102 protein-coding genes, 2 tRNA genes, 2 rRNA genes and 9 pseudogenes (2 of these 115 cut by a window edge) are annotated in these 115,343 nt (G+C 35.5%); 54 read left to right on the forward strand and 61 right to left on the reverse strand.

Annotation, left to right across the window (positions count from 1 at the left end):
• Window positions 1–22, reverse strand: the 5' portion of a protein-coding gene (locus OOK92_RS02910; RefSeq protein WP_253309455.1) for a PAS domain-containing protein. Its footprint begins 422 nt before the window's first position; 22 of the gene's 444 nt are visible here — the first part of the coding sequence; it begins with the start codon at window positions 20–22; the stop codon falls past the left edge of the window.
• A gap of 174 nt (window positions 23–196) precedes the next feature.
• Here OOK92_RS02910 and alaS point away from each other — a divergent pair, with 174 nt between their 5' ends.
• The gene (gene alaS / locus OOK92_RS02915) at window positions 197–2,896 is read left to right on the forward strand and encodes an alanine--tRNA ligase (RefSeq protein WP_264736188.1); all 2,700 of its coding nucleotides are present in this window, start codon (window positions 197–199) and stop codon (window positions 2,894–2,896) included.
• On the opposite strand, the gene OOK92_RS02920 is transcribed toward alaS, so the two are convergent.
• Together OOK92_RS02920 and OOK92_RS02925 are read right to left on the reverse strand one after the other, a co-directional pair.
• Window positions 2,864–3,085 (reverse strand): hypothetical protein, encoded by a 222-nt coding sequence (locus tag OOK92_RS02920; RefSeq protein ID WP_264736189.1) that lies wholly within the window; start codon window positions 3,083–3,085, stop codon window positions 2,864–2,866. The two genes, alaS and OOK92_RS02920, sit on opposite strands and share 33 nt — an antisense overlap.
• A 136-nt stretch (window positions 3,086–3,221) precedes the next feature.
• A complete protein-coding gene (locus OOK92_RS02925) occupies window positions 3,222–3,398 on the reverse strand; it encodes a hypothetical protein (protein ID WP_264736190.1) in 177 nt (58 codons plus the stop codon).
• Window positions 3,399–3,441: 43 nt separating this feature from the next.
• Between OOK92_RS02925 and OOK92_RS02930 the strand changes: the two genes are divergently transcribed.
• Entirely contained in the window at window positions 3,442–3,588 is a 147-nt protein-coding gene (locus OOK92_RS02930; protein WP_264736191.1) for a hypothetical protein, read from the forward strand.
• Window positions 3,589–3,806: 218 nt separating this feature from the next.
• Here OOK92_RS02930 and OOK92_RS02935 read toward each other — a convergent pair whose 3' ends face one another.
• The 4 genes from OOK92_RS02935 to OOK92_RS02950 all read right to left on the reverse strand — a co-directional run bounded on the left by OOK92_RS02935 (window position 3,807) and on the right by OOK92_RS02950 (window position 6,930).
• Window positions 3,807–3,956 (reverse strand): hypothetical protein, encoded by a 150-nt coding sequence (locus OOK92_RS02935; RefSeq protein ID WP_264736192.1) that lies wholly within the window; start codon window positions 3,954–3,956, stop codon window positions 3,807–3,809.
• A gap of 32 nt (window positions 3,957–3,988) precedes the next feature.
• Complete coding sequence (locus OOK92_RS02940; protein ID WP_264735778.1) at window positions 3,989–4,945, reverse strand: IS5 family transposase; 957 nt, start codon at window positions 4,943–4,945, stop codon at window positions 3,989–3,991.
• Window positions 4,930–5,052, reverse strand: a complete 123-nt coding sequence (locus OOK92_RS02945; protein WP_264736194.1) for a hypothetical protein — start codon at window positions 5,050–5,052, stop codon at window positions 4,930–4,932. The genes OOK92_RS02940 and OOK92_RS02945 overlap by 16 nt, the downstream gene beginning before the upstream one ends.
• A gap of 240 nt (window positions 5,053–5,292) precedes the next feature.
• On the reverse strand, window positions 5,293–6,930 hold the full coding sequence (locus OOK92_RS02950; RefSeq protein ID WP_264736195.1) for an actin-bundling T4SS effector WalE1 family protein: 1,638 nt from the start codon (window positions 6,928–6,930) through the stop codon (window positions 5,293–5,295).
• 156 nt (window positions 6,931–7,086) lie between these two features.
• Here OOK92_RS02950 and OOK92_RS02955 point away from each other — a divergent pair, with 156 nt between their 5' ends.
• The 5 genes from OOK92_RS02955 (at window position 7,087) to terL (ending at window position 12,563) form a co-directional block, all read left to right on the forward strand.
• Entirely contained in the window at window positions 7,087–7,302 is a 216-nt protein-coding gene (locus tag OOK92_RS02955) for a hypothetical protein (RefSeq protein WP_264687826.1), read from the forward strand.
• A gap of 82 nt (window positions 7,303–7,384) precedes the next feature.
• Window positions 7,385–8,419, forward strand: coding sequence for an FtsH protease activity modulator HflK (gene hflK, locus OOK92_RS02960; RefSeq protein WP_264736196.1), 1,035 nt, complete (start codon window positions 7,385–7,387; stop codon window positions 8,417–8,419).
• Window positions 8,420–8,421: 2 nt separating this feature from the next.
• Window positions 8,422–9,294 carry a protease modulator HflC gene (hflC, locus tag OOK92_RS02965; protein WP_010962867.1) on the forward strand — a complete coding sequence of 291 codons (873 nt, stop codon included), beginning with the start codon at window positions 8,422–8,424 and terminating at the stop codon, window positions 9,292–9,294.
• Between the two features lie 3 nt (window positions 9,295–9,297).
• On the forward strand, window positions 9,298–10,782 hold the full coding sequence (locus tag OOK92_RS02970) for a DegQ family serine endoprotease (protein WP_264736197.1): 1,485 nt from the start codon (window positions 9,298–9,300) through the stop codon (window positions 10,780–10,782).
• A gap of 185 nt (window positions 10,783–10,967) precedes the next feature.
• A complete protein-coding gene (gene terL / locus OOK92_RS02975) occupies window positions 10,968–12,563 on the forward strand; it encodes a phage terminase large subunit (RefSeq protein ID WP_406722690.1) in 1,596 nt (531 codons plus the stop codon).
• A 2,505-nt stretch (window positions 12,564–15,068) separates the two neighbouring features.
• Here terL and OOK92_RS02985 read toward each other — a convergent pair.
• Window positions 15,069–15,254: a hypothetical protein gene (locus tag OOK92_RS02985; protein WP_264736200.1), complete on the reverse strand. Its 186-nt coding sequence runs from the start codon at window positions 15,252–15,254 to the stop codon at window positions 15,069–15,071.
• A 276-nt stretch (window positions 15,255–15,530) separates the two neighbouring features.
• Between OOK92_RS02985 and OOK92_RS02990 the strand changes: the two genes are divergently transcribed.
• Window positions 15,531–16,487, forward strand: coding sequence for an IS5 family transposase (locus OOK92_RS02990; protein WP_264735778.1), 957 nt, complete (start codon window positions 15,531–15,533; stop codon window positions 16,485–16,487).
• A gap of 247 nt (window positions 16,488–16,734) precedes the next feature.
• On the opposite strand, the gene OOK92_RS02995 is transcribed toward OOK92_RS02990, so the two are convergent.
• Together OOK92_RS02995 and OOK92_RS03000 are read right to left on the reverse strand one after the other, a co-directional pair.
• Window positions 16,735–17,691, reverse strand: coding sequence for an IS5 family transposase (locus OOK92_RS02995; protein WP_264735368.1), 957 nt, complete (start codon window positions 17,689–17,691; stop codon window positions 16,735–16,737).
• Window positions 17,676–17,801 carry a hypothetical protein gene (locus tag OOK92_RS03000; protein WP_264736201.1) on the reverse strand — a complete coding sequence of 42 codons (126 nt, stop codon included), beginning with the start codon at window positions 17,799–17,801 and terminating at the stop codon, window positions 17,676–17,678. Before OOK92_RS03000 ends, OOK92_RS02995 begins: the two co-directional genes overlap by 16 nt.
• 66 nt (window positions 17,802–17,867) lie before the next feature.
• Between OOK92_RS03000 and OOK92_RS03005 the strand changes: the two genes are divergently transcribed.
• The 4 genes from OOK92_RS03005 (at window position 17,868) to OOK92_RS03020 (ending at window position 19,051) form a co-directional block, all read left to right on the forward strand.
• Window positions 17,868–18,023 carry a hypothetical protein gene (locus tag OOK92_RS03005; protein WP_264736202.1) on the forward strand — a complete coding sequence of 52 codons (156 nt, stop codon included), beginning with the start codon at window positions 17,868–17,870 and terminating at the stop codon, window positions 18,021–18,023.
• Between the two features lie 42 nt (window positions 18,024–18,065).
• The gene (gene cutA, locus OOK92_RS03010) at window positions 18,066–18,401 is read left to right on the forward strand and encodes a divalent-cation tolerance protein CutA (protein ID WP_264736203.1); all 336 of its coding nucleotides are present in this window, start codon (window positions 18,066–18,068) and stop codon (window positions 18,399–18,401) included.
• Window positions 18,392–18,466, forward strand: a tRNA-Gln gene (locus OOK92_RS03015). Before cutA ends, OOK92_RS03015 begins: the two co-directional genes overlap by 10 nt.
• Window positions 18,467–18,484: 18 nt before the next feature.
• Window positions 18,485–19,051 carry a hypothetical protein gene (locus OOK92_RS03020; protein WP_265016699.1) on the forward strand — a complete coding sequence of 189 codons (567 nt, stop codon included), beginning with the start codon at window positions 18,485–18,487 and terminating at the stop codon, window positions 19,049–19,051.
• A 7-nt stretch (window positions 19,052–19,058) separates the two neighbouring features.
• On the opposite strand, the gene OOK92_RS03025 is transcribed toward OOK92_RS03020, so the two are convergent.
• Window positions 19,059–19,346: a hypothetical protein gene (locus OOK92_RS03025; RefSeq protein WP_264736204.1), complete on the reverse strand. Its 288-nt coding sequence runs from the start codon at window positions 19,344–19,346 to the stop codon at window positions 19,059–19,061.
• A gap of 711 nt (window positions 19,347–20,057) precedes the next feature.
• Window positions 20,058–20,705: a heme exporter protein CcmB gene (locus OOK92_RS03030; protein ID WP_253309720.1), complete on the reverse strand. Its 648-nt coding sequence runs from the start codon at window positions 20,703–20,705 to the stop codon at window positions 20,058–20,060.
• Window positions 20,706–20,812: 107 nt separating this feature from the next.
• On the opposite strand from OOK92_RS03030, the gene OOK92_RS03035 reads away from it, so the two are divergent.
• On the forward strand, window positions 20,813–21,205 hold the full coding sequence (locus tag OOK92_RS03035) for a TraR/DksA family transcriptional regulator (protein WP_253302608.1): 393 nt from the start codon (window positions 20,813–20,815) through the stop codon (window positions 21,203–21,205).
• A gap of 172 nt (window positions 21,206–21,377) precedes the next feature.
• Here OOK92_RS03035 and ubiB read toward each other — a convergent pair whose 3' ends face one another.
• Both ubiB and OOK92_RS03045 read right to left on the reverse strand, forming a co-directional pair.
• Window positions 21,378–22,808 (reverse strand): 2-polyprenylphenol 6-hydroxylase, encoded by a 1,431-nt coding sequence (gene ubiB / locus OOK92_RS03040; RefSeq protein WP_264736205.1) that lies wholly within the window; start codon window positions 22,806–22,808, stop codon window positions 21,378–21,380.
• Complete coding sequence (locus tag OOK92_RS03045) at window positions 22,805–23,545, reverse strand: metal ABC transporter ATP-binding protein (RefSeq protein WP_064124826.1); 741 nt, start codon at window positions 23,543–23,545, stop codon at window positions 22,805–22,807. Before OOK92_RS03045 ends, ubiB begins: the two co-directional genes overlap by 4 nt.
• On the opposite strand from OOK92_RS03045, the gene OOK92_RS03050 reads away from it, so the two are divergent.
• Window positions 23,537–24,418 carry a zinc ABC transporter substrate-binding protein gene (locus OOK92_RS03050; protein WP_319803917.1) on the forward strand — a complete coding sequence of 294 codons (882 nt, stop codon included), beginning with the start codon at window positions 23,537–23,539 and terminating at the stop codon, window positions 24,416–24,418. The two genes, OOK92_RS03045 and OOK92_RS03050, sit on opposite strands and share 9 nt — an antisense overlap.
• A 74-nt stretch (window positions 24,419–24,492) precedes the next feature.
• On the opposite strand, the gene OOK92_RS03055 is transcribed toward OOK92_RS03050, so the two are convergent.
• Both OOK92_RS03055 and rpmG read right to left on the reverse strand, forming a co-directional pair.
• Window positions 24,493–24,768 carry a helix-turn-helix domain-containing protein gene (locus tag OOK92_RS03055; protein WP_264736207.1) on the reverse strand — a complete coding sequence of 92 codons (276 nt, stop codon included), beginning with the start codon at window positions 24,766–24,768 and terminating at the stop codon, window positions 24,493–24,495.
• Between the two features lie 25 nt (window positions 24,769–24,793).
• Complete coding sequence (gene rpmG / locus OOK92_RS03060; RefSeq protein ID WP_064124823.1) at window positions 24,794–24,994, reverse strand: 50S ribosomal protein L33; 201 nt, start codon at window positions 24,992–24,994, stop codon at window positions 24,794–24,796.
• Window positions 24,995–25,143: 149 nt separating this feature from the next.
• On the opposite strand from rpmG, the gene OOK92_RS03065 reads away from it, so the two are divergent.
• From OOK92_RS03065 to OOK92_RS03090, 6 genes are all read left to right on the forward strand, one after another.
• The gene (locus OOK92_RS03065; RefSeq protein ID WP_264736208.1) at window positions 25,144–26,907 is read left to right on the forward strand and encodes an Rne/Rng family ribonuclease; all 1,764 of its coding nucleotides are present in this window, start codon (window positions 25,144–25,146) and stop codon (window positions 26,905–26,907) included.
• Between the two features lie 87 nt (window positions 26,908–26,994).
• On the forward strand, window positions 26,995–28,917 hold the full coding sequence (gene dnaK, locus OOK92_RS03070; RefSeq protein WP_264736210.1) for a molecular chaperone DnaK: 1,923 nt from the start codon (window positions 26,995–26,997) through the stop codon (window positions 28,915–28,917).
• Between the two features lie 88 nt (window positions 28,918–29,005).
• Window positions 29,006–29,290, forward strand: a complete 285-nt coding sequence (locus tag OOK92_RS03075; protein ID WP_253309613.1) for a BolA family protein — start codon at window positions 29,006–29,008, stop codon at window positions 29,288–29,290.
• Between the two features lie 7 nt (window positions 29,291–29,297).
• Window positions 29,298–30,539 (forward strand): cystathionine beta-lyase, encoded by a 1,242-nt coding sequence (gene metC, locus OOK92_RS03080; protein ID WP_264687837.1) that lies wholly within the window; start codon window positions 29,298–29,300, stop codon window positions 30,537–30,539.
• Window positions 30,514–32,082, forward strand: coding sequence for a UDP-N-acetylmuramoyl-L-alanyl-D-glutamate--2,6-diaminopimelate ligase (gene murE, locus OOK92_RS03085; RefSeq protein ID WP_264736213.1), 1,569 nt, complete (start codon window positions 30,514–30,516; stop codon window positions 32,080–32,082). The genes metC and murE overlap by 26 nt, the downstream gene beginning before the upstream one ends.
• A 70-nt stretch (window positions 32,083–32,152) precedes the next feature.
• Window positions 32,153–32,281 (forward strand): hypothetical protein, encoded by a 129-nt coding sequence (locus tag OOK92_RS03090; protein WP_264736214.1) that lies wholly within the window; start codon window positions 32,153–32,155, stop codon window positions 32,279–32,281.
• Window positions 32,282–32,423: 142 nt separating this feature from the next.
• Here the strand turns inward: OOK92_RS03090 and OOK92_RS03095 are convergent, their stop codons facing one another.
• Complete coding sequence (locus OOK92_RS03095; protein WP_264736216.1) at window positions 32,424–32,564, reverse strand: hypothetical protein; 141 nt, start codon at window positions 32,562–32,564, stop codon at window positions 32,424–32,426.
• Window positions 32,565–32,595: 31 nt separating this feature from the next.
• On the opposite strand from OOK92_RS03095, the gene OOK92_RS03100 reads away from it, so the two are divergent.
• Genes OOK92_RS03100 through OOK92_RS03110 form a run of 3 tightly spaced genes read left to right on the forward strand, consistent with a single transcriptional unit; the run spans window position 32,596 to window position 33,917 of the window.
• Window positions 32,596–32,742, forward strand: a complete 147-nt coding sequence (locus OOK92_RS03100; protein WP_264736217.1) for a hypothetical protein — start codon at window positions 32,596–32,598, stop codon at window positions 32,740–32,742.
• A 24-nt stretch (window positions 32,743–32,766) separates the two neighbouring features.
• Window positions 32,767–33,723, forward strand: a complete 957-nt coding sequence (locus OOK92_RS03105; protein ID WP_264735368.1) for an IS5 family transposase — start codon at window positions 32,767–32,769, stop codon at window positions 33,721–33,723.
• Window positions 33,724–33,755: 32 nt separating this feature from the next.
• The gene (locus OOK92_RS03110) at window positions 33,756–33,917 is read left to right on the forward strand and encodes a hypothetical protein (protein WP_264736218.1); all 162 of its coding nucleotides are present in this window, start codon (window positions 33,756–33,758) and stop codon (window positions 33,915–33,917) included.
• A 36-nt stretch (window positions 33,918–33,953) separates the two neighbouring features.
• Here the strand turns inward: OOK92_RS03110 and OOK92_RS03115 are convergent, their stop codons facing one another.
• From OOK92_RS03115 to OOK92_RS03130, 4 genes are all read right to left on the reverse strand, one after another.
• On the reverse strand, window positions 33,954–34,685 hold the full coding sequence (locus tag OOK92_RS03115; protein WP_253309616.1) for a ComF family protein: 732 nt from the start codon (window positions 34,683–34,685) through the stop codon (window positions 33,954–33,956).
• A gap of 121 nt (window positions 34,686–34,806) precedes the next feature.
• Window positions 34,807–35,454: a hypothetical protein gene (locus OOK92_RS03120; RefSeq protein ID WP_264736219.1), complete on the reverse strand. Its 648-nt coding sequence runs from the start codon at window positions 35,452–35,454 to the stop codon at window positions 34,807–34,809.
• A 54-nt stretch (window positions 35,455–35,508) separates the two neighbouring features.
• Window positions 35,509–38,304: an excinuclease ABC subunit UvrA gene (gene uvrA, locus OOK92_RS03125; RefSeq protein ID WP_264736220.1), complete on the reverse strand. Its 2,796-nt coding sequence runs from the start codon at window positions 38,302–38,304 to the stop codon at window positions 35,509–35,511.
• A 300-nt stretch (window positions 38,305–38,604) separates the two neighbouring features.
• Entirely contained in the window at window positions 38,605–39,117 is a 513-nt protein-coding gene (locus OOK92_RS03130) for a hypothetical protein (protein WP_253309619.1), read from the reverse strand.
• 214 nt (window positions 39,118–39,331) lie between these two features.
• Here OOK92_RS03130 and OOK92_RS03135 point away from each other — a divergent pair, with 214 nt between their 5' ends.
• Entirely contained in the window at window positions 39,332–39,733 is a 402-nt protein-coding gene (locus tag OOK92_RS03135) for a hypothetical protein (protein WP_264736221.1), read from the forward strand.
• Window positions 39,734–39,834: 101 nt separating this feature from the next.
• On the opposite strand, the gene OOK92_RS03140 is transcribed toward OOK92_RS03135, so the two are convergent.
• The gene (locus tag OOK92_RS03140; RefSeq protein ID WP_264736222.1) at window positions 39,835–42,951 is read right to left on the reverse strand and encodes an AIR synthase-related protein; all 3,117 of its coding nucleotides are present in this window, start codon (window positions 42,949–42,951) and stop codon (window positions 39,835–39,837) included.
• Between the two features lie 107 nt (window positions 42,952–43,058).
• Between OOK92_RS03140 and OOK92_RS03145 the strand changes: the two genes are divergently transcribed.
• A complete protein-coding gene (locus tag OOK92_RS03145; RefSeq protein WP_264736223.1) occupies window positions 43,059–45,905 on the forward strand; it encodes a WPE palindromic element domain-containing protein in 2,847 nt (948 codons plus the stop codon).
• Between the two features lie 229 nt (window positions 45,906–46,134).
• Here OOK92_RS03145 and OOK92_RS03150 read toward each other — a convergent pair whose 3' ends face one another.
• Entirely contained in the window at window positions 46,135–46,266 is a 132-nt protein-coding gene (locus tag OOK92_RS03150; protein ID WP_264736225.1) for a hypothetical protein, read from the reverse strand.
• On the reverse strand, window positions 46,263–46,409 hold the full coding sequence (locus OOK92_RS03155; protein WP_264736226.1) for a hypothetical protein: 147 nt from the start codon (window positions 46,407–46,409) through the stop codon (window positions 46,263–46,265). The genes OOK92_RS03150 and OOK92_RS03155 overlap by 4 nt, the downstream gene beginning before the upstream one ends.
• A 99-nt stretch (window positions 46,410–46,508) precedes the next feature.
• Between OOK92_RS03155 and OOK92_RS03160 the strand changes: the two genes are divergently transcribed.
• Entirely contained in the window at window positions 46,509–46,742 is a 234-nt protein-coding gene (locus tag OOK92_RS03160; protein ID WP_264736228.1) for a hypothetical protein, read from the forward strand.
• Window positions 46,743–46,766: 24 nt separating this feature from the next.
• Entirely contained in the window at window positions 46,767–47,723 is a 957-nt protein-coding gene (locus OOK92_RS03165) for an IS5 family transposase (protein WP_264735368.1), read from the forward strand.
• Between the two features lie 653 nt (window positions 47,724–48,376).
• On the opposite strand, the gene OOK92_RS03170 is transcribed toward OOK92_RS03165, so the two are convergent.
• Together OOK92_RS03170 and OOK92_RS03175 are read right to left on the reverse strand one after the other, a co-directional pair.
• Window positions 48,377–50,161, reverse strand: a complete 1,785-nt coding sequence (locus tag OOK92_RS03170) for a ribonucleoside-diphosphate reductase subunit alpha (protein ID WP_264736229.1) — start codon at window positions 50,159–50,161, stop codon at window positions 48,377–48,379.
• Between the two features lie 58 nt (window positions 50,162–50,219).
• Entirely contained in the window at window positions 50,220–51,296 is a 1,077-nt protein-coding gene (locus tag OOK92_RS03175) for a methyltransferase domain-containing protein (RefSeq protein WP_264736230.1), read from the reverse strand.
• Window positions 51,297–51,628: 332 nt separating this feature from the next.
• On the opposite strand from OOK92_RS03175, the gene OOK92_RS03180 reads away from it, so the two are divergent.
• Window positions 51,629–54,394 (forward strand): 23S ribosomal RNA (locus OOK92_RS03180).
• 66 nt (window positions 54,395–54,460) lie between these two features.
• Window positions 54,461–54,567: ribosomal RNA gene (rrf, locus tag OOK92_RS03185) — 5S ribosomal RNA — on the forward strand.
• Between the two features lie 16 nt (window positions 54,568–54,583).
• Here rrf and OOK92_RS03190 read toward each other — a convergent pair.
• The 3 genes and pseudogenes from OOK92_RS03190 to rpmH form a co-directional block, all read right to left on the reverse strand.
• On the reverse strand, window positions 54,584–54,808 hold the full coding sequence (locus OOK92_RS03190; protein WP_064125319.1) for a hypothetical protein: 225 nt from the start codon (window positions 54,806–54,808) through the stop codon (window positions 54,584–54,586).
• 90 nt (window positions 54,809–54,898) lie between these two features.
• Window positions 54,899–55,174 (reverse strand): annotated as a pseudogene (gene rnpA / locus OOK92_RS03195) (ribonuclease P protein component); the annotation flags it as partial.
• Window positions 55,175–55,241: 67 nt separating this feature from the next.
• Window positions 55,242–55,376, reverse strand: coding sequence for a 50S ribosomal protein L34 (gene rpmH, locus OOK92_RS03200; protein ID WP_006279898.1), 135 nt, complete (start codon window positions 55,374–55,376; stop codon window positions 55,242–55,244).
• A 107-nt stretch (window positions 55,377–55,483) separates the two neighbouring features.
• Between rpmH and pstC the strand changes: the two genes are divergently transcribed.
• The 5 genes from pstC to fsa all read left to right on the forward strand — a co-directional run bounded on the left by pstC (window position 55,484) and on the right by fsa (window position 59,415).
• Window positions 55,484–56,572, forward strand: a complete 1,089-nt coding sequence (gene pstC / locus OOK92_RS03205; RefSeq protein ID WP_264688474.1) for a phosphate ABC transporter permease subunit PstC — start codon at window positions 55,484–55,486, stop codon at window positions 56,570–56,572.
• 101 nt (window positions 56,573–56,673) lie between these two features.
• The gene (gene atpD, locus OOK92_RS03210) at window positions 56,674–58,101 is read left to right on the forward strand and encodes a F0F1 ATP synthase subunit beta (RefSeq protein WP_264736231.1); all 1,428 of its coding nucleotides are present in this window, start codon (window positions 56,674–56,676) and stop codon (window positions 58,099–58,101) included.
• Between the two features lie 12 nt (window positions 58,102–58,113).
• A complete protein-coding gene (locus OOK92_RS03215; RefSeq protein WP_006279902.1) occupies window positions 58,114–58,458 on the forward strand; it encodes a F0F1 ATP synthase subunit epsilon in 345 nt (114 codons plus the stop codon).
• A gap of 55 nt (window positions 58,459–58,513) precedes the next feature.
• Window positions 58,514–58,645 carry a hypothetical protein gene (locus OOK92_RS03220; RefSeq protein WP_264736232.1) on the forward strand — a complete coding sequence of 44 codons (132 nt, stop codon included), beginning with the start codon at window positions 58,514–58,516 and terminating at the stop codon, window positions 58,643–58,645.
• Window positions 58,646–58,773: 128 nt separating this feature from the next.
• Entirely contained in the window at window positions 58,774–59,415 is a 642-nt protein-coding gene (fsa, locus tag OOK92_RS03225; protein WP_264736233.1) for a fructose-6-phosphate aldolase, read from the forward strand.
• Window positions 59,416–59,425: 10 nt separating this feature from the next.
• Here fsa and guaB read toward each other — a convergent pair whose 3' ends face one another.
• Window positions 59,426–60,919 (reverse strand): IMP dehydrogenase, encoded by a 1,494-nt coding sequence (gene guaB, locus OOK92_RS03230; protein ID WP_264736234.1) that lies wholly within the window; start codon window positions 60,917–60,919, stop codon window positions 59,426–59,428.
• Between the two features lie 31 nt (window positions 60,920–60,950).
• Window positions 60,951–61,769, reverse strand: a complete 819-nt coding sequence (rsmA, locus tag OOK92_RS03235; protein ID WP_264736236.1) for a 16S rRNA (adenine(1518)-N(6)/adenine(1519)-N(6))-dimethyltransferase RsmA — start codon at window positions 61,767–61,769, stop codon at window positions 60,951–60,953.
• Window positions 61,770–61,847: 78 nt separating this feature from the next.
• Here rsmA and OOK92_RS03240 point away from each other — a divergent pair.
• Both OOK92_RS03240 and OOK92_RS03245 read left to right on the forward strand, forming a co-directional pair.
• Window positions 61,848–61,920 (forward strand) — tRNA-Thr (locus OOK92_RS03240).
• Window positions 61,921–61,944: 24 nt separating this feature from the next.
• Window positions 61,945–62,673, forward strand: coding sequence for a triosephosphate isomerase (locus OOK92_RS03245; protein ID WP_264736237.1), 729 nt, complete (start codon window positions 61,945–61,947; stop codon window positions 62,671–62,673).
• A 220-nt stretch (window positions 62,674–62,893) separates the two neighbouring features.
• On the opposite strand, the gene dprA is transcribed toward OOK92_RS03245, so the two are convergent.
• Window positions 62,894–63,982 carry a DNA-processing protein DprA gene (gene dprA / locus OOK92_RS03250; protein WP_264736238.1) on the reverse strand — a complete coding sequence of 363 codons (1,089 nt, stop codon included), beginning with the start codon at window positions 63,980–63,982 and terminating at the stop codon, window positions 62,894–62,896.
• A gap of 61 nt (window positions 63,983–64,043) precedes the next feature.
• Here dprA and OOK92_RS03255 point away from each other — a divergent pair, with 61 nt between their 5' ends.
• From OOK92_RS03255 to OOK92_RS03270, 4 genes are all read left to right on the forward strand, one after another.
• A complete protein-coding gene (locus OOK92_RS03255; RefSeq protein WP_010082601.1) occupies window positions 64,044–64,418 on the forward strand; it encodes a ferredoxin family protein in 375 nt (124 codons plus the stop codon).
• A 214-nt stretch (window positions 64,419–64,632) separates the two neighbouring features.
• Window positions 64,633–66,603 (forward strand): hypothetical protein, encoded by a 1,971-nt coding sequence (locus tag OOK92_RS03260; RefSeq protein WP_264736239.1) that lies wholly within the window; start codon window positions 64,633–64,635, stop codon window positions 66,601–66,603.
• 307 nt (window positions 66,604–66,910) lie between these two features.
• On the forward strand, window positions 66,911–67,930 hold the full coding sequence (locus OOK92_RS03265) for a D-alanine--D-alanine ligase (RefSeq protein WP_253309944.1): 1,020 nt from the start codon (window positions 66,911–66,913) through the stop codon (window positions 67,928–67,930).
• Window positions 67,911–68,669, forward strand: a complete 759-nt coding sequence (locus OOK92_RS03270) for a cell division protein FtsQ/DivIB (RefSeq protein ID WP_264736240.1) — start codon at window positions 67,911–67,913, stop codon at window positions 68,667–68,669. The genes OOK92_RS03265 and OOK92_RS03270 overlap by 20 nt, the downstream gene beginning before the upstream one ends.
• Here the strand turns inward: OOK92_RS03270 and OOK92_RS03275 are convergent.
• Together OOK92_RS03275 and OOK92_RS03280 are read right to left on the reverse strand one after the other, a co-directional pair.
• A complete protein-coding gene (locus tag OOK92_RS03275) occupies window positions 68,586–68,834 on the reverse strand; it encodes a hypothetical protein (RefSeq protein ID WP_264736241.1) in 249 nt (82 codons plus the stop codon). The two genes, OOK92_RS03270 and OOK92_RS03275, sit on opposite strands and share 84 nt — an antisense overlap.
• 262 nt (window positions 68,835–69,096) lie before the next feature.
• Window positions 69,097–70,809 (reverse strand): recombinase family protein, encoded by a 1,713-nt coding sequence (locus OOK92_RS03280; RefSeq protein ID WP_264736242.1) that lies wholly within the window; start codon window positions 70,807–70,809, stop codon window positions 69,097–69,099.
• A 208-nt stretch (window positions 70,810–71,017) separates the two neighbouring features.
• Between OOK92_RS03280 and OOK92_RS03285 the strand changes: the two genes are divergently transcribed.
• Window positions 71,018–71,152 (forward strand): hypothetical protein, encoded by a 135-nt coding sequence (locus OOK92_RS03285; protein WP_264736243.1) that lies wholly within the window; start codon window positions 71,018–71,020, stop codon window positions 71,150–71,152.
• A gap of 569 nt (window positions 71,153–71,721) precedes the next feature.
• On the opposite strand, the gene murB is transcribed toward OOK92_RS03285, so the two are convergent.
• The 7 genes and pseudogenes from murB to OOK92_RS03320 all read right to left on the reverse strand — a co-directional run bounded on the left by murB (window position 71,722) and on the right by OOK92_RS03320 (window position 77,421).
• Entirely contained in the window at window positions 71,722–72,609 is an 888-nt protein-coding gene (gene murB, locus OOK92_RS03290; protein WP_264736244.1) for a UDP-N-acetylmuramate dehydrogenase, read from the reverse strand.
• On the reverse strand, window positions 72,600–73,478 hold the full coding sequence (hemC, locus tag OOK92_RS03295; RefSeq protein WP_264736245.1) for a hydroxymethylbilane synthase: 879 nt from the start codon (window positions 73,476–73,478) through the stop codon (window positions 72,600–72,602). The genes murB and hemC overlap by 10 nt, the downstream gene beginning before the upstream one ends.
• A 39-nt stretch (window positions 73,479–73,517) precedes the next feature.
• Window positions 73,518–73,817: a hypothetical protein gene (locus OOK92_RS03300; RefSeq protein WP_264736246.1), complete on the reverse strand. Its 300-nt coding sequence runs from the start codon at window positions 73,815–73,817 to the stop codon at window positions 73,518–73,520.
• 77 nt (window positions 73,818–73,894) lie between these two features.
• Window positions 73,895–74,233 (reverse strand): annotated as a pseudogene (locus OOK92_RS03305) (IS5 family transposase); the annotation flags it as partial.
• A 276-nt stretch (window positions 74,234–74,509) separates the two neighbouring features.
• The gene (locus tag OOK92_RS03310) at window positions 74,510–75,532 is read right to left on the reverse strand and encodes an IS110 family RNA-guided transposase (RefSeq protein ID WP_264735342.1); all 1,023 of its coding nucleotides are present in this window, start codon (window positions 75,530–75,532) and stop codon (window positions 74,510–74,512) included.
• 119 nt (window positions 75,533–75,651) lie between these two features.
• Window positions 75,652–76,269: pseudogene (locus OOK92_RS03315) on the reverse strand (transposase); the annotation flags it as partial.
• 195 nt (window positions 76,270–76,464) lie between these two features.
• Window positions 76,465–77,421, reverse strand: a complete 957-nt coding sequence (locus OOK92_RS03320; RefSeq protein ID WP_264735368.1) for an IS5 family transposase — start codon at window positions 77,419–77,421, stop codon at window positions 76,465–76,467.
• Between the two features lie 888 nt (window positions 77,422–78,309).
• Here OOK92_RS03320 and secD point away from each other — a divergent pair.
• Window positions 78,310–79,827 (forward strand): protein translocase subunit SecD, encoded by a 1,518-nt coding sequence (gene secD / locus OOK92_RS03325; protein ID WP_264736371.1) that lies wholly within the window; start codon window positions 78,310–78,312, stop codon window positions 79,825–79,827.
• On the opposite strand, the gene OOK92_RS03330 is transcribed toward secD, so the two are convergent.
• Complete coding sequence (locus OOK92_RS03330; RefSeq protein WP_264736249.1) at window positions 79,824–80,609, reverse strand: enoyl-ACP reductase FabI; 786 nt, start codon at window positions 80,607–80,609, stop codon at window positions 79,824–79,826. The two genes, secD and OOK92_RS03330, sit on opposite strands and share 4 nt — an antisense overlap.
• Before the next feature lie 250 nt (window positions 80,610–80,859).
• Here OOK92_RS03330 and OOK92_RS03335 point away from each other — a divergent pair, with 250 nt between their 5' ends.
• Window positions 80,860–82,056: a hypothetical protein gene (locus OOK92_RS03335; protein ID WP_264736251.1), complete on the forward strand. Its 1,197-nt coding sequence runs from the start codon at window positions 80,860–80,862 to the stop codon at window positions 82,054–82,056.
• Between the two features lie 179 nt (window positions 82,057–82,235).
• On the opposite strand, the gene OOK92_RS03340 is transcribed toward OOK92_RS03335, so the two are convergent.
• The 6 genes and pseudogenes from OOK92_RS03340 to mnmG all read right to left on the reverse strand — a co-directional run bounded on the left by OOK92_RS03340 (window position 82,236) and on the right by mnmG (window position 88,982).
• A protein-coding gene (locus tag OOK92_RS03340) for an IS630 family transposase (protein WP_264735405.1) occupies window positions 82,236–83,238 on the reverse strand; the annotation gives its coding sequence in 2 pieces (ribosomal slippage) (window positions 82,236–82,727 and window positions 82,729–83,238; 1,002 coding nt in all).
• 138 nt (window positions 83,239–83,376) lie between these two features.
• Window positions 83,377–83,559, reverse strand: a pseudogene (locus tag OOK92_RS03345) (transposase); the annotation flags it as partial.
• Between the two features lie 63 nt (window positions 83,560–83,622).
• Window positions 83,623–84,676: pseudogene (locus OOK92_RS08550) on the reverse strand (IS3 family transposase).
• A gap of 126 nt (window positions 84,677–84,802) precedes the next feature.
• Window positions 84,803–85,168 (reverse strand): hypothetical protein, encoded by a 366-nt coding sequence (locus OOK92_RS03355; RefSeq protein ID WP_096641498.1) that lies wholly within the window; start codon window positions 85,166–85,168, stop codon window positions 84,803–84,805.
• Window positions 85,169–85,287: 119 nt separating this feature from the next.
• A complete protein-coding gene (locus OOK92_RS03360) occupies window positions 85,288–86,955 on the reverse strand; it encodes an aminopeptidase P family protein (RefSeq protein WP_264736252.1) in 1,668 nt (555 codons plus the stop codon).
• A gap of 5 nt (window positions 86,956–86,960) precedes the next feature.
• Window positions 86,961–88,982: a tRNA uridine-5-carboxymethylaminomethyl(34) synthesis enzyme MnmG gene (gene mnmG / locus OOK92_RS03365; RefSeq protein ID WP_264736253.1), complete on the reverse strand. Its 2,022-nt coding sequence runs from the start codon at window positions 88,980–88,982 to the stop codon at window positions 86,961–86,963.
• Window positions 88,983–89,390: 408 nt separating this feature from the next.
• Between mnmG and OOK92_RS03370 the strand changes: the two genes are divergently transcribed.
• The 7 genes and pseudogenes from OOK92_RS03370 to OOK92_RS03400 form a co-directional block, all read left to right on the forward strand.
• Window positions 89,391–90,479 carry a Fic family protein gene (locus tag OOK92_RS03370; RefSeq protein ID WP_264732138.1) on the forward strand — a complete coding sequence of 363 codons (1,089 nt, stop codon included), beginning with the start codon at window positions 89,391–89,393 and terminating at the stop codon, window positions 90,477–90,479.
• Window positions 90,480–90,793: 314 nt separating this feature from the next.
• Entirely contained in the window at window positions 90,794–91,810 is a 1,017-nt protein-coding gene (locus OOK92_RS03375; protein ID WP_264732140.1) for an RDD family protein, read from the forward strand.
• A gap of 419 nt (window positions 91,811–92,229) precedes the next feature.
• A pseudogene (locus tag OOK92_RS03380) lies at window positions 92,230–92,511 on the forward strand (hypothetical protein); the annotation flags it as partial.
• Window positions 92,512–92,529: 18 nt separating this feature from the next.
• Window positions 92,530–92,793 (forward strand): annotated as a pseudogene (locus OOK92_RS03385) (PD-(D/E)XK nuclease family transposase); the annotation flags it as partial.
• A gap of 302 nt (window positions 92,794–93,095) precedes the next feature.
• Complete coding sequence (gene bcp, locus OOK92_RS03390; RefSeq protein WP_264736373.1) at window positions 93,096–93,563, forward strand: thioredoxin-dependent thiol peroxidase; 468 nt, start codon at window positions 93,096–93,098, stop codon at window positions 93,561–93,563.
• Window positions 93,564–93,579: 16 nt separating this feature from the next.
• Window positions 93,580–94,659 (forward strand): DNA replication/repair protein RecF, encoded by a 1,080-nt coding sequence (gene recF, locus OOK92_RS03395; protein ID WP_264328634.1) that lies wholly within the window; start codon window positions 93,580–93,582, stop codon window positions 94,657–94,659.
• 301 nt (window positions 94,660–94,960) lie between these two features.
• Window positions 94,961–95,308: pseudogene (locus OOK92_RS03400) on the forward strand (IS110 family transposase); the annotation flags it as partial.
• 18 nt (window positions 95,309–95,326) lie between these two features.
• Here the strand turns inward: OOK92_RS03400 and OOK92_RS03405 are convergent.
• From OOK92_RS03405 to OOK92_RS03440, 8 genes and pseudogenes are all read right to left on the reverse strand, one after another.
• Window positions 95,327–95,545 carry a transposase gene (locus OOK92_RS03405; protein ID WP_264736254.1) on the reverse strand — a complete coding sequence of 73 codons (219 nt, stop codon included), beginning with the start codon at window positions 95,543–95,545 and terminating at the stop codon, window positions 95,327–95,329.
• Between the two features lie 371 nt (window positions 95,546–95,916).
• Window positions 95,917–98,424: a leucine--tRNA ligase gene (gene leuS / locus OOK92_RS03410; RefSeq protein WP_264736255.1), complete on the reverse strand. Its 2,508-nt coding sequence runs from the start codon at window positions 98,422–98,424 to the stop codon at window positions 95,917–95,919.
• A gap of 12 nt (window positions 98,425–98,436) precedes the next feature.
• Window positions 98,437–99,042 (reverse strand): murein hydrolase activator EnvC family protein, encoded by a 606-nt coding sequence (locus tag OOK92_RS03415; RefSeq protein ID WP_253310003.1) that lies wholly within the window; start codon window positions 99,040–99,042, stop codon window positions 98,437–98,439.
• Between the two features lie 53 nt (window positions 99,043–99,095).
• Window positions 99,096–99,431, reverse strand: a complete 336-nt coding sequence (locus OOK92_RS03420) for a MerR family transcriptional regulator (protein ID WP_264736256.1) — start codon at window positions 99,429–99,431, stop codon at window positions 99,096–99,098.
• Window positions 99,431–99,736 carry an integration host factor subunit alpha gene (locus OOK92_RS03425; RefSeq protein ID WP_253307244.1) on the reverse strand — a complete coding sequence of 102 codons (306 nt, stop codon included), beginning with the start codon at window positions 99,734–99,736 and terminating at the stop codon, window positions 99,431–99,433. The genes OOK92_RS03420 and OOK92_RS03425 overlap by 1 nt, the downstream gene beginning before the upstream one ends.
• Before the next feature lie 60 nt (window positions 99,737–99,796).
• Window positions 99,797–100,891, reverse strand: coding sequence for an MFS transporter (locus OOK92_RS03430; protein WP_264736257.1), 1,095 nt, complete (start codon window positions 100,889–100,891; stop codon window positions 99,797–99,799).
• 565 nt (window positions 100,892–101,456) lie between these two features.
• Window positions 101,457–102,034 (reverse strand): annotated as a pseudogene (locus tag OOK92_RS03435) (winged helix-turn-helix domain-containing protein); the annotation flags it as partial.
• Between the two features lie 279 nt (window positions 102,035–102,313).
• The gene (locus OOK92_RS03440) at window positions 102,314–103,741 is read right to left on the reverse strand and encodes a sensor histidine kinase (protein WP_264736258.1); all 1,428 of its coding nucleotides are present in this window, start codon (window positions 103,739–103,741) and stop codon (window positions 102,314–102,316) included.
• Window positions 103,742–103,806: 65 nt separating this feature from the next.
• On the opposite strand from OOK92_RS03440, the gene OOK92_RS03445 reads away from it, so the two are divergent.
• Window positions 103,807–104,982, forward strand: a complete 1,176-nt coding sequence (locus tag OOK92_RS03445; protein ID WP_264736259.1) for an aspartate aminotransferase family protein — start codon at window positions 103,807–103,809, stop codon at window positions 104,980–104,982.
• Between the two features lie 10 nt (window positions 104,983–104,992).
• Here OOK92_RS03445 and OOK92_RS03450 read toward each other — a convergent pair whose 3' ends face one another.
• Window positions 104,993–108,502, reverse strand: coding sequence for a hypothetical protein (locus OOK92_RS03450; protein ID WP_264736260.1), 3,510 nt, complete (start codon window positions 108,500–108,502; stop codon window positions 104,993–104,995).
• Window positions 108,503–108,622: 120 nt separating this feature from the next.
• Between OOK92_RS03450 and rimM the strand changes: the two genes are divergently transcribed.
• From rimM to OOK92_RS03465, 3 genes are all read left to right on the forward strand, one after another.
• Window positions 108,623–109,129: a ribosome maturation factor RimM gene (rimM, locus tag OOK92_RS03455; RefSeq protein ID WP_253307237.1), complete on the forward strand. Its 507-nt coding sequence runs from the start codon at window positions 108,623–108,625 to the stop codon at window positions 109,127–109,129.
• A 62-nt stretch (window positions 109,130–109,191) separates the two neighbouring features.
• A complete protein-coding gene (efp, locus tag OOK92_RS03460) occupies window positions 109,192–109,758 on the forward strand; it encodes an elongation factor P (RefSeq protein WP_253307236.1) in 567 nt (188 codons plus the stop codon).
• A gap of 8 nt (window positions 109,759–109,766) precedes the next feature.
• Window positions 109,767–110,462 (forward strand): inositol monophosphatase family protein, encoded by a 696-nt coding sequence (locus tag OOK92_RS03465; RefSeq protein WP_264736261.1) that lies wholly within the window; start codon window positions 109,767–109,769, stop codon window positions 110,460–110,462.
• A 118-nt stretch (window positions 110,463–110,580) separates the two neighbouring features.
• On the opposite strand, the gene hemA is transcribed toward OOK92_RS03465, so the two are convergent.
• The 4 genes from hemA to htpG all read right to left on the reverse strand — a co-directional run.
• Complete coding sequence (gene hemA / locus OOK92_RS03470) at window positions 110,581–111,789, reverse strand: 5-aminolevulinate synthase (protein ID WP_264736262.1); 1,209 nt, start codon at window positions 111,787–111,789, stop codon at window positions 110,581–110,583.
• 68 nt (window positions 111,790–111,857) lie between these two features.
• Entirely contained in the window at window positions 111,858–113,063 is a 1,206-nt protein-coding gene (locus OOK92_RS03475; protein WP_264736263.1) for a TomO hydrophobic C-terminal domain-containing protein, read from the reverse strand.
• A complete protein-coding gene (locus OOK92_RS03480) occupies window positions 113,039–114,397 on the reverse strand; it encodes a lipase family protein (protein WP_264736265.1) in 1,359 nt (452 codons plus the stop codon). Before OOK92_RS03480 ends, OOK92_RS03475 begins: the two co-directional genes overlap by 25 nt.
• Window positions 114,398–114,556: 159 nt before the next feature.
• Window positions 114,557–115,343, reverse strand: partial view of a molecular chaperone HtpG gene (gene htpG / locus OOK92_RS03485; RefSeq protein WP_253307230.1) — the final stretch only. It continues 1,118 nt past the right edge of the window; only the last 787 of its 1,905 coding nucleotides appear in the window; the start codon falls outside the window, past its right edge; it ends in the stop codon at window positions 114,557–114,559.

Here is a 115,343-nt window from a genome sequence, read left to right on the forward strand (position 1 = left end):
CTTTGCCTACATAAATTTCCATTCCAATTTCCACATATAAAACACAGATATGAGGTAAATTTATCGTGAATATATTGATTTTTCCTTACCACAAGGTGCATATTACTAGAAGTTCTGAGATCTAGAGAGTGGTGGTATTGTAATTGATTTTATTTCCATTGCAGCTTATTATTCATGAATAATCTCAATAAAAATAATGAAGTTAAGTGAAATCAGAGAAAGATTTATAAAATTTTTTATAAGTAATGGCCACGAACAGGTTTCTTCTTCTCCTTTGATTCCAGAACATGACCCAACACTCATGTTTACAAATGCTGGTATGGTGCAGTTTAAAAATATTTTTACTGGTGCTCAAAAAACTGAAATGAAACGTGCTGTCTCAAGTCAAAAGTGCCTAAGAGCAGGCGGTAAACACAACGATCTTGAAAATGTTGGCTATACAACTCGGCATCACACATTTTTTGAAATGCTCGGAAATTTTAGCTTTGGTGATTACTTTAAGGAAACTGCGATAGAATTTGCGTGGAAATTTATCACTAAGGAGTTATCTCTTGATAAAAACAGACTATCCATAACCGTCTACCATACTGATGATGAGGCGTACGAGATTTGGCGTAAGATAAGTGGCTTTTCAAGTGATAAAATCATAAGAATTACAACGGATGATAACTTTTGGAGTATGGGAAGCACTGGTCCATGCGGTCCATGTTCTGAAATTTTTTATGATCATGGGAGTCCTAATTTACAAGACGACGATAGAATTGTTGAAATCTGGAATCTGGTATTCATGGAGTTTAACAAAGATGAAGAAGGTAATTTGCACAAATTGCCAAAAAAATGCATCGATACTGGAATGGGTCTTGAGAGAATAGCTACTGTAATGCAAAATGTCCATGATAACTATGATATTGATCTATTTTCTGCTCTGATCAATAAATCTCAAGAGTACTGTGGAAATACGGAAAATAAAGTAGCCCATAAGATCATAGCAGATCATCTTCGCGCGGCTGCATTTCTCATCGCAGAGGGGGTGCTCCCTGGAAATGAGGGCAGGAATTACGTATTACGCAGATTAATTAGGAGAGCCGCGCGTTATATCCACCTGCTTGGATATAATGATTCCCTACTCCATCGCATTTTTCCAGTGTTGATAGATAGCACGAGTTCGGCTTATATGGGAGATGTTTATCCTGAATTAGTCAGAGCCAAAAGCTTAATAGAAACGACGTTAAAATCAGAGGAAGAAAACTTTAAAGACACTTTGATGAAAGGTATCAATCTTCTGGAGAAATTCACTACAGATTTAAAATCGGGCGATACTTTACCTGGAGAATCAGCATTTAAGCTATATGACACCTATGGGTTTCCTTTGGATATTACACTTGATGTTTTAAAAGAGAAAAAAATAAATTTTGACCAGAAGGGTTTTGATGATGCAATGGGAGAACAAAAAGAGAGAGCACGTGCTAAATGGGCTGGATCTGGTGAAAAATCTGTTGAGCAAGTATGGTTTGATTTGATCAATAAATTTGGCAAAACAAAATTTGTTGGTTATGAGTTCAATGAAGTAAGTGATGCGAAAATACTAGCTATAGTTTCCTCTAAAAATGAAGTAATTGATTCTGCAAAGGAGGGAGAAAAGATAACCATTATACTTGATAAAACACCTTTTTATGGCGAGTCAGGTGGACAGGTGGGGGATACTGGAAGTTTCATTGTCCCTTCTGTCATCCAAGTAGCGGACACTGGGATCCAGAAAGAAGAAAACACGTGGTCACGCGCTGGAATGACGACAGATCGCATTGCTGGAAGTATGGTTATAGTGGAAAATACCAATAAGATTAATGACCTATGTTTGCACAGATGCATAGTTAAATTCGGCTCAATTTGTAAAGGTGATGTAGTTACAGCAAGCATCGACAAGGAAAGAAGGCAAACCTTAAGAAGAAATCATTCGGCTACACACCTTTTGCACTTTACATTGAGAAGAATCTTGGGTGATCATGTTGCGCAAAAAGGTTCCCTAGTTGCACCAGATAGACTGAGATTCGACTTCAGCCATAACACTCAAGTGACTCAGGATCAGTTATTCTGGGTAGAGGATATGGTAAACTCTCTAATCAGAGAAAATCTTTCTGCATCTACAAAAATTCAAAGCATGAATCAGGCAATAGACGAAGGAGCCATGGCGTTGTTTGGTGAAAAATATGGTGATCAGGTTAGAGTTGTAAATATTGGAGATTCGAAAGAGCTATGTGGTGGCACGCACGTTGAACATACTGGAGAAATCGGTTTATTTAAGATAGTAACAGAAAGTTCTGTTGCTTTTGGAGTGAGGAGAATTGAAGCTTTAACTGGTCAGGAAGCAATCAATTATGTACGTGATAATGAAATTAACTTAAAAAAAGTTGCAGAATTCGTAAAAGTGCCAGTAAGTGAAATAACAAGCAAATTAAGTGTTTTAAGTCAAGAACACAAAAAATCCGAAACCAAAATAAGAAACCTATATAAAAAGCTTGTGAGTGCAGAGAATATAAAAAGCACTGAAATAAATGGAATAAATTTTATAAGCCACATTTTCACTGATATTCCAGCAAATGTAATAAGAGAGTTTGTTTTGCAGCAACAAAAACCAAAAACGGTAATAGCTTTCACGGCAACAGAAAAAGATAAAACAGTCTTGATTATTAAAGTAAGTAAAGACTTAATCAATAAGATTAGCGCAAAAGAACTAATATCAATAGCAGTTGAAAAGAACTGCGGTGGGAATGCTGAGCTTGCACAAACAGGCTGTGATAGCAATAAAATAGATGATGCCATTACAGCCATTTATAGCAAAATAACCGCTTCTAAGCACTCTACATCATACCGCCGCGGTATCTCTAGATCCCGCTAACACGTAGCGGTATGACGAGATGCTGCCGCGAACCGTCATACCGCCACAGACCGTCATACCGCGATTCATTCGCGGTATCTCATCCGCTAACACGTAGCGGGATGACAGCAGTCCTACGTCATGCCGCCGCGAACCGTCATACTGCCGCAGATCGTCATACCGCGATTCATTCGCGGTATCTCTTAGCATAGATCCCGCTAACAAGCAGCGGGATGACAGCAGTCCTACGTCATGCCGCCGCGAACCGTCATACTGCCGCAGATCGTCATACCGCGATTCATTCGCGGTATCTCATCCGCTAACACGTAGCGGGATGACAGCAGTCCTACGTCATGCCGCCGCGAACCGTCATACTGCCGCAGATCGTCATACCGCGATTCATTCGCGGTATCTCATCCGCTAACACGTAGCGGGATGACAGCAGTCCTACGTCATGCCGCCGCGAACCGTCATACTGCCGCAGATCGTCATACCGCGATTCATTCGCGGTATCTCTTAGCATAGATCCCGCTAACAAGCAGCGGGATGACGGTTGTCATAGTGTCATGAAAGTAGCTGACACTGGTTTCCATCCAAGAGGGTGTCATCCGAGTAGCTTGACACTGGGATGGCTTTGTTGCATCGCTAGCTATGATGGATTAAAGATAAAAAAGATGGAGAATATCAGTAGCTTATTATTCTGGTATTTATAACAAGAACGGTCAGTGAATACCTAAATTTGAGTAAAAGAAATTTCACTACCACTCACTAATCCGGCTAAAATTCAAGAATTTCAATGCTTTAGCTATTTTCAATAGAATTAAGTTTATTAATATAAATAATAAATTACTATTCTTAAATTTGATCAGATTGATTGCAAAAAAACAAGATTTTCAATAGGTTGCTTATAATCCTAGCTATAGTTAGCCTTTCATAAGTAGCGATGCAACAAAGCCCACTGGGATCCAGGAATTTTAATTGTAAGTAAGCATACTGAGTTGATAAGTATAAAAGTAGCTAGAAAATAAACATTTTTGATGAGATTATATGGAAAACTGGATTCCAGTGGGCTTTGTTGCATAGCACCTTAAGCAGTGATGGTTTACGACAAATTTATGTAATGATTTCAAATTTAGCCATACCAATATCAGTGAATTTGTTGAGCAAATAGCACTTAATTAGTAATTCTTTTTCACGATTTACTTCAGATTTATTCCTAAAGCTAAATCCAAATACTTGCCTCAACCTTGAGAAAAATCCTTCTATGTAAGATCTCTTTCCATAAATTGCTTCCTTTTTCCACTCTTTTACACCATCTTGTCCATATAATTTTATTAACCTAATAGCAGCATTCCTGTCAGACATATAATCTATTTTTGAATGTTCTGCTGCATCCTTTTTTGGTAGAACTTTTGTCTTTATATCGTATTTCTTACACAATTTATAAAGTTTGTGCCTATCGTATGCCCTATCTGCATATAATGCTTTTATTTTGTGCTGAAAATTAACTTCTTCAAGCAAATCGCAAGCTCCATAGTGGTCAGAGTAGACGCCATTACTGTATCTTGCAGCTATAGCTTTTTTACTATTCACACTTAACATAACATGTAACTTTCTTACTTGCTCGTAGCTTCGGTACTTTCTATCTGCACTGTTTTCCTTACTGTGGCCAGGAGTGTTACTGTAAATGCTGATACTTGTGCTATCTATGATAATTTCAATATTTTCCATGTTGCTTTTATCAACCCTGCAATCATTTATCTTAATATTAAGTTTTTTAAACCTTCTTGATGCTTGTGAATAGCTGATAACTGCCAAATTTTTTCCTATTTGTTGCAGATATCCTTTTATAAACCCCACCGTTTGTCTTAACCCAATTCTAAAAAGATTGACAATTATATGCACCAAAATTACGACTTTATCACTGTAAATATAGTTGCCGCCCTGCATTTTTGGACTATTTTCATACCAATTTTCGATAGCTTCATCGATGTAACGAAAAATATTTCCCCTTTTTTCAAGGAATTTGTTATATTCGTTTTGGTTACTGACTTTCATTTTCTGTGGCATATTTTTTCTTCAACAGTTAAATGGTTATTTATAATGAATTTTGTCAGTAGCCACCAGATTTTTTCGGTTGCTATGCAACAAAGCCCGCTGGAATCCAGCCTTTTCATAATCATCAAAATGTTGTATTTTAACATAAAACGGCTACTTTTATGCTTCCCAACTTAATAAAATTCCTGGATCCAAGTAGTCAAGGCACTGGGATGACACCTTCCCTAGTGGAGAAATCACAATGTTCATACGTTTGTGCGCATAACGCTAGGATTTTTCTATAGTTTAAAAACAAAAAAAGGATGTTACTCATTGAGTAACATCCTTTTGAAGAAGGTGAGTAGCTTTGTTTATAACTACTATGCTTTCACATTTGTAGCTCCTTGTATAGTTGCAAGCTGTGGATGAACGTCAGCTTCAACAGCCATTTGCGTAGAAGGCTGTTCCACCATTTTGCCCAGATAACCTGTTTTTTTCAGTTCTGCACGAGCTTTACTTAAGTCTTCTGGAGAAGGACTTTTTGGCGTAGAAGAACCAGATGAACCTCTGCCACTATCATGGAAATCACTGGAAGTAAAATCCCTTTTCTGTTTTACCGGTTCAGATTTTAGTCTCTCCAACCTTCTCTTAAGCCCTTCGCCGTCAACCCCTTGTGAAAAACGATTTCCTATTGGCGTAGACACACCAGAAGCATTAGGTGTACAATATTCACTTGGCGTAGACATACCAGAAGCATTAGGTGTACAATATTCACTTGGCGTAGAAGAACCAGAATCCATGCCACTATCAATAGAAGGGCTTCCAGGTACCTTCGGTGTAAAAGTAGGAGGCTCTTGTTGTTCCTTATCTCCTCCACTAGTTCGAGCAGAAAGCGCGTGGTGTTTCACCCGCTGATCAACAAACTTTGACCATTCATCCTCTAAAGTTGGACTTTCAGGCACCTTTGGTGAAGCAATTGGAGTAAGCTTAGGAGTTAAGCGACTAGATGAATTGCTTCTAAGATGAGCAGGATCTACTGTTGCAGTTTTGTCAAGCACCCCAAGATCAGAACTAAAAGGTTCGTGAAGTTGTTTTTCTACGTTACTCCCTCCAAATTGTATAGAACCTCTGAGTGTCCCATACTTTCCAGCTACTTTATTAAGGTTCTCTATAGAGTTAGAAAGTTTATGCTCTGTTTTGCGCTCTTTAACAATCCTCTTAATTTCATCGTGATGCTCAAAGAAAATGGTAGAAAGAAAATAAGTATCTTTAGGTAATGACTGTTTCGTTAGCAAATCATGTAACTTCTCAGCATTTAAACCCTTAATAAAATTTATCTGCTTATCCCATTCAGGTGCATATTTCTCCGAATCTGTTCCTTGCGCATGGTCTTTTTTCGATTCGATCTGTAACACTATGTCTTTTAGTATCTTTTCAAGTAACTTATCTTTGTTTGCTATTTCTTTATTGTTAAAAATACCCATTAATTGCTCTTTAATACTAACAATTTTGTCCTTCGCATCACCTGAAAGCAATTGACTATTCAACATTGCATCTGAGTAGTTAGTTTGACTAGATAAGCGATCTAACGATTGTGATACATTGTGCACTACATGACTTGTACTACTTTTTATCTTATCTTTAGCACGCACAGCACCATCTCTAATTTTTCCTGCAGCGTATGTTGACGCGTCCTTAACTTTCTCGGCAGTATATTTCGCCCCATCAACTGTTTTTTCTGCTGACCATTTGAGCCCTTTGAATGTGTATTCAACTGCTTTATAAGCAAAAAATAGAGTTAGGGCAACTATTGCACCTGTTGCAGCAACCGGTAAAGCAACTGCCACAAATGGAAGTAATGCACCAACCATCACACCTACTGCACCTACTGCAATCATTTGCTCTTTTGCAGACCAATTAGAGAAATTTTTTATATCTTTTAGTTTATCCTGCACAGTTTCCATGAAAGGAGAATTTTTTTTAACAGGACTTGAATTTGTTTGTTTACTGGCTAACATTTTAAACCTCACTATTAATTAAATATATTCATATTGTACACCCTCGATTCTTAAGTTAGTATTAATTTGCCTGTTAATGTTCATTTGTCTTTGAATAATTCTGCTTGACGTGTTTTTTGGAAGCGTAGAAAATTAGGTCAAGAAGCCGGAGTATTTATGAGGTGCATAAAAAGGGCACTCATCTTTTTGGCTGTTATAACTTTAATAATAATAGCTTTACTATTTAGGTATAATTCCCATTTTCACGAAGACGTAGTGCACTTAAAGAGTGACAACAAAGAATTCAAAAAAAAGCCAGAAAATTCTATAGAGTCGACCATACTACATAGAGAAAAGGAAGTGTACGATCATGTTTTCCATCCTGATGATTAATTTGTAAATAAAATAGCAATTTATGTTTGCATTTTCTTATTAAAGAAGTAATATTAGCGTATTAATTATAGAATCAATCGTTATGTTTGATGAGAATAATCCTTGGAATCTGGGAAAGAAACCGGTAGGGAGCAAAACTCCTAATAATGAAGATATTTTAAGTAAAGCTGTATCTGATGTAAGATTCTTTCTTAATGGATTAACCAGAAACAGGGGCAAAAAACCTTATTTCATCATTTTCATTATTTTACTGTTCTATGCTTGCACTGGCTTTTATATTGTCCATCCTAGTGAGGAAAGTATAGAACTTACCTTTGGTAAATATTCTAATACAGAAACACCTGGTTTGCGTTATCACTTCCCCTACCCTATTGGCAAGGTTTTTAAAGTGAATGTTAAGGAAGTAAATCGTGAAGAAATTGGGGTAAGTAATTCTTATGGGCGAGACACAGATCGCGGTGAAGGTGTGATGCTAACTGGGGATGAAAATATAGTCAACGTTAACTTCGAGGTTCAGTGGCGCGTTAGAGATGCTAAGGACTATTTATTCAAAGTGCGGGATTACAAACCCGGTTTCAGTGTTAAAAATGCTGCTGAAAGTGCCATGAGAGAAATAATAGGTAAAAACACGATCTCTTTTGCACTTGGTCAAGGCAGACCAGAAATTTCTAGAGATACTAGAATTCTATTGCAGCAGATTCTTGATGGATACCAAATGGGCATAGAGATTTTATCTGTTCAAATGAAAAAAATTGATCCACCAGAAAAAGTAATCAGTTCGTTTAGAGATGTACAAAGTGCTCGTGCAGACAAAGAGCGTACTATAAACGAAGCATACGCTTATAATAATGATATTATACCTCGAGCAAAGGGTGAAGCGATAAAGATAAAATTAGATGCAGAGGCATATGAGAATGAAGTAATAAATGAAGCAAAAGGTAATGCAAATCGCTTTTTATCTCTTTATGAGGAATATAGACAGAATCCTTCTCTCGTTAAGAATCGTATTTATCTTGAAACTATGGAAAATATTTTCAGTAAGGTAGACAAAGTTGTTGTAACTGATGATCTGAAAGGTATGTTTTCTTATTTACCTCTTACAAATTTAGGGAAATAACCATGAGTAGTAATATTAAAATTGTTTTTGTTTCTGTATTTGTTGTTTTATTGATTGTTTTATTTAATTCAATATTTGTTGTGCAAGAAACAAAGCAAGCGATAGTTATACAACTCGGTAAAGTTGTAAGAGATGTTAGGGAAAGTGGCTTATATTTTAAGTTACCATTCATAAACAGTGTAGAGTTTCTTGATAAAAGAGTTTTAGATTTAAGTCCTGATAAGATCCCAAGGGAAGTGATAACAGCGGATCAAAAACGTATTATAGTAGATGCGTATGCAAAATATAAAATAACAAATCCTGTTACTTTTTACCAGGCTGTGAGGAATGAATCAGGGCTGGTTAGAAGATTGTATCCGGTTATAGAAGCACACATAAGAGAAAATATAGGCAGATTTTCGTTGATTAGTTTGTTGAACGAAAAAAGATCAGAGGTTATGCAATTGATTCAGCGTGGAGTTTATTCTGAAGCTGAAAAATTTGGCATAGAAATAATAGACGTAAGAATTAAGAGAGCAGATTTACCAGAAGAAAATAGTTCTGCAATATTTCGCCGTATGCAAACTGAAAGGGAAAAAGAAGCAAAAGAAATTAGAGCAGAAGGAGAGCAAGCTGGGCAGGAAGTTAGATCAAAAGCTGATAAATTAAAAAGGGAAATTATCTCCAGTGCAGTAAAAGAATCATATGAAATAAGGGGCCGTGGTTATGCTGAAGCAACTAGAATTTATAATGAGGCATTTAAGGTTGATGAAGAGTTTTTTAACTTTTATCGCTCTATGAGCGCTTACAGTAAATCATTTGCCGAAAATAATACTAAATTTGTACTTTCACCAAACAATAACTTTTTAGATATTTTAAACAAAGGATGGAAATAATTTATGAAAAGTAAGGCATTTATTTTATCTATATTTGCATATTTTCTAATTGCGTTTTCTTCATACGCTAATATGTTTGATTGGAATGCAAAAAAGGTCGTTGATGCTAGCACTACTGCATGTAACTGTAATCAAGGACTTGCCGATTTAGTGGAAGAACTCATTCCTGCGGTTGTAAATATTTCAAGCGAACAAATAATCAAACAAGAAAGTAACAATAGAACTAAAATCCCTTTTATGCCAAGAAATAATTTCTTTGATGATTTTAGAGAATTTTTTGAGCATTTTGATCAGTTTTTTATGGATAGGGGCCCTAGTGTTAACAGAGAGGTGGTGCTGCTTGGTTCTGGGTTTATTATAGATAAAGGTGGAACTATAGTAACCAATTATCACGTTATTAAAAACGCCCAAGATATCACAGTTACTATGAACGATAATACTTATTTCAAAGCAGAAGTTTTAGGCTATGATGCAAGAACTGATCTTGCTGTGCTTAAGGTTCATTCTAATAAAGATCTTCCTTTTGTTGCATTTGGTAATTCTGATACAGCAAGGGTTGGCGATACAGTTATTGCAATAGGTAACCCATTTGGTTTGGGTAGCTCTGTAAGCACAGGAATTATATCTGCAAGGTCCAGGGACATTAGTATCGGCACTATGAATGAATTTATTCAAACTGATGCTGCAATTAATAGAGGCAACTCTGGAGGGCCATTATTTGATTTAAATGGAAAAGTTATAGGCATTAACACCGCTATCTATTCCCCATCTGAGTCTGGCGGTAACGTGGGTATAGGCTTTGCTATACCATCTAATTTAGCTATGTCAATTATTGACACATTAAAAAGTGGCAAAAAAATAAAACATGGTTGGCTTGGTGTGCAAGTTCAGCCTATAACGAAAGAATTTGCTGAGTCTTTGGGTTTAAAAGATACAAAAGGTGCACTGGTTGCAAGTATAGTAAAGGATAGCCCTGCAGAAAAAGGTGGAATTAAGGTGGGTGACATATTATTAGAATTTGATGATAAAAAAATTGATAGAATGACACAACTGCCTCAAATGGTTTCAAGAACTGAACCTGGAAAAAAAGTACAAATTAAGTTACTTAGAAAGAGCAAAGAGGTCAATATTAAGGTTGTGATTGAAGAATCTGCAAATGATGGTCAAGGTAATAATCAAGAAGAAAATAAATCAACATCCGATTACATAACTGGTTTAACTGTTTCAAACCTGCCAAAAGAATCAAAAGAAAGTAATCCTACAAAAGGTGTGATAGTTATTAATGTAGATAGTAACAGTAATGCCACGCTGCGTGGTATTAAAAAAGGAGACATTATTATCCAATTAGATGGAACCGATATAGAAAATACTAATGATTTTCAAAAACAAGTTGATTCAGCAGTAAAGAAAAACGGTAAAGATTCAATAATGTTGCTCATTTACCGCAATGGAAATCAGTTTTTTACTTCAATAAAGTTAAAGAAATAGCACTTTTCGTAGGTTATTTACTAAATTCACAAAGCAGTAGCGTTTGCCATTATAGCTACTTCAATCTTATCAAATAAATCAAATCTACATTAGATTTATTGCATAACCATATATAAAAACCAAAGGATGTCATTCCAGTGTCAGCTACTTGTAAGAACATTTACTAAAATATACACATGAACAAAATCAACTTTTTAAAATTCATTGAACTGTGCTTTCAAACGGTGGTGCCGGGATGTGAGTATAATGATTATCAGTACATAAAAGTCATAGAAGACAGGCTGAAAGCAGCGAATGCTGGCGAAGTAAGGCGCATAATATTCAATATGCCTCCGCGTTCAATGAAGTCCATGTGCATAAGCGTTGCGTGGCCCGCATGGATACTGGGAAATCAGCCAACCGCAAGAATAATAGTTGCAAGTTATTCTCGGCTGCTCAGCGAAAAGCACTCGCTTGATACCAGGTGCATAATGCAATCTGATTGGTATAAAGAGCTGTTTCCAGAGGTAAAATTATCCAAAGACCAGAACACTAAATATAAATTCCAAACAGTGCAGAGAGGATTTAGAATCGCAACATCAGTTGGAGGGACGTTAACCGGTGAAGGTGGTGATTTTATTATTGTGGATGATCCGCTTAACCCTGCTCAAGCTTTGAGTGAAACGTTTAGAAAGCGTGTTACAAATTGGTTCGATCAGACTTTGGTAACGAGGCTCAACGATAGAAAAAAAGGAGTAATTGTGCTTGTTATGCACAGGCTGCACCTGGAAGACCTAACCGGGCACCTCTTATCCAAGCCAAAAAACATATGGCATCACATTTGTTTGCCAATGATTTCTGAAAAAGTGGAGATAATCAACTCAATTACGACACTAGAAAAAGGTTTATATTCAAGAGAAGAGAATGAGTTATTATATCCTCTGGAGGGAGGAAGAGAAGAAGTTGAGATGATAAAAGTTGAACTCGGGAGTTACGCTTTTGCTGCTCAATATCAACAAAACCCCCTGCCGCTTTCAAGCGGTATAATTAAACAAGAGTGGCTAAAGCGCTATAAAAATTTCCCTGATAATCCCTCACATGTAACGCAAAGCTGGGACACTGCAGTTTCAACAAACGATTCCAGCGACTTTAGCGCCTGCACCACCTGGGCAAAAATAGATAATAAATTCTATTTACTTGATGTATATCGAGCAAAGCTTGAGTATCCAAAGCTTAAAGAGCAAGTTCTGTCACTAGCTGCAAGATGGGCACCACATGCAATTTTGATCGAAGCAAAAACAAGTGGTCAGCAATTAACACAAGAGCTAAAGGCAAATAGCAATCTACCGATTATTGAAATAGTGCCACACAATGACAAACTCACTCGATTTTATCAAATTGTTCCAATTATAGAGTCTGGCAGGGTTTTTCTGCCGCATCAAGCAGTATGGCTCAGCGATTTCGAGTACGAAATTTTAATGTTCCCAGAAGCTCGCCACGATGATCAAGTGGACAGTACCGTGCAATATCTGCAATGGACAAGAAAAACTAACACCAGTGCTTTCAGGGTCAGAGACTTTGGTCCCAACCCTAATAAAACACTTGGGTGGCTGAGAGCAGTGAAATTAATAAACCTAACTACTTACCTATTTGATGAGAGGAACTACTCAAACTTAACGACTCCAGCCTTGAAAGTGGTGAAGAATCTCTTCTCAGAGATTTTTCTGGACTACCTCCATCTTCAGGCGATTGAACCTTACGTTTTCGCAGTGTTCCTCCAGTATTCTCCCCATCAGATTTAGGCGATGAATTACTGCTTCCGCTTCTCGAAGATTCACTTGAACTACCTTCAGATGATGAAGACTTACGGTTTAGCGGGTTTCTTTCAGTATTCTCACAATCCATAGACTCATAACCACTTGTTCCACTTGTTGTTGCCTCAGCTTTGGAGCTTACCTTTCCAGCATCAGTTACGAACCCGGAAGAGTAACCGCTGTCTTTATTATCTTCGGGCTTCCCCTGTCCAGCTTTTGATGTACCTCTAAACCGTCGTAATTGCTCTCTGAACAACAATTTTACTTCACAAATATCATAACTACGGTTAAGCACGTATTCATCTTCTTCTTCGTCAAATGCAATTGGAATTGTTTTCATTGCCTCTTCATCAGGAAAACAATTCTCACATGCTCCTTCAAGAGAACAGCCCTTAGATTTCTGGCGATCTACCCATTCGTCCTTTTCACGTTTCTCTACCTTTTTGACGGCACTAATGTCAATAGCATCTACGTTTTCCTCAAACTCCCGACTAAAAAGGATTTTTAAGTTAGATAAAGCACCACTACTTATATTAGCAACAACTGTTTTTCCTTGTTTTTCTTCATAATTAAGTTTAAATGGAAACTCATCTAGATCATAGACTTTTCTTGCTTCTTCCTCAGTTTCACAATACTTTTCTATTATATAATCTCTTACCGCCTGTAAATATTTCTCTCTATCAACATCCTCATGGAGAAAACTAACAATCTTCCCATTTTTTACAATAAAGTTAGTATGAGGAGGATCCAAAGCATAATTATTTAAGTTAAACCAATAAAGCAATGCTTTAAACAACTCTTGTTCTTCCTTTGAAAGTGATGAATCACTTACAATTTTTTCATAAGCCTCTTCAAAATCCTCACAAATCTTTTTACAATCCTCCTTTAAATTACTGCTTTGTGATGACCAATAGCCTATTGGCTGACTAGTCCATGCTGATCCACTTTTATTAGCACCTTTCCATGATGAAGGTCTACTCTGTGGCAATGACCATAATCCTGCACTTGGAGCCGGTAATGACCAACGGTCCATTGGCTGAGTCCAAGCAATAGTACTTGCTCGCACATTTTGAGCAGCACCTACAGATTGCAATGATGAAGATGGCCCTTGAACAACACAACTAACTGCAATAGAATTCAGCTGCGGCGATGGCGGGAATTCTCTACTCATTCCAGGAACATCTACTTGATCTACCGACACCAAGCCGCTATGCGCTCCAATAAACCCTCGCCTGGGAGGCCCCTCTAATTCTTTACTCTGACTCCCCGTGGGAGACTCCTGTTTCGATGATGATGATCCAGTTAAGCTAGAACTTGGACCATTAGGCACTTTCACTGGCGACTGTGCAGGCAACAATACTCGCTCAGGGTCAATGGCCAGTTCATGGTCTTTGTTGATTACAGAGCTTTCCATGATTTTATTCAGCACACAATAAGAAATGTCTTTGTCATAAAAGTCTATTCCATATACTCCTCCATTACCAAATACTGGCAGGTGTTTTGGTGAAGTATAATCTTGAACATTACGCAACACACCCATACCAAATGCTCTATTAACATAGCTCACTTCTTCCTTATTTAAAAGTCTACAATTTTCTTTGCCTTCAATACCAGAAGTAATTTGTATAATAGGTACAAGAACTGAATTCTCACCACTGCCTGTATAAGAAGTATGCAATATAGTATCAGCTGGTATGCCCATTCCACGAAGCAAAGCAATTATTGAAAATTTCAGATTCTCAACATTTTCATCTTCACTACTTGGGACCTCAAAATCACGACATTCCAAAGATGCTTTGTGTTTTATTATGTCCTTAATGAACTTAACATCATCAAAAATGCTTGCCTTTATATACACACGATTGTCCTTGATTTTCAAAAAATCACCAGTTTTTTTAGGACTGTTTTTATAATCTTTTACCTTTGATGAGAATGACTCTACAAAATAATCTTGTAACCTTTTATCATAGAAACGCATACAATATAGATAAGATTTCCTGTCAAAGCTTTCATCAGATGTATACTCTTCTACATATTCTAAACCAAAATCTCTTCCCATAGCACCTGTGACGTCTCTCGCAAGTCCATTAGCTAGCAAACATTTTAGATTAAGAACTATATCTTTATCTATTGGCACTGAAAACTTATATCCCTCCTTATCTTTAGTCAACTGACTTTCATTAAAGTTAAAAGGAAAAAACTTTGTATTAAAAGACATATTAGCACCACTTTCACTTCCACAAAATGTTTCTACTATGCTTTCCCTTATATTGTGCAAGTACTCCATGCATTGACCAACATCCACATTTTTATCAAATGAGATAACAATACGATCTTCCTTCTTAAAAAAAGTTTGACCTGTGCTTTGTACAGTAAAATTAGTAATAGCAACCTCATTATGACAAAGAATAATGTTAAATGCTCTTGCTAATTCTTGATTCACTATATTAGGCATAACCCCCCCTACTTAAATTATTATAAATAGACTTTCTACTAATTATGGCGTCGACTACTACCCTGACCACTAGACTGATTTTGCTTTCTTTCTTCCTCTTCACGTTTAATTCTTTCCCTAAAGTCATCAACTCTTCTTGGATCTACTTTACTTAGGTCAATCCTTCCTCCTCCAGGAGCATTACTGTCACCATATTTTCGTTTATTATCATTATTATTATGCACATTAACTCCTAATAAAAATATTATGCAATCAATATACTAAAAATAAATTATAGTGCAAGCACTTTTTTTTACATTTTTTAGTATAAATTTTATTCACTCTTTTTTTATAAAACTCAACTTTCAAGATTCCGCTAACACGTAGCGGAATGACGAACTGTCGACATCTGTCTATATGCCCCTGGATTCCAGTGGGCTTTGTTGCATAGCAACCGAAAAAATCTGGTGGCTACTGACAAAATTCATTATAAATAACCATTTAACTGTTGAAGAAAAAATATGCCACAGAAAATGAAAGTCAGTAACCAAAACGAATATAACAAATTCCTTGAAAAAAGGGGAAATATTTTTCGTTACATCGATGAAGCTATCGAAAATTGGTATGAAAATAGTCCAAAAATGCAGGGCGGCAACTATATTTACAGTGATAAAGTCGTAATTTTGGTGCATATAATTGTCAATCTTTTTAGAATTGGGTTAAGACAAACGGTGGGGTTTATAAAAGGATATCTGCAACAAATAGGAAAAAATTTGGCAGTTATCAGCTATTCACAAGCATCAAGAAGGTTTAAAAAACTTAATATTAAGATAAATGATTGCAGGGTTGATAAAAGCAACATGGAAAATATTGAAATTATCATAGATAGCACAAGTATCAGCATTTACAGTAACACTCCTGGCCACAGTAAGGAAAACAGTGCAGATAGAAAGTACCGAAGCTACGAGCAAGTAAGAAAGTTACATGTTATGTTAAGTGTGAATAGTAAAAAAGCTATAGCTGCAAGATACAGTAATGGCGTCTACTCTGACCACTATGGAGCTTGCGATTTGCTTGAAGAAGTTAATTTTCAGCACAAAATAAAAGCATTATATGCAGATAGGGCATACGATAGGCACAAACTTTATAAATTGTGTAAGAAATACGATATAAAGACAAAAGTTCTACCAAAAAAGGATGCAGCAGAACATTCAAAAATAGATTATATGTCTGACAGGAATGCTGCTATTAGGTTAATAAAATTATATGGACAAGATGGTGTAAAAGAGTGGAAAAAGGAAGCAATTTATGGAAAGAGATCTTACATAGAAGGATTTTTCTCAAGGTTGAGGCAAGTATTTGGATTTAGCTTTAGGAATAAATCTGAAGTAAATCGTGAAAAAGAATTACTAATTAAGTGCTATTTGCTCAACAAATTCACTGATATTGGTATGGCTAAATTTGAAATCATTACATAAATTTGTCGTAAACCATCACTGCTTAAGGTGCTATGCAACAAAGCCATTCCAGTGTCAAGCACTGGAATGACAAGTCATTGGCAACCCTAAGTTCCCTACGTCATACCGCGATTCATTCGCGGTATCTCAAGCATAGATTCCGCTAACACGTAGCGGAATGACGAACTGTCGACACCTATCTATATGCCCCTGGATTCCAGTGGGCTTTGTTGCATAGCACCTTAAGCAGTGATGGTTTACGACAAATTTATGTAATGATTTCAAATTTAGCCATACCAATATCAGTGAATTTGTTGAGCAAATAGCACTTAATTAGTAATTCTTTTTCACGATTTACTTCAGATTTATTCCTAAAGCTAAATCCAAATACTTGCTTCAACCTTGAGAAAAATCCTTCTATGTAAGATCTCTTTCCATAAATTGCTTCCTTTTTCCACTCTTTTACACCATCTTGTCCATATAATTTTATTAACCTAATAGCAGCATTCCTGTCAGACATATAATCTATTTTTGAATGTTCTGCTGCATCCTTTTTTGGTAGAACTTTTGTCTTTATATCGTATTTCTTACACAATTTATAAAGTTTGTGCCTATCGTATGCCCTATCTGCATATAATGCTTTTATTTTGTGCTGAAAATTAACTTCTTCAAGCAAATCGCAAGCTCCATAGTGGTCAGAGTAGACGCCATTACTGTATCTTGCAGCTATAGCTTTTTTACTATTCACACTTAACATAACATGTAACTTTCTTACTTGCTCGTAGCTTCGGTACTTTCTATCTGCACTGTTTTCCTTACTGTGGCCAGGAGTGTTACTGTAAATGCTGATACTTGTGCTATCTATGATAATTTCAATATTTTCCATGTTGCTTTTATCAACCCTGCAATCATTTATCTTAATATTAAGTTTTTTAAACCTTCTTGATGCTTGTGAATAGCTGATAACTGCCAAATTTTTTCCTATTTGTTGCAGATATCCTTTTATAAACCCCACCGTTTGTCTTAACCCAATTCTAAAAAGATTGACAATTATATGCACCAAAATTACGACTTTATCACTGTAAATATAGTTGCCGCCCTGCATTTTTGGACTATTTTCATACCAATTTTCGATAGCTTCATCGATGTAACGAAAAATATTTCCCCTTTTTTCAAGGAATTTGTTATATTCGTTTTGGTTACTGACTTTCATTTTCTGTGGCATATTTTTTCTTCAACAGTTAAATGGTTATTTATAATGAATTTTGTCAGTAGCCACCAGATTTTTTCGGTTGCTATGCAACAAAGCCCACTGGAATCTAAGTTTTTATGCAAAGTTATTATATTTATATACTTGCAAATAGGTGCAATTTGGAATGATCTATATTGTGAAATTAAGAAATGAGATCCCAGTGTCTGGGCACTGGGATGACATGGGAAGGAAGCACTGGAATGACAGAAGAGAGCACTCGGATGACAGGGGAAGGAGGCACTGGAATGACAGAAGAGAGTGCTGGAATGACAGAAAAATCTAATCTATTTTCTCTTGATGAATAAACCTAAGTGGAGTATAGTAGAAATGCATTTACGTAGATTCTAATGAATAATTTAGTTTTGATTTATACAACTTTTTCAAGTTTTGAAGAGGCTAAAACTGTTTCTGAGGAATTGTTAAACGAGAAATTAATTGTATGTGTAAATATATTTCCTGAAGTGAATTCTCTGTATTTATGGGAAGGTAAAATTAGTAATAGTTGTGAAGTAGTAGCAATTATGAAGAGCAAAAATGATCAAGTTGATAAAATTGTAGAAAAAATCGAAGCAATGCATTCTTATGATCAGCCAGCTATTGCTGTGATGTCCATAGAAAAAGCAAATAAATCTTTTACTAATTGGGCTAATAGTGTTATTGATGTAAGTAGTATTGGGGTGTAGCCAAGTGGTAAGGCAGCGGTTTTTGATACCGCCACGCGAAGGTTCGAATCCTTCCACCCCAGCCATATTGAAGTGGGTGTGAAATGATATCACTTTTCTATAAATTAAGATTATTGAATTATATATTAGGTAGTCTAAAAGATATAATTGTGAAACTGTTTCTCTTCACAATGTATCTTTACACATCCAGCATTGTGCTCATGTTTCTCAGCAATGGTTTTTGGTATGCTGTAGAATTTGGCTCTTTCAAAAATGCGTTTTACCATTTATTTCAATATTGCAAGTGGTATTATGAAAATAGGGAAGACCTCGGTTACGGAATTTCTATTCGAATATTAGTAGCATTCCTTACTCCGCATTTTCTCTATAAGTTGTTCCTTAGCACAGGCTGGAAGTCTTTTTTAAAGGAAAAGATAGTGCAGATACTCAGCACAAGAAGAAAAAAGGGTAGTGAGTTCAGTAACAGTAGTAAACCAAGTGGCAGTAGTTATAGTGATAAGAATAATTACAGCAATAACAGTGAGCATCACGCTCAAGATGCAAAGCGGAAAGTAAACATAATAAAGCAGCTATTAATCAAAGATATAGAGGCAACTATAGATAGGAGATTGAATGATATTTTTTTCGGTAAAAGGAGTAAACCTCATTAAAAAGGCTTTATCTAGTAAGGCTTTTTAAGATTGGCTGTATTTTGTTTTTTACGTATACCGGATCACAATCAGCCAATATACATGTGTGTGCAAAATCTTGACTAAAGTCCGATAACCAAGAAATCGCCTTACGTTTCTCTACCAAGCTTTCTGTTTTTTTACAGTGACTTGCTGCATCAATCATTGCCTGCGCTATTACTGATTTCCACAGCAAATAATACCTTTGTATATCATCTGACGTACTATTTGTTTCATAGTGGTTAAAAAATTCTTTAAAATTGAAATTGTTTGACATAATGATACCTCTTTGGATTGAAATTTGAAATGATTTGAGTTTATGTCGCCACAGCAGATCCCGCTAACAAGTAGCGGGATGACGATTGTCAGGGTGTCATCCCAGTGCCTCTCTATAATGTCATCCCAGTGCCTCTCTATAATGTCATCCCAGTGCTCCTATAATGTCATCCCAGTGCTCCTATAATGTCATCCGAGTAGCTGACACTGGGATCTCATTTCACTCTATAATAGCAGTGCTCCTTTCTTGTCATCCCAGTACTGATTAGCTATAAAATTTAAGAAATTTACCAAATAAAAAAAAGGCAAAAGAAGCCCCGTGGTGCGAGTTTTGACTCTATATTACTGTAAGTGGCGCTGTAATAATGTGCTAACGCTTAAAATAAGCGCGATTTGGCTGAATGTAGAAAAAATAAAAAAGACATGCAGCCGCTATAATTTTATGTAATCCGCCAATAAATACCTGAGTTTTTTACTGAATTTTGTCATTGAGCCTGCAGGTCAAAAACAAGTTTTGAGTCATAAATACCCTTATTGTCATAATAAGGGGGCTGGCGGAGTTTGTCAAGTAAGTTTTTTCGTTTCTATGTTGTCAGCTACTTGCATGACACCATTTGTTGTAAACTCACTTTTTCTTGATTTTTTGGTTTATCTTGTCTACCTATTTTGCCACTTTGCTAAACGGATACCTACTGAATAACAGTAAGATTTTTCAATCCTGTTCCACAGCAAATTTTAGTGCCATGTGAGTAGTTATAGTGCTGTTAACAATCAAAACGACAAAAATTAACATGGTGATTAGTAGTGTATAAATATTCAAGGACAAATTTTCAAATTGAGTTAGCATTTTAAAATACACAAAGGTTGGCATTATCATTGGCAAAACAAGAATTTGCGATACTCCTGATGCTAAGTTGTTTCGACCAATCATCAATGCATTTCCAGTAGCTGAAATATTAATGATTATCAGCGTATTAAATAATAAAGACACTCCAACTGCTATTGAGTGTTCAATACTATTGCCTAGAACTGCAAAGCTGAATATGGAAGAAACCACTGAAATCGGTAGCCCAAATAATAACCAGTGAGCGAAAATTTTATAAGCAACTATAAGCCTAGAAGAGAGTGGCTGTACAAAGATTTGCTCTAATATTCCATCATGATAATCAGATGTAAACAAATTATTTGTAGAGATCTGCAAAACAAATGTAGCACATATCCATGTTAATGTTAACATAACTTCTTGTTTATTGTTGTTTTCAAGTGTAAATGAAGATAAACTTAACATTATAATAAAAATACATACTATATAGGTAAGGTTCTTACCATCTATTACTAATTTTTTTACTAAGTCGATCATACTAGGCTTTTAAATGTTTATTATAAATTATAGTGTTTACTTTGAGGGTAGTATAATTTTTTGTTCATAAGTTATATAGGTTTTATTATTTTTTTGATAATGCAATTATGGAAAAGTTACCGAAAATAAAGTCACCAGAGGATTATACTCCTTCAGAAGATGAAGAATATATGAGCGTAAAACAACTGGAATACTTCAGCTTAAAGTTACAATCAATACTCGCTGAGTTGGAGAAACAAGAACTAGAAGATAATAGTATTGATACATACTATTCTGATGGAGATAGTGGAAATGAGGAATTAATCAAGCGCCGAAAAGATAGAAAAGAAAAGATTAAGGAGGCGTTAGAAAAAATAAAATTAGGCACTTATGGTTACTGCGATGGAACAGGAGAAGAAATAGGAGTCGAAAGACTTAAAGCTAATCCGCTTGCTATATATTGTATTGAAGAGCAAGAGAGAGTAGAAAAAGAAAAGAACGTGTACAACATTAACGATTAATTTACACATAAGTGGTGAGCCATTGGGCTTCAAGAGGAGCAAGAGGCTGATCAGGACTGAAGTATGTTATGCTATAAAGAAAGTGGAAAATTGGACATTCTCAACTCGACTCCTGCAGATTAAAAATTAAGTTGAATTAAAAATTGGGTTTGACGCAGTTTTTTCCCATAGTTTAAAAAATTAAAAATTTAACGATTAGAATTATAATTACAAACCACAGTAAAAAATAGACTTTTCCATTTGATTTATTTTTAACTTGGATGTTTTCTAATTTTTTATCAGCTATTAGGTTTAATTTTTCTATAAGGCTAAATATCCCTTGGATTGTTTTTACAGGATAAGAATTTCTAATTTTTTCCCTATACCCTATTTTACTTTCATGTTGACTGCTTATCCACGCTTCAACTACTTTCCACATATTGATTTCTGGGTAGATCTTTCTACATGTCCCTTCCAGTAAAATCATAGTTTTCTGCAGCAATAACAATTGTGTTTGAACTTTCATATCAAAATCACCAGTTATTTTTAATAGCTGAGCAAGTAAACTAGCAAATGAAATCTTCTGTATAGGCTGCCCAATAATGGGTTCACCTATTGCCCTGCAAGCTGTGACAAAATTTCTATGCTGTGATGAAACGTAACCAGCTTTAAAGTGCATTTTTGCAACGTGGTCATAATCCCGATTTAAAAAGCCTTTGAGTATCTCTATAACGTAATAGCATGTCTCACGATCTATTCTACCCATGATTCCACAATCCAGGGCAATAATATTGTTATTACTATCAACCATTAGATTTCCAGGATGCATATCAGCATGAAAAAAACAATCCCTGTATACCTGACTACAAAACGATTCTATAAGATTGATAGCTATTTGCTTACGATTATTCAGTTTTTCAACTTCGTATATTGGTGTTGCTTCTATCCATTCTAATGTTAAAACCTTTTTTGCAGTTCTATTCCAATCTATTTCAGGTACATAAAAACCTCTGTCATTTTTTGTGTTTTCCTTTAGTTCTGAAGAGTGAGCAGCTTCAAAACGTAGATCTAACTCTAATCGGCAAATTTCAGCAAAAGTTTTGACTAATTCAATTGGCCTCAGCCTTTTTGATTGTTCGCTAAATTTTTCTGCAATTTCTGCGAGCCAAGAAAGCATTTTTATATCCCTTGAGAATGTTTTCTCAATATTTGGCCTTAAAACCTTCACAGCAACTTCCTTACCCTCAGTTGTAACCGCTCTATGCACCTGAGAAATCGATGCTGCTGCAATTGGCTTTTCAGAAAAGCTTGAAAAAATGTCGCTCAATTTACAATTAAACTCACTTTCTATAGTTTTAACTGCTATTTTATGTGAAAATGATGGCAATCTATCACATATCAATAACAAGTTATTTGTTATATCCTCATTTAAAACATCAGTACGTGATGAGATAGACTGCCCAAACTTAATGAACACCGGACCTAATTTTTCAAGAGCACACTTTAGCTTATGGCCTTGTATTTTATTTATTGATTTCTTTGATGGTGGAAGTAAATAAGGTAATATATTGTAACGTGTCAGCACTGTAGTTATGTGCAGAAGACGCAAAATATTTTGAATCATTTTGCTGCGTAACTGCTAAATATTTCATTTAGGGTTCTATTTTTCATAATCTCATCAGGCTTGCCTTGGCAATAGATAGTATTATTTATACAAATTACGTAATCTGAGGATGGTAGAGCAGAGTTAAGATCATGAGAAGTCATAAGAATCGATACCAATCGTTTTTTTGCTATTTTATTTATAATATCATAAAATTTAGCCCGCGCGTTAATATCCATTGCACTGACTGGTTCATCTAGAATGATCAAGTCAGGCTCTGCAATTAAACAACGTGCAAGCAGTAGTAGTTGTGTTTGCCCTGCAGAAATTTCTAACACTTGATTCTTCAAAATGTTACCGATACCAACCAACTCTATCGCTTCTGTAATAATGGATTGATTTTTCTTTAGTCTTTTCAAGGAGCTATTTAAAAGGAAATATTCAACTGTTATTGGCATCAAATTACTAATACTAAAATTTTGCGGCATATAGCCAATTTTTATGTTGTCAGCAAATACGATACTACCGGTACAGCTTTTATTTATGCCAGCAATTGCTTTCACTAAAGAGGTTTTACCTCCACCATTTGGACCAAGTATTGTAATTACGTCTCCTCTTTCCATGAACATATTGATATTGTCAAGGATTCTTTTACCATCATATGTGAGAGCAAGATTTTCTATTTTTAGAACACGATTATTGACATTATTTAACTTTTTGGCAAAATTTAACTTCTTCTCAACGTTTATATGAGACATTTACTGCCTTTTTTTCTATTACTTTCATTTACACTATACTATAATATTGCCTTTTCATCCAATTTAAAAGTTGTAGCTACAATCAAACCTATCCACTCACTTGTAGCTTCTGTGACAGAAGGAATTTTAGAACCGGAATTGCTTGGCTATGCAACATCTGCGCATAATTATATATTAAAGCCGTCTGATGCGAGTAATTTGGAATCAAGTGATGTCATATTTTACACTGACGATAACTTAGAGACGTTTGTTCAAACTTTCGCCAAAAATAATAAAGAACTAGTGCAATTGTCAAAGGTAATCAACCTACTTCCTGCTCGGCCACATTCATTTTCTAGAAAAATTACCAATACTCAAGATGAAAAAGACCTACACATTTGGCTGAGTCCCGAAAATGCAAAGAGCATGGTACTTTTTATAAGTGCAACATTGTCTAACATAGATAAAGAAAATTTCCATCGATACAACTCTAATGCAACAAAAGCCATAAAAAAAATAGACCAAGAAGTAAAAGAAATCGTGAAAAAACTGAATGATTTTAAAAATCAAAAATACATCGTCACTCACGATGCTTATCAATATTTTGAAAAATATTTTGGTTTAAATCACCCAAGCGCCATTCTTTCTATAGAAGAGGATTCGTACATAGGTATGAAGAGTTTAATGAAGCTAAAAAAGATAATGAAGGAAGAAAACGTTAAATGTATATTTGCTCATTCACAAGAAGATAGCATAAAGCCTAATGCTCTTTCTAATGACGCAAAAATGGTAGTTCTTGATCCTATTGGATCAGACATAGAGCCTGGAAAAGATGCATATCTAGCTATAATCAATAGCATTGCACAAAATTTCAAATCTTGTTTTGTTGAGTAACAAGTTCTTTTTAAAATGCCTCTGACTTACTGTTTTATTGTTCTGCATTTAAATCACCATTTGCCCTTTACATATTATACAGGTTTAGAATTATGCTTTATTCTTACGTTTATGTCTTGGTCCAATACAATCAATAAGTTAAGCAAGTATTCTAAGGAAAACCCTTCGATTTTTGACCTATTGATTTGAGATACTTTAGGTTGATCAATCTTTAGAGCGCTTGCTGCTTTTTTCTGTGTTTTGTACCTCTTACTTATTAATTGTGCAATGACCTTTATTAATTTCAGTTTTGCATCTTTTACATCCCCCAACTCTACTATTATAGAATAACTTAATTGTAAATTTTGCATAATAATAAAATTCCTTATAAAAAAACTACTTTAATTTTTCTTCTTTAAATAATACGTGCCTTCTGACTACTGGGTCGTACTTCCTAAACTCCAGTTTTCTGGTGAGCTTTTTTGGATTACGCTTTTTTACATAAAAATAGCCAGTTGATTTTTCTTCACCAGTTTTTGTTATCTTGATTGCAGTGCTGACTAACTTAACGAGCAAAGAAGCATTTTTTTTCGCCATACTTATAATGATATAATAAATTCTATGCGAGTTTATTACGCAAAACACTAAAAGTCAACCGAATAATGCAGATCGTAAAATTCTTGACAATCAACAGTGCATTAAGTAGCATGAAGTTAACTTCAGAATGAAAAGCAAACGGTAAATAAGTGGCAAATAGTGGCAAAAGGTTATTATTGATAGAAAATTCTGCCTGTTCTAATGAGGTAAGAGTTGCCTTATCAGTTAATAATAAGGTTGTAGAATTTGAACAAGAATTCAAGGAAAAAAAACAATTAAGAGGTAATATATACGTTGCTTATGTAAAGCGTATAGAGCCTTCTTTGCAAGCCGTATTTATTGAATATGGAAAAAACAAGCAAGGTTTTTTATCTTTTTCCGAGATATCTCTAGATTACTTCAATATTCCAGAAAAAGAAAAGGAAATTATCTTTGAGGGCTACTCAAATGACGATTGTACAGAAGAAGCTTCAGCAAATGTTTCTTCAGATTCTGCAGCTAGTAAGAATGTCAACGAGTTAGGTAGTGGTTTTGTAAGAGAGGTACCTTTATATAAAAAATACAAATTACAAGATGTTATTTCAGTAAATCAAAAAGTATTGGTCCAGCTAACTAAAGAGGAACGAGGCAATAAAGGAGCTTCATTTACAACATACATAACTTTAGTGGGTAGATACTGTGTTTTCATGCCAAATTCCATGAGTAAAGGTGGAGTGTCTCGCAGAATTGAAGATGCTAATGTCAGAAAGCAGTTAAAGGATATACTGAGTTCAATAAACTTGCCAAAAAGATCAGGTTTAATAGTAAGAACTGTTGGTTCAGGAAAAGATAAGAAAGAAATTGAGCAGGATTACAATTACTTATCCTCATTATGGCAGAGCATTCAAAAAAATGCCTTCTCTGTAAATGCTCCATCATTAATTTACAACGAAGCAGATGTAATTATGAGATCTGTTCGTGATTTTTGTAGCGATGGTATAGAAGTCATAGTATCTGGGAAGGAAGCTTTTGAAGCAGTGAGACAATATACTAAAAATGCATTAAAAGGTAGTAAGTTGCGTTACAGATTGTATAGAGGTTCTATCCCAATCTTTACTTACTATGGAATCGAAGATCAAATTTCTGAGTTATATAGCAATAGGGTAGAGTTGCCATCTGGTGGGTCTTTGGTAATAACTTTAACTGAGGCGTTTGTTTCAATAGACGTAAATTCAGGAAAGATGACAGGAGAAGATAGCATAGAAGAAACAGCTTATAGAACCAATATGGAAGCAGTACCTGAAATATCAAGACAGGTGAATCTTAGGGGCCTATCAGGATTAATAGTAGTCGATTTTATTGACATGTTGAAATATCAGTATTGCAGAGCTGTTGAGTCTGCTATAAAGCAAGCGTTTAAAGACGATAAAGCTAAAGTTCAATTTAGCTACATAAATGACTTTGGTTTAATGGTATTTTCAAGACAAAGAATTAAACCAAACATACAAGAAATTAATACTACAGAGTGTTTACACTGCAAGGGTATTGGAAGAGTAAAATCGAACGAAGTAATTGTTGCATCGATACTAAGGGATTTACAACACATTGCTCATAGGAACCAAAATAAGTCTTTTGATTTAGTAGCGCATAGTGCGGTTATAGCGCATATTTTTAATAATAAAAGGAATACAGTTTCTACAATCGAAAAAGAGTTTAATATTACATTGAACATTAGTATTGATAACAGTTTAGATGTAAATACATTTGTTTTAAAACAAGGAGATGATGTTAATTCAAACGGTTATAAGCCATTACAGAACTCTGGATACCAAATTGAGGATAGCAGCAATGAAGAAGTTGATAATTCAAATAAACTACGAGGCAATTTTTGGCTGACTAAATGGCTTTCGCGCTTTTTAAGTTCTAATAACTAATTAGAAACCCTAAATTGGGCTTGTAATTAATAAGTCCTATACTTATATATTCTTATATCAGATAATATTTACAATGGGGTACTCATTATGGGAAGAGCAATAGGCATAGATCTCGGAACAACAAATTCTTGTGTTGCAATAATGCAGGGCAAGGATACAAAGGTAATAGAAAATAAAGAAGGGGCAAGAACTACTCCATCTATAGTTGCATTTACTTCGTCAGGAGAAAGGTTGATTGGCGCTCCTGCAAAAAGACAAGCAACCACCAATGCAAGTAATACTTTTTTTGCTACTAAGAGATTAATAGGCCGTCAATACGGTGATTCTGAAATGAAAAATCTAAACGTGCCGTATAAAGTGTTTGCAGCAAAAAATGGTGACGCATGGGTTAAAACCACTGATAATAAAGAATACTCTCCTAGTCAAATTGGTGCATTCATACTACAAAGCATGAAAGAAGCAGCAGAAGCTTATCTTGGAGAGGAAGTAAAAGATGCTGTGATAACAGTGCCAGCATACTTCAACGACTCTCAACGTCAAGCGACAAAAGATGCAGGAAAAATCGCCGGATTAAATGTGCTCAGAATAGTAAATGAACCGACTGCTGCAGCGCTTGCTTATGGTCTTGATAAGAAACATGGGCACACAATAGTGGTATATGACCTTGGTGGTGGTACATTTGATGTCTCAATACTTGAAATAGGTGAAGGGGTTTTTGAAGTAAAGGCTACAAATGGTGACACTCATCTTGGAGGTGAAGACTTTGATAACGCAATAGTGAGTTATTTACTAGATGAATTCAAGAAAAGTAATGGCATTGATTTGAAAAATGATCCAATGGCTATGCAAAGAATCAAAGAAGCTGCTGAAAAAGCGAAAATTGAATTATCAAGTGCAATGGAAACGGAAATAAATCTACCGTTTATTACAGCTGATGCAAGTGGTCCAAAACACTTAAATATGAAATTAACGAGAGCAAAACTTGAAAGCTTAGTGAATGATTTAATCGAAAGAACTATGGCTCCTTGTAAAAAAGCTCTTGAGGATGCTGGTTTGTCTGCTAGTCAAATTGGCGAAGTGGTTCTCGTTGGTGGCATGACTCGTATGCCAAAAGTCATAGAGAAAGTTAAAGAATTCTTTGGCAAAGATCCACATAGAGGAGTAAATCCTGATGAAGTTGTAGCAATTGGAGCTGCAATACAGGCGGGAATCATTCAAGGTGATGTAAGAGATGTGTTACTACTTGACGTGACTCCACTTTCTCTTGGTATTGAGACTCTAGGAGGAGTATTCACTCCACTTATTGAACGTAATACTACTATTCCTACTAAAAAATCTCAGGTGTTTTCAACTGCAGAAGATAACCAAACAGCCGTTACAATTAAGGTACATCAAGGTGAAAGAAAATTGGCGGTTGATAACAAGCTACTTGGTCAGTTTAGTTTGGAAGGGATACCTCCTGCTCCTCGTGGAGTTCCTCAGATCGAAGTAACATTTGACATAGATGCAAATGGAATAGCACACGTTTCTGCAAAAGATAAAGCTACTGGAAAAGAGCAAAAAATACGCATTCAATCTTCAGGTGGTCTATCTGATGATGAAATAAATCGCATGGTAAAAGAAGCTGAAGAAAAAGCGCAAGAAGATGAAAAGCGCAAAAAGTTTATTGAAGTGAAGAATCAAGCGGATAGTTTAGTTCATTCTACAGAAAAGTCTCTGACAGAGTATGGTGATAAAGTTTCACCAGAAGATAAATCTGCTATTGAAAATGCAGTTAACGAATTAAAAGAAGTTAGTAAATCTGATAACATTGATGACGCTGATTCAATCCAGCAGAAAGTTACTAATCTTTCTCAATTATCTATGAAACTTGGAGAAGCTATGTATAATGCCTCACAACAAAATAGTGCTGGAAATGGCTTTTCATCAGAAGGGAATCCAAATGATAAAGAAGAAAAAGTAGTAGATTCTGATTATCAAGACATAGATAATAAGGAAGAGAATAAATAAGGGTGTATTGTTATATCACTTTTCCTGTCATCCCAGTGTCAGCTACTTGGATGACAAGAGGAGCATGTTGTTGCTTAAAGAAACCATTATGGATATTATTAAAACAATAGAAGAAAAGATACGCGATTCGATAGATGTAATTGATATCAACATTGTCGATGAATCAGCAAAGCATGCTGATCATTATTTTGCTTCATCTTCAACATTACCTTCGCACATTAAATTGATATTAATATCTGACGGCTTTATTGGAATGAGCATTCTAAAAAGACATAAGTTGATTTATGAGTTATTGAAGGGTGAGATAGAGCTAATACATGCAATTTCTCTTCACTTGTATACGCAAAACGAGTACAATTTAAAAAATAAATAATAAAAATGTGAAGGAAGAGTCTATATTAGTTAAAGCAGGAAGAAAATTTAATGACTATAAAGGTTCTATGAACCCGCCAGTTTATCATTCTTCTACCATATTATTTCCTACTTACAAGGACTACTTAAATGCAGCAAATGGAGAAAGTATATACGATGTAATCAACGATGGTGTTGCAAGGGATTATAGCTACAGTAATGTTGGTACTCCTACTGTCCATTATCTTTCAAATGCACTGGCTGAAATTGAAGGGAGTGGACAAGCGCTTATTTATCCTTCCGGACTATTTGCACTTACTTTTGCTATTTTGACTTTCACTAAAGCAGGCTCGCACGTTTTAATTCAAGATAATAGTTATTATAGGCTTAGGAGGTTTGCAGAAAATGAGCTACCAAAAAGAGGAACAGAAGTAACTTTTTATGATCCAACGCAGGATATAACTGATTTAATTCAGAGTAATACTTCATTGATAATGATCGAGACTCCTGGTTCTATAATGTTTGAGATTTCGAATATAGAGCATATAGTAAAAGTTGCTAAAGAACATGGAATCGTAACCGTTTGCGACAATTCATGGGCCACTCCTTTGTTATTTAAGCCGCTTGATTATGGAATTGATGTTGCACTATATTCAGTGACAAAGTATCTAGCCGGTCACTCAGATTTAGTTATGGGAGCTATTATTGCTGAAGGTGAAATTTTTAAATTGCTTTATGAGAGCTATAAAAATTATGGAGTAACCATTCAATCGCACGACTGCTACCTTGCACACAGGGGACTAAGAACACTGCACACACGTATGAAAAGGCACCAAAATACAGCAATGGAAGTGGCAAAGTGGCTAGAAGCACAGCAAAAAGTTAGAAAGGTTTTATATCCAGCACTTCCCTCCCATCCTCAACACGAATTATGGAAAAGTTACTTCAAAGGAGCAAGCGGCACATTCAGTATAGCACTGGATAGAGAATATTCATGTGAAGAACTAAGCTGCATGGTTGATCATATGAAAATTTTTAGTATTGGTGCTTCTTGGGGAGGGTGCGACAGTTTGATATTACCAGTAGATCGTAGATCTATGTCAAGATCTGTAATGAATTCAGATTGTGGTGGAAGTTTCGTGCGAATATTTTGTGGACTGGAAGATCCTGAAGATTTAATCTTTGACCTTAATGACGCACTAAAAAGGTTACCATGTTTAGACTTTCAAAACGATGAAGTAGGACATGAAACTGAGAGAATTACTGCATGATATTGTTGATGTTAACTTTGACGTTGAAATCAAGGGCGTTACATGTAATCCCAAGAGAGTCAAGGAAGGTTATCTTTTTGTTTGTGTGTCTGCGGTGTCATTCCAGCGCGTGACGCTGGAATCTAGAAAACCAGCATGTATCCAGATTTTTCCTACTGAATCCCAGTATCACGCACACGACTGTGTAGACGTTGTCATACAAGGAACCAAAAAAGATGTCATCCCAGTGCTTGACTACTTGGATCCAGAAAATTTAATTGCAAATGAGCACACTAGGCAATTGTATAATAAAAACTGGATTCCAGTGTCACGCACTGGAATGACAGATACTTCGAGCTTTGCAGTGCTTGAACACCCAAATCCTCAAGAAATATACAGCGAAATAGTCAGCAGGTTTTATCAATTCAAACAGCCCAAATATGTTGCTGCTGTAACGGGTACGAATGGTAAAACTTCAGTAGTAGAATTTTGCCGCCAGATCTGGCAAAACTCTGGCTATAATGCTGCGTCTATTGGAACACTTGGAACATGCATCAATAATGGTAGAAAAGGTAATAGCAACAGTCTTACCACTCCAGATGCAGATGACCTTTACGCAACATTGCGTGGTATAAATGTAGAACACTTAGTGTTAGAAGCATCAAGTCATGGGATTGATCAATATAGAATCCATGGATTAAAGTTGAGTGCTGCAGCTTTTACTAATTTCTCGCAAGATCATTTAGATTACCATAAAAATCTTGGTGAATATTTAGAAACTAAAAAAAGGTTATTTTACGAGGTATTACCAGAAGGAAAAACAGCGATTTTAAATGCGGATATAGATGAATACTACGCGTTGCTTAAGATAGCTGAAAAACGCAGCAACAAAATTATCACCTATGGAAAAACAGGCTCTGATATTACTTTATTGGAGCAAACACCAACCCCTAATGGTCAACACCTTACAATAAAAATTGGTGGTGAAATTTATGACATGTTTTTTCCAGTTTTAGGAAAATTTCAGGCATATAATCTGCTATGTGCAATGGGTATAGTTACCTCGTCTGGACTGAATTACAGAGAAATATCTATAGGTAAACTCGTTTCTCCACCAGGAAGAATGGAAAAAGTGAAACCTTTTGCATTTGTGGATTACGCTCATACTCCAAGTGCGCTTAAACAAGCCCTATTGTCTTTAAAATGGCACTTCAATAAAAAAATAATTCTAGTTTTTGGTTGTGGTGGCAATCGTGATCAAACAAAACGCGCAGAAATGGGTAAAGTAGCACAAATATATGCAGACAAAGTGATAATCACGGATGACAATCCGCGTGATGAGAATCCTGCAGAAATTCGTCGTGGTATTTTACTACATTGCCCTAATGCGCTAGAGATAGAAGATAGAAGAGAAGCTATAGAGAAAGGAGTAGATATTGCCTATAACGAGGGTATGATTCTGCTAGTTGCAGGAAAGGGGCACGAAGGATACCAAATCGTGAGCGGCCAAACTTTTGAATTCAGTGATGTTGAGGTTATTAAAAATCATGCCTTAACATACTGATTTTCACAATGGGCTTACCTCCGTATCTGTTCAGGGACGTGGCTAATGTGCGAATATTGAAGCAAAAGTGATGTCATCCCAGTGCTTGACACTGGGATGGCTTTGTTGCATCGCTACTTATGAAAGGCTAACTATAGCTAGGATTATAAGCAACCTATTGAAAATCTTGTTTTTTTGCAATCAATCTGATCAAATTTAAGAATAGTAATTTATTATTTATATTAATAAACTTAATTCTATTGAAAATAGCTAAAGCATTGAAATTCTTGAATTTTAGCCGGATTAGTGAGTGGTAGTGAAATTTCTTTTACTCAAATTTAGGTATTCACTGACCGTTCTTGTTATAAATACCAGAATAATAAGCTACTGATATTCTCCATCTTTTTTATCTTTAATCCATCATAGCTAGCGATGCAACAAAGCCCACTGGGATCCAGGAAAAAAAGAGCATAGATCCAGTGGATGGCAGGGATTGGTGTCATGAAAGTAGCTGATGCTGGAATTTAGCTTTTTATGCAACCTTATCAATTTAGTATAAGATCAGCTACTTTTCATACTCAACAAATCAGTTTACAAGCAAACTTTCCTGGATCCCAGTGGGCTTTGTTGCATAGCAACCGAAAAAATCTGGTGGCTACTGACAAAATTCATTATAAATAACCATTTAACTGTTGAAGAAAAAATATGCCACAGAAAATGAAAGTCAGTAACCAAAACGAATATAACAAATTCCTTGAAAAAAGGGGAAATATTTTTCGTTACATCGATGAAGCTATCGAAAATTGGTATGAAAATAGTCCAAAAATGCAGGGCGGCAACTATATTTACAGTGATAAAGTCGTAATTTTGGTGCATATAATTGTCAATCTTTTTAGAATTGGGTTAAGACAAACGGTGGGGTTTATAAAAGGATATCTGCAACAAATAGGAAAAAATTTGGCAGTTATCAGCTATTCACAAGCATCAAGAAGGTTTAAAAAACTTAATATTAAGATAAATGATTGCAGGGTTGATAAAAGCAACATGGAAAATATTGAAATTATCATAGATAGCACAAGTATCAGCATTTACAGTAACACTCCTGGCCACAGTAAGGAAAACAGTGCAGATAGAAAGTACCGAAGCTACGAGCAAGTAAGAAAGTTACATGTTATGTTAAGTGTGAATAGTAAAAAAGCTATAGCTGCAAGATACAGTAATGGCGTCTACTCTGACCACTATGGAGCTTGCGATTTGCTTGAAGAAGTTAATTTTCAGCACAAAATAAAAGCATTATATGCAGATAGGGCATACGATAGGCACAAACTTTATAAATTGTGTAAGAAATACGATATAAAGACAAAAGTTCTACCAAAAAAGGATGCAGCAGAACATTCAAAAATAGATTATATGTCTGACAGGAATGCTGCTATTAGGTTAATAAAATTATATGGACAAGATGGTGTAAAAGAGTGGAAAAAGGAAGCAATTTATGGAAAGAGATCTTACATAGAAGGATTTTTCTCAAGGTTGAAGCAAGTATTTGGATTTAGCTTTAGGAATAAATCTGAAGTAAATCGTGAAAAAGAATTACTAATTAAGTGCTATTTGCTCAACAAATTCACTGATATTGGTATGGCTAAATTTGAAATCATTACATAAATTTGTCGTAAACCATCACTGCTTAAGGTGCTATGCAACAAAGCCATCCCAGTGTCAAGCACTGGGATGACATCATCCTGGTAGACAATGTTCGTACAGCTGTGTGTCGGGGCACTGGGATGACACCCTCCTTGGCAGACAATGTTCGTACAGCTATGTGCGTAACGCTGGCACTGGAATCTAGAAAAAAATAGATCCAAGTAGTCAAGCTACTTGGATGACACTGACTGCTAATTTTTTATGCAAGAGGTCCAATCATTCACCGTTCTTGCAAGCGATAGCACTCTCACTTCTCTTGCACCGGAGTTTAAAATTTCTTGAGAGCAAGATCTTACAGTTGCTCCGGTTGTTACCACATCATCAACTAATATCACGATTTTATTTTCGATAATTTTCTTGTTGGTTATGCTAAAAGCCTTTTTCAAATTTTTTTCACGCTGTTTAAGTGAAAGACCAGCTTGAGGCGCAGTATGGCGAAGACGTTTTATTGCAAATGGCGTATAGGATAAATTGGACAACTTACTCAACTCTTTTGCAAGCAATGCTGCTTGATTATATTTACGTTTAAACAAGCGCATTTTATGTAACGGTATAGGAATTATGACCTCTGCGTTCTGAAACGTATCCTGATTAGCTTGGTGTATCCACTTTGCATAGATTTTTACGTAATTCAAATTATCAAAAAATTTGAAATTTATAATCATGTTTTTACTATGTTGATCATAAGCAAAAACTGATCTTAATACTTTAAACGGTGGAGGATTGATGATGCACTTACCACACGTATGAATATTGTCTGAGATTACTACGCCACAAACATTGCAGTAATGCTTAGTTAGAAAATTGATTTTTTTGTTGCATTCACTACACAGATTAAGATTTTCATCAATGATATATTCGCAACTTACGCATACGTTCGGAAATATAAGATTTGTAGCTTTTTTTAGTAAGAGAAGGTTCACAATTCATTAAATATATTATAAAATTTATATAGTATAGCTAAAGTAACTTGTGCTTACACTCTTTCACTTTTTATTTCATCTCAATGTAATTCAAACTGAGCCACTGCTGAAAAAGCAGAACTTATAAATCAGTTTGCGGTATACCATTGACTAAAGTAGTCTCCGAATCACTCCGATTAGATAAAAGCTGATGTTTTTCTGGCTCCTGTATTTCACTTAACTTACTTTGCACTTTGTTGCAAGCCCACACAAGTGGCGTTATCATTGACGCGGCAGCCCAAATGATAGCAGCGCAAGAATAACTTACAATCTTGTTAAATACTTCAGCTACTGCACTAGCACAATCTTGCCCAGCACTTAAAAATGCATTTGAATGATCAACTAATGATTTTGTACTTGCTTTTAAACAATAGTCCCCTGTTATTTTTGACAATAACTTGGCTGGAAAGTATGACGAATATGCCACCATCAAAAATAAAGGTTGCAATATTATGCTAGCTGCTAGAAAAGCACCCCGTTCACAAAGTGGAAACACTTCCTCTGCCCTGTAACCCACGTATTCACATTTATCATTGTTTTTATAATACTTGTTATAATCGTCTTTACTTCCAGCTCCACAAATTACATCTTTCACAGGTCCTAACACACTATCAACATAACTTACAGATTTATAGAAACTACTTTCTGGAGCTAGTGTGCAATCTTCTGCTCTCTTAGCAGGTACAATTCCATGTTTAGCATAACTTTTAAAATATTGATATATTGACATTACCCTCTCCAAATCATAAATATGCAACCTAGCCTAATATAATTAAGAAATAGTTTATAATAAATACGTTTTAAGATACCTGCCTGTAACACTTTCTGGAATTTTTGCCACTTCTTCTGGAGTTCCAGTAGCAATCACTTCTCCGCCTTTTATTCCGCCCTCTGGTCCGATGTCTATTATATAATCTGCAGTTTTTATAACGTGCAAATTGTGCTCGATAACTACAACAGTGTTTCCCAGATCGACTAATCTATGGAGTATTTTTAGTAAGTTATTTATATCTTCAAAGTGTAATCCAGTTGTTGGCTCATCAAGAATATACAATGTTCTTCCGGTAAATCGTTTTGATAGCTCTTTGGACAGCTTTATTCGTTGTGCTTCACCCCCAGACAACGTTGTTGACGACTGTCCGAGTTTTATATAGCCAAGCCCCACTTCCTGCAAAGAAACCAACTTTTCTTTTACCATTGGAAGGTTTTCAAAAAAATCACAAGCCTGATCTATCGTCATATCAAGCACATCAGAGATTGATTTTCCTTTATAAGTAACTTCCAATGTTTCACGATTATACCTTCGCCCTTTACACTGCTCACACTTCACATAAACGTCCGGTAGAAAATGCATCTCTATCTTTAAGTGCCCATCACCTTTACAAGCCTCACACCTTCCCCCTCTGGTATTAAATGAAAACCGGCCTATATTATATCCCCTTGCTTTTGACTCCGAAAGACCTGCAAACCAATTTCTTATATGAGTAAACATACCGACATATGTTGCTGGATTTGACGCAGGAGTTCTACCAATTGGCGACTGATCAACTTCTATAACTTTATCTATATATTCAAGGCCTTCTATTCTATCACACCGACCATACCGTGCAGACGAATGATATATCTTATGTGCTGAATATTTATATAACGTTTCTATGACTAAACTTGATTTTCCCCCTCCTGATATTCCAGTAACACAAATAAGATTCCCTATAGGAAATTTAACGTTCACATTTTTTAAGTTATTTTCACATGCATTTATTACTTTTATGAACTGAGTTGCTTGCTTTCTTCTCCTTGGAATTAAAATTTTTTTCTCTCCACTCAAATATTGCCCTGTTATGCTCCCTGAATTTCTTTGCACCTGGTCTGGTGTTCCTTCTGCAACAACTTTTCCACCATTTACGCCAGCTCCAGGACCAATATCAATCGCATAATCAGCAGCCATTATTGTATCTTCATCATGCTCAACAACGATTACAGTGTTACCCATGTCTCTCAAGTCTTTCAGTGTAGCAATTAACCGATCATTATCGCATTGATGAAGGCCTATCGAGGGTTCATCAAGCACATACAGCACTCCTGTTAAACCAGAGCCAATTTGCGAAGCAAGTCTGATCCTCTGACTCTCACCGCCAGAGAGAGTGCTAGATTCTCGATCGAGCGTTAGGTAATTCAACCCTACATTCTTTAGAAATGCTAGCCTCTTGATTATTTCATTTAATATTTTACTTGAGATTTGCTTCTGTTGTTCTGTGAGCTTGTCTGGCAAATTTTCAAACCACTTAAGGGATTTATCGATGCTGAGCCCTGATATTTCACCTATATGTCTGCTATCAATTTTCACTGTGAGTGCTTCTTTTCTCAATCTATGGCCAGTACATTCCTTACAATGAATAACAGAGCAGTATCGCTCAACAAGCGTTTCATCATAATCCATCTGGTTCTCCAAGATACTGATCAAACCTTGAAATTTATTAGAGCCAAAGAGTATCATATCTTTTACTTCTTGATCTATGTTCTTCCACGGAACATCAAGGCTAAATTTACAATTTTCAGCCAGTGATAGAATTGCACTTTTTAGAAATCCATAACTTGTGTGCACTTGACGGAACATTGGTCCTACCGGCTTTAAAGCACCCTCAGATATTGAAAGAGTTTCATCTGGCACTATCAGCTTTACATCAACAGCCAGCTTTTTACCAAGCCCATTACACGAACCACATGCACCGTAAGGGCTGTTAAAAGAAAATAATCTTGGTTCTATTTCCTCAAGAGTGAAACCAGACTCGGGGCATGCAAAATTCTCTGAAAAAGTCAGAATTTGACCATTTTTATACTCGGAATTATGGTTGTCAGGTAGGTTTACTACTTCTACATACATTAGACCATTACCAAGTTTTAGTGCGGATTCTATACTACTTGGCAGTCGATTTCCTATATCGCCCAATATTGATATTCTATCTGCAACCACAAAAACGTCGTGTTTCTTGTTCTTATCGAGTTTAGGCAAGTCATCTACATTGTACACTTCACCATCTATTTTGAACCTTACGTAACCTTGTCTTTTAATTTCCAATATCTCTTTGAGATGTTCTCCCTTTCTACCACGCACAACAGGGGCAAGTATATATATTTTAGTTTCTAAAGGTAACGCAATTATAGTATCTACAATTTGAGATACAGTTTGCTTTGTTATCGGTAATCCAGTTGCAGGTGAATAAGGAACCCCTATTCGTGCATATACTAAGCGCAAGTAATCGTAAATTTCGGTAACAGTTCCAACTGTTGACCTTGGATTTTTTGAGATCGATTTCTGGTTGATAGATATTGCAGGGGAAAGACCTGTAATCGACTCAACATCTGGTTTATCCTGAATGTTGAGAAATTGACGCGCGTAAGCTGATAGGCTTTCAACGTATCGGCGTTGGCCTTCTGCATAAATCGTATCAAATGCGAGACTAGATTTACCAGAACCACTTAGCCCAGTTATAACAACTAGCTTATTTTTCGGTATATTGACATCTATACCTTGCAGATTATGTTCCCTTGCACCCTTAACTCTTATAAAATCGTCCATATTATACTATATAACGTATTTTAACCATTATAGCCTTAAAATACATGAATTTACAGTGATATGTTGATTTTCTATTGATTTTTTCAACTGTTACGGAAAATTAGGCAGCGTTTGATAAATCGTCATTCCGCTACTTGTTAGCGGAATCTATGCTGAGATACCGGGCGGTATGACGTAGGGCTGTACAACTTGTGTTAGAGTCTTAGGGCAAATCTACTACCTATAAATTCTAAACTGTTGTTACGTATTAGGACCACCAACCCAGGACCCAAAGTCAGTTTAGCTATATCAGAAAACAGGTTATGTGGAAATCTTAAAATACTTCTTGTTCGCCAAGCAAAATAAATACATTCCTACAAACAAGCAGATGCTTAATACTGACGCATAAGAAAACTTAAAAATTAAATCTCTAATATATATTGCTAAGCATTTACCTGCAGAAAATTTGTATAGTAATCCAACACATACAACGGCACTATCAATTACTGATGCCATAATTAAAGTAATGAAATTTGCCATATGAAAATTCAACTTGGACTTCAATTTTTCAAAAACAATTATGCTTGAGAGAAGAGATACTAAAATTGCAGCATATGAAGTCAATATCATCAAACTAAAACTTTGCCATTTTAAAATACAGCATAGCGCTGTACACACTATTAAGCTATACGTAGCTTTTTCTTTGCCATAAAATTCAACCATTGAATTTACAACTAAAGCAGCTCCTATAAATAAAGCAGCACATATCATCAATTTATTTGAAGCGTTGAGTAAAGAAAGACTGATAAATAAGAGTGTCAGTAAAATAGACATAACTACCTACCCAAATTTAATGACATACATTTATTTTAAGTAAATATTGCACATAGTGAAAGAATTATTTAACATAATTAAAAAAAATATTTTAAACTGACATAACTATTTCCCAAATCTTTCAGATCTACTTTTGTAATGTTTTTAACACTTAAGAAAATTTTTATTATATGCATGTTGAATATTATTTTATTCAAATTACAAAGAGGAATCTATGAACAATAAGATACATTTAGAAAAAGTAACCAATTACGAAGTTCATGAACATGAAGGTTATAAACACTATAGTATAACTTCAAAGAAAAATTTAGATCCTGATTCTCATGAAAGAAATTACTATGTAAGCATTAATCCAGAAATACAGGGAGTGCAGGAAGAGCCTACTGGGCTATATGAGTTGCATATTGCTAAGGGTTTTAATGGATCTGGGTATATCGATTATATAGATATTAGACACTTAAATTTAGTACGAGAACCTGAGTATAACGAACAGAGTAGAACTGTAAATGTTGAATTAGAGTTTGCTCAAACAAGCGAACCTACTCAAGTTTTTTCGCATAATTATGGTAGATCCTTTTTAAAGGAATTTATTGATATCTCGATGGATTTAATATAAGCATACGCTTGATATAATAGCCTAAGTTTTTGACCATATCGTAGAAGGTTTGATTATAACTGATTCAGAAATTCTTTAATTTTTGATGCTAATCGAACCTTTTACATGTAAAAACTATAACTATAAGCCAAACTCTCTACTTTCACTTCAATAATATCCTTTATATTTAGCACCTTTTTCTCTGTTACTTCACCAATATATGAATAAACTACGCCTTTAAACAATTCTTCAAACCTCTGCTGATTTTGTGGTGCAATAGTAACCAAAATTCTACTTTGCGATTCAGAAAACATTATTATCTTGTTTATTATGTCTGTATTTTGTGTTTTTCCTATTGGTACTAGTGAAAGATCGATTTCAGCACCAAGGTCTCCTGCAATTAGCGATTTTGCCAGAGCAATAATTAAGCCGCCTAAGTTTGGTGCAATTGCAGAGGCAATTATGCCATCTTTTATTGCCTGGTTGTAACGCTCATATAACTTCCTAGCGCTCTTTGCATCAACTTTTGGCACGTTGTTATTATCTATTCCACTATATAACTGATATTCAGATCTACCAAGCTCATCGTGGGTTGTACCAAGCACATATATCAAGTCCCCTGGCATTTTCACATCAAGCGATACCGCATTTTCAATATTTTCTATAACTCCAATTGCTGAAATGAGTAATGAAGGTGGTGCAGATATTATCACTTTCTCGCCATTTTCGTCATATCCCTTGAAGTCATTGAACATACTGTCTTTTCCGGATATGAATGGCGTTTTAAATGCAGTTGCAAAGTCGTAACAAGCCTCTGCAGCTCTCTTTAGCTGCCATAGCCTTTCTGGATTATAAGCATCGCACCAGCAAAAATTGTCGAGCAACGCTAGATGATTTATATTTCCTCCTGCAGCTACGTAGTTGCGTATTGCAGTGTCAATCGCACATGCTGCCATGTGATAAGTGTCAATTTCTCCATAACTTGAGCCAAATCCCTGCGATTTTACAACACCTTTGTTTGAAGAAAGGACTGGCCTCGAGACAACAGCTTCACTGCACACTCTTCCCTTGCCTTGCAATGGTTTTAGCACTGACGATCCTTGAACTTCATGGTCATATTGCACCACTATGAACTCTTTACTGCATATGTTTGGTCTGCTCAGCATTTTTTTTAATGCAAAGGTGTCATTCCAGTGCTTGACACTGGAATCCATTTCACATTCAATTCCACCGTTGGATGGGTTTTTGCATAAAATGTTTGCAGGCTCAGCCTGCTGGATCCCAGTGTCAGCTACTTGGATGACAGGGAAGAGTGTTGGGATGACAGGAGAGGGTTCCGGAATGACAGCAGGCTCCTTAGACCATGGCTTTGTCTGTAAATGCACTTTGGGATTACCGTCATGCAGAAATTCAGTTTCGATGTCCATTATTACTTTCCCTTCAGGACATTTAACAACAGCTTTACCACTTTCGTTAAACTCTCCAATCACACAAACCTCCACATCATGTTTTTTCATGATTTGCTTAAACATAGGAAGATTTTCTTCTGGCACTGCTAAGGTCATTCTCTCTTGTGATTCTGATATCCATATTTCCCACGGAGCCATACCATCGTTTTTAAGGAGAACCTTGCTCAAATCAACTTCAAATCCGTCTTTTCCCATTTCACCAATGGACGATGATAGACCGCCTGCTCCATTATCCGTTATTGCATTATAAAGACCAAGATCTCTTGCTTTTATGACGGCATTGGATAGTTTTTTTTGTGTTATGGGGTCGCCAATTTGCACAATCGTTGAAGGGCTGTTTCCCGACAAAGCCTCTGAAGAAAACGTTGCACCGTGAATTCCATCTCTTCCAACTCTTCCACCAATAATTACGATTTTATCGCCGTTTTTAGGCCCTTTGATGTGTGAAGGTACATTATTTATACTGCGCGGAATAGTTCCAACACTTCCAACAAAGACCAGCGGCTTTCCACAAAATCTATCGTCAAAATATACTGATCCAAGTTGTGTTGGAATACCGCAGCAGTTGCCAGCAACATTAACGCCATGAATCACTTCTTTCATTATATATTTTGGCGGTAAAATCTCATCAGTACGCTCCTTGTCCCTATAAAATTTGCCTTTTGCTTCTTTGGCAAAGCAAAAGTAATAAGTATTCATTATAGGCTCCGCGCCTTTCCCGAAACCCACTATATCACGATTAACTCCAAGCACTCCGGTCATTGCTCCACCAAATGGATCAAGAGCTGAAGGGCTATTGTGAGTTTCAACTTTATCTACAATCAAGTAATCGTCATCAAAAATTATTCCTCCTGCGTTGTCGGAGAAAACTGACACGCATATGTCAGAATTTATCTCACGCGTTGCACGCTTAATATAATGAGCATATAGACCGTCTTTTATTTCATCAATAGGGGAGCAAAAAATATTGTGTTTACAATGTTCAGACCAAGTCTGTGCCAGAGACTCAAGTTCAATATCATATGGATTTCTACCGAGTTTTTTAAAGTAATCCTTTATAGCTTTCATTGCTGCCAGCGAGAGCCCTAAAGTGCCATTACCATCGATTCCATCTCTGCTGATTTTTTCAAGCTCTTGGTCACTCACATTGAGGTCAACAGACTTAGTACTATCCTCTGTCATCCCAACCCTACCTTCTGTCATTCCAGTGCTTGACACTGGAATCCAGTTTTCATTATACAATTGCTTGAAGTTTCCTGGATCCAAGTACTGGATGACACCAGGTGAGGCATTCGATTTACCATAATACTTCCAACGGCGATTGCTGTTTTCTTTATAAACAAGAATGCAATACTCAGTGATAGGGTTGAATTCTTGCTTTATATCATCTTCGGTTGGCATGCTTCCTTTACCCAAAATCAGCTTTGAACTTCTTGCTTTGATATGAACGCCTTCATCAATGTGGCCCTTGCTAATTAAATACTCTCTAACAATTTGTTTCGCTGTGTTGCCCACATTGTCAGTCATGCCAGGTAAAAAGCTTATTTCCAAGCCCCACTTTGCTTGTGGTTCTATGAAGTCATATTGAAGGTTTTCATTGTAGGAATAATAACGGCAGTCTTGTATGACTTTATTATAAAATAGCCCACAAATTTCTTCATGTAATTTTGATGGTAATTCTTTGCTTATGTAAATCAAGTAAACATTAACTACCCTTCTGCGGCCAACTTGTTCACATTTATTTAAAACTTCTATTCTAATGTTTGTCATGTAATGTTATTAAGGACTTTAATATATAATAACATAAGAAACTGCGAGCACATTTATATTTTGAGTGATTTCTATATAATAAAATATTGTATTAATTGTTACTGTTAGTGGGAAGAGTTTTTACCGTTAATGTGGATGAGTCCTTTTTCAATGTATTGGTTCAGCACATATTTTCTGAATATGAAAGAGAAAAAATTCCCGAGATAAAGATCATACTTCCCTGCAAAAGGGATGTAATAGCGCTGCTGAGTGCGTTCAAGAATTATAACGCTAAAAAATGCATAATTTTGCCAGAGATAGTTTCGCTAGAGAACATCGATGAGGAGGATTTAATATTAAATCTTGATAGAGTTAAAGTTATCAATCCAACAAAGAGGACGCTGCTACTCATTCAATTCATATTGGAGTGGAATAGAAAAAATAATGATAATTTCCCCATTGATTTAGCTTATAGCCTGCCATCATTGCTTGATAAAATTCAATCTACCCAAACAACGGATTGTTATCAATTCGATGAACATTCAAAAAAAATAGAGAATTTCATAAGCTTACTCATTGAGAGTTGGAATAAAATTTTAAAAGATTTAGGAGTAGTAGATATATTAGAACATAAGAGTGATTACATAAACAATATGATAATCTCTTTACAAAAAGACCAACATATAATCTTTGTTGGAATTGGAAAGGATAAGTCGTTAATTAAGGCTATATATGACCTGCCGTTTGGAAAAATAATTTTGCCTAATCTGAATTTGAAAATTAAAGAGAAAGATTGGCAATCACTTGATAAAAAACATTATCAATATTGCCTGAAAGATCTACTCGATTATTTAAAAGTGGATAGAAGGGATGTTAGTTTTCTGCCAGAAGCGTGTTCTCCAGTGCCCAGACACTGGGATCCAGAAAACTTAACTTTAAATGAGCGCACCAGGTGGCTGTGCAATAGAAACTGGATTCCAGTGTCAAGCACTGGAATGACACCATCTACTACTCAAATTACCTGCAAATTGCAATGTTCATACACCAAAAATCAAAGGGCTGGGATAACAGGAAGTCCTGAGGAATATCTAGATTACATTTTTGATACAACTGCCGATCTAAGCAAAGTTAGTAATGGACATATTGGCAATATTGAAGTCATCACTTGTGATTCCAGAGAGGAAGAAGCACAAGTGACATCATTAATTATAGAGAATGAAGGTTATGAAAACGTTTCTTTGGTTGTCTTTGATAAATTACTTGCAGCTCGTATAGCATGTTTATCAAGGCAACACAGTGCCATACCGGAAAATTATCCTTATATAACACTCCTACTTTATAGTATCGAAGTTTTGACCTCAAATTGGAGCAGTGTGTCATTACTTTCGCTCCTTAAACATAGGCTAGTGACTTTTGATTACACTCAAGAAGAGTACTCTCAGATTTTATCTGAATTTGAAATAGAGATATTACGCAACTTTAGTACAAATGGCCTTAAAGATATTATAGATGCTATTAATACCTATAAAAAGCTAAAACATAAAGAGGATATATTGCTTATTATCAATAGGTTGGAGGCTATACTTAATCTTTTACTTAACTCTATAAATTGCCCTATTTCTGATGTGGTGGTAACTCATTTGCAGTGTATTAATGTGCTATCTGGTATAAATTTTTCAGAGCTAAATAGTGAAATAGGTAATTTCACCTGTAATTTCTTGAATGCATGTGAGGGTATAGAAATTAAGTGCTCCTTAGAGTTATATAGCCAAATTCTGACCTTATTTTTAGAGAAAGAGTTTTTCTCTGTAGCAAATGACTTGAATAAATTCAGCTTATATCACAACAAAGTTGTAATACTCGCTGGATTTAATGAAGCGCCAAGCTTTCAAAGTCCGCTTTTGAATGCACTTACGAGAGAAAAATTTAACCTTCCTTCTGCGCAAGAAGAGCAGGGGTATTTTTTTTATACTTTACACAATTTGTTTTGTGCAAGTAAGGTTTATATTACAAGATCGCTAAGCCATAGAAAACCAATTCTATTGCAGCGTTTGGAAATTCTGCTCAAGGAGGGGAAACAGCCGTATCGCGATTGGCTGAGGATATTAAATATGCCTGAATGTACTGTTCCATGTGCTCAGCCTATGCCAAAACCTCAAACCGAAGTTAGAAAAGAAAAAATGCAGGTGATGTCTTGCAGTGCAATAGAAAAGCTAATTCGTAATCCTTATTCATTTTACGTTGAATATATACTGGGCCTTAAACAATTAAGAGACTTGAATTTTAAGCCATCGATATTGGAATTTGGCACTATGGTGCACAACATTCTTGCAAGATATTTACGCAACAAAAAGTCGCCAATGAGCATTGCACGAAAAGCATTCTCGACTAGTCAGTTTAATTTTTCAAATATGTGGTGGGTAAGACTACAAAAGATAATTCAATCTTTTGTCGAATTTGATGAGACTCGAAGCAACCATATTGAGCTAGAAAAGAGCTTTTCCTGTCCGATATTTCATATTCCAGCGCGTGACGCTGGTTCTTGTGATCAGTATGAAACTGCTGGGATGACAAATAGGCCACAAGAAATTTTACTGACAGCAAGATGTGATAGAGTTGAGTATCTACCAAGTAGGCAAGTAGCAATTATAGACTATAAACTTGGTTCACCACCTTCCAACGAAGAAGTGATGTCGGGGTTTTTTCCACAGTTAATTTTGCAAGCCTTAGCGGTAGAACATATAACAAAAAGAGAAGTTTCAGAACTTGCTTATTGGAAACTTGATTATGATAAAATAAAAGTTATTTCTATACAAAATTATAGATACAAAATGCAAGAATTAAAAAATGATCTGCCTGGTTTTTTATCTAATTATTTAAGTAATTCCACACCCTTTATTGCCTCTCCATATTTTGATAAATTCCTGAGATTTAACAGCTATAAACAGCTAGAAAGGGTAGGGGAGTGGTTGTAAATGGTGTCATGTAAGTAGCTGACACTGGTTCACTCTATAATGGTGTCATCCCAGTGCCCAGAGGTGTCATCTCAGTGCTCCTTTTTTTGTCATCCCAGTGTCAGCTACTTGCATGACAGCAGTCCTACGTCATGCCGCCGCGAACCGTCATACCGTCACGGTATCTCAGCCGCTAACATGTAGCGGGATGACGAGATGCCGCCACGAACCGTCATACCGCCGCGGTATCTCAGCCGCTAACAAGTAGCGGGATGACGAATTTGTCGTCATGCTGCCGCGAACCGTCATACCGCCGCGGTATCTCAGCCGCTAACAAGCAGCGGGATGACGAGCTTCTCATCATGCCGCCACGAACCGTCATACCGCCGCGGTATCTCTAGATCCCGCTAACAAGTAGCGGGATGACGAGATGCCACCGCGAACCGTCATACCGCCGCGATATCTCTTAGCCGCTAACAAGTAGCGGGATGACGAGCTTCTCATCATGCCGCCACGAACCGTCATACCGCCGCGGTATCTCTTAGCCGCTAACAAGTAGCGGGATGACAGCAGTCCTACGTCATACCGTCACAGTATCTCTAGATCCCGCTAACACGTAGCGGGATGACGATTGTCAGGCTAGCTGTCATCCCAGTTTGGAATCCAGGAAAAAGAATGGTGTCATCCCAGTGCCCAGACACTGGGATCCAGGAAAGTTTGCTTGTAAACAAGAAAACTAGCATAGAAAGTGGTTACAACGTTTTCGATGAGATTATATGGAAAACTGGATTCCAGTGGGCTTTGTTGCATAGCAACCGAAAAAATCTGGTGGCTACTGACAAAATTCATTATAAATAACCATTTAACTGTTGAAGAAAAAATATGCCACAGAAAATGAAAGTCAGTAACCAAAACGAATATAACAAATTCCTTGAAAAAAGGGGAAATATTTTTCGTTACATCGATGAAGCTATCGAAAATTGGTATGAAAATAGTCCAAAAATGCAGGGCGGCAACTATATTTACAGTGATAAAGTCGTAATTTTGGTGCATATAATTGTCAATCTTTTTAGAATTGGGTTAAGACAAACGGTGGGGTTTATAAAAGGATATCTGCAACAAATAGGAAAAAATTTGGCAGTTATCAGCTATTCACAAGCATCAAGAAGGTTTAAAAAACTTAATATTAAGATAAATGATTGCAGGGTTGATAAAAGCAACATGGAAAATATTGAAATTATCATAGATAGCACAAGTATCAGCATTTACAGTAACACTCCTGGCCACAGTAAGGAAAACAGTGCAGATAGAAAGTACCGAAGCTACGAGCAAGTAAGAAAGTTACATGTTATGTTAAGTGTGAATAGTAAAAAAGCTATAGCTGCAAGATACAGTAATGGCGTCTACTCTGACCACTATGGAGCTTGCGATTTGCTTGAAGAAGTTAATTTTCAGCACAAAATAAAAGCATTATATGCAGATAGGGCATACGATAGGCACAAACTTTATAAATTGTGTAAGAAATACGATATAAAGACAAAAGTTCTACCAAAAAAGGATGCAGCAGAACATTCAAAAATAGATTATATGTCTGACAGGAATGCTGCTATTAGGTTAATAAAATTATATGGACAAGATGGTGTAAAAGAGTGGAAAAAGGAAGCAATTTATGGAAAGAGATCTTACATAGAAGGATTTTTCTCAAGGTTGAAGCAAGTATTTGGATTTAGCTTTAGGAATAAATCTGAAGTAAATCGTGAAAAAGAATTACTAATTAAGTGCTATTTGCTCAACAAATTCACTGATATTGGTATGGCTAAATTTGAAATCATTACATAAATTTGTCGTAAACCATCACTGCTTAAGGTGCTATGCAACAAAGCCATTCCAGTGTCAAGCACTGGAATGACATCACAGGGGCACTGGAATGACACCTCTCTTGGGCTCTTTTAGCTATAAACATTAAGAAATTTACCAAATGAAAAAAAAGGCAAAAGAAGCCCTAGTCATTGTCTATTTTCAGTATTGGCGTTTTTTAAAGTCTTAAACACTGCAATTTAGCTGCTTTTAAATGCAACTCACCTTAGTTTAAATGTTTAAGAAATTTACTAAGCAGAAAAAAAGGCAAAAGAAACCCCGTGTTAGCTAGTTGTCACTCTCTAATCCTGCAAATTGGCGTACTATACTGTCTTAAACGACTTATAAGCGCGTTTCAGCTTATATAGGTAAAAACCCAGAAATGTTGTGAAGACATAAGGTGCACATAGTGCAAAAAATTAAAAATAAGACGCCAACTACGTTGTTTTCTTGCTGTTTAATCTGCACAGATGAAGATAACTGAATACCTTCGGTACCATGATAAGAGGGCTGGCGGAGTTTGTCAAGGAAGTTTTTTCGTTTCTATTCCCAATGTTATATGGTTATGCAAGAAGTCTATTATATTTCCTTACCCATTTGCTTAACTTTCTCTCTACTTTTTTTGAATAAGGTCACTATTGGCATGACAAACATTCATCGTAGTCAATATCTGTTTTGTGTTGCAATATTTCACTTTTTTTGAATATGTCATGCGAAACCTTGTCAGCTCTCTGCATTGATTGTGATCTGCAGTAATATAAGCTCTTCAATCCTTTTTTCCAGGCAAGCATGTGTATTTTATGCAAGTAACGTTTGTGTATGTTGGCAGGCAAGAACAGATTGACTGATTGAGACTGACAAACATACGGAGTTCTATCACTTGCATGTTCTATAATCCATCTTTGATCAAGCTCGTACGCTGTTTTAAATGTCAATTTTTCATGCTCACTAAGAAAATCTAAATGCTGAACGGAACCCTCGTTTGTCGAAATTGAAGACCATATTTTATCATTGTCTTGATTTTTTTCTGCTAATAGTTTTTGCAAGAATTTATTTCGCACTACAAATGAGCCTGTCAGTGTCTTTTGTATGAATACGTTTGCTGCATATGGCTCTATTCCAGGAGAGGTATTGCCTGCAATAATGGAGATTGAGGCAGTTGGAGCAATAGCGAGCTTGTGTGTAAACCTTTCCATTAGATCAACTTCTTTGGCATCAGGACATGCCCCCTTTTCCTCTGCTAATTTTTTAGAAACTATATCTGCTTGCTCACGTAAATACTTAAATATTTTTTTATTCCATTGTTGTGCTATTACTGATTCAAAAGGAACCATTTTGCTTTGTAAAAATGAATGAAAACCCATCACACCAAGACCAATACTGCGTTCTCTGGCTGCAGAATATTTTGCTCGCTGCATTTCATTCGGTGCTTTATTTATGAAATCTTCCAATACATTATCAAGAAAGCGCATTATATCTTCTATGAAGAGTTTATTGTCTTTCCATTCTTCGTAGTACTCAAGGTTTACGGATGATAGACAACACACAGCAGTGCGTGACTTATTCAGGTGATCATAACCTGTAGTTAAAGTTATTTCACTGCATAGATTTGACATCTTGATGTCTAAGTTGAGCTTTTTGTAAGATTCTGGCTTATTGTTATTTGTTGCATCAAGGAAAATAATGTAAGGTTCTCCAGTTTCAACTCTTGCTGTTAATATTTTGACCCATATGTCGCGTGCTTTTACGGTTGAAATAACCTTGTTGTTGTGAGGGCTTATTAAATTCCATTCTTGATCATTCTCAACAGCTTGCATAAATTTGTCTGTTACTATTACAGCATGATGTATATTTAACGCTTTGCGATTTGGGTCACCGCCTGTTGGCTTGCGTAAATCCAGAAACTCTTCTATTTCCGGATGAGATACAGGAAGATAAACTGCTGAACTTCCTCGCCTTAAGGATCCCTGACTAATTGCAAGCGTTAGAGCGTTTTGTACCACAATAAATGGTACAATTCCTGATGTTTTACCACTACCTTTTACACTTTCACCAATTGAACGTAAATTTCCCCAATAACTACCTATGCCTCCTCCACGTGCAGCAAGCCAAACATTTTCATTCCATAAGTCAACTATTCCCTGCAAGCTGTCTTCGGTTTCATTAAGAAAGCAAGAGATAGGCAACCCTCTCTTGGTGCCACCATTGCTGAGTATTGGTGTTGAAGGCATGAACCACAAGTTGCTCATGTAGTCATAAAGACGCTGCGCATGTTCTTTGTTATCAGAATAGTAATTAGCAATACGTGCAAAGAGGTCTTGGTAACTTTCATTTTCTATTAAATACCTGTCTGATAGAACTGCTTTTCCAAAATCGGTTAATTTGCTATCCTTTGCGTAATTAATAGTAATGTTATTCATAAAATTCCTTTTATCCTTTTATTATATATAGATACTTAAAAGCCACTTTGAGCGATTTTTAAGTTAGGTTTTTCGGATTTTCTTGTTGATGCTGTAATGCAAACAAGATACCGTCAACCTGACTGCCATATATTTTACAGTAACTCATATAACTTATCTGCATATTTATTTTTTTTGCAACATGTTGAACATAACTTTCTGAGTGACGAAAATAGTCTCCTTTGTTTACAAAGTCAATACCTTCACCTTCCTTTCTTCTTATTAAACATATAATAACCCCTTTTTTGCTCGTAGATCTTTTTGCTAATTCCAATTCTTCTTGAAAGTCATGTAGATAATGTAGCACTTCAGCAAAGATAATTACATCATACTGCTGGTTTTTCTTTTGTTTAAGAAACTCTTTCATTTCCATATGTATTAATTCATTGTAAACAGACTTACCTTTTATAAAGCATCCTCTTGCGATATTTAGCATTCTACTTGAAATGTCAATTCCTGTTATGTGGCTTCCAGTACTATTTATTTTCAAGAAATGACCACATATTCCAGTCCCACAACCAAGGTCAAGTATATTGAGCTCAGAAGTGGAGTTGTTGAAGATTTTTGTAATTATCATGTGTACAAGTTCATGCCCTCTATACTGTTTAGCAATCAACCAATGCTCAACAAAATATTCACCTGTGTAATCAAAATATTGTCTTATGAGGTTTTTTGGCAATTCTGTAATAGGCGCTGAGTTTGTCATTTTTTTTATATAGTAAGATGCCTCCTCGTGATCACTATCTAATTTTAGTGTCTGTGTTAAATAATTATAAGCTTTATTAGTATTCCCTACCGCAAAATGACACCTTCCGATGTTATACCAGACTATGGGTAAATGGGGGTAAAATATGCTAATTAACCAAAATCGTAACTTTGCATCTGATATGCTACCTTTATAAAAGTGATATAAACCGATTTCAATGTTGGTATTTAACAGGTTCTTAGATTTTTTAAGAAGCACTGTCATTTCTTTATGAAGAGTATTATATTTATTCACAATGAAGTGTTTTACTTTCTTAATATTTAATACACCAATGAGCTTAGACATACAATTTAAAGCAACGTTTTTTATAAAAGAGAGATTACTTTTCATACATGAGAAATACTCCGAATGTTCATTATCATTTTTAGGCAATTGATTTTAACACATTTTATCTTACAAAATATCTTTTTTATTAATTTTTACTGTATATATAAGTTTACCGCATATTTCTCAGATTGTACTGTTTAGGATTGCTAGTATATTGTTGTTGATAATATAAGTAAATGTTTTGTGCAAAAAGGCGTTGACATATTATTTATTAGGTTATAATATAAAGATTAATTTAGTTTTTAGATGTTTGACAAGTTTTATGGTAGAGATTAATTTAATCTCAATTCAATTTTAATAATATTTAACTCTGCATATTCTGCATATAGTCGGATAAATAAATTATTAAGAGCACTTGATGGATGCCTTGGCGTTAAGAGGCGATGAAGGACGTGGCAGGCTGCGATAAGCTGTGGGGAATTGTCAACAAATTTTGATCCGCAGATTTCCGAATGGGGAAACCCAACTAGCTTAGCTAGTTATTACATACTAAGTATGTAAAGCAAACTTGGTGAACTGAAATATCTAAGTAGCCAAAGGAAAAGAAATCAACCGAGATTCTGTTAGTAGTGACGAGCGAAAGCGGAAAAGGCTAGTGATTTAAGAATAAGAATTAGAATACTCTGGAAATAGTAACCATAGAAGGTGATAGTCCTGTATAAGTAGAAAGTTTTTAAATCCTTGAGTAGAGCGGGGCACGTGAAATCCTGTTTGAATATGGGGGGACCATCCTCCAAGCCTAAATACTCCTTAACGACCGATAGTGAACAAGTACCGTGAGGGAAAGGTGAAAAGAACCCCGGGAGGGGAGTGAAATAGAATCTGAAATCAAGTGCTTACAAACAGTTGGAGCTCTATATCAATTTATTGATATTTAGAGTGACAGCGTACCTTTTGCATAATGGGTCAGCGAGTTAATCTATGAAGCAAGCTTAAGCCGTTAGGTGTAGGCGTAGCGAAAGCAAGTCTGAATAGGGCGTTTTAGTTTTATGGATTAGACCCGAAACCAAGTGATCTAGTCATGACCAGATTGAAGGTGTGGTAAAACACACTGGAGGATCGAACCAGTTAATGTTGCAACATTATTGGATGAGTTGTGATTAGGGGTGAAAGGCCAATCAAACTTGGAAATAGCTGGTTCTCCGCGAAATCTATTTAGGTAGAGCGTTGTATGTATGTTGTTGGGGGTAGAGCACTGGATAGACTAGGGGGATTCACCGTCTTACCAAATCTAACTAAACTCCGAATACCAACAATTAATTATACAGCAGGCACACTACGGGTGCTAAGTCCGTGGTGGAAAGGGAAACAACCCAGATCACTATCTAAGGTCCCAAAATTACAGCTAAGTGGGGAAGGAAGTAGAAAAACCATTACAGCTAGGAGGTTGGCTTGGAAGCAGCCATCCTTTAAAGAAAGCGTAACAGCTCACTTGTCTAAATAAGTTTTTCTGCGCCGAAAATGTACCGGGGCTAAAGCTGTATACCGAAGATGTGAGTGCTTATTGATTTCGATCAATAGGCGCGGTAGCGGAGCGTTCCGTAAGTCTGTGAAGGTGGTTTGTGAAAACTGCTGGAGATATCGGAAGTGAGAATGCTGACATAAGTAGCGTAAAAGAGTGTGAAAAACACTCTCACCAAAAATCTAAGGGTTCCTACGTTAAGTTAATCTGCGTAGGGTTAGTCGGTTCCTAAGGCGAGTCCGTAAAGGAGTAGTCGATGGCAATTAGGTTAATATTCCTAAACCTCTTAAGTGTGACGGGTTTCGTATTTGTATAGATCTTATTGGATTGATCTATGCTTAAAAGAAGCTCCAGGAAATAGCGCTTATATTTATGAGGCCGTACCGCAAACCGACACTGGTGGATGAGTAGAGTATACTAAGGTGTTGAAAGAATGATGTTGAAGGAACTCGGCAAATTATACCTGTAACTTCGGAAGAAGGGTAACCTGCTTTTAGGCAACTATGAGTAGGTGACACAAAATAGGGAGTAGCGACTGTTTACTAAAAACACAGGACTCTGCAAACACGTAAGTGGAAGTATAGGGTCTGACGCCTGCCCGGTGCTGGAAGGTTAATAGGAGGGGTGCAAGCTCTAAATTGAAGCCCCAGTAAACGGCGGCCGTAACACTGACGGTCCTAAGGTAGCGAAATTCCTTGTCGGGTAAGTTCCGACCCGCACGAATGGCGTAACGATTTCTCCACTGTCTCCAACATCACTTCAGCGAAATTGAATTCCCCGTGCAGATGCGGGGTACCCGCGGTTAGACGAAGAGACCCCGTGCACCTTTACTATAGCTTTACATTGCTATTAAAAGTGTGATGTGCAGGATAGGTGGGAGACTTTGAAGTTATGGCGCTAGCTATAATGGAGTCAACCTTGAGATACCACCCTTTACACTTTTGATATCTAACTATGTTTCATTATCTGGAACTAGGACATTGTATGGTGGGTAGTTTGACTGGGGCGGTCGCCTCCTAAAAAGTAACGGAGGCGTGCGAAGGTAAGCTAGAGCTGGTCGGGAATCAGCTTGATAGTATAATGGCATAAGCTTGCCTGACTGCGAGGCTGACAAGCCAAGCAGAGACGAAAGTCGGTCATAGTGATCCGGTGATTCTGTATGGAAGGGTCATCGCTCAACGGATAAAAGGTACGCCGGGGATAACAGGCTGATGGTGTTCGAGCGTTCATAGCGACGACACCGTTTGGCACCTCGATGTCGACTCATCACATCCTGGGGCTGAAGAAGGTCCCAAGGGTTCGGCTGTTCGCCGATTAAAGTGATACGTGAGTTGGGTTTAGAACGTCGTGAGACAGTTCGGTTTCTATCTGCCGTGGGTGAAGGAAATTTGAGAAGGTCTGACTCTAGTACGAGAGGACCGAGATGGATATACCTCTGGTGTACCAGCTGTTATGCCAATAGCATCGCTGGGTGGCTATGTATAGATGGGATAATTGCTGAAAGCATATAAGCAAGAAACCCTCTTCAAAAAGATTTCCCAATTAAGGCCGTGGAAGACTACCACGTTGATAGGCTAGGTGTGGAAGCATGGTAACATGTGAAGCTAACTAGTACTAATAGCCTGATTGATTTATTTGCTTTCTATATGTGTGTATGCAGTGTTAAATATTAAGTTAAAATTGTTAAGTTAGAAATTTTTATTGACTTGGTGGCTATAGCAAAAATGAACCACCCGATCTCATCTCGAACTCGGAAGTGAAACTTTTTAGCGCTGATGGTACTTGAAAAGGGAGAGTAGGTCGCCGCCAAGTTTATAAAAATTTCTTTTTATCGCCTTTTAATAATTCTTTTATTACGAGAAGTCGCTTCTATATTCAAATCTAATAATTGTGGTCTAGGCTTATTCTTATTCTGCTCTAAGTATTGACTTTGCTCAAATGCTAATTCCCATTGTGTACGGTAACTAGATTCTTTATATTCATAAAAATCTTCTTTAACATTATTTGTATTTATATTGAGATTTTTATCTTGTTCTTTTCTACTCTCTACCATTAAACACCCACACCCGTTAATTTATTTTAAAAATTTTACTTATGTTATCATAAAAAATATAGTTGTAAATACCTTAATTGAGATTTTTTTTTATTTTATCTTTTTTAAGCAAATAGTTAGATCTTTTTGTAAGTTTTTATAATTTGCTTGCATAATGTTTCTATGAGTTAGTATTATGTAGTAGTGCCCTATATTGCTTATATTTAAAATGCTAATTTTAGCAAGCATTCGTAATTGCCTTTTTATTTTATTTCTTTTTGCTGCTTTTCCGGCTTTTTTACTGATAGCCAGACCTACTCTAATAGTATGAGTGTACTTTTCAGGTTCTCTTTCTTTTATGGCGTACAGTGATATATAAAGCCCACGATAAAAAAGACTGCTGAGTGCTAACTTATTTTTGAAAGCAAAGGAAAAATCTTTTTTTTTATACTTACTATGCGCATAATTTGTTACACCCTAATGAACGGCGCCTATTAAGGATTTTTCTTCCAGCTCTTGTTGCCATACGTGAACGAAATCCATGTCTGCGCTTTCTTATCAAATTTTTTGGTTGAAATGTTCTCTTCATTGTTTTTATATTAATATAATTATTTATTTTAAATTGTTTTACTTTATTGTCAAATGATGGTGAACTTGTATGACATTTTCGTAGAATAAAATTTGATGCATGGGAAAATGAATTCGGTGATAGTCATACCTGTCCTACTAATCCTTTTATTTTGTTTTAGTAGGTTTCAAGAAGTAAATAAGGTTAAATCTTATCTATATCTTAGTTGTGTATGGATGCTAACTTGGTTGTTAGTACTCTATAATAATTGTTTTGTAACTTTTATTTCTATAGCGTTACTTTTTTTCATGCTTGCTTTTATCTTTAAAAATAAAAGAAATAAGATAATAAAACTTTCGTTATTTGTGGCTTTGGCCATATCATTTTTTATCACTTTATTTATAATGCTATCTATTTTTATTCAATCCATTAATTTTTTTAATAAAGTAGCTATTTCAGAATTCTTGTTTTGCTTGAAATGGGGCCACAATGTAGTCACTGTCAATGAAGAGAAAATAGGATATTTTGGTATAGCGCCGCTTTTAGTAGGTACATTACTTATAACTATTATAGCAATGTTAGTTGTCGTTCCGCTTGGTTTATTTTCTGCAATATATATTAGTGAATATGCGAGTGAGAAAGTGCGTTATATTGTTAATACAACTTTGCAAGTTTTATCTGCTATTCCTACGGTTGTATATGGATATTTTGCGGTTGTGTTCTTGTCTTTCTTTATAAAGCAGGTAGCAAATTTTTTTGGTTTAAGTATACACTCAGAAAGTGCCTTAGTTGCCGGTTTATCGATTGGGATAATGATTCTTCCTTTTATTATTTCTTTACTCGAAGATGCCATAAGATCTGTTCCAAAAAGCTTGCGTTATGGCTTCATGGCACTTGGCGCAACTCCAGCGGAAACTATATGGCATATAACAATACCTTATGCAATGCCTACAATTTTAAGTGCAATTTTATTGTCAATTTCAAGAGTGATAGGTGAAACAATGATTGTGCTAATGGCTGTGGGAATCAACGCAAATTTGACTTTTAACCCTCTTAATTCAGTTACTACCATTACCGTGCAGATCGCTACATTACTTACCGGAGATCAGGATTTCAATAGTGTACAAACTCTTGCTGCTTATGCGCTTAGTTTAGTATTGTTTATTATTACTTGGCTATTAAATGCATTTGCATTGTTTGTAATGAAGCGTAACTAGTAAGCGTTTTAATGTTGCAAAATTTCTATTAATAATATAAGATTTATTTTCTTTAGAAGTTCTTTTATGGAATTATAGTGTTGGGTGATAAAAATAAAGAGATGAATATAGGTAGAGCGATTAAGGTAACTCAAGCAGTTGTTGATATAAGATTTGAAGGTGAATTGCCTGAAATATTTAATGCTTTAAAAAGCAAACTAAAATATAAGGATAAGGAGCTGGTTTTAGAAGTTTCGCAGCATATAGGTGACAATATAGTTCGTTGTATTGCTATGGATAGCACAGATGGCATGTCAAGGGGGGATGAATTTGTTGATACAGGCGCACCAATATCAGTTCCGGTTGGGCGTTCAACTTTAGGAAGGATTTTTAATGTTGTTGGAGAGCTTATAGATGAGTGTGGTCCACTGAAGGGAAAATATAACTTAGAGCCTATACATAGAGCACCTCCAAGTTTTACTGAACAGAGAATACAGGAAGAAGTTTTAGTTACGGGAATAAAAGTTATAGATCTTCTTGCACCTTATCTTAAAGGAGGAAAAATTGGCTTATTTGGTGGAGCCGGTGTTGGTAAAACAGTCCTGATAATGGAATTAATTAATAATATAGCAAAAGCTCATAAAGGATTTTCTGTGTTTGCCGGGGTAGGGGAGAGAACGCGTGAAGGTAACGATCTTTATCACGAGATGATCACTTCAAATGTAATAAATATAAATGAGCATGAAAAATCTCAAGCTGTTTTGGTTTATGGTCAGATGAATGAGCCTCCTGGAGCAAGGGCTAGAGTTGCTTTAACAGCACTTACTATGGCAGAGTATTTTCGTGACCGTGAAAACCAAGATGTTCTATTTTTTGTGGATAATATCTTCCGTTTTACACAAGCTGGTTCTGAAATTTCTGCTTTGCTTGGAAGAATACCGTCAGCTGTTGGTTATCAGCCAACCCTTGCAACTGATATGGGTGCAATGCAAGAAAGAATAGCTTCAACAACTTCTGGCTCTATTACTTCTGTGCAAGCTATATATGTTCCTGCGGACGATTTAACTGATCCAGCCCCAGCAACTACATTCTCTCATCTTGATGCCACCACAGTGTTGTCAAGGCAAATAGCTGAAATGGGAATATACCCTGCTGTTGATCCACTTGATTCAACTTCTCAGTCTTTATCTGCTGAAATCATTGGTGAAGAACATTATAAGGTAGCTTCTGAGGTGAAACGTATATTGCAAACTTATAAATCACTGCAGGATATTATCGCAATACTTGGTATGGATGAGCTATCTGATGAAGATAAAATTATTGTTGATAGGGCTCGTAAGATTCAGAAATTTCTTTCTCAACCTTTTCACGTTGCAGAAATATTTACTGGTATGCCTGGTAAATTTGTTTCACTTTCTGATACTGTTTCCAGTTTTAAAGAGATTGTTGAAGGTAAATATGATCACTTACCAGAGGCTGCTTTTTATATGGTGGGGAATATAGATGAAGCAATAAAAAAAGCTGAATTAATACAAGCTGAAGCTAAATAAAAGTTAAAGATTATGAATACTTTTAAAGTGCAATTTTTCTCTCCTGATGATCAAATTTCATTCAGTGGAGTGGTTTCTCTTTCAGTAACTGGGCTCGAAGGGGAGCTTATGATTTTAGCTCACCATGCTCCTTACTTAATTTATTTATTGCCTGGTATGATTACTGTTAAAATGAGTAACCAAACAGAAAAGAAGGTTGTAATTGATAGTGGCGTATTAGAAGTTGCAAATAATAATTGTAGCATTATAACAAGTCAAATTCAGGTTTTTGATCGTGCAATTCATGATGAGAAATCGTTTAAAAATAAGAGAATTAGTATATATTTAAGTTATCTTGATGAGAAATTTCTTTCTTAGTTATTTTAGGCAAAAAGTCGGTTATCACTTTCTTGTCATCCAAGTAGCCCAACTTTTGTCATCCAAGTGCTTTTTTTTCTGTCATTCAGTATTCTCTTCCCTGTCATCCCAGTATTCATCTTTGTCATCCCAGTGCGTGACACTGGGATCTAGGTGTAAAAATATTTGTAAATTATGCAATGGGTAATAGATTCTAGGAGCATATAATGTTCATAATAAAAAAAAGATGGATCCCAGTGTCAGCTACTTGGATGACAAAGGAGGGCGTTTGGATGACAAGATTTTGCAAGGGTATTTTTTTTATGGGAGATTAATATGGAAGTTTTTCTTGATAGCGTTGATTTAAATGAAATTAAAGAACTAAAGGAGTTCATTGACGGCATAACAACTAATCCTTCTTTAATAGCAAAGTCCGGGCGTAAAGATAAATACGAGGATTTAGTGCGTGAAATATGCTCTATTATCAAGGGGCCTGTTAGTGTTGAAGTTGTTGCAAATAACCATGCAGATATGGTTAAAGAAGGCCTTAAGTTAGCGAAAATCGCTGATAATGTTGTGGTAAAATTGCCCCTTACATATGAAGGATTAATTTCTTGTAAAAAGTTGTGGACAGAGCATAAAATACCTGTTAACATCACATTATGTTTTTCTCCTGGACAAGCACTGCTTGCCGCTAAGGCCGGTGCTTGTTTTATTTCTCCCTTTGTTGGTCGCCTTGATGATATAAGCTATGATGGCTTATCGCTAATAGAAGATATATGTACTATATATTCTAATTACGGTTTTGATACTAAAGTTCTTGTTGCATCAGTGAGAAGCCCAGCACATGTAATAGAAGCTGCAAGGCTTGGTGCTGATTCAATTACTGTGCCAGCAAAAGTACTTAGACAATTAATTAATCACCCACTTACTGACCAAGGGCTAGCAATATTTGAAAAAGACTGGGGTGCAAAATAATAAACGGTCACTACTCTGAATCGGTTGACAAATTGGACGCTTGATAAGCGTAATTTGGAGCTTCTTGTGTAATGACTACATCATGAGCATGACTCTCTCTTAATCCTGATGCAGTAATAGTAACAAATTTACAATTTTTTTTCATCTCTTCTATATTCCTATTACCAGTATACCCCATTGCAGCTTGCAATCCGCCAATCAACTGATGGATTACTCCTGAAGCTGGACCTTTGAATGGAACTCTTCCTTCCACTCCTTGTGGAACTAATTTTAGTTTTGAATCTTTATCTTGAAAATAACGGCTAGCTGAACCTCGTTTCATTGCACTAATAGATCCCATTCCTCGATAGCCTTTATATGCTCTGCCCTTATACATGATAATCTCACCTGGGCTTTCGTCAGTGCCAGCAAAAATCGAACCAATCATCACAGAGTCAGCACCAGCTGCAATAGCTTTTGCAACATCTCCTGAGTATTTTACCCCACCATCAGCAATTAGTCTGACGTTTCTTGCTCTACACGCCTCTGCAACATTCTTGATTGCAGAGAATTGTGGCACACCAACACCTGTAACTATTCTGGTTGTACAGATTGATCCTGGTCCTATTCCGACCTTCACTGCATCAACACCCGCATCAATCAACGCTTCAGCAGCCTCCTTTGTTGCAATGTTTCCGCCAATTAATTGCGTATTAGGATACATCTTTTTTATTTCCCTAATGGTATTGATAACGTTTTCGGAATGACCGTGAGCAGTATCCACAACAACTACATCAACTTCTTCTCCGATCAAAGCTTCACATCTTTCTATACCATCTTTTTTACCAGTGCCAATTGCAGCGGCAACTCTGAGCCGCCCTTTACTGTCTTTACATGAATTTGGGTATCTATTGTATTTTTCAATGTCTTTAACCGTAATTAAACCTATACAACAAGAATTTTCATCTACGACCAAAAGCTTTTCTATTCTATTTTCATGCAACAATTTCATTGCTGAGGCACTATTCACTCCCTGCTCCCGCACTGTCACTAACTTATCTTTTGTCATCACTTCGGAAACTTTTACATTCATGTTCTGGTCTTCAATAAACCTCACATCTCGGTTAGTTAAAATTCCAACTAACTTGAGTTGATCGACTACAGGAATGCCAGAATAATTGTGCTCTCTCATTAATGAAATTGCTTCCGCAACTGTTTTATCCGGTGAAATCGTAATTGGGTTATACACGATCCAGCTTTCATATTTTTTCACCCTTCTTACTTCTAAAACTTGTTCACCTATTGATAAATTCTTATGTATGCAACCTATCCCTCCATGTTGGGCAATAGCTATTGCAAAGCCCGATTCAGTAACAGTATCCATTGCAGAGGATATGAGAGGGATATTTAGTTCTATATTATTTGTTAAATAAGTTTTTGTATCTGCATCGCAAGGCAATATATTAGAATAGGCTGGCAAAAGAAGTATATCGTCAAACGAATAACAAGCTTCCATTTTTTTCATAGGCTTTATTTAAAGCTTATACGCCAATTAATTAAATTGCAATAGGGCTTTTGCAAAATAAGCATTCTACATTATTTGCCAGCAAACAAAACTGCTCAATGGTTAAGTTTTCTGGACGTTCGTTTCCACTCAATTTAGCGTTTTCAAGGACAGTTTCAGCGTGGTTCGTTATATTTTGCAAGCTATTTCTCAGCATCTTTCTTCTTTGAGCAAAAACGGCACGTGTTAATCTTGTTAAGGTTTCCAAATTTACTGCAAACTTTGGGGTAGGCAAAGGATTTACTGTAATTACTGAAGAATGTACTTTTGGCCTTGGAAAAAACTCTTTAGGTTCAATATCAAATTCCTTTTTTATATCACATAGTAACTGGCTTAGCACTGATAAGGAACCATAATCTTTAGAATTGGGTCTTGCCGTAATGCGATCTGCTACCTCTTTTTGAAACATTAATGTCAAGTTCGTAAAAAATTTTATATTATTTAACCACTTTAAAAATAACACTACCGAGATATTGTAAGGCAAGTTAGCAATAACTTTGACTGGGCGCTCTATCAGCTCTTCTTCTATAACATGCAGTGCATCCGCTTCTATAATTCTATACTTTCCTTGATGCTCATTTAGCAGTTGGTCATGGTGTTTTACTAAATCTCTATCTTTTTCTATAGAAAGTAGAGACTTTGGATTATGCACCAATATTTCTCTTGTTAATGCACCATATCCAGGACCAATCTCAATGACGTTAAAATTCTCTAGATTGCCAGCTAAAACGACTATTCTTTTTATTATCTCACTCGATAAAATAAAATTTTGCCCTAGACTCTTTTTTGGCTTCAGTAAAAATTTTCTCATATTATTTTCATTATACAGTATTTTAAAAATCAGTTGACTAAAATCCATTGATAATTGTATATTATTAATGTGTTTAACGCCGGCTTAGCTCAATTGGTAGAGCAACTGACTTGTAATCAGTAGGTTGTCAGTTCAAGTCCGACAGCCGGCACTCTCGCCCATATAAGTAAAGTTGATGTCCTTTTTAATAGTAGCAAATTGGAAGATGAATGGAACACGGTCTTCATTTGTTGACTTTATAGGCAAACTTAATAACAAGAACAATGAGATTGCTTCTAGACTAGTGATTTGTCCACCATTTACCGCATTTTCAGACAGTATAGAGTTGAGCGATAATATTAATATAGGAGCACAGAATTGCCATTATAAAAAATCTGGTTCTTACACAGGTGAAATTAGCGCAGAAATGTTAAAGGAATTAGGGTGTACTTACGTAATACTTGGGCATTCTGAAAGGGCTAACGAAACAGATAGTGAAATAAAACTTAAGTCGGAAATAGCAATAGAATCAGGCTTACACCCAATTATCTGTGTAGGTGAAAATTCAGAAGATTATAAGAATGAAAAAACAAAAGAAGTAATAGAATATCAATGCAAAAAACGTTTGCCAACACACGGTGAATATACCGTAGCATATGAGCCAATATGGGCAATAGGCACAGGTCATGTGCCAAATAATGATGCAATTGCTGAGGTGATAGAGGTAATAAAATTGTGTACTGGTAAAAAACACATTACATATGGTGGTTCAGTCAGTTCAGAAAATATAGAAAATTTGTTAAATATTTCAAATTTATCAGGAGTTTTAATTGGCAGTGCAAGCTTAGATTTCGATCACTTTTATAAAATCATACAACAAGTTGAAAAAAAGTTTTCTCTTATCAATTCTAAAATCAGCAACTAAGAATCCTATAGCAAATGGCATCATTCCAGTGTCAAGCATATATCTGTACGAACATCTAGTAAAACGACATACTGACCTATAGCTAAAGTGACTTAGGTTTACCGATAATTTGAAAAACAAAAATTCGTCATTCCGCTACTTGTTAGCGGAATCTATGCCAAGATACCGCGGCGGTATGACGTAGGAAAACCTTTCTTGGGTTAGCTATAGCTAAAGTAATCTAGAAAATTAACGATATTTTATTCCCCGGTGAACGCTCTATTTTGTTTTCCAACTCTAGTTCTAAAAGGGCCATTAGAGCTATGTTGGCAGAAAGTCCGCTTGCTAATATAAGTTCATCTATATCAACAGGTACAGAGTTAATATGATCAACTATAACAGATTTTGCCTGTTGTAATTTTTCTTGTTTTTGGTTAACAGAATGGTGCTCAACATCAAATAGGTTTTTTTGCTGCGGAGGTAAACTAAACCTAACACTTTCTATTATGTCATCAGCGGACTCGATAAGCTTAGCACCGTTTTTAATTAAATAATTACTACCACTACAGCGTGAATCTAAAGGGAAACCAGAAACTGCAAATACCTCTCTCCCTTGATTTAAAGCAAAATCTGCTGTTATTAGAGAGCCAGAACGTTTCGATGCTTCAATCACTACAACACCCAGCGATAGACCAGATATAATTCGATTCCTTTGAGGAAAATACTGAGGCTTTGGTTTAGTAGCAAATGGAAGCTCAGTAATTACTAAACCACCGTTCCCAGTGATTTTTTTGTATAGATCAAAATTCTCTTTTGGATACACCACATCAATTCCGCTTGCTGTAACAGCAATAGTGGGATGATTTTTGTATATTACACTGTTTGCTGCGGTATCGATTCCTTTTGCAAGTCCAGAAACGATAACAAAACCAGCTTCGCTTAAATCAAGTGCTAGTTTACTGGCAAAATTTCTTCCATTCATCGAAGAGTTGCGCCCACCGATTATTGCAATTATCTCACGGCTTAATAATGATATATTACCAAACGCAGTTATTACAGGAGGACAACTAGAGATATTTCTTAAAAGATCAGGGTAATCTGGGTCACATGCGGGTATAATTTTAGCTCCAATTCTTTCTGCATTATTGATTTCTTCTCGTGCATCTTGAATGCCATACACCTTATTATTAGCCACCCTATTGAGATATTTTAGCACCTCATCTAGCGATCCATGTGTTCTTAGTATACTAAAAAACTTTATTGGTCCTATAGTTCTAGCCAAGCTTAACCATACTTCTAATTCTTTGTTGTTCAATTTATTTATCTTCATAAAAGGCTTGAATTTCTTATCAATTTAGTGTACCCAAGATAATGCAAATATACAGTGTTTTATGACGCATTTTGTTACAGATAAATGCATAAAATGTAAATATACGGACTGTGTGGAAGTATGTCCCGTTGACTGCTTCTATGAAGGTAAAAACATGCTCGTGATTAACCCAGATGAATGTATTGATTGCGGAGTGTGCATACCTGAGTGTCCAGTAGATGCAATTGTAACTGATGATTCCATAAAAGATATTTTAGAATTAGATGAAGAATTACTGAGCAGCGAACAAAAAACTTTCAAGTTATTTTACGATATAAATGTAGAATACTCACAAAAATGGCCAAACATTACAGCTAAAAAGCAACCTCTCTATACTGCAGAAGAGTATAAGGAAAAAAAGGATAAAACAGCTTATTTTGATGAAAATTTAGAGTAATACTGCTGAAGAGGAAGAAACTTCTTTTATATCTTATCCTGTTTGTCTTTGGTTATTGAAAATGGTCGCATTATTTAGGTTTTTAGTAATATTTAATATTAGATTAATAATAATCTACTTGGAAACAACGAAAGATTATGTTAAATATAGAATTAACGAATTATTATATAACTTTTAGTAGGATGACAGTATTATAAAATTTAGAGGCATCAAAATGGAAAATCACGCTAAAGAGAGTATAAAGCATAAAGTAGTATTACCAAACTCAAAAACAATCAATATTGAAGGAACAAATTTCAAGTATGAAATACATTACGATCAATTAGATGATAAAGATCTTCTTATGATTGAAAAATACGCTAATCATATTTTTCGTGCCTATCAAGAGAAATATGGTTTAGATATCAATACAGATCGTACTTTTAAAGGCTTTATATATAACAACTTAACAGATTTATGTAATGCACGTCCAGGGCATAACACGGCTTATGCAGGCGCATTTTTTCACCACTACCCTCATAAAAGTGGGTCTGTAGCTCATGATTTGACATCAGCGATTGAGTCTACTCTAACTTTGTATAATCAGGAAAAGCGCGGTATTCCTTACCCAGAAGGCAGATACACATTTATAACAGATGTAGCAAAAGAATTAAAAAGCATCAGATTAGATGATAACCAAGAAGAATCAAAGAAGGTGGAATCTTCAGACTCAGGAAGAGAAGAAAAAAGTGGCCAAGAAGAAATCAGTCCAGAAAAGCATCAAACAATTAATCAAGAAGAGTCAAATACAGGGGAGAAACCTGAAACAACAATTAATCAAGAAGAGCCAAAAAGAATAGAACCTTCAGGAGAAGATGAAAAAAGTAAGGTAGAAGGGAAAAAAAGTGGCCAAGAAGAAATCAGTCCAGAAAAGCATCAAACAATTAATCAAGAAGAGTCAAATACAGGGGAGAAACCTGAAACAATAATTAATCAAGAAGAGCCAAAAAAAATAGAACCTTCAGGCTCAGGAGAAGAAGAAAAAATCAAGCTAGATGAGGAAAAAAGTGGCCAAGAAGAAATCAGTCCAAAAACAGTGTTGCCAAACTCAAAAACAATCAATATTGAAGGAACAAAATTTAAGTATGAAATACATTACGACCAACTAGACGAGAAAGATCTCCTTACGATTGAAAAATACGCTAATTATATTTTTCATGCCTACCAAGAGAGATATGGTTTAGATATCAACACAGATCATACTTTTAAAGGCTTTACATATAACAACTTAACAGATTTGCGTCACGGTGCTTATGCAAACGCATATGGTCACCACTACCGTTATAAAAGTGAGTCTATAGCTCATAAGTTGACAGACGTGATTTATCTTACTCTAAATTTGTATAATAGGGAAAATCACGGTACTCCTTACCTAGAAGACAAATACACGTTTATAAGAGATGTAGAAAAAGAATTAAAAGCCATTAGATTAGACGATAATCAAGAAGAGTCAAATACAGCGGAGAAACCTGAAACAACAATTAATCAAGAAGAGCCAAAAAAAATAGAACCTTCAGGCTCAGGAGAAGAAGAAAAAATCAAGCTAGATGAGGAAAAAAGTCGCCAAGAAGAAATCAGTCCAAAAACAGTGTTGCCACATTCAAAAACAATCAATATTGAGGGAACAAACTTTAAGTATGAAATACATTACGATCAATTAGATGAGAAAGATCTCCTTACGATTGAAAAATACGCTAATTATATTTTTCATGCCTACCAAGAGAGATATGGTTTAGATATGAACACAGATCATACTGTTAAAGGCTTTACATATAACAACTTAGCAAATTTGTCTGACGATGATTATGATTCTATTACCGCGGATTATCACGAATACCATTATCACAGTGAGTCTATAGCTAATGATTTGACAACAATGATTTATGTTACTCTAAATTTGTATAATGAGAAAAATTACGGCACTTCTTCCCCAAGAGGCGAATTTATAAGAGATGTAGCAGAAGAATTAAAAAACATTGGATTAGACGATAATCAAGGAGAGTTAAATACAGAAGAGAGACCTAAAACAACAATTAATCAGGAGAAACAGGAAAAAGAATTAAAGGAATCTGATCAACAAGATGTTATAACAACTACTGATCACCCGCTAGATGATTATAATCATGATTATCACTTAATAGGCTAGCAAGTAGCGCTAGCAAAAATTAATCAGGAAAAAGGGTTAGAGGGAGCAAGATGTTATCTGATCAACCCGCCAGATGAATTATAGTCGTGAGAACCTGTTTATAATCTTTTGAGGATAGGTATACAGATTCCAAAATGAACGGTTCTCACAACCTTTAGTTTTTATTGCTGAAAATAATCATAATGTTAAGTTTTTAACATTATTTAATACTAAGTTAATATTAATTCATTGATAAATTTTTAGCTATAGAAGCAGGTTTTTATTGAAGATAAAAGTATCTTCTATATGCTATATAGCAAAACATAGAATGCCCATGATTCCAACTATAGCAATTTTAAGTGGTGGATTTTCTTGCGAGAGAGAAGTGTCGCTTATGAGCGGAAAAGCCGTAAAGAAGGCACTTGATAGCCTTTCATATAATGCAATAGAAATAGATGTTGACAGCAACATTGTTGAAAAGCTTAAAAAGATTAATCCGGGCCTTACTTTTATTGCTCTGCATGGACCTTATGGTGAAGATGGTTGCATTCAAGGTTTATTGGAAATCTTAGGTATAAAATATACACACTCAGGAGTTATGGCTTCTGCTGTTGCTATGAATAAAGTGATGTCAAAGCATATATTTCGATCCCTTAGTATCGACACTCCAAAAGGTTATGTAATTAGCCAAGAAGATCTACTAAAAAATAATATTAAAATCGATTATCCGTACGTCTTAAAACCAATTAACGAAGGTTCTAGCATCGGAGTGCATATTGTTTCCTCATATGAAGACCATTTAAAATTTAAAAATGACGCTATCATACTTGATGTCATTCAAGTAGCTGACACTGGAATCCAGAAAAAAGAACCAGTGTCAGCTACCTCTATGACAAGAGACTTGATGATCATAGAAGAATATGTCCCAGGAATAGAGTTACATACTGCTGTATTGCTAGATGAAGCAATTGGCACTATGGAAATACGACCAAAAAATAAATTCTATGATTATGAAGCAAAGTATACAGATGGATTTGCAGAACATATATTTCCTGCTGAAATTCCTGACAATATATATAAAATGACCTTGGAACACGCACTGAAAATTCATCAATTTTTAGGCTGTAAAACTATTTCCCGCTCAGATTTCCGTTATAATCCCAAAAATAACACTTTAAAAATGCTTGAGATTAATACACATCCTGGCTTTACTGAGTTATCATTAGTGCCAGAAATTGCAAAATTGGCAAAAGGAATCAATTTTAATGAATTAGTTAAAATTATTATTGAAGATAGTTTGCAGCACAAAAATATTAGGGATTTAAGTCATGTTGAGCAGTATTACTAGAAGCCAAAGGAGTTTTTTGCGCAAGTGCGCTTTCGTTATTATAACTGCGCTTTTTTTTACATTAGTACTTTATAGTTCACTTGATAAAATAATAAATCGATTTAATTACTACTTTACTTGGTATAATGACTGCCTATCTAGTTTATTACTCAGTAGTGGATTTTCAATCGACGAAGTAGTCGTGAGCGGCAACAAATTTACAAACAAAAAGGACATTCTAAGTTTGACAGATAGAACGCAACCTATCCTGTATATATCACTTTCAAAACTTGCCGGTAACATACAATCCGTAAGCAGATGGATAAAATACGTAGGAGTTCACAGAATTTTGCCCAATACCCTACATATTAATATAGATGAGCATAAACCGTTTGCTCTCTGGAAAGATAATAACAAAACCTCGGTAATTGATTTCGAAGGCAAAGTGATCGTAGATGACTATCCAGTAGATGATCTTGTTGTAATTACAGGACAAAACTCGTTATCAAACCTAGAATTTGTTAGAGATGTGTTAGAGAGTAAAACTCAATTAAGTGACCACATTTCTTCTTTTGCTTATATAGGGAATAGAAGATGGAATATCATACTTGATAACGATTCCACAGTGAAATTGCCTGAAGATAACCCTTCTAGTGCATGGGACTATTTAAACCACTTACACAATACAACTGATTTTACTTTCAGCGATTGGAGTATTATTGATATGCGTATTACTGATAAAATTTTTGTGAAGAGGTGATCTGCTGTCATCCAAGTAGCGGGATGACGAGCTTATCCTCATGCTGCCGCGAACCGTCATACCGCCGCGGTATCTCTTAGCCGCTAACACGTAGCGGGATGACGAGCTTATCCTCATGCTGCCGCGAACCGTCATACCGCCGCGGTATCTCTTAGCCGCTAACACGTAGCGGGATGACGAGTTACTATACCGCCGCGAACCATCATACCGCCGCGGTATCTCTTAGCCGCTAACACGTAGCGGGATACTTAACCGTCATACCGCGATTCATTCGCGGTATCTCAGCCGCTAACAAGAGATCCCGCTAACACGTAGCGGGATGACGAGTTACTATACCGCCGCGAACCGTCATACCGCCGCGGTATCTCTTAGCCGCTAACACGTAGCGGGATACTTAACCGTCATACCGCGATTCATTCGCGGTATCTCAGCCGCTAACAAGAGATCCCGCTAACACGTAGCGGGATGACGAGTTATTACCCCGCCAACAATGTTGCAAATTTTTCTTTTCTTCTCGATTATTTCCAGGAGAGTTTGGTAGCTCTTTTACACGAAATACCACATTTACGTCCTCAAGGTTAATTTCAATTCTCTTGACTAACGTTCTAATAATATCACGTTTAGTTAGCCAGTCTGCGTTATCAAGGTTTGATGTAATATTGGAAGAAAAGTCTTCTAAATTGGTTACAACCAAAGTTAATTCCTGTTTTAATTTCTTTTGATCGAATATCCTTTTCTTCTCCTCTTCAATTGTTTTTAAACTTTGTTTCATTGCTTTAATTCGTGGTTCAAATTCTTCTTGATTAATATATTCTTGAGCATAACTATCAATAAGTCTAGCAATACCACGTTTTAATTTATTTTCTTGTTTCTCTAGTAAATCGCTTTTTTGATCCCATGATGATTTTTTAAGCTCTGAAAGTCTACGCCTGTATTCTTCTAAAACCCTATTTGGATTTTTCAATAAATGCTTAACCTCTTCCCAAACGGCTGTTTCTAATGCATCTGTACGAATGTGTTTATTATCACAAATTTTATTACCACCAAAACGGTAAGAATCTCTACCAATACAACGATAATAAGCATAATGATCAATTTTTTCTCCTCGCTTATTTCTTACAGGACTTCCGTAATATGCATAACGACAACGCTTACATACGATTAAACCTTGTAGTAAATATTTTGCTCCTCTTTCTCTTGTCCTTGCTATTTTTCTATTCTCAGCTAATTGTTCTTGAACTATATCAAATACATCTTCGTCCACTATATTTGGCACTTTAACATAAATCCAATTTGCTTTTTCAACAGAATAGGTAGAGTAATTATCTTTCGGTTGTTCACAAGAATGTTTCTGTGGTCTGATATGTTGTAACTTTATACCTACTTTTGTTTTACCAAAAGCCGCTTGTCCTTTGTAAGCAGGATTTTTTAACATACCCCAAATCACACTTCTATCCCAGTACTTTTTTCCTGTTCGTGTTATAATAGACATAGTGTTTAGCCGACGACACACTTCCCCAATACTTGTCCTTTCTCTTCCTATCCACAAAAATACTTTCCTAACAACATTAGCTTCTTCTTCGTTTATTTCAAATAAAGCTTGTCCTCCTCCCATATATTTATCTATATAACGATAACCATAAGGAGCTCCTCCCATTACGCTTACACAACCTTTATTAGCTGCATAAATCTTTCCGCGACGACTTCGTTCCATAATTTTCGCTCGTTCATATTCTGCTATCATACCTTGCATTTGTAACAGCAATTGAGATTCTGGATTATCGTTAATCTCATAATTTAAGAAAACCGTTTCTGCTCCTGCTTTCTCAAATTCTTCAAGTAATACCATTTGATATGCATATTTTCTAGATAAGCGATCAGGTGAATGAATGTAAATTCTATCAATTTTACCTTCTGTTACTTTATCACGTAACTTTTCTAGATCAGGACGGACTAGATTAGATCCACTGTAGCCATTATCAATAAATTTATACTCACTTAATAATTTGTATCCATCCGTACTAATTTGCTTCTCTAAAGCTGCAACTTGACTTGCTATTGTATTTTCTTGTGCTTGTTTCCCCGAAGAAACTCTTGCATATAAACTCACTGTTACCATTTGATCCTCCTTGAATCCCATTTTTATGTTTTAAATTTTTTTGGCTTACTTGCTTTGACACGGCTTTTTCATAAGCATCTAACAAATACTTTTCTGCCAACCGGTTAGTTTCATAGCTACAGCTAATCCGTATAGCTAATCTCTTATTTCCCATGAACTTTCCTTGAAATAATATGTTCATATCATTCATTGAAACTGATGGTTAATTGATTGTTGGCACTATAAATAAATGGCACTCTTGTTTTTGGACATAGAAGTTTTCGAGAAATGCTTTTCTCTAATTTTACGTTTTTTGCAACATTGTTGGCGGGGTAACTATACCGCCGCGAACCATCATACCGCCGCGGTATCTCTTAGCCGCTAACACGTAGCGGGATACTTAACCTTCATACCGCGATTCATTCGCGGTATCTCAGCCGCTAACAAGAGATCCCGCTAACACGTAGCGGGATGACGGTTGTCGTTTAGCTACAAACATTAAGAAACTTACCAAATGGAAAAAAAGGCAAAAGAAACCCCGGTTAATATCTATTTTAAAACATTGGCGTTTTTTTTATGTTTTAAACACTTAATAACCGCGACTCAGCTTATGTAGGTAAAAACCTAGAAATGTTGTGAAGACATAAGGTGCACATAGTGCAAAAAATTAAAAATAAGACGCCAACTACGTTGTTTTCTTGCTATTTAATCTGCACAGATGAAGATAACTGAATACCTTCATTATCATAATAAGGGGGCCGGCGAAACTTGTCAAGCAAGTTTTTTCGTTTCTATAAATCTGGATTTCAGCGTTATGCGCTGGAATAACAACGTAAGGTAAATTTTTCAACATCCCAAAATTACAGAATTTAGTCTGTTTAATTAAGTGTGAAAGGTTACGATCATGCTGAGTCATTAGGAAAGATTAGAATATACAGCAGCTATAAAAACTGTTTAATAGCTACCCAAAACCCTTATTTCCCACTCAAGTTCAACATTAAATTTATCCTTCACTGCATCTTTTACTCTGTTGCCAAGGTTTTCCAAGTCAGATGCAGTTGCATTATCGTAATTGAGCAAGAAGTTACAATGTTTCTTAGAGATTCTAGCTCCACCAATATTTAACCCTAGGCAGCCAGATTTATCAATTAACTCCCATGCTCGGTAGTTTTTTGGATTTTTGAATATGCACCCAGCAGTTTTTCCTCTTATTGGCTGGCTTTTATTTTTTTTCTCAACAATTTCTTTTAACCTTTGCAATATAAGCTCATGCTCTGAGTTTACTCCTTTAAACTCAGCTTCAACAAAAATCCAATTTCCTTTTAGGCTATGTCCACGGTAAAAATACCCCATTTCTTCGCTGGAGAATTCATATAGGTTTCCATCCTCTAGGTTCACTGCTTTTATGGATTGTACAACGCTTGCGATGTCACTACCATACGCACCTGCATTCATTTCTATTCCGCCACCAACTGTTCCTGGAATTCCAACTAGAAACTCGAGTCCACTAATTTGTTGCTCTCCTGCAAAGTAAGCAAGGTTCCTGAGCAGCGCAGCACCACCTGCAACAATGGAGTTGTTACCCTTACTTTTAATATATGCAAACTCCTTACCTAATTTTATTGTTATTCCTCGAATGCCACTATCTCGTACTATTATGTTGGATGTTGCACCAATAACGCTAACTGGTAGTTCAGTATTTTTAATCAAGTATGTTAAATCTTTAATATCACATGGTTTAAATAATACATCAGCTCGTCCACCGACGTTTAACCACGTCGCTTTAGACATTAAGATGTCATAACGATAGATTCCACGTACTTTAGGTAAGCTTATAAGCATTTTGATTTCAACTCTAGTCCTGCATCCATACCCATTTTCTCCGCATCTTCTATAAATGAAGTGCGCTCAGTGAAGTATATATTTTTTCCACTTGCTAACATACAACAAAGGTGTAGCATATTTTCGTTCACATATTCAGCCAAAGCTGCAAGTGGTGTAAAACATGAACCATTCACTGTCTTCATAAAACTGCGCTCTGATTTCACTCTTATAAAAGACATATTATTATTAATTTTCTCTACAAGATCGATAATTTTTACATTATTCCTTCTACATTGAATACAAATCGCTCCCTGTCCCACTGCACTTAACATAACTTTTGGTGGCAATACCTCTGTAATTAAGTGATTCTTTTCTAATCTTATGAGTCCTGCTTCAGCTAGAATTATTCCATCAAAACTTTGATTTTGCAATCTAGTTGTTACATTTCCACGTAGCGATATTATATTTAGATCTGGTCTAACATTTAACAACTGAACTTTTCTTCTTATTGAAGAAGTGGCAATAGTAGCCTGCTGTGGCAAAGACTCAAGGCTATTGTGTTTATGAGAAATAAACGCATCGCATGGACTTAGCCTTTCTAAAACACAAGGAATTGTTAAACCCCCTGAGAAAAACGCAGGCACATCCTTTAGCGAATGAACTGCCATATCTATATTATTTTCGAGCAATTCAGCCTCAATTTCTTTAATGAATAATCCTTTACCTCCTATTTCAGCAAGATTTGCGTTTGCGTACTTATCTCCAGAAGTTTTTATCTTAACAATTTCAATAGATAAGTTAGGAAAAGAGTCCAGCAACTTTTGTTTTGCTTCCAAAGCCTGGGCAACTGCAAGCTTGCTTCCTCTGGTACCTATTTTGACTAGCATATGTATGACTGTTTGAATACCAAACCTTAACCTAATTAATTATTTAAACACTTTGGTAGCGTGTATCGCATGAACTTCGGTTACCATCTCTCTGATGTCATCCGAGTAGCTGACTACTTGGATCCAGTTTAATTCATCATATGAGCCTTTGCATTTATTGTACTTTAACTTAAAACCAAAAGCAACTTTGCCTTTACAAAATAATAACCTTTTATATGCATAAATAAGCTTACTGGATTCTAGTACTTGCATGACAGCAGTCCTAGTCATACCGCCGCGGTATCTCACATAGATCCCGCTAACAAGCAGCGGGATGACGGTTGTCAGGGTGTCATCCAAGTAGCCTCTTTCTTGTCATCCCAGTCTGGGATGGCTTTGTTGCATCACACTTTATGAGATGGTGATTTATGGTAAATTCATGTAACTATCTCAAATTTAGCCATACCAATATCAGTGAATTTATTAAGCAAATAGCATTTGATTGGCAGTTCTTTTTCTCGATTTATCTCAGATTTATTCCTAAAACTAAATCCGAATATTTGCTTTAATCTTGAGAAAAACCCTTCAATATAAGATCTTTTCCCATAATTTACTTCTTTTTTCCATTCTTTCATGCCATCTTCACCGTATAATTTTATTAACCTAATAGCAGCATTCCTGTCAGACATATAATCTATTTCTGGATGTTCTGCCGCATTGTTTATTGGTGGAATTTTTGTCTTTATATCATATTCGTTACACAACTTATAAAACTTGTTCTCTAATTGCACATAAGTCAACAATAATTTTTATATAAACCAAAATAACATATTTCCTACATAATCTTTAATAATTTTACATACAAGAGCAGTGTGCTTCCATGGTTCTCTCCGCGGTCTGATATGACAACAAACTTGTCAAGCCGCACTATACTTGTTAGGTGGAAGTGGACGGCAACATGTGCCCAACGAAGTCTAGGCTTCAAGGTTTTTTCTTGCTTATCCCTTCCATCGGCATTACTACCTCGAGTAAAATTATTGTTTATGCTCCTCTTAATTGTAATAACAAAATTCTGTTTTATTGACCAACATCCTGTGCATAATTACAGCCAATTTTCTTGCTACTGCTACAATTGCTTTCTTCATCCCTTTTTTCCTTGCAAGTTTTAACCCCCAGCTTTTCAACTTAAAATTTTTCTTACTAACTGTAAGTAAGACTTGTGCAGCTTCATATAACATACTTCGACATTCCATGGGCCCCATTTTTGATATACTACCATGCCGATCAATTTCTCCAGAAGCATATTGTCTTGGTGTTAACCCCATATACGCTCCAACTGTACTAGATCTTTCAAATCTATTTGGGTTATCCACTGTTGCTTTATATGTCATTGCTACTATAGTACCAACACCTGGAGCAGTAGTTAATAATTTACAATCCTCATCTTTTTTGCCTTGTTCTAAGAGCATCTTGTCAAGTTTTTCCAATGACTTCTCTATTGCCTCTAAACTACAAACTAACGCTCCAATTGAAGCCTTACTTATTTCATCCAAATCTTTAATTGCTTTTTCTATTCTTAAAGACAAGCTTTCAAATTTTGACCCTTGACCGAGCTTTATCCCGTATATTTTTAATAACCCTCTTATTGTCCCAACAATCTGCTGGTAGCTGCATGTTAACTGTCTTCTACTTCCAAGTGCTATTTTAATTTGACAAGATTCATCCGATTTTACTAGTACTTCTTTATATAGCCCAGCCCTCATCATTTGAGCTATACCTCTTGCATCATTCTTATCGTTTTTATTGATTCTTGCAGACAAAGCTGCTGCCATATGTCTTGCATCTACACAAACTACTGGCAAGCCAAAACTCCTTAATTTTTTGCACATTGATATTGAAAGTTGTCCACTTTCTACTCCTATAGTTTCGTAATTTTTGCCTTGTTCAAGCAAGTACTCTGCTATTGCCTTGCTTTCGCTTGCAACAACTCCTTCTTTAACAATCTTTCCTTTCTCATCAACGATACTAATGAAAGTTTCTTTGAGTGAGACATCTAATCCGCTATAATATTTCATGAGACTACTCCTACTGTAAAAGTTTAAATTGTTTTTGAAGAACTTATTCTACTGAATTCGTTACTTCGTGTTAAAATAATGGAGTATGTCTCTCCATCATTCAACAGCAATTACAGTATGTGCCTATCACATGCTCTATCTGCATATAGTGCTTTTATGGCATGCTGAAAATCAACTTCTTTTAGCAAATCACAAGCTCCATAGTGATCAGAGTAGACACCGTTACTGTATTTTACAGCTATGGCTTTTTTGTTGTTTATATTCAACATTACGTGCAATTTTCTCGTTTGCTCATAGCCACGATATTTTCTGTCAGTGCTATTTTCCTTGCTGTGACCAGGAGTGTTGTTGTATATACTAATTCCTGTACTGTCCATAGCAATTTCGATATCTTCCATATTATTTTTATCAATTCTGCAATCATTTATCTTAATATTAAGTTTCTTAAACCTTCTTGATGCTTGTGAATAGCTGATAACTGCCAAATCTCTTCCTATTTGTTGCAAATACCCTTTTATAAACCCGACTGTTTGTCTTAAACCAATTCTAAAGAAACTGACGATTATATGCACTAAAATCACAACTTTATCACTATAAATATAGTTGCCGCCCTGCATTTTTGGACAATTCTCGTACCAATTTTCTATGGCGTCATTGATATAACAAAAAATGCTTCCTCTTTCTTGGAGAAATTTGTTATATTCATGGCAGTTACTGACTCTCATTTTTTGTGGCATATTTTTTCTTCAACGGTTAAATGGCTATTTATAATGAATTTTGTCAGTAACTGCCAGTTCTTTTCACTTGAGCGATGCAACAAAGCCGTCTGGGATCCAGAAAACTTAATTTTAACCAAGTGGCTGCATAATAAAGACTGGATCCCAGACGGCTTTGTTGCATAGCACCTTAAGCAGTGATGGTTTACGACAAATTTATGTAATGATTTCAAATTTAGCCATACCAATATCAGTGAATTTGTTGAGCAAATAGCACTTAATTAGTAATTCTTTTTCACGATTTACTTCAGATTTATTCCTAAAGCTAAATCCAAATACTTGCTTCAACCTTGAGAAAAATCCTTCTATGTAAGATCTCTTTCCATAAATTGCTTCCTTTTTCCACTCTTTTACACCATCTTGTCCATATAATTTTATTAACCTAATAGCAGCATTCCTGTCAGACATATAATCTATTTTTGAATGTTCTGCTGCATCCTTTTTTGGTAGAACTTTTGTCTTTATATCGTATTTCTTACACAATTTATAAAGTTTGTGCCTATCGTATGCCCTATCTGCATATAATGCTTTTATTTTGTGCTGAAAATTAACTTCTTCAAGCAAATCGCAAGCTCCATAGTGGTCAGAGTAGACGCCATTACTGTATCTTGCAGCTATAGCTTTTTTACTATTCACACTTAACATAACATGTAACTTTCTTACTTGCTCGTAGCTTCGGTACTTTCTATCTGCACTGTTTTCCTTACTGTGGCCAGGAGTGTTACTGTAAATGCTGATACTTGTGCTATCTATGATAATTTCAATATTTTCCATGTTGCTTTTATCAACCCTGCAATCATTTATCTTAATATTAAGTTTTTTAAACCTTCTTGATGCTTGTGAATAGCTGATAACTGCCAAATTTTTTCCTATTTGTTGCAGATATCCTTTTATAAACCCCACCGTTTGTCTTAACCCAATTCTAAAAAGATTGACAATTATATGCACCAAAATTACGACTTTATCACTGTAAATATAGTTGCCGCCCTGCATTTTTGGACTATTTTCATACCAATTTTCGATAGCTTCATCGATGTAACGAAAAATATTTCCCCTTTTTTCAAGGAATTTGTTATATTCGTTTTGGTTACTGACTTTCATTTTCTGTGGCATATTTTTTCTTCAACAGTTAAATGGTTATTTATAATGAATTTTGTCAGTAGCCACCAGATTTTTTCGGTTGCTATGCAACAAAGCCATCCCAGACTGGAATGACACCCTACTTAACCGTCATACCGCGATTCATTCGCGGTATCTCAGCCGCTAACAAGAGATCCCGCTAACACGTAGCGGGATGACGAATTACTATCTACACCGTCATACCGCCGCGGTATCTCTTAGCCGCTAACAAGTAGCGGGATACTTAACCGTCATACCGCGATTCATTCGCGGTATCTCAGCCGCTAACAAGAGATCCCGCTAACACGTAGCGGGATGACGGTTGTCGTTTAGCCATAAATATTTAAGAAATTTACCAAACGAAAAAAAAGGCAAAAGAAGCCCTAGTTATTGTCTACTTTCAGTATTGGCGTTTTTTAAGTCTTAAACACTGCAATTTAGCTGCTTTTAAATGCAACTCACCTTTGTTTAAATGTTTAAGAAATTTACTAAGCAGAAAAAAAGGCAAAAGAAACCCCGTGGTAATTAGTGTTCACTCTCTAATCCTGCAAATTGGCGTACTATACTGTCTTAAACGACTTATAAGCGCGTTTCAGCTTGTGTGGGTAAAAACCCAGAAATGTTGTGAAGACATAAGGTGCACATAGTGCAAAAAATTAAAAATAAGACGCCAACTACGTTGTTTTCTTGCTGTTTAATCTGCACAGATGAAGATAACTGAATACCTTGAGTTTCATGATAAGGGGGCTGGCGGAGTTTGTCAAGCAATTTTTTCGTTTCTATGTTGTCAGCTACTTGGATGACACCATAGGTTATTTGGGCAATAGAGAATTTTACAAAAATCTATTTTTAACTTACACTGCAATTTTAAACCTACAACTTATGTACAACAGGCTTATAGTCAAATCTTTTTCAGTGTTATGCATCTGTTTACTTGCTTTATACATAACACTGCCAAATTTCTTTGATAATAAGCTTTTTATTTCGAAAAAAAGAATAAACTTAGGCCTTGACCTGAAAGGAGGGGCATCTTTGCTTCTAAACATAGACTTAGACTTCTATTTTAAGGAAAAGCTAGGCATGCTAGCAGGTGAGATAAAAGAGACATTGCTAACAAAAAATATTGAATCTAACGTACAAAATAGCGAACAAGTAATTGTAACTTTAAATAATATTGATGATTATAAAAAAGCATCTGTGTTGATTAATGCGATAAATCCAAATTTAGAGCTAAATAGAAAAGATTCTTCAATTCTCATTTCGTATAAACCCCATTATAAAAATTCTTTGATCAGTGAAGTAGCTGCAGAATCAATAAACAATGTCCAGCGCCGTTTGGACAAACTTGGCACAAAGGAAGTCAGCGTTCAAAAACAAGGGCAGAATAAAATATTAGTGCAGGTGCCTGGAGTAGAAGACACCGAGCAGATAAAATCTCTGCTTGGCAAAACTGCTAAGCTAGCTTTTCATTTGGCAAACACTAACATAGCCAAGGTGCAGGATATAGATCACGAAACTACTGTCATGCTCAAGGATTCTTTAGGTAATTCTTATCCAATATTCCGCAAAACTGAAATAGGTGGCGATTCGCTGGTTAACGCATCAGTTAGATTTGGTCACTTAGGTAAACCAACAGTGCATTTTAAATTTGACAGCATAGCGAGTAAAAGATTCGCGAAAATCACTAAAGAAAATGTGGGAAAACCTTTTGCAATTGTTCTGGATAACACAGTCTTAACAGTACCTACAATACGTGAGCCAATTTTAAATGGAGAGGGAGAAATTAGCGGTAATTTCACTGAAAAACAAGCAAGCGAACTTGCAATACTTTTAAAATCTGGAGCACTGCCAGCACCACTTAAAATAATTGAAGAAAAAAACATTGGCCCAAGCCTTAGAGAAGAATCAATAAAGGCAGGGGAAATGGCAGCAACAATCTCTATTATAGCCGTGGCTTTATTTATAATTATCACTTACGGCAAATTAGGTATATTAGCTTCTGTTGCGCTTTTTTCTAATGTAATTCTTATATTATCAATTCTCACTCTGCTTGAAGCAACTCTAACTTTACCTGGAATTGCAGGTATTGCACTCACTGTCGGTATGGCGGTGGATGCAAATGTTTTAATATTTGAGCGAATTCGCGAGGAAATCAAATCTGGCAAGAGAGTGGAACGTGCTATTGAAGAAGGGTTTAAAAACGCTATAAAGACAATACTGGATTCAAATATCACAACACTCATTGCTGCAGGAATAATGTTCATTATTGGCAGCGGAGCAATTAGAGGCTTTTCTGTCACTTTATCAATAGGAATTTTATGTTCGATGTTTTCTGCAATCACAGTCACAAAACTCCTGATAGAGTTGTGTATGAACCCGAAGGAACTAGTGCTTTGTTAGTCAACCACCTTCATTCCCACAACGTTATATCCTGAATCGACGTGCAAAATTTCTCCAGTAGTGCCACTACTTAAGTCGCTTAATAAGTATAACGCTGCCTTGCCAACATCCTCTATTGTAACATTGCGTCTAAGCGGAGAATTATTTCTATTCCATTCTGATATGAGGTGAAAATCGCTTATTCCAGAAGATGCTAAAGTTCTGATTGGACCAGCGGAAATTGCATTTACTCTGATATTTTGTGGCCCGAGATCACATGCTATATATTTTACACTTGCTTCAAGTGCTGCTTTACATAAACCCATAACGTTATAATTTGGCATAACTTTTTCAGCGCCATAATAAGATAAAGTAAGTAAACTACCACCACCTGACATCATTTTTTCAGCTCTTTGCGCTAAAGCAGTGAAAGAATAGCACGATATATGCATTGCATTGAGAAAGTTGTTCAGTGAAGTATCGACATATTTACCATTTAACTCATTTTTATCGGAGAATGCTATTGCATGCACCAAAAAGTCAAGAGTACCCCATTTTTTCTCTATTATTTCAAAAGCGTTATCTATGATTTCTGTATTTGAAACATCACAGTGTAATATTAGCTCCACATTTAATTCATCTACTATCGGTAATAATTTTTCTTTTACTATTTCGTTCTGGTAGGTGATTGCAAGTTCTGCTCCGTGCTCTGAGAGAGTTTTTGCTATACCGTATGCTATTGATCTCTTATTTATTATTCCGGTTATTAATCCCTTTTTGCCTTGTAATAGACTTGTTGTCATAGAACTATCTGTTTTTTATAGTTTGGAGTATTAACTAGATAAAGTCAATTATGTTTTAAAACATTTTTTGCAGTAACTTGAAGTCTAATACCACTGTTAACAAAAAGGCAGCGATGAGAGTTTCTTAGATTGCTTTTTATTAAAAAAACAAAGCTTTATTAATTAAATATTATAGTTAATAATTACACTTTCTTGACAAGTAATTAAAATAGTGTTAAACTGCGTGCATAAAATAATTAATGAGGTTACGATGTTAAGAAGTATTATAAAAGTAAAATTAGAGAAAAACTGTTGTCCTTTTGAGAAATTAGAAAACTTCTTTGCTGAAAGGGTATTTCATATAGATGATCGAAAAGGATTCAAAGATTCTTCAGTAAAGTTAGTTATCGAGTATCCCTACGATTCAACTTTAACTTTAACTCTACCAAGAGAAGCAATACCTAATTCTTTCGCTTTAGAGCTTTTGTCTTCACTTTATAAAGAAAATGCGCTAGCTTTACCTGTTATATTAAAATATCTTGCTCATAGGGATTTATCCAAAGATTTTGGTGAGATCAGTAAAAAATTACAGGCCAAAATGGATCAAGATATACAAGAAGCTCAGCTACAACACAATTCTGAAATTTCTAAAGAAATTGAGTTATGCAAAAAAGATATTTTAAATGTTCTGGATGGTGGTAAATCAGTATTGAGTGTTCAATTGAAGCAAAAATACTATTCTATACTAAAAAATGATGTTAAAGAATTAGAGGCTGAGATTTCAGAAGAACTAGAAGATTATGTTAACAACACTAACATTCACGAAATATATCAAAGCCTTAACAGTAAAATAAAGAAAATAAAGCATTATAATAAAATAGTATATCGTACACTTTGTACTTCTGGTTTTGTCGCAATGTCTTTATTGATTGTTCCATTGATAGCATTGATGGCATTTGATGTAACGACTAAAGGTGGTGGTTTTTTAGAGGCTCTTATGTATACAGCAACTCCATTTTTGGTTGTTGCAACGTTAGCACTTATAATAGCAGGTGTAGCTTACTTAGCAAGTTGTTATCTAGAGCATAGTTTTGCAAAAGAAATGCAAGACTTTATAGAAGGACCAAAATATGTAGATAAAGCAACTAATACTGAAGATGTGAAGAAATTAGAACAAGAAGAAACAGAAGTAGGCGATTATGGTAAAAAACCTTCGGCACCACCATACGATGGACCTAAGCAGCCAAGATTGTACCCAAATCTTTCAGAAGTACAACAACCACCATCATACGAAGAAGCTTGCTCTACCGTGCAACCGAAAGATTCACAACCAAGCAGTAATCTTGATTCTGCTGAGCCTGAGCAGCCAAAACTAGTTATGGATCTTTTAGAAAGTCTTCCAGAACAACTAAACGCAAAATTGGGTCCTGTTCTACGTCCATCTAATACAGCAAGAGGTGTAATTTAGGGCTAGAGGTTATGATTGTAATAAAGATATAAAAAAACGGACAAGTCAAGTAAAGTTACAAATGTAATTTTGCTTGACTATCCATTTATCACCACCTAAAGCAGCTAACAAAGCCATCCCATATGACATTTTACTTATATCTAATCAAGCATATTAATAAGTAATACCAAATTCCATTACTAATCGAACAAATAAGAAACATTACAAACTCGTTTAATAGTAGTGCTGGAAATACTGACAATAAAATTACACACAACATCTTCAAGTAAGCCTATGGTATCGTAGACTCTGTTGCGTAAAGTATTGTGTTTGATATATTGCCACAACCTCTCAACAGGATTCAGTTCAGGTGAATAAGGAGGCAAGTATATAATGGTAATGTTTTCCTGAAATTTCAAACTTTTTGATCTATGCCAACTTGCACAATCCATTACAAGAAAGGCTTCTTTCGTGCCTAAATCTTTCGACATCTGCTCCAGAAATATATTCATACAATCAGTGTTTACATATGGAGCAAGTAGGCTAATTTCCTTACCACTTCTTGGATTTACCGCACTGTAGATATAGAAATTTTGTCTACCGATTTTTATTTTAACCTGCGTTCTGATCCCTTTTTTGAACCATCCGTGTCCGATTTTTGAATGAGTTCCAAATCGTGATTCATCAAAAAAATACCTCCTTTTCAGGGTGGGAATTGACTATTTTATTGAAGTATTTTTTAAACTCTTCTTGCTTGTTTTTATCTTGTTTATGGTGCATTGGCCTTGGTGTTATGTAAGAAAATTTCATCCTTTGTATCTCACGGTGCACTGTTGATTTACCGATGTTTAGGTCAAATTCCTCTGAGATTTTTATTCGCACTTCCTTAATAGTAATATTTGGATTTTTTTCTACCCATATTTCAATTTGCTTACGTTGATTTTTGTTTAATTTGCTTTTTCTTCGCCGCTGAGACGGGGCAAATAGTTTTTCTACTCTACCAAATTTTAGATGCTTTATCCATTCAGTCAAAGCAGTCCTTGAAATTTTACATATTCTTGCTACAGCGCTTATACTACTTTCTTTTCCTGCTATTACCGCTTGTAACTTTTTTGAAACATATGCATTATTTCTGACCTTTTTTAACATTTCTTTCGCCAAATTTACAACTTTTTCGTCTAATAGTTTTGACCTTAATGCCATTTAAACCTCGCTATTTCACTTACTTTAGTATAGCTTTTTTTCCATTATCTTCTATCTGTTCTTTGTATAGTGGGAATTGGTATAAGTAAATTTTAATATAATCTTATTATACTTATAAATATGCTGTATATAGCTAACCTAAGTAAGGTTTCCCCGAGTGCTGAAAAACAAAATCAATAGCCGAATTGATATCGGGCCAAAAGCTTGGCAGCGCTTTTTTTTTATGGCATGCTTGATGGCAAACCAGAACTTCTCAATTGGATTTAAATCAGGCGAGTATGGCGGCAAAAATAAAACTTTACATCCAACACTTTCTATTAATTTTCTCGTTCTTTCAGACTGACCTTACCCAGAAAAAGTGGAGAGAAAGTTAAGACGTTTTTGTCATGAGAATGATGCATCAAATTGTGCAGGAATGCAATAATTAATAGTAGAATGCCTACGTTGTTTGTTATAAAAGATTTCTATGTATTCAAATATGGCAGTTTTGATATACCGTTTAGAGTGCAGAGAGGTGTCTATTGGTAACTCCCTTTTTAGAGAACTTTTCCACAACAGAATTGTCGTAACAACAACCTTTATGACTCATCCATGTTTTTTATGGATAAGAGATATTGATAACCTTGCGAAGTATATTGTGACCCTTGATCGCTATGTAACAGCAGATTTTTATCGGGTTTGCGCTTATTAACGGCCATCAATAAAGAGTCAACAACCAATTGTTTATTTATTGAGCTACTCATTAACTACCATGCGTGAATATAGATCCTGCCAAATATAGCCATCCTTCTTTGGTTTTTATATAAGTAATCCCATATTTTATTTGGTTGATCGACAATAAAGTTTTGGTCTAATATATTGAGAGCTACGACTCTATTGTCCGTTTGTTGCTTCTTAGTTTTAAATTTTCTTCTCAATATAGCCCGAATACCATTTTTCTGCATAACACTTTGTACTGTTTTAATTTTTGCCTAAAGCTTTTAATTCAGCGTGAATTTTAGGGATCTGCATTTGGATGCTTTTTTTGAATATCTGCTAGAAGCCCATCTCTTGCTAATTCCTTACTGCTTTTTCCCTTAGCAACCCATTTATAATAACCACCAGCAGATATGTCTAAAACCCTACATAGTTCCTGTATTTTATAGCAATTTCTATATAAAAGAATACTTTACTCTTTTTGTTTGGTCAGGGCTTTTTTTTTAATGTCTCTTTCTCTTGTTACTCTTGCTAGTTCTTTTTTTAGATCAAATCTTTCTTTGTCATAAGGAGCCTTTGTCTGGAAATGCGTATGCTTCTGACATTTTTCCATCATATTTTCTTACCCATTTACTTAACATACTGCCATCTATGCCTAGATCTTTTGCTATTTTTTTACTTCTGTTTCTTTAACCAGCTTAACAGCTTCTAATTTGAATCCTGCTGCTTCTATTTGCCATATTTTGAAAAAACGTTTTATTTTACTCCAAAAACGTCTTAACTTTCTCTCTACTTTTTCTGGGTAAGGTCACTAGACACTTATGCAGCTGTGCATAGAATGACAGAAGAGACTTGCGTTAGATATTGTTTATTTACTTTCGATCTTTTCTATCAATTTTTTAACTAAGCCTCTTAGCTTTTTACTGGATTCATCAAGCTCTTGAATCTGCGAGCTATGCTCTTTCATTAGTTCCTTATAGTTACCTCTTATGTAGTCAATCATTTCCTTCATCTGAGCAATCATCTTGTTAACATCCATACTACCCAAATCAGGTACCATGCCAGGCATAGCCCCTTCTAACATACCGCCAGCCATAAGCTGCTGGGACATTTGCATAAATGGTTTTAAAGTCTGATTAAGCAATTCAGGATCCTTGGCTAATTTTTCTATTTGCTCTTTGCAAGTATCCATATACTGCTTCATAAATTCATCTTCTTGTCCTTTGTCTATCATAATATGTCTACCTAAAAATACGTATTCTTTATTATATATCGTTTTTAAATTAAAAACAATACAAAATACCTATCACAATTGCATTAATACTTTTTAAACAATAAAAAATGCTCCTTTGCTTACAAATGGTCACATACCTTCTTTAACCATTCCTTATCTTTTACGCTATTTTCTAAGTTTTCATAGACAAATTGATGATAGCTATTTATCCATTCAATTTCATCTTTAGTAAGCATTTGCACATCTATTAGCCTTCTATCATATGGAATGAAGGTCAGTTGTTTGAAATGTAAAAAGCTATTTTCTTGTCTGTCGACATACATCAGATTTTCAATTCTTATTCCATACTCTCCCGGAATGTAATAACCAGGTTCGTTGGAAAGTATCATTCCTGGCGTGAGTTTCACTTTATTGCCCTTTGATATTGCTTGTGGTCCTTCGTGTACTGATAGGTAACTTCCTACTCCATGCCCTGTACCATGCATATAGTCCATTCCAAATTTCCATAAATGCGTACGTGCCAATATATCCAATTCTCCACCAGTAGTGCCAGAAGGAAAGATGACACTTGCTACAGCAATGTGAGCTTTCAATACTATTGTATAGTGGGTTATTTGCTCACTAGTCGGATTACCAACCACTACAGTTCTTGTCACATCAGTTGTGCCATTAAGGTATTGGCCACCAGAGTCAATCAAATATAGTCCACTTTTCTGAATTACCTTATTCGTCTTACTGCTTGCACGATAGTGAATTATTGCACCATTTTCATTAAATGCGGAAATTGTTGAAAAACTTGGTTGCTTAAACAAATTCTGTTCTTTTCTGTATTCTAAAATCTTTTCTTCAGCTTCAAGTTCTGTACCAACATTACTTTCAAGCCAATGTAGAAAGTTTGTAACTGCCACTCCATCTCTGATATGCGCATTTATAGCCCCAGCTATTTCAGTTTGGTTTTTTACTGCTTTATAAATTAGACAAGGATCTTCTCTTTCAGCTACCTGTTTATCTTTTATTACAGCCATGATACTCATTGGAGTTGTGTTTGGATCTATAACTATTGAATTTAGCTTGTGCAGCGAATTTTCTAGCTCACTAATATCAAAAATATTTATATGATTGCCTAAATTTGCTTCTATAGTTGAATGTTCTTTATCTTGAATAAACAAATCAACATTACCGCTTTTATACAATATAGCACGGCCCAATATACATGGAGTATATTTGGCATTTTCATTTCTTAAATTTAATAGCCATGAAATTGAATTTGGATCAGTTAAAAGCACTGCTTCAGCTTCTTTATCTATGCTTTTAGCGACTTTTTCACATTTATTCTTGCTACTTTCACCAGCATATTTAATAGAATGTAAAACCACTGCTTGTTTTCGATAGTCACTTTTTTTTCCAGCTAAACAGGGTATTAATTTACAGATATTCTCATACTTTCTTATATCTTCTATGGTAAAATATTGCAAATAGTAACCTAGTGAGGTGGTCAATGTTAAGTTTGCTTTTACCCATTCGCGTGGATCCTCTTCTTGTATATTATATACTTGAAAATTGCCCCGATCGAGCTGATTGCGAGCTTGTGTGATATAGCGTCCATCCGTAAAAAATGGGCACTTGTTGTCTTTTGTAACGATAAGTAGCCCATTTGTTCCTGTAAAGCCACACAGCTTTGTTAGCTCCTCTGAATACTCATTTAAATATTCATCTTTAGTATGCAACATAAATGCGTCAACATTTGTTTCACACATAAAAGAACGAAATTCTTCGATTTTTGACATATACCTCACGCAAAACTAGCAGCTACTTTCGTTTTCTTATTCCTAAGGTACACTAATATGCTCACTATCGCTGCGGGAGTGATGCCTTGTATTTGCTTTGCAATGCCAATCGTCGCTGGTTTTATCGTCTGCAACTTTTCTATTACTTCACTTGACAGGCCTTTAACTTGTGAATAGTTAAAATCAATTGGAATTTGAGTGTTAATTTCCTCTCGTAAAAACTTCATATCCGCTTCTTGTCTTATTAGGTAAGGTTTGTATTTTGCTTCAATTTCAACTGCTTCGCATATTTCATTCTTAGTTATGCTACCCATTGCGGCGTCATTCCAGCGCGTAACGCTGCTTTTTTCCTGGATCCTAGTGTCAGCTACTCGGATGATATGAGAGTGTCCTGAGATGACGGAAGAGGATCCAGTATCCGTTATGCAGCGCGTGATGCTGCTTAACTCCGGCCATATTTCTTGTAATTTATTCCAGTCGATGTTTGGATAGCTGAGTAAATCTAGTGCCGTTTTTCTTATCCCATCATAAGATATTTTAATACCATAAGACCTAAGCTGCTCAGGAGTAATCGTCAGACTCCCTAACTTCTCTTCAAGCTGCTTAATGGATTTAAGTTTATTCTGTAAAACAGAGTATCTCTCATGCGAAACAAGGGAAATATCATAACCTTTTTGTGTTAATCTTCTATCCGCATTGTCTGACCTGATAGCTAGCCTATATTCTGCACGTGAGGTAAATAATCTGTAAGGCTCGATCACCCCTTTGGTGACCAAATCATCTATCATTACACCGATATATGAATCTGTGCGGTGAAGAACAAAGCTTTCTTTTTTTTCAGATGCAGAGAGTGCTGCATTAATTCCGGCGATAATTCCTTGCCCTGCTGCTTCTTCATATCCAGTGGTGCCATTAATTTGGCCAGCAAAATATAGACCTTTAATTTTCTTAATTTCAAGAGTATGGCTTAGTTCTCGTGGATCAATATAGTCATACTCAACTGCATATCCAGACCTCAATATTTCTGCGTTTTCAAGTCCTTTGATACTCTTTATCATTTCATTTTGCACTTCAACAGGCAATGAATTTGAAATTCCGTTTGGGTATACAGTATCATCATCCAGCCCTTCTGGTTCTAAAAATATTTGGTGACTACTTTTTTCTGCAAATTTATTAACTTTAACTTCAATGGATGGGCAGTATCTTGGTGCAACAATGTCATCCAAATACGAAGAAGCTGACCTATGAAGATTTTCTCTAATTATTTTATGCGTATTTTCATTAGTATGGGTAATAAAGCATGATACCTGAGGTTGGTTAATTTTTTCTGTGAGATAAGAAAACGGCACAGGTGGGTTATCACCCACTTGTTCTTGCAATATTGACCAGTTTATAGTATTACGATCAAGCCTTGGTGGAGTTCCGGTACGCAGTCTACCTAATCTAAAATCATACTTCTTCAACGTATTTGCAAGTTCTACTGCAGACTTATCTCCCATTCTTCCTGAAGGAGTTGTTTGCTCTCCTATATGAATCACACCCCGCAGAAAAGTCCCTGTAGTTAGAACGACTTTACTTGTTGATATACGTTCACCTGAGCTTATCATTACAGCTTTAATGCACGGTTCTCCATTGCCATTACTTTCTATAAGAAAATTGTCAACTGACTCTTCTTTTACCGTCAAATTGTTATAATTTAGAATAATTTCCTGTATTGCCTGCTTATATAATTTTCGGTCTGCCTGTGCACGTGGTCCCCATACTGCTGCACCTCTGCTGCTATTTAAAATGACTGAGTGTATGCTTGCTTGATCGATTGCTCTTCCCATTATTCCATCAAGAGCGTCAACTTCCCTGACTACAACACCCTTTGCAACTCCTCCAATTGCTGGATTGCAGGACATTTCTCCTATAGTTGAAATTTTATGAGTTATAAGCAGCGTGTTTGCACCAAGGCGAGCTGCCGCAGCAGCAGCTTCGCACCCTGCATGACCACCACCTACTACTACTACGTCATATTTATGCATGCTTTTTTGAGTAATTCTACTCTACTAATATTCCGATTATCAACGGTTAATGTCAAATCTTGTTATTCCAATGTTACACACTGGAATAACAGAAACCTTACTTGATTAGCTTAAACTTTCTTCCTTCCCTTTTGAAGAAAAGTGCTCAAATTTATTAGCAGAATGGGGTGGATGCTATTGAAATTAAGCACGCTTCAAAGTGATTTTTTTTAAAATGTACAGTATTTCTGTGAACTCTCTCAAACAGCTAAGGGGTTATACAGGTCAGCAGACACGCAAAAGTTAAACTTGTGCCAATAAATGAAATAGATCAACTATCCAGAAAGTAATCTACAGTATTTAGATTTGCAAATGTTGCATTATCTGCATTTTATCAGCATAATATAGAAGTAATGTAATGCAGATATTATGCCGATAAAATTTACACCAAATTATACAATTACCTCCAAAATCGCTGGTTGTCTTATGAGGATTGAAGCAGCAAAGGAAAAAGTGTTACATTTACCACTCACTGTATCAATGCTTTCATCTCTTCGTGAAACTGCAAGGCTCTATACAACACACTACTCTACTATGATTGAAGGAAATCGACTTGAACCTAAACAGATTGAAGAGATTTTAAAGCATAAAGGTCACTTCCCAAGGTATAAGAGAGATGAAAATGAGGTTAAAGGATATTATGCAGCCTTAACTCGAATTGAACAATGGGCAGCAAGGAGAATACCCATTACTGAGAAAGCTGTTCAAACACTACATGCTCTAGTAATAGCAAGTGGAAAATCTAAAATAAAACCAACACCTTATCGTGATGGTCAAAACGTTATTCGTGATAGCCGTACACGTGCAATAATTTATATGCCACCTGAAGCAAAGGATGTACCAAAGCTCATGAGCAGTATGATTGATTGGATTCGTGACAGTGAGCAAGTGCCTTGCCCAATTATTGCAGGTATTGCGCATTATCAATTTGTAACAATTCACCCTTACTATGACGGTAATGGTCGTACTGCAAGATTGTTGACTACATTAATTTTACACCTTGGTGGATATGACCTAAAAGGACTTTATTCATTGGAAGAATATTATGCCAAGAATCTAGGAGCGTATTATGAAGCAATCAGTATAGGTCCATCGCACAACTATTACATGGGAAGAGCTGAAGCAGATATTACCAAGTGGATAGATTATTTTGTGGAAGGTGTGGCAATTGCATTTGAGAATGTTTTACAGCGTATAAACGAGGAAGGGCACAGAACTGACCAGACTGATCTTATACGTAAACTTGATCCTAAACAGCGTAGGGCTCTTGAGCTCTTTGGGGAATTTTCCATGATTACAGCTAGTCAAGTAGGCAAATTATTTAATTTTAAGCCTCGCACCAGTGCTCAGCTTTGTAAAAAGTGGGTAGAAATGGGGTTTATTGAGGTTGTAGACTTTTCCAACAGAGGAAGAAAATACAAGCTTAGCAAGCAATATGAGGATTTGATTTCAAACTAAAAACTGTTTCTAATCTAGAATTCGGGTTAAAAGCACGCACTCAAGGCAAGTAGGGCATCGTAGGACATGAGTACTAGCAGAATGGGGTGGATGCTATTGAAATTAAGCACGCTTCAGAGTGATTTTTTTAAAAATATACGATATTTCTGTGAACTCTCTCAAACAGCTAAGCATACACGCAAAAGTTAAACTTATGCCAATAAATGACCTTACCCAGGTTGCTCGGTTGTAAGCAAGAGAAGACAAGGAAAGGAGCAGGTTAATCCAAACAATTTTACTATTATTTAATTGCTAGTCTGATATGTTAGGCAATCATGTTGGATACAAAAATGGATAACTATGCGGGAATTAATAAACGTGTTATAGCGTTTATAGTTGATCAAATAATATTTCCAGTCTTTTTTCTATTCATTTTGTCCATATCATCAGGTGAGCCCTTTACTGAACTTGTTAATGTTGTCTTCAGTTATACTGATACAGACTTTTCAGTGCAAGAAGGAGTATTAGGAATATTACTGCTTATAGTATTGGAAACATTAATGATAGCAAAACTTGGCTGGACTCCAGGAAAGTTGTTATGTGGCATATACATAAAAGATGCAAATACACTTGAAAATATTGCTTTAATGCAAGTAGTGATAAGAAGCTCTCTTAAGATGCTTGTGTTCGCACCTTTCTGTATTTCTGAGTGGTTTTTAATATTACCAGTCTTGGTTTTAATATTCGCAGTATTTGATAAACGCAAGCAGTTCTTCCACGATAAAGTTGCAAAAACAGTAGTAATAGATTACAGACCTGAAAAATGCCACTTAAATTTAAACTGCGTGGGAATAACTAGGCGTGTTATAGCATATATTATTGATCGTTTTATTATTATTGGAGCCTCTTTGTTTTGTGTTTCTCTTGTAAAAACAACTTTCCACCCTGATAAATCTCAAATATTAATCATATACTTTTATTTATTTTTTTTCCTACCAATAGTGTTAGGAATATTTATAACAAGAAGACTTAGTGGCACTTTAGGGCAATTGTTGTGCTATATTTGCATTAAAGATATAAATACACTTAAAAATCCTACTCTAATACAAACAATAATTAGGTGTGTTTTGTTTGAAGTTATTAACTTCATATTGATTTCTATATTAATTATGAATACATTTTTTGATGCTCTTGATAAGTATACTTCTGAGTGGTGGTTTGACCCTTTATCAAGCTTAACCTTTATAGCTATAATACTAATTTTTACATCTGCAATATTCGATAGACGTAAGCAGTTTTTTCATGATAAAATTGCAAAGACAGTGGCAATAGATTATAAGCCTTCAAGCTGATTTCTTCTCCAGTTGTGGGTTTATACTTACTTTTTTTCTATTCAATTTCTAATCTGCATAAAATTTATTAAAAAGACTATTGACACTAAAAATACCTGTGTTACAAGTAAGCTATATTTGATATTTACATAAATTGTTTACAACCATTTGGTTTTACGGTGAGGGTAATTTTTAGTTATACTTAAGGGGGTGGAATGCACATGAATCAACAACAATCAAGTAGTACTACTAAAAAAGACATTATTCTTCAGCTATTACAGTCTGGTGTTTTAAAGCAAAGAAATCTTAATGATAAAATTAGTCATGAAGAAATAAGCAGATTGATAGATGATATTGTAAGTTCAAACGAAAATAACACGGGTGAACTTCGTCGTTCAAAGCGAGATATGGGAAGAGGTATATATTACTCAGTAGTCCTTATGTATCGTGCATATCGGCTGGTAGATAAACTGGGTTGGAAGCGTGGTTTACAGGTAGTCAATCGGTACTTAGTTACAAAACGTGGACAGGAGAAAACTCTAGAAACAGCCAGGGAGCTTTTAGGTGATATAGAAGATATAGAAGATTTTCTAGATTTTCTAGATGGTCTCAAACAAATTCTGTCTCCTGAGCCAGGTGAAGAACAAGTTACAGGGGAATATAGCGATACATCTTTACACTTAGCCGCTGAACAAGGTAATTTAAATGCAGTAGAATATTTTGTGGAAAAAGGAGGTGACATTAGTGCTAAGACCAATGGTGATGATACTCCTCTCTACAAGGCTGCATTTGTGGTCGAAATGCAGCTCGCTCGCGACAAGGGCTTTGAAAAACGCGCACAAGCATATGCTGGTAAAGTTTACTCAAGACAGTCTGGCAGATACACTAATTTAAAGAAGGTCTTCTTTATTGCGATTTCAAATTGTATTTTGTTTCCTAAGAAATCCAATTATATATCTAGCCATACTATAAGAGATGAGGAAACTAATGAGCATGACTTACAATGCTTAAGCTTAAAGCATTAGATGCTTTTTACAAGATACAAGGCAGAAACTTATCAATAAGCCCCCATCAAGAATCTTATCTGTTAGCTATATATAAAATTTGATACTCTGACTACAATATACTACTATAGATAAAAGTGTTATCAATGGAGCAAAGTATGGAATTAACAGTAGGAAATAATGTACCATACTACTATAATACCACAGAAGTGGTATTAATGGAGAGAGGTATGGAATTAGCAGTAGAAAATAATGCACCATATTACTATAATACCATAAAAGTGTTATTAATGGAGCAAGGTATGGAATTAGCAGTAGGAAATAATGCACCTGATTTTAGCTTACCAACAGATTCTGGTGAAAATTTATCATTGAGTGAATTTTTTGATAAAAAAAATGTAGTTCTTTATTTTTATCCTAAAGACGATACTCCGGGTTGTAGGATGGAGGCAAAAGGCTTTAGAGATAAAATAGATGATTTTTCTTCCCTTGACACAGTGATAATTGGTGTATCAAAAGATAGTGTTAAGCGCCACGCTAACTTCAAAGCAAAATATTCTCTGCCATTTTCCTTAGTTTCTGATGAGAATGCTGAAATGTTGGAAAAATATGGTGTTTGGGTAGAGAAAAGTATGTTTTGCAAAAAGTATATGGGAATAGAGCGCACTACTTTTTTAATAGATAAAAAAGGTAAAGTAGTGAAGATCTGGAAAAATGTAAAAGTTAGTGGGCATGTTGATGAGGTTCTGGAAGAAGTAAGGAGAATGTAAACTAAAGAATAGGTTAATGGCTACCCATTGCTACATAAAAAAGCTGAAATTACATAATTTTCGTAGCCACTCAAACTTTGAACTGGATTCAGATGATAGCTCAGTTGTAATAACTGGCGAAAATGGTATTGGTAAAACTAATATACTTGAAGCAATCTCGTTGCTTGCTAAAAGCAATGGAATGAAAAAAGCAAAAGCCAGTGAGATACAAAATAGATTCAGTAATGAAGATTGGGTAGTGCACTATGATTTTTTTAATGGAACGGATTTTAATTCAATTGGTATCGCAAAGAGTTTTGATAAGAAACTAATACAAATTGATGGAAAAACGCAATCAAGTTATTCATCTCTGTATAAGATATCCAATGTAATATGGCTGATTCCACAAATGGACTATGTTCTTCTTAATTCTCCAAGTGACAGATTAAAATTTTTAGACCGTATAGTTTCACTGTTTGAAGAAAATTACACTTGCTGCTACATGAAATATAGAAAAGCTAAACATGAGCGAAGTAAACTATTGAGGGAGAACATTTTGAACAAAAACTGGTTCTCTAGTCTTGAAAACATAATGGCCGTTAATGCAGTTAGTATTTTACATATGCGATCGTCTGTTTTAAAAATATTACAAGATACAATTGATAACCATTCCAGTAAGCTTTTTCCGAAGGCAAGTTTGAAATTCAGCAGCCAGCTAACTTTGGACGATACTGCAGAATACTTTCAGAATCGTCTAAAGGAAAACAGAGAAAAAGATTCATTGACTGGTAGAGTAACCCTTGGTGTGCATAACGATAATTTTCGGGTTTTTTGTCAAAAAAGAAACGTACCAATAAATCTGTGCTCCACTGGAGAACAAAAGTTATTACTGCTTTCTATTATTTTATCCAGTGTAAAAGCAAGGTGTATTCATTACAATAAGGCACCACTTCTTCTACTTGATGATATAATGTCTCATCTGGATAAACATTACAGAAAGGCGTTAATAGAGGAAGTGTTAAGTATTCAATGTCAAACTTGGATAACTGATGTAAATCAAGATAATTTCAATAGCTATCTTTATTCTTTCAAGTTTTTTGAATTGTTAAGTAAATAAGTGACAATATTCTTCTGCAAAAGGAAAGAAATACTTACGTCCTTGGTCTTTTATTATATGACTGTGACCTTACCCAGATGATATGAATAAGTATTGCTTGGTTGAAAGCAAGAGAAGATAATAACTTTTCAGAGTGGATAGGTGGCAGGTTGGTACTCCTTTTGAGGCACTTTCTGCTCTTACATGGAGTGTAGGAAGAAGACCTCGTGACCCAGATTCTGCCACCGGCGAGGCTCACAAAATGTGATGACCTCGTATAGGAGTTTGGAACAACCGGTACTCTGATATATTGAAATATGCAATTGGAGGAAAAAATGCGTCACATTGGAGTTATACTAATAGCTTTACTGCTTGTTATCTGCAAGAAGGGAAGCCAGAGTATATTCAAACGTTTTGCTTAAAAGACTTGGATAATTTTATCGAAAATCTTCAAGAAACAGATAAAGTGGCTATAGAAGCAACAGGCAATAGCTGTTTCTTTTATGATGCAGTTTCACCTTACGTTAAGCGTGTGGTAATAGTCGCTCCCGGACAGTTTGAAGTTGTGCGCTGCTCTATACACAAAACAGACAAGCATGATGCAAGAGCTATTGCTTTCTTTCTAAGCAAAGATATGTTGCCTGAGGCAAGGCATAAAAGCAAACAATGTTAGCAGTTATAGTATTTTCTAAAACGAATGATAAACGTCTAAAATGGTATTACCAACTAAAAGGTGTAAGTCTGTACATTGATGCATTAGAGGTCTGAGGCGACTTTTGATGGTGTGCCAACAATGCTCTATCGGATTTAGATCAGGTGAATATGTTGGAAGATAAAGCAAATGACACCCAAAAGACTCTATTAATGACTTTGTTTTGGGAGTTTTATGGAATGTAGCATTATCCATAACTATGGTTGTATTACGCTGCAATTGTGGTTCGCTCTAACCATACATTATTACACCCTCCTGTGAAGGTCATTGGTGCAATAAACTTCTTTTTAATCCATCCACCTATTATACTCACTCTTTCCCGCTTTTTTCCTGGAACATCAGCATATATTTTTTCTCCTCTTGGAGCTCGTGCATATTCTCAGTATAGAATATATTATACCTTTATCATTCGCTTTTGAAAATACTATAAAACAGAAACAAAAGTGCTGTTTATTGCAGCTTTTGGGTAATTTAATGGTAAAAATTTTAGAGAGAAATTTTATACACTATCACTGATATTTTCCCTTAAGTTGACGCCATTGCCTGAACAGATACACTCGGATTTTTTATATAACTATATTTACTATCTTATTTGGTACAGCATATACAGTGCGAACTTTGCTTTGACCGATCTTACTGGACACAGAGTCTATCGCTATTTTCTTCAATTCTTCTTGAGGTAAGTTAATTGCTACCTTTATTGTTGTGCGTAATTTTCCATTGATTTGCACTGCTATAGTTACCGTATCGTCAACTAATAATGATTCATCAGCTTTTGGCCAAGGTTGACCTCCTATTTCTTGCCATAGGCTTTCAGCTAGATGTGGTATGAATGGTTCGATTACTCTGATTAATATACATATACCTTCATCAATAAGAGATTTTCCAGTTTTTACATCTATTTCAGCTATTAAGTTCGTCATCTCACGAAATTTTGCCACTACACAGTTTAATCTGCAGTTTTCCAAGTCATCTGTAAGTCCGTGTAAGAGTTTATGAATTTTTTTTCTGTACTCTAGAAGTCCACCCGTAATACTTTCATTATCATAGTGTATATTTACAGGTCTCAGCTGCATGACCATACGCCACAATTTATTTACATAACGAGAACAACCTTCCACGCCATCATCGGACCATTCCATATCTTTTTCTGGAGGAGTGTCGGACAACACAAACAAGCGAGCAGTATCAGCACCATACTTTTCTATGATAAAATTTGGATCAACTGTGTTCTTTTTCGACTTGCTCATTTTTTCAACTTTGCCCACTTGAACCTTAGCTCCTTGTGCAATCAACTCTTTTGCTTCTGCGGGAAATAGCCACTTACCATTTTCGTCTTTATAAGTTGCATGGCAGACCATTCCTTGAGTGATTAAAGTAGAGAAAGGCTCTTTAATAGCAAAATAGCCACATTTGGTTAAAGCACGGCAGAAAAATCGTGAGTAAAGCAAATGCAGAATTGCATGTTCTATCCCACCTATATAATAATCAACAGGCATAAAACGATTACATGCATCTTTGTCTATTGATTTATCTTCACTACAGAATGCAGCAAAATACCAGGAAGACTCAAAAAAGGTGTCGAATGTATCAGTTTCACGCTCTGCTTGCTTTCCACATTTTGGGCAATCAACGAACTTCCAAGTTGGGTGCTTATCCAGCGGATTGCCACCACTTGTAAATTCTACATCTGCAGGTAGAACTACAGGAAGGTCTTTTTCTGGCACTTGCACAGTTCCACAATCTTTACAATATATTATAGGTATAGGGCATCCCCAATAACGTTGTCTCGAAATTCCCCAATCATGTAAACGATAGTTTGTTGTTTTCTCACCTATCCCTTTTTCTTTGAGCTTTTTAATGATTACTTCCTTTGCTCTACTTACCGTTAATCCGTTTAAGAATTCAGAATTGAACATTACCCCATCGCCAGTATACGCCTCCTTTGTCATCCCAGTGCTTCGACACTGGGATCCATTGTAAGAATTCTGGATTCCAGCGTCACGCGCTGGAATGACACCTAAGTGGGCTGAAGAAATAACGGGAATAATCGGCAAATTATATTTCTGTACAAATTCAAAATCACGCTGATCATGTGCAGGGCAACCAAAAATCGCGCCTTCCCCATATTCCATCAACACAAAATTCGCTATGTAAAGCGGCAATTCCTTATCAAGAAATGGATGCTTAACGTTTAATCCGGTGTAAACTCCTATTTTTTCATCATTCTCCCCATTTGTTTTTATGTTATCGATAAAGTCCTGTATTTCTTTATTTTTTAAATCCTGCACAATAGGGTGCTCTGCTGCCACTGCACAAAAAGAAGCCCCAAATAAAGTATGAGGATAAGTTGTAAAAACCTTCAATTTCTTATTTAAGCCAACTACTTCAAACTCTATAGTTGCTCCTTCAGATTTTCCTATCCAACGCTCCTGCATTGTTTTGACTTTTTCTGGCCAATTTTTCAAACTTTGCAGGCACTTGAGTAAGTCTTCAGCGAAATCAGTAATCTTTAAAAACCATTGGGACAACTTACGTTTTTCAACAACTGCACCTGATCGCCACCCTTTTCCATCAACCACCTGTTCATTTGCAAGCACTGTTTGGTCCACTGGATCCCAGTTAACCCATGACTCTTTTCGATAGGCAAGCCCATGCTTTAAAAAATCCAGGAAAAATTTTTGTTCGTGTTTGTAGTAATCAGGCTCACATGTGGAGAGTTCACGCTCCCAATTATAAGAAAGACCTATAGATTTCAACTGTGTACGCATATTATCTATATTCTCTTTTGTCCATGTTTCAGGGCTAATATTATTGTCCCTTGCTGCATTTTCAGCTGGTAATCCAAACGCATCCCAGCCAATTGGATGCAAAACCTCAAATCCACGAGCTCTCTTGTAACGCGCTATCACATCCCCTATTGCATAGTTACGTAAGTGCCCCATATGAATTTTACCGGATGGATATGGAAACATCTCCAATACGTAACATTTCTCTTGTTCACTATTCTTGCTTACAGAAAAATCCCATTTATCTTGATAAAATTTTTCAACACTTTTAAAATCATATTTCATATAAATCCAAATTCAATTACAGTTCACATGCATCAAAGGATCAACCGCTTGGCCATTATGCCGTATTGTGAAACACATCTGTGGATCTTTATCTTGTGTGCTTGATTTACCTGCAGATCCAATCACTTGACCTTGCTTTACTTTATCACCAATTTCAACATGTATGTTTTTTAAATAGGAGTACACAGTCATGTAATTATCTTTGTGTTCTACTATAATTAAATTTCCATACCATCTCAGCCCTTTGCCTACATATACCACTTTGCCGGGTGCAGAGGCAACTACATTCGTTCCATTTTGAGCAGCAATTTTTATGCCATCCTTACACATTTCATCAGAAGAGGTAGCTGAAATAACTGTACCTTTAACTGGCATTACAAATTTGCAATTTACCCCCACGTTTTGTGCATTATTGTTATCTTTGTATATCCTGTTTATGATGGCTTTTCTATTTTCTTTTTTTATTAAAGGCTCCCTAATTAAATGGTACTCTCTTGTATATTCCAGCTCTCTTTTTCCGTAAAATTCTTCGCCTTTAAGCAGCACAGGTGCAGGTTTTTGCAGGCCACAGCCTATTAATATTGCTAATAATATAAGAAATGAAGCTATATGCCACATTTTAGATATATCAACTCTCACAAAACTCCAAAATTTTAGCGAGACGTAGTGTTTCACGCCTGTTCGTTACTTTCCTCGTTATTTATTTTACTAGTTAAATAATCCCTCAAATCGGTAAGTTCTTGCAACAAATTCTTTGGATCACGATTGACTTTTATATCATTACCAAATTCTTTTTGCACTCCTTTTATTGTATATCCTTTATCATGTAGCATGTATTTTACTTTCTTTATGGCCTCTATACACTTAAGATCATATAGCCTTCTTCCTTTACGCTTTGTAGGCTTAATTTGATGAAATTGACCTTCCCAAAATCTTAAAACATGCTGTTCCAAATGTAGCTCTTCAGCTACTTCCCCAATCGTATAAAATAATTTTTCCTTATTCATTAATTATTGATTAATTTTTTTATAATTTTTGAAGGCCTAAAAGAAATTGAATTTCTTGCCTGAATCATCACTTTCTCTGATGTATTTGGTATATTTCCTGGTCTTTCCTTCTTTTTCTTAACCAAGAATGTTCCAAATGACGATATTTTTACTATTCCATCCTTTACCAAGCTTGTCTTTATTTCGTTCAATATATCATCTATTATCGAAGCAGAGTCTTCCTTTGATAATCCTATTTCTTGGTTTATATTTTCAGCTATCGTTGCCTTAGTTACTGTTGTGTCTTTTGTTGTAACGTGATCCATTATTGATAAATATTACAATACATAAATATAATATAGCAATCGACTCGAGATTCAGCTACTTTATTTTTTAGGGTATGTCTCTTCTGTAGCATAATTTAAAATACTAGCAACTGCCAACATTACAAATATTGCAAAAAGCGCCATTTGATGATCTGTAAAAAGTGCTAGCATTGACACTATAATTCCGCTGACAATAAACATAAACCCATTGATAATGGATGATGATGTGCTAATGTATTTTCGTTTCACAATCTCGCTGCCGACAGTAAAATTAAGCATATGTCCTCCCGCAAAAAACCCGAACATTAACATACAAAAGTACACAACGTGGACTGTTAAGTGGCTGCACAACAAAATAATCATTGAAATACCTTGTAACAGAGCAAAAGCAGAGATTACATGCCTTCTATTTTTAAATAGATTTGAGATTCGATCTGCAATTGGAGCACCAACTGCAAGACCAAGCCATAATATTGCGGTTGCTACACCTGACTCCACTGCATCAAGTTCTAAGTTGCTCAGTAACCTTGGAGCCCACAAGGTATTCAGTGCTAAAAATGTTCCAAAAGTAATAGCACCCACCACTGAAGTTATCCAGATATCTCTTAATTTTAGCACTGTGAGTACAGAGCACATTACTGTTCTTATAGAGCTTTTTATTGTGCATTCTTCTGAACTGCTTTCTGGAAGTGTGTTTGGACAAAAAAGCGTAAGTACAAATATCAACACACCAAATAGTATTATGCATACAATCAGATTCTTCCAATCTGCACCTTCAGCAAGCAAGCTAGAGAACAACATTTGAATCACCAAAGCGGAAAGACTTGAAATTGTCTGCACTAGTGAAAACATTAATCCAAATTGGGCAACGGAAAAACATATGCTACTTGTATGAGCAGCACCAATAAAACCAAATGATGCTCCAGTTGCAATCAATACTTGAGATAAAATCAAATGGGAAAAATTGTCACTATTAATAAGGACAAAAAACCCCAAGATCATAGTTGATAACGAGAAAAAATAAATTTTTTTACTGGAAAAAACATTAAACGTTGCCCCACTAAAAAATTGTAAGATAGCAAAAGTCCAAGTATATACTGAGTTAGCTAGCGCAACTTGCGCGATTGTAAGTCCAAGTTCTTTTTCAAGATTCACACTTATAAAAGTATAAACTATCTGAATATTGCTGAATATAACAACCAAGTTACTGATCAGCCAAATGAACCAAACCTTAGCTCTGCTTTCCATAAGATTTATTTTTATAAGTAATCTATTAGAAATTTAACACTAAGTCTCTTTTTAAGCTATTGTTTCCTGAATAAGTGCTGGACTTGACTTCCTTTAGCTTTATTGTACAATTAAATAATTTTATTCTAGAGGTTGGTAATATGGCACCACAAGATAAATCTCAATTCAAAAAGTTTGACAATATATTAGCAAGAATAAGTGACACCATTGATTCTGGTAAGGGTGATTCTATTGAGATTTATGATGAAATAAAAAATTAGCTGAGAGAAGAACTTAATAATGTATATGAAGAATGGAAAAGTGGTGAATTTAATCCAAACTTCAGATTCAAATTAGATGATGGTTATGAAGTAGAAACAACGCTACTGCACATTTCCATTCAATGCAGGAAAAGTGCTGCATGTGCACCACTAGTCCAATGCTTGTTAGATCAGGGAGCTGATCCCAACGTACAAGATAGTCCTTATAGTGGTTTTACCTTAACCTGTGTCCTAATGCCTTTTTTAAACCACCCGTGTCCAATCTTTGAATGTGTGCCAAACCGCGATTCATCGAAGAAAAACAGCTCTTTTTCAGGATACATGACAATAGTTTCATTAAGATTTTTTTTTAAACTCCTCTTGTTTACTTTTATCTTGTCCGTTATGCACTGGTCTTGGTGTGATATATGAGAATTTCATTCTTTGCATATTACGGTGTACTGTAGACTTGCTAAACCAAACCTTTCCTGAATTTTTATTCTCGTTTCTTTAATGGTAATGTTGGGATTTTCTTGTATCCATGCTTCAACTTGTTCACGTTGACTTTGGTTCAATATAGTTTTTCTACGGCGTTGAGGTGGAGCAAATAATTTTTCTTCTCTGCCAAATTTTAGGTCATGCAGTAAGTGCCTTTCTTGAAATGCAACATATTTTTGCTACGGCTGTTATACTATGCTTTTTTGCTGCAATTACAGCATTTAGTTTTTTTGCAACATATGCATTATTTCTTACTTTCTTCAGCATTTCTTTTGCTCACTTTTTCATCCAATAATTTTGATCTTAATGCCATTTAAACCTCGCTATTTTACTTACTCCAGTATGGCTTTTTTCCATTATTGTCTATCCGTTACTTGTATAGCGGGAATTGGTATAACTAATTTACTTATCAACATATCCACTAACTATAATCTGTATACCGCTACACAGTTAGAAGTATTTTTTGATTTTACAATACAGCTTGAGATTCAATTTTTATAATTTTCTTGTTGACTAGCCAGAAGGTACCTACCTTCTCGGCTTGCTGCTTTTGATAAAGTGTGGTTTTCAAGACCATATCAAATAGATCCTATTAAAAATCAATCGAATCTTCACATGTTTGTTCTTCATAAAAGAAGTTCAATGTTATTGTAGTACCAAGTTTTGCTTCACTTTTAATGTCGAAAGTTCCACCCATTAACTCTACTAATTTCTTGCTTAGCGGTAATCCGATGCCCGTACCTTCATTTCTATATCCCGAATCTGCTTGGCCAAAAACAGACATAACTTTATATATATCCTGCTGCATTATTCCTATTCCATTGTCATGAAACTCAATAGTTAATAAGTTTTTTTCTATATTTTCTTTTATCACCATTCTTATTAAACCATCTTTGGGAGTAAACTTGATTGAGTTTGATAATAAATTTATTATAACTTGTTTCATTCTCTTAGGATCTGCAATGACTAATAATTGTTTATTAGTCGTCTCTTTTTTTAAATTAATCCCGGCTTCTTTTAATTTAGGTAATAGCATATTTACGCATGAATCTATTATTTTGTTCAGGTTAAACTTCACTTTTTCTACTGTTAAACTACTTGATTCAGCTTTTGAAAAATCTAACACATCATTAATTAAGGTAAGTAAGTGTGTTCCTGCATTATATATATCGTCTGCATACTCCTTGTATTGAGAGTTATCCATTGAACCTAAAGTTTCATTTTTGATCAACTCCGCAAATCCAATAATAGCATTAAGAGGTGTGCGTAATTCATGTGTAACGCTTGCAAAAAATTTTAGCTTATTTGCATTTTCTTGCTCTAATGCCTCTTTTATCTGCTGTAATTCAATGTTAGTTTTATGTTGCTTGGCTAGCATTTGGGTATTAGAAAATTGCAAATAGAACATTATTAATATTAAAATTATTAATAATAAGCCCAAAAATGTTAAAAATAGGCCATATGCTATAACATAAGAATTATTGTAGTTTCGAAGAATCTTCAAAAAAAACGAAGGTTTAACGCTATTTTCATGGAATATAGGAAAAATAGAAGTTAATGTATTTCCTGTAGTATAAAATATTTCTTGGTTACTTAATAGTTCATCAATTTCATCGTTTGTAAGTAACTGTTCATAATCATAATCTTGAGTGTTAAAATTACTGAATATTATTCTGCTGTTTTGATCATACAGTATTAAGCTGAAATCCTTTACTTTGCTCACTGATTGTAATAATTCAGCACGCAGTTTTACCAGTTGGTTTATGTAGTCAAAATTTTTGTATTTAATGTGATGCTTTTCTATTAGTAAATAATGGTATTTTTTTATTATGCCATTTTCCAGTATACTTTTTAAGTTTACACTTGAATCACGGTAAGAAGAAAGGAAATTACTCCTTAGTAAATAATTACAATATATCACACTGAATGAAATCATAAAGATCGATGAGAGTAATGCAATAACTTTTGTGTATTTGTTTTTCTCCAGCGCAGAAAACATTGATTTACCTAGCTTATACATATTCTTCTTATTGTGAAACAACGGTTTTTATGTTATTAATAATAAAATTTAGCATATAATATTTTATGACAATTTCTCCTATTTTGCCAGTTTATTCTCCTGTTAACATAAATTTTTCTTATGGTAAAGGTATTTACTTGTATGATATTGACGGTAAGCGCTACGTAGATTTTCACTCTGGAATAGCCGTTAGTAGCTTAGGTCACACCAATTCGCGATTAATTAGTGCTCTAAAATTGCAAGGAGAAGAATTATGGCATATATCAAATACCTATAATATACCTGCTGCCAATAATTTTGCAGAAAAATTAATAAACAACAGTTTCGCTGACACTGTATTTTTCTCAAATTCTGGATCAGAGGCAGTAGAATGTGGGCTTAAGATTGCTAGGGTCTATCAAAACGGAAAAGGCAATAAAAACCGTCACAGAATTTTAACATTCCATGGTGCATTTCATGGAAGAACCTTTTTAACTTGTGCTACAAACGATAAACAGAAATTTTCTGAATTACTAAATCCCTACATTGATTGGTGTGATAACATCGAGCCCAATATTGAGAGCATAAAGAAAGCAATTTCTAATGACATAGGTGTTATATTAATAGAACCAATACAAGGGCAAGGTGGTATCAAAGTAATGAATGAAGCCTTTATGAAAGAACTAAGAAAGCTGTGTGATGAAAATGACATATTGTTATTTTTTGATTGCATACAATGCGGTGCTGGTAGAACAGGAAAATTATTCGCATACGAACATATAGGAGTGGAACCTGATATATGTGCTCTTGCAAAGGGAATAGGTGGCGGGTTTCCGCTAGGGGCTTGTCTTGCGACTGAAAGGGCTGCTAAGTATATGGCGGTCGGTATGCACGGTTCCACTTTTGGTGGCAATCCGCTTGCAACTTCAATAGGCAATGTTGTGCTTGAAGAATTGCTAAGTCCTGGCTTTTTGAAAAATGTTGAAATTAGAGGTAAGTATTTAAAAAATAAATTAGAAGACTTAGCAAGTAAATTTCCAATAATAGAAGAAGTGAGAGGGAAAGGGTTAATGCTTGGAATAAAGGTGAAAGCAAACAATAAAAAGTTTGCAGAAGAGTTAAGTCATCGTGGTTTACTCACTGTTGGAGTAACATCAGATAACGTTGTGAGAATTCTACCTCCACTAATTATCACTGAAAAAGAGATTGATGAAGGAATTGAGATTCTTAGACAATACTTATCTGAAAAATCTTCTGATTAAGTGCTACGTATCAAGCAGATGCAGACACATAAGGAGATTTCTCTTCATGAGGTATTGGCTGTATCAGGACTGAAAATAAGTTAGTAGCAGTGAGATTAACATCATTAGCCGTTTCATTCATGCATTTAACTTCAGACTGCTTACTTAATAAGTCTAGTTCATTTACTGCAGAGCATGAATCATTTTGAATATTATCATTAAATAGAAATTCTCTAGGTTTTTCAGGATAAAAGACCATTGCGAACAGCACTATGTTTACAAGTAAAGAACCTATTGGAGTAACAGATTCAAGTAGATGTGGAAATAACATCATGACAACGACATATCTTACTACGCAATTTAATCTTGCAAAAAATAGCAACTTAGAATGTGAATGGTGAGGTCTTCCATAAGAATTATAGAGCGTTTCTCGGCTATACACAACTCTAATATTAAATAAGCCATGATCAGTTTTCAGTTTTGGCTCATTAATATTAGTTAACGTATTTACATTATGATAATACGCTTGGCACTTAGTAATTTCTTCATTAACACCATTTATCCATTGAACAATCTTACACAGATCAGTATCTTGGTAAGTATTACTTTCACAGTACTTCTTTGCCATTTCTCCACACTTTAATTCCCTTAAATCCTTTTTAAAAGCAATAATTTTTTCTAACTTGTCTTTGTTATCTTGATCAAGATAGATTGCATTTAGCACTGTTAATAAATGCTCTTGACCTTCCTTTTTCAACAATAATGAAGAAATTGATTTATCCAGTGCATTGATATAAACTTTATTTTGAAAAAGACCTACTATTTTTTCCATGCACTTAGAAAGATTGGAAGCAGAATAAGATTTGTCCCTAAAACTTTGATAAGCATTTTGAGCTATTTCAGAAGCTTTATCAAAGACTTTTTCAGACTTTAGTACATTCTCAAGGCTGTAGTTTCTTACCACATAAGCATATGTTAGTACATTTTGTCCATCAGTTTTTTTATTCAGAGTACATGATTTAGCCAGAAAGATTACATAATCAAATGCAAACCATATATAATAAACAATTTTGGCAACTGTGCTTGCAACAAAGAAAATTACCTTGTTTGTAAAAGATAACTTACCATTATTTTTTATCCTATCTTCATATGAACAAAGATATTTTTCTGTGCTTTTTAAAATCTTACGTAAATCTTCTTCTGTCTTTCCTACGTCAAAATCATTTATATCATGTACTTTTTCATACACCTCTTTTATCAAATCCTTTGAAAATTTTTTCAGAGCTGCGTCATCGATATTTCCTAGTGCATCCATGTTTTCGCTAATATAGATCTCTATTTTTTCTCCAAGCTCTATTCCCATTCTATTTTTTATTAGTTTATTGTACCTATCAGTGGCTGGAAATAAAACCTTTTGACAAAAATCCTGCGGTGCGCTTTTTAATTTTGCTAAAACTTTATCTACAAATAACTCAATTTTTTCACCTCCAGCAGCAAAAAACCAAGGTTGCCTGTTAGGATTGCGTTCTCTATTTCTTCCCAAATTCTGCAAAGCTTCTGCTGGATTGTTGAACTGACTAGTTGAATCTGTAAATATTGATGCAACGTGATTATACTCACCATCGAAACCACGGCCTTTTGACTCGTCTATAATTGTTGTCAACGCATATTTAGCTAATGTATTTAAATCGCCTTGGTCATAATTACAATAGTCAGCTTCGTATTGACTTTTGCTATCATGCATGATTTTAAAGAAAGGTTTATCTTGTCTAATATCAAGATCATTTTTTCCAAGTCCTGCAAAAATACATTTATTTTTTTCGCAGAAGTCGTTTAGGTTATGTAGTACATCCCCCTGTTGTTCTATGAAACTATGTAACTCCTTGCTTAAGTGCCAGTTATCAACTATTAGACTGCGTTGTTTATCATTGCTTTTACTCAATGCTTTAATTACTGTCTTTATCTGTGGTAAAAGCTCATCCCTAGCGAATTGCTCACTAAAACCTTTTTTCTTTAGAAAATCTGTAATGCTGCTATCATTAGCAGTACTAACCTTATTTTTAACCTCTTCTATTAATCCACCTAAATCTTTTCTTCTTTGTTTATCCAAAGCGGTGTTATCGCATTCCACTAAATACGAAAGTGTAAGATCAATCATTGAGTGCATTACTCTGTATTCTAGATACTTAGCAGTATTGCTAAAATCTACCTTGTCTTTCAATTTAGATATCTGTTCTTCCGTTAGACCAGGGTGTTGCTTTTTAACGCAGTTTATAAAGTTTGATTGACGTAATTTGAGTCTGTAATCTTGGTACGACATCCCTTCAGGCTGAAATTTATTATAAACTTCATAACGCGTACCATCTTCATATACCAAATTATTCTTACCTTGCAATGCAAAGCTAAGGTTAATTATGCTATTCACATCATCAACTAGAATAAGAGCATTTTCCCCAATTGGGCTTTGTACGTTCCACCTTACAGATTCCAGCAGATTATCAGAGTCAACAAGTTTATTGTAATTAAAAACTTCTTCACATTCTTCAACATATTCATGAGCTGGACTAGACTTTTCCCTAGTAAATAAGCTGCGCACGTTAGCAGCAAACCTAAGGAGCAGTTCTTTTGATTCTACTCCAGTTATTTTGGTCAACACCCACCAAATTGGCAACATTACTATAGAAAGTATAACGAAAGAAATTGTAAAGTATAGATTATTAATTAAAGCGGAATACAGCCAATAATCTGAAGTTAGACCAATTATTGCAGCAACATTACTATTTATAATAGGGAATAATGTAATTAAAGGTATTATGGTAGCAGCAACATTCACCACGAATGCTCGATTGAATTTTTCTCTTTCATTAGTTTTTGCAATAACATTTACTGTTTTGATAGTGTCTGCAATGCAGCGTCTACTTGATCTGGTAGGACTGATAATTTTTCCACATCTGTTTAAGATCCTTTTCTTTGGTGTTGCGGTTAGGTAAGTCGTAGGATATTCCGCATCAAGTTTGCACATATTTTCAAAGGCCTGCTGCTTGTTAATGCTATCTGCTTCATCAACACTAACCCACAATTTAGGCTTTTCACCGTTTTGCTCTTCAAATTTTCGATCATTCTCTTGCTGTAAAAGCAGATCATGTGTTACTATAATTGTTGTAGGTTCAGTGACTTTCAGCGCATCTTTAATTTCTTGCACAGTTTTAGGTGTTTTAACATCTACAGTAAATGCACCATCTATCATTTTCTTAGCTTGTTCAACTAAATGGTGATATCCTGCTTGAGCTAGCGCATGACTCCACAATCCAATATCATAAGTCTTGCCAAACCCAGTTTCTGCATCAATCATAGTATTACAGTTAGTGATGGAAGAACTTTCTAGATGCTTTAGCATCTCTTCAACAACAGGTTTACGACGTTCTACTATTATAGATTCTTTGTCACTGAAGAGCTTTATAGATTCACCTTGTAGCTTACTATTAACTTCCTTTAAATGAGGGATAAGCTCTTTTATTTGATTAGTAATACATTGACTCATATCTTCCCACTATCAATACAATGTATTCCATAATACATTGTATTGATAGAATTACAACAAACATTTTTAGGTATTTTATGCCTTATAGACAAAAAATCCAACATTAGTTATCATCTTAATATGAACGACAATCTGGTATGCCTCGGAATGATTACTTCTCCTCACGGAATTAAAGGAGCTGTTAAATTAAAAACTTTTACCGAAAAACCTGAAAATATCTCCTTATATGGTGAGCTAATAAGTGGTGATGAGAATTATAAAATAGACTTAGTATCCGTCATAGGTGATAATCTAGTAATAGCTACAATCAGCGGAGTAAATTCCCGTAATGAAGCAGAGCTTTTAAGGAATAAGAAGCTGTATATAGAAAGAAGCAAGCTACCGAAGCTAAATGATGAGAATGAATTTTATCAAAGTGACCTTGTAGATATGGAAGTAAGGCTGGAAAGTAATGAATTATATGGCAATGTAAAATCTATATATAATTTCGGCTCAGGGGATATATTAGAAATTTTAGTTATCAGCACAAAAAAACGCATTATGCTGTCTTTTACCAAAGAAATGTTTCCGCACATAAACATGAAGGAGAGGTATATGGTGCTCAATATGCCAGAATTTATTGACTAATAAAGACTTTGATATTTATATAAAGCTATTTATAATTGTAAGATCGAACTGAAAATGTAATTATGGCAGAAAGAGCTAACGATATCAGACCAGGTCAGGTGTTGGAACATAACGGCGGATTATTTTTGGTTGTAGGTATTATGCATACTCAACCTGGTAAAGGTGGTGCATACATACAAGCCGAAATGAAAAACATTAAAACCGGAGCAAAACACTATGAAAGATTTCGCTCTGATGCAACAATCAGAAGAGCAATTTTAGATGAAGAGGAGTATGTTTACCTTTTCACTGAAGGAAACATTGTAAATCTTATGCATCCAAGTAATTACGAGCAAATCACTATAAATTTGGACTTATTGGGAGAAAAAAAGATTTATTTGCAAGATAATATGAAAATTAAAGTAGTAACTTATCAAGACAAAATAATTTCTGCGCATGTACCTGATTATGTTACACTTGCTGTGAAAGAAACAGAGTCTGTTATTAAAGGACAAACTGCTACTGCTTCTTATAAGCCTGCAATTTTAGAAAACGGAATGCGCGTTAACGTGCCTCAGTTTATAAAAGAAGAGGATAAAATTGTAGTATATACTCCAGATGACAGCTATTATGAAAGAGTGAAAGAGTAAAAGGAAGAATGTCCATCTCATCACCACGAATTAATGTGATGCTTGATTCTGTGCGTAGTGCTTCCAGGCAGCTTATGCGCGATTTTAATGAATTGCAAATTTCTAATGTTAAATCAGCAGACTTCATTAATAAAACTTATTCAAAATCCAAGCAAACCATATACGATTGCTTGCACGACTACAAACGAGACTATGGGTTTATTTCCGAAGATGATACTGACCAAGAAATAAAAGATAACGGTTACACTTGGTTTATTATGCCTATAGAGGGCAGGGAGAACTTTTCTAGTTGCATGGTTTATTTTGCAGTATCAGTCTGTCTCATTCATAAAAATAAAGTTGTGGCAGCTGTAATTGATGCTCCGGCTCTTAGAGAAACTTTTTGGGCAGAAGAAAAGAAAGGTGCTTTTCTTGAGGATTTTAGATCTCGTCATATAAAAATGCGGGTGAAAAGCCGTGAAGGGGGTCTAATAGATGTAAGTGGTAATTTATTAAATAAATTGCTGCCTGGCAATAGTAATGTACGCTCCATCGGTTCAACAATTTTAGGCTTTGCGTACCTTGCAGCAGGAAGGCACAGTGGAATAATTTACTCTGGAATTAACAAATATAAAGCCTTGCTCGGTAGACTTTTTCTGCAAGAAAGCGGTGGAAGGCTAACGGAAGACAACGGGCTAATCATTGCTGGAGATATAAAACTATAGCTAAAGTAATTTATGTTTACCTACAATTTGATAAGCGTAAAACTCGTCATTCCGCTACTTGTTAGCGGAATCCATGCTGAGATACCGCGAATAAATCGCGGTATGACGTAGGGCTGTACTAGCTATAGCATAAACAGGCTACAGAGATAGACAACTTCTCAAAAACTTTTATAAGAGATTCTGTTAAATGTTCTATCATTTCATCAGTATGATAAGGTGTAGGGGTAATACGGAAACGCTCAGTTCCTCTTGGCACTGTTGGATAATTTATATGTTGAACGTATATTCCATGCTCATCAAATAATAATTTTGATGCTCCTTTGGATAACTCTGGGTCGCCAATTATTATTGGAATTATATGAGTTTCTGTTGGAATGAAGTTAATTCCTGTATTTCTCAGTGAGTTTTTTACTTTTTCAACGACTTGCTTTTGCTTTTCCCTTTCAATGTTGCTCGATTTGAGGTGTTCAACGCTTGCCTTTGCTGCCGCTGCTAAAACAGGCGACATAGCAGTGGTGAAAATAAATCCTGGAGCGGAACTTCTTATTACATCTACCAAGCTCTTTGAAGACGCTATATACCCACCCATCACTCCAAAAGCCTTCGATAGTGTACCTTGAATGACGGTTATTCTATCCATCAGGCCTTCTCTTTCTGCAATTCCGCCACCATGTGAACCATACATGCCAACTGCGTGCACCTCGTCCAAATAGGTGATTGCATTATGTTGATCTGCAAGATCGCATATCGCTTCAAGCGGCGCTATATCGCCATCCATTGAATATACGGATTCAAGTGCTATTATCTTTGGTGTTTTTGTGTCTACGGACTTTAACAACTGCTCTAAGTGATCAACATCATTGTGTTTAAATATATGTTTTGGTCTTTTTCCTGATTTTATGCCTTCTATCATTGAAGAATGGTTCTTCTCGTCTGAAAAAATTACTACATTTGGGATAATAGACGATAAAGTGCTAAGTGTTGTCTGGTTAGCAAGGTAGCCACAAGCAAAAGTTAAAGCAGCCTCTTTTTTATGCAAACAAGCTAAGGATTTTTCCAGTTCGACAACCTCTTTTGTTGTACCAGATATATTTCTTGTTCCCCCCGCACCAATTGATGAATTTTGAATAGCGGCAATAACTTTCTCATTTTGTGACATTCCTAAATAGTTATTACTGCACCAGACTATTACTTCCCTATTTCTTTCATAGTCCATAATGTGGGGGAGCCTACCTGGCAATGACGCAAAGTGCGTAAATTCACGGTAGCGCCCCTCATCTTTTATATCTTTGATTTTGTTTAAGAATATTTCTTCGTAGTTTACCAAGTTTTCATTCGCTAATAATTAATATAATTATAATAAATTATTAAATGGTAAACTACAATATTTATTCTTCAACTTACTGTTTCAACAAACTTTCTGTTATCTACAGGTTCAACATTACCACCCTCAAGTGAACTTGAAGGTCTGTTACAGCAATATATGATTACAGCAGCAACTAAACAACAAGCTCCAACTGCTATTCCCACTGCTAACATCTCTAGGCAAACTACAATAGCCGCTCCCGAAGCAACTCCAGCTAGTGCTAGTGCAGAAGCAGCTATAACAGGCAGCTTACTACTTTTTGTACTTTGTGGGTGCGTTTCAACATCGTTATCTTCAACAACTACGTTATTAGAATTACCGATGACAATAATCTGCGGACCTTGTGAATCACCTTTACCTGTAGGTTGATCATTACCCTCTTTACTATCTGTTGTAGTTACCACAGGCTCTTCATTGTCAGTAATATCTTCAGTTGTAGACACATCGCCAGCATTTGAAGAGGTGCTGCTATGCTCATCACTGTTTGAGAGACTAGTAAAAGGTGTTATTTGATCACTTGTAGTAGAGTTACCATCTTCCTCACTAATGCTATTATTTTCGGATTCAGCTTTCTCTAGCTCAGCTCTGTCTAAACCATTTACTGATGGTGCATGATCATTTTGAATTACAAGCCATTCATTAAGAAGTTTCACAATCTCTCTGAGTTTGCCTCCTTGTTTACTTTTCTCCTCGCCCTCTAAACTAGCAACTTTTGTCTTGGCTTTGCTTAATGCTTCCCGTAAAGCAAATTCAGCAGATGCAGTTATATAAATTTTTTTCTGTCCCACTATAAATTTTACTGTCTCAAGATCAACACTCTCAAGAGCATTACAAAGAATTTCTTCTATGGCCTTTCCTTGGTTAGTTTGAATCCTAGAAAACGGAAACAATTCCTTAATTTCTTTAAGTTTGCTTTCTTGTTGATTCTTTTCCTCGCCCTGCAAACCATTAATTTCTGCCTCGGCCTCATCTATCGTTTCTCGAAGAGTAAAAAGTTCTCTCAAACTGGTCGACCTTTCATTACTTTGTGTCTTTTTTTTAGGACGGAAAAAATTAGAAAGTCTTTTCCGAACCGACCCCTTTTTACTTTGTCTCTCCTCTTTAGAGTTGGTCGACTTGTCAGCATCAGGAGTTTCTATTCCCGAATTGGTCAAAATATTAACATCGGAAAGTCCTCCTCCCAAACTGACTGACTTCTTTTTACTTTGTTTTAAATGGACCTGATTGACACCCATAGTAGGTACTTACTAGGTTTAGGATTGTTCAAATACTTGTTAAAATATTCTACACGTTCAACCACAGTCTTTTCACCTTCTTCAAGATTATTCGGACTGCCAATATCAAAAATTTCCCCCGAATTGACCCAGTTTTCAAACGATTTTGCAAAACCAGTCTCATCCCTTTTGTTTTGTTCCCTCAAATTGATCGTCGATCCTCCTTTAGAATTAGTCAAATTGTCAATATTAGGAAGTCCTCCTCCCAAACTGACTGACTTTTCACTTTGTTCTTTAAATTTGGTCATTACACCCTCCTTATTATAATTGCCTCTGGGCTTCTTTATTGAAGCCCTTATGTCACCCATAATACCATTTCTTCTATCTCTGTCAAGAAATTTATCATTTCTATTGCTGAGCTCAGAATATCTATTAATTATTTCAGAGAATGAAGCATTCTTATGTTGATCTTTCACTCGTTCAAAATATTGTTTATCGCTACTTGAATGGGTGCTTGGAATAAGACAACTGGGTACAGTTAGTACATCATACACTTCCCTAGCAGTTCGGGAAAGGATGTAGCATGTTGCAGATGTATTATTATCCGACTTAAAATTTTTTGGCTTTATTTTTAAAATAAGATCATGATAAACTTCCAATTTGTGGTCATGTAGCGCCGGCACGGAATGTCTTCCTATTTTTAATTGTTTGCCTACATGTTTATAGCCCATAAAATTAGGTGGTAATGAAGGTATGGAATCTGATCGATCAACTACTCTAATAGTCTTTCTTCCGAAGAGCTCATTACAGACTTTAGCAGCATTACGGTTAAAAACCCTTGGTGCACCAAAAGTTGCAATATGCAAATCTTTTGCATCCTCTGTTACACTTAAACATAGAGCAGCTATGTTAGCGACAGCACCTCCCATGCTGTGACCTGTAAGATTAATTTTTAAATCTCTGATTTCTAATCCTTGATCGTTAGCATATCCTTTTAATATCCCGTAAAGGCTCTCCCAGGAATTTTCAAATACGGAGTAGAAGCCTAGGTGAATTTTACCACCTTTGGGCAGAAGTTCATATTGACGAATTAAAGGTATTTCAACATCTCTCTTGAAGTCATAAGAATTACAAGTACCGCGGTATGCTATAGTTACTTCCTTACCCCTTATGAAAACATAACCAGTATGTCGAACTTCTTGGTCAGAAATAATGCCATGAAATTGAACAACTTTGTAACCCTCTTTCTCAAGTTGAGCAGGAGTTTTATATCCTCCTTTCTTTAGCTTAACAAACTCATTGTTTTTACAACCACAATCACTAACATAATAGCCTACCATAGCGAAGTTGATCATCTCTAATAACTTCTTTTGGTTAAATCCTGCAATTTTAGTTAGATTCCTAGAATTATTCCTGCTTTTACCTTTTCCTGTAACACCTGCTGTTTGTGGAATAGGTTTTCTAAGTAGATTAATTATATATTACCTCACATAAATAACTAATCTAGTATAGTATTAGACAACAATCTTGCCAAGCAAATTATTAACTCTCTTAGCAAACAGACTTACATCATCCATCTCTTCACCTTCCACTATACAAGCTTGGTAAAATAATAAATGAATCATGTCTTCCAATGTTGGGTTTTCACCATTTTCAGCGTGAGATTTCATTATGCTTTTTATTACAGGATGCTTAGTGTTAATTTCCAGTACCTTTGGCGTGCGGTAATTTAGCTGCTTTTGTTCACGCAAAAAACGCTCCATGCGAAGATCCATAGCACCTTCATCAACTGCTAGACATACAGGGCTGTCAGTCAGTTTTTTTGAGATTTTCACGCTTTTCACTGAATTGCCAAGAACCTTGGTGAAATATTGCAGTATAGAGTCCGTATTTTCTTCAGTCTTTTCTTCATCTTGCTTATTTTCCTCATCTTTTTTATCTTCTTCTGAAGAGAATTTTTCCAAATCAACATCAGCGCGGGTCACAGACTTAAATTTTTGATCTTTATATTCATGAATCACGCTAGTCCAGAAATCATCAACTGGATCAACAAATAGGAGCACTTCTAGTCCTTTACTGACGAATCCCTCAAGTTGCGGACTGTTTTTCACTGAATCGAGGCTATTTCCGGTGAGATAATAGATATGCTCCTGCTCAGGCTTCATTCTGCTTATATAGTCATCAATGCTGACTAATTTCTCATCACCAGTGCTATGAAATCTGCAAATCGAGAGCAGTGCCTCTCTCTCATCAGTTGGCATAGCTTCACAAAGACCCTCTTTTAATACTGCACCAAAATTG

The sequence above is a fragment of the Wolbachia endosymbiont (group A) of Rhinocyllus conicus genome (genome assembly GCF_947250775.1).
Classification (GTDB): Bacteria; Pseudomonadota; Alphaproteobacteria; order Rickettsiales; family Anaplasmataceae; genus Wolbachia.

Excerpts from the sequence above, each read along its gene's own strand:
- alaS (WP_264736188.1), top strand. The coding sequence starts at position 197 with ATGAAGTTAAGTGAAATCAGAGAAAGATTTATAAAATTTTTTATAAGT.
- OOK92_RS02920 (WP_264736189.1), bottom strand. The coding sequence starts at position 3,085 with ATGCTAAGAGATACCGCGAATGAATCGCGGTATGACGATCTGCGGCAG.
- OOK92_RS02925 (WP_264736190.1), bottom strand. The coding sequence starts at position 3,398 with ATGCTAAGAGATACCGCGAATGAATCGCGGTATGACGATCTGCGGCAG.
- OOK92_RS02930 (WP_264736191.1), top strand. The coding sequence starts at position 3,442 with ATGAAAGTAGCTGACACTGGTTTCCATCCAAGAGGGTGTCATCCGAGT.
- OOK92_RS02935 (WP_264736192.1), bottom strand. The coding sequence starts at position 3,956 with ATGCAACAAAGCCCACTGGAATCCAGTTTTCCATATAATCTCATCAAA.
- OOK92_RS02940 (WP_264735778.1), bottom strand. The coding sequence starts at position 4,945 with ATGCCACAGAAAATGAAAGTCAGTAACCAAAACGAATATAACAAATTC.
- OOK92_RS02945 (WP_264736194.1), bottom strand. The coding sequence starts at position 5,052 with ATGAAAAGGCTGGATTCCAGCGGGCTTTGTTGCATAGCAACCGAAAAA.
- OOK92_RS02950 (WP_264736195.1), bottom strand. The coding sequence starts at position 6,930 with ATGTTAGCCAGTAAACAAACAAATTCAAGTCCTGTTAAAAAAAATTCT.
- OOK92_RS02955 (WP_264687826.1), top strand. The coding sequence starts at position 7,087 with ATGAGGTGCATAAAAAGGGCACTCATCTTTTTGGCTGTTATAACTTTA.
- hflK (WP_264736196.1), top strand. The coding sequence starts at position 7,385 with ATGTTTGATGAGAATAATCCTTGGAATCTGGGAAAGAAACCGGTAGGG.
- hflC (WP_010962867.1), top strand. The coding sequence starts at position 8,422 with ATGAGTAGTAATATTAAAATTGTTTTTGTTTCTGTATTTGTTGTTTTA.
- OOK92_RS02970 (WP_264736197.1), top strand. The coding sequence starts at position 9,298 with ATGAAAAGTAAGGCATTTATTTTATCTATATTTGCATATTTTCTAATT.
- OOK92_RS02990 (WP_264735778.1), top strand. The coding sequence starts at position 15,531 with ATGCCACAGAAAATGAAAGTCAGTAACCAAAACGAATATAACAAATTC.
- OOK92_RS02995 (WP_264735368.1), bottom strand. The coding sequence starts at position 17,691 with ATGCCACAGAAAATGAAAGTCAGTAACCAAAACGAATATAACAAATTC.
- OOK92_RS03005 (WP_264736202.1), top strand. The coding sequence starts at position 17,868 with ATGAGATCCCAGTGTCTGGGCACTGGGATGACATGGGAAGGAAGCACT.
- cutA (WP_264736203.1), top strand. The coding sequence starts at position 18,066 with ATGAATAATTTAGTTTTGATTTATACAACTTTTTCAAGTTTTGAAGAG.
- OOK92_RS03020 (WP_265016699.1), top strand. The coding sequence starts at position 18,485 with ATGATATCACTTTTCTATAAATTAAGATTATTGAATTATATATTAGGT.
- OOK92_RS03025 (WP_264736204.1), bottom strand. The coding sequence starts at position 19,346 with ATGTCAAACAATTTCAATTTTAAAGAATTTTTTAACCACTATGAAACA.
- OOK92_RS03030 (WP_253309720.1), bottom strand. The coding sequence starts at position 20,705 with ATGATCGACTTAGTAAAAAAATTAGTAATAGATGGTAAGAACCTTACC.
- OOK92_RS03035 (WP_253302608.1), top strand. The coding sequence starts at position 20,813 with ATGGAAAAGTTACCGAAAATAAAGTCACCAGAGGATTATACTCCTTCA.
- ubiB (WP_264736205.1), bottom strand. The coding sequence starts at position 22,808 with ATGATTCAAAATATTTTGCGTCTTCTGCACATAACTACAGTGCTGACA.
- OOK92_RS03050 (WP_319803917.1), top strand. The coding sequence starts at position 23,537 with ATGAGACATTTACTGCCTTTTTTTCTATTACTTTCATTTACACTATAC.
- OOK92_RS03045 (WP_064124826.1), bottom strand. The coding sequence starts at position 23,545 with ATGTCTCATATAAACGTTGAGAAGAAGTTAAATTTTGCCAAAAAGTTA.
- OOK92_RS03055 (WP_264736207.1), bottom strand. The coding sequence starts at position 24,768 with ATGCAAAATTTACAATTAAGTTATTCTATAATAGTAGAGTTGGGGGAT.
- rpmG (WP_064124823.1), bottom strand. The coding sequence starts at position 24,994 with ATGGCGAAAAAAAATGCTTCTTTGCTCGTTAAGTTAGTCAGCACTGCA.
- dnaK (WP_264736210.1), top strand. The coding sequence starts at position 26,995 with ATGGGAAGAGCAATAGGCATAGATCTCGGAACAACAAATTCTTGTGTT.
- OOK92_RS03075 (WP_253309613.1), top strand. The coding sequence starts at position 29,006 with ATGGATATTATTAAAACAATAGAAGAAAAGATACGCGATTCGATAGAT.
- murE (WP_264736213.1), top strand. The coding sequence starts at position 30,514 with ATGAAACTGAGAGAATTACTGCATGATATTGTTGATGTTAACTTTGAC.
- OOK92_RS03090 (WP_264736214.1), top strand. The coding sequence starts at position 32,153 with ATGTCATCCCAGTGCTTGACACTGGGATGGCTTTGTTGCATCGCTACT.
- OOK92_RS03095 (WP_264736216.1), bottom strand. The coding sequence starts at position 32,564 with ATGACACCAATCCCTGCCATCCACTGGATCTATGCTCTTTTTTTCCTG.
- OOK92_RS03100 (WP_264736217.1), top strand. The coding sequence starts at position 32,596 with ATGCAACCTTATCAATTTAGTATAAGATCAGCTACTTTTCATACTCAA.
- OOK92_RS03105 (WP_264735368.1), top strand. The coding sequence starts at position 32,767 with ATGCCACAGAAAATGAAAGTCAGTAACCAAAACGAATATAACAAATTC.
- OOK92_RS03110 (WP_264736218.1), top strand. The coding sequence starts at position 33,756 with ATGCAACAAAGCCATCCCAGTGTCAAGCACTGGGATGACATCATCCTG.
- OOK92_RS03120 (WP_264736219.1), bottom strand. The coding sequence starts at position 35,454 with ATGTCAATATATCAATATTTTAAAAGTTATGCTAAACATGGAATTGTA.
- uvrA (WP_264736220.1), bottom strand. The coding sequence starts at position 38,304 with ATGGACGATTTTATAAGAGTTAAGGGTGCAAGGGAACATAATCTGCAA.
- OOK92_RS03130 (WP_253309619.1), bottom strand. The coding sequence starts at position 39,117 with ATGTCTATTTTACTGACACTCTTATTTATCAGTCTTTCTTTACTCAAC.
- OOK92_RS03135 (WP_264736221.1), top strand. The coding sequence starts at position 39,332 with ATGAACAATAAGATACATTTAGAAAAAGTAACCAATTACGAAGTTCAT.
- OOK92_RS03140 (WP_264736222.1), bottom strand. The coding sequence starts at position 42,951 with ATGACAAACATTAGAATAGAAGTTTTAAATAAATGTGAACAAGTTGGC.
- OOK92_RS03150 (WP_264736225.1), bottom strand. The coding sequence starts at position 46,266 with ATGACGGTTCGTGGCGGCATGATGAGAAGCTCGTCATCCCGCTGCTTG.
- OOK92_RS03155 (WP_264736226.1), bottom strand. The coding sequence starts at position 46,409 with ATGACGGTTCGTGGCGGCATGATGAGAAGCTCGTCATCCCGCTACTTG.
- OOK92_RS03160 (WP_264736228.1), top strand. The coding sequence starts at position 46,509 with ATGACGATTGTCAGGCTAGCTGTCATCCCAGTTTGGAATCCAGGAAAA.
- OOK92_RS03165 (WP_264735368.1), top strand. The coding sequence starts at position 46,767 with ATGCCACAGAAAATGAAAGTCAGTAACCAAAACGAATATAACAAATTC.
- OOK92_RS03170 (WP_264736229.1), bottom strand. The coding sequence starts at position 50,161 with ATGAATAACATTACTATTAATTACGCAAAGGATAGCAAATTAACCGAT.
- OOK92_RS03175 (WP_264736230.1), bottom strand. The coding sequence starts at position 51,296 with ATGAAAAGTAATCTCTCTTTTATAAAAAACGTTGCTTTAAATTGTATG.
- OOK92_RS03190 (WP_064125319.1), bottom strand. The coding sequence starts at position 54,808 with ATGGTAGAGAGTAGAAAAGAACAAGATAAAAATCTCAATATAAATACA.
- rpmH (WP_006279898.1), bottom strand. The coding sequence starts at position 55,376 with ATGAAGAGAACATTTCAACCAAAAAATTTGATAAGAAAGCGCAGACAT.
- pstC (WP_264688474.1), top strand. The coding sequence starts at position 55,484 with ATGAATTCGGTGATAGTCATACCTGTCCTACTAATCCTTTTATTTTGT.
- atpD (WP_264736231.1), top strand. The coding sequence starts at position 56,674 with ATGAATATAGGTAGAGCGATTAAGGTAACTCAAGCAGTTGTTGATATA.
- OOK92_RS03215 (WP_006279902.1), top strand. The coding sequence starts at position 58,114 with ATGAATACTTTTAAAGTGCAATTTTTCTCTCCTGATGATCAAATTTCA.
- fsa (WP_264736233.1), top strand. The coding sequence starts at position 58,774 with ATGGAAGTTTTTCTTGATAGCGTTGATTTAAATGAAATTAAAGAACTA.
- guaB (WP_264736234.1), bottom strand. The coding sequence starts at position 60,919 with ATGAAAAAAATGGAAGCTTGTTATTCGTTTGACGATATACTTCTTTTG.
- rsmA (WP_264736236.1), bottom strand. The coding sequence starts at position 61,769 with ATGAGAAAATTTTTACTGAAGCCAAAAAAGAGTCTAGGGCAAAATTTT.
- OOK92_RS03245 (WP_264736237.1), top strand. The coding sequence starts at position 61,945 with ATGTCCTTTTTAATAGTAGCAAATTGGAAGATGAATGGAACACGGTCT.
- dprA (WP_264736238.1), bottom strand. The coding sequence starts at position 63,982 with ATGAAGATAAATAAATTGAACAACAAAGAATTAGAAGTATGGTTAAGC.
- OOK92_RS03255 (WP_010082601.1), top strand. The coding sequence starts at position 64,044 with ATGACGCATTTTGTTACAGATAAATGCATAAAATGTAAATATACGGAC.
- OOK92_RS03260 (WP_264736239.1), top strand. The coding sequence starts at position 64,633 with ATGGAAAATCACGCTAAAGAGAGTATAAAGCATAAAGTAGTATTACCA.
- OOK92_RS03265 (WP_253309944.1), top strand. The coding sequence starts at position 66,911 with ATGCCCATGATTCCAACTATAGCAATTTTAAGTGGTGGATTTTCTTGC.
- OOK92_RS03270 (WP_264736240.1), top strand. The coding sequence starts at position 67,911 with ATGTTGAGCAGTATTACTAGAAGCCAAAGGAGTTTTTTGCGCAAGTGC.
- OOK92_RS03280 (WP_264736242.1), bottom strand. The coding sequence starts at position 70,809 with ATGGGATTCAAGGAGGATCAAATGGTAACAGTGAGTTTATATGCAAGA.
- OOK92_RS03285 (WP_264736243.1), top strand. The coding sequence starts at position 71,018 with ATGGCACTCTTGTTTTTGGACATAGAAGTTTTCGAGAAATGCTTTTCT.
- murB (WP_264736244.1), bottom strand. The coding sequence starts at position 72,609 with ATGCTTATAAGCTTACCTAAAGTACGTGGAATCTATCGTTATGACATC.
- hemC (WP_264736245.1), bottom strand. The coding sequence starts at position 73,478 with ATGCTAGTCAAAATAGGTACCAGAGGAAGCAAGCTTGCAGTTGCCCAG.
- OOK92_RS03310 (WP_264735342.1), bottom strand. The coding sequence starts at position 75,532 with ATGAAATATTATAGCGGATTAGATGTCTCACTCAAAGAAACTTTCATT.
- OOK92_RS03320 (WP_264735368.1), bottom strand. The coding sequence starts at position 77,421 with ATGCCACAGAAAATGAAAGTCAGTAACCAAAACGAATATAACAAATTC.
- secD (WP_264736371.1), top strand. The coding sequence starts at position 78,310 with ATGTACAACAGGCTTATAGTCAAATCTTTTTCAGTGTTATGCATCTGT.
- OOK92_RS03330 (WP_264736249.1), bottom strand. The coding sequence starts at position 80,609 with ATGACAACAAGTCTATTACAAGGCAAAAAGGGATTAATAACCGGAATA.
- OOK92_RS03335 (WP_264736251.1), top strand. The coding sequence starts at position 80,860 with ATGTTAAGAAGTATTATAAAAGTAAAATTAGAGAAAAACTGTTGTCCT.
- OOK92_RS03355 (WP_096641498.1), bottom strand. The coding sequence starts at position 85,168 with ATGATAGACAAAGGACAAGAAGATGAATTTATGAAGCAGTATATGGAT.
- OOK92_RS03360 (WP_264736252.1), bottom strand. The coding sequence starts at position 86,955 with ATGTCAAAAATCGAAGAATTTCGTTCTTTTATGTGTGAAACAAATGTT.
- mnmG (WP_264736253.1), bottom strand. The coding sequence starts at position 88,982 with ATGCATAAATATGACGTAGTAGTAGTAGGTGGTGGTCATGCAGGGTGC.
- OOK92_RS03370 (WP_264732138.1), top strand. The coding sequence starts at position 89,391 with ATGCCGATAAAATTTACACCAAATTATACAATTACCTCCAAAATCGCT.
- OOK92_RS03375 (WP_264732140.1), top strand. The coding sequence starts at position 90,794 with ATGTTGGATACAAAAATGGATAACTATGCGGGAATTAATAAACGTGTT.
- bcp (WP_264736373.1), top strand. The coding sequence starts at position 93,096 with ATGGAATTAGCAGTAGGAAATAATGCACCTGATTTTAGCTTACCAACA.
- recF (WP_264328634.1), top strand. The coding sequence starts at position 93,580 with ATGGCTACCCATTGCTACATAAAAAAGCTGAAATTACATAATTTTCGT.
- OOK92_RS03405 (WP_264736254.1), bottom strand. The coding sequence starts at position 95,545 with ATGGATAATGCTACATTCCATAAAACTCCCAAAACAAAGTCATTAATA.
- leuS (WP_264736255.1), bottom strand. The coding sequence starts at position 98,424 with ATGAAATATGATTTTAAAAGTGTTGAAAAATTTTATCAAGATAAATGG.
- OOK92_RS03415 (WP_253310003.1), bottom strand. The coding sequence starts at position 99,042 with ATGTGGCATATAGCTTCATTTCTTATATTATTAGCAATATTAATAGGC.
- OOK92_RS03420 (WP_264736256.1), bottom strand. The coding sequence starts at position 99,431 with ATGAATAAGGAAAAATTATTTTATACGATTGGGGAAGTAGCTGAAGAG.
- OOK92_RS03425 (WP_253307244.1), bottom strand. The coding sequence starts at position 99,736 with ATGGATCACGTTACAACAAAAGACACAACAGTAACTAAGGCAACGATA.
- OOK92_RS03440 (WP_264736258.1), bottom strand. The coding sequence starts at position 103,741 with ATGTATAAGCTAGGTAAATCAATGTTTTCTGCGCTGGAGAAAAACAAA.
- OOK92_RS03445 (WP_264736259.1), top strand. The coding sequence starts at position 103,807 with ATGACAATTTCTCCTATTTTGCCAGTTTATTCTCCTGTTAACATAAAT.
- OOK92_RS03450 (WP_264736260.1), bottom strand. The coding sequence starts at position 108,502 with ATGAGTCAATGTATTACTAATCAAATAAAAGAGCTTATCCCTCATTTA.
- rimM (WP_253307237.1), top strand. The coding sequence starts at position 108,623 with ATGAACGACAATCTGGTATGCCTCGGAATGATTACTTCTCCTCACGGA.
- efp (WP_253307236.1), top strand. The coding sequence starts at position 109,192 with ATGGCAGAAAGAGCTAACGATATCAGACCAGGTCAGGTGTTGGAACAT.
- OOK92_RS03465 (WP_264736261.1), top strand. The coding sequence starts at position 109,767 with ATGTCCATCTCATCACCACGAATTAATGTGATGCTTGATTCTGTGCGT.
- OOK92_RS03475 (WP_264736263.1), bottom strand. The coding sequence starts at position 113,063 with ATGGGTGTCAATCAGGTCCATTTAAAACAAAGTAAAAAGAAGTCAGTC.
- OOK92_RS03480 (WP_264736265.1), bottom strand. The coding sequence starts at position 114,397 with ATGATCAACTTCGCTATGGTAGGCTATTATGTTAGTGATTGTGGTTGT.